This window comes from Peribacillus deserti (genome assembly GCF_016909175.1).
Classification (GTDB): domain Bacteria; phylum Bacillota; class Bacilli; order Bacillales; family DSM-1321; genus Paraperibacillus; species Paraperibacillus deserti.
In genome coordinates, this window is the sequence record NZ_JAFBFI010000001.1 from 346,029 (window position 1) to 461,371 (window position 115,343).

A 115,343-nucleotide genomic window follows, 5' to 3' on the forward strand; every position below is an offset into this window, starting at 1 on the left:
ATAGAGAAACAGCCGAGCAGTTTAATGAAGCGCTTGATAGCTCCTTTGAAGGAATTGGCACCGAGATTGGAGAAGAAGACGGAAAAGTGATCATTATTTCTCCTTATAAGGACTCGCCTGCTGAAAAAGCCGGCTTGAAGCCGAGGGACCAGATTATCAAAGTCAATGGCGAAAGTGTGGAAGGACTGAATTTGTATGACACCAGGCTTAAGATTAGAGGGAAAAAGGGGACCGCAGTAAAACTGGAAATTAAGCGGGCCGGAGTTTCGAATCCGATTGAAATGAAAATTGTCCGTGATACGATTCCGATTGAGACGGTCGTTTCCAAGGTGATGGAGCAGCGCGGCGAGAAAATTGGATACCTGGCAATCACTTCTTTTTCTGAACATACCAGCAAAGACTTTAGAAAGGAGCTTCGGCAATTAGAAGCTAAGCAGATAAAAGGGCTCATCATAGATGTCCGGGGTAATCCGGGTGGACTGCTTTCATCAGTGGAAGAAATTCTGGGACAATTTGTGACGAAGGATAAGCCTTATATTCAGATCCAGAAGCGAAATGGCGATAAGAAAGAATATTTCACAACCCTGAAAAAGGAAAAACCGTATGAAGTGGCTGTTCTCATTGATAAGGGAAGTGCCTCAGCATCCGAGATTCTGGCAGGAGCATTGAATGAGGCAGAAGGATATAAGCTGATTGGTGAAAGAACGTTTGGAAAAGGAACCGTCCAGCAGGCTGTTCCGATGAATGATGGCAGCAATATTAAGCTGACTCTCTATAAATGGCTGACGCCGGAAGGCAACTGGATCCATAAAAAAGGAATCGAACCGACAATCGAAATCAGCCAGCCGTCTGCTTTCCAGTCTCATCCTTTAAATGTGGAAAAGCCCTTTAAAAGAGACAGCAATGATGAACAGGTCAAGCATGCACAGGAAATGCTGAAAAGCCTGGGTTTTGAAACAGGCAGGGATGATGGATACTTTGATAAGAAGACGGAAGTTGCCGTAAAAGCTTTTCAATCTCATAGAGGGTTGAAACAAAGCGGAGTTTTGGATAGCAAAACAGCAAAAGCGCTGGCAAATGCCGTGCTCGAGTATATGAAGGATGAGAAACATGACCTTCAGCTGCGGATGGCCATGAGTTACTTAACTAAATAACTTGAAAATCCTCTCATGTATGGGAGGTTTTTTTTTGTCGAGAGCCAGGAGGCGGGCTGGGGTGGAATTCAAGGTTATCCCAAGAATGAAAGATTATGCAGCATGTAAAATTTTCCGTGCATTTTTTTTATAAAATTTGAAACCTTTTATCACCCGCTTCGTATATAGTAGGCGGATGCCCGTACTACTGAGTTCCAAATGGGCTGGAGTTTACTGGTTAATGGGTTATTTATTGGAACTTGATAGTCGGAAATGATAAGATTTAGAGGAAATATCAAGTATGTCATTGTTTAAGGGAGAGTGCAGTAAATGGCCATTTCATTACAAAAAGGGCAAAAAATTGACCTTACAAAGGGCCGGGCTGGTTTAACTAATATTACTGTTGGTTTGGGCTGGGATCCGGTGAAAAAGGGAGGTCTGTTCGGCGGGCTTTTAGGCGGAGGAGCAGATGTTGACTGTGACGCATCCGTTCTTATGCTGAATGAGCAGGATAAGCTGACTGACCAGAAGGACCTGATTTACTTCGGCAATAAAACGAGTAAATGCCGCAGCGTCAAACACTCCGGTGACAACTTGACCGGTGCTGGCGATGGTGATGATGAGCAAATCACTGTTGACTTAAGAAACGTGCCTGCAAATGTACATAAGCTGTTATTTGTAGTGAACATTTATCAGGCAAAACAAAGAAAACAGCATTTCGGCATGATCCAGAACGCTTTCATCCGTGTTGTTAACAGCAGCGGCGGGGAAGAATTGATTAAATTTAATTTGACTGATGATTATTCAGGACTTACTTCATTGTTCCCGGGTGAGCTTTACCGCCATAATGGCGAGTGGAAGTTCTCAGCAGTAGGACAAGGTACAAGTGACCTGTCAATCGGGGATATTGCAAACCGTTATCGTTAAATTCTGTTTGTAATTAAGCTTGATCAAAGCTCATTTTAATTATAGGGACTGTGTTGGTTGGAGCGCCTGCAGCGGAAACCAACAGGTAAGTTTAAATAGCTAAATAAAAAATTTAAATAAAGCGAGGTTATCATTCATGGCAATTTCATTATCAAAAGGACAAAAAGTAGATCTTACAAAATCTAATCCAGGGCTTCAAAACATCGTTGTAGGCTTAGGCTGGGACGTAAATAAGTATGATGGAGGCAATGATTTCGATCTTGACTCTTCTGTATTCCTATTAAATGCTTCAGGCAAATGTGATTCTGAAAAAGATTTTATTTTCTTCAATAATCTTGTAGGTGCAAATGGTGCTGTCGAGCATACAGGCGACAATCTAACAGGAGACGGCGATGGAGATGATGAGCAGGTTAAAATCAACCTTTCTCAAGTTCCTGCTACTATTGAAAAAATTACGTTCACGATTACGATTCATGATGCTGAAGCACGCAATCAGAACTTTGGCCAGGTTTCCAATGCTTTCGCTCGTATTTTCAATCCTGCAAACGGCGAAGAATTAATCCGTTATGACCTTGGAGAAGACTTCTCTATTGAAACAGCTGTAGTTGTGGGTGAATTATACCGCCATAGCGGTGAGTGGAAATTCAATGCAATCGGTAGCGGCTACCAGGGCGGACTTGCATCCCTAGTACGCGATTATGGATTAAACGTTTAATATTCAAGAGTTTTCTTCGAAAAAGGTGCGGGCGGAATCTGCTGGGAGCAGATTCCGCCTTGTTGGAAAACAAAAACACCTATTCTTATCTGATAAACAATTGTAATATAATGTATGGGGTGAAGAATCATGGCTATTCAATTAGCGAAAGGCCAGCGTATCGATTTAACCAAAACCAACCCGGGTCTTACAAAAGCGATTATTGGTTTAGGCTGGGATACTAATAAATATTCAGGCGGCTCTGCATTTGACCTTGATGCCTCAGCCTTTCTTGCTAACGAGCAGGGGAAGGTACAAGATGATTTGGAATTTATATTCTACAATAATTTAAAAAGCCCAACTGGTGCTGTTGAGCATACCGGGGATAACCGGACTGGTGAAGGAGACGGAGATGATGAGCAGATCGTTGTTGACTTCTCACTTTTGCCTGCACATGTAAGCAAAATTGGCATTGCCGTAACCATTCATGATGCTGATGCAAGAAAACAAAACTTTGGCCAGGTTTCCAATGCGTTTGTCCGCGTCGTAAATCCGGAAAACGATGAAGAAATCCTGCGCTATGATCTGGGAGAGGACTTCTCGATTGAAACGGCTGTTGTGATCTGCGAGTTATATAAACACGGTTCAGATTGGAAATTCAATGCGATTGGCAGCGGATTTTCCGGCGGACTGGCTGACCTTTGCCGCAACTACGGATTAGAAGTGTAAGCAGTTAGGAAAGATACTCGCGAGGAGCAAGCTGATCTTTTCGTCATTGTTTAGTGCCCCAAGTTCAAAAGTAAATTTAGATGTTTGATTAAGAATATCCTTCATACTCTGGGCAATGCGATTGCCTGTTCTTTAGAATGTGAAGGATGAAACATTTAAGGCTGCTAAACTATCAAATACGTTACGGGCCATCAAGAAAAGGATTAGCCTATAAATGGAATATTACATGGCGAGCCTGTATTAGAAGGAGAATTTCAAATAAATGGAATTTATACAAGATTTATTATCAAGTTATGGATCGTTTTTCTCTTGGGATGCGGTAAAAGCGGTGTTATCCGACCCAGCAGCATGGGGAGTAATCGGTACACTAATTATTTTGGAAGGCCTCTTATCTGCGGATAATGCATTAGTTCTAGCCGTCATGGTTAAACACCTTCCGAAAAAAGAACAAAAAAGAGCTTTATTTTACGGGATTTTAGGAGCTTATGTATTCCGATTCCTGGCTATCGGTCTAGGGGTATTCTTAATTAAAATCACCTGGATTAAGATCGCCGGAGGACTATATCTGCTCTGGCTTGCCGTTTCCTACTTTATTAAGAAAAATAAAGAAGGGGAAGAAGAAGAAGTCAAAAACAAGCCTATGGGCTTTTGGAGAACGGTGCTGTCCGTTGAAATCATGGACATTGCATTCAGTATTGACAGTGTAATTGCTGCGTTTGGTGTTTCCGATCAGATCTGGGTCCTATTCCTTGGAGGTATTCTTGGAGTACTGATGATGCGTGGTGTGGCGCAGGTATTCCTTGCCCTTATTGAGAGAATTCCAGAATTTGAAACAACAGCCTTCCTTATGATAGCATTAATTGGTGTCAAGATGATTGCGAGCCCTTGGTTCCACGTGGAAGAGCTTGTATTCTTCAGTATTCTTATTGCTGTGTTCCTAAGCACTTTTATTGTTCACAAAATCAAAAAGAACAGATCATCTAAGCAATCTGAAGTAAGCAAGTAACATTCGTTTATACAAGAGGGAAGAAACGAAATTGTCTCTTTCCTCTTTTTATTTATTTTCAATGTAAAATTTTAGGAGTTTGCTGTATGGTGCAGGCAGAAGTTGAAAAGAGCAGTAAAAGTATAGTTACCAAATAGTAGATTATTAGACTTTATTAGACCAGGGGGAATGTTGGTGAAGCACTTTGGATATCTGGATAACGATGAAAGAAAGCAAGTATTTATGCATGAGCCTGTGGAGTTCACGAAGAATTCAGATAAAGAGCTGTTGTCTTATGCGCTGGGTGCCGCTCTGTACATGCCTGGAACACGGTCGCGCATTTCTAATGATGTACTATCTGGTAAATTTTTGTCCGGTGAGCATGAAGGCTTGACATCAATGGTTATTTGCCTGGAAGATTCCATTTCGGATGGAGAGGTTGGGGATGCCGAGCTGAATCTGGTCCTTCAGCTGCAGGAAATCAAGCGTGCTGTTGACAGCCATCTATTCCGGCTTCAGGATCTGCCGCTTCTTTTCATTCGGATACGAAGCGAAGAGCAGCTGCATAAATTAGCGGAAAACCTCGGCAATGCGCTGGAGCTGGTGAGCGGGTTTGTGTTTCCTAAGTTTACTAGTGAGAAAGGCGAGGCCTATTTGAGCGCCCTTTTAGAAATAAACAAAACCTATTCACAGCAGCTATATGCGATGCCCATACTTGAGACACCCGAAGTGATTTACAAAGAAACAAGGCTTGAAACTCTGATTGGGATTAAAGAACTGCTTGACCGCTATAAGGATCTGATTTTAAATGTAAGAATGGGTGCGACGGATTTCTCAGGCTTATTCGGTATCCGCAGAGACAGAGATACGACCATTTACAATATTGGTGTGATTGCAGACTGCATCACAGATATTATCAATATTTTTGGAAGAGAAAATGAGTATGTTATTTCCGGCCCGGTTTGGGAGTACTTTGGAAAGCAGCGTATAATGAAGCCGAGGATCCGCCAGACTCCTTTCGAGGTTATACATGATGGCATTAAATTAAGGGACGCTATGATCAGCCGCAATGACGATGCTCTCATTTATGAAATTATATTGGATCGTTCAAATGGCATTATCGGTAAAACGATTATTCATCCTTCCCATATAAAGGCCGTTAACTCTCTTCATGTAGTCAGTCTTGAGGAATATATGGATGCATCAGCTATTATAGAAAGCGCCAGTTCCTTTAATGGTGTAATGAAAAGTGGCTTTTCCAATAAAATGAATGAAATTAAGCCTCATTATAATTGGGCAAAGAAAATCATTCTTAAGTCAAAACTTTATGGAGTGTTTCATGAACAACAATCTTTCCTTGATCTCCTTACAGCCAGATCTGAGAAAAAATTATTCATATAATATTTTAGATAAAATAAAAGTTGAAATTGATGTGATCGATAATCCGTATAACATCCATTTGGACATGTTGTTTAGCATGGCTGCAAGGATAAATAAAAAACGGTCTTTTTTATTTGTAAGCAAGGTGCTCGGTAAGCATCTTCCAGTTGACCCTGCCGTTTCGCTGCTGACCGGTGCTGCTCTTGCAGCCCGTTATGCAGAGAAGGTGTATGGAATGGCGCACCCTTATATCGGGGAGCTGATCAGCGGTATTACAGGAGAACGCCATCCGAATGTCAGGCTCTTAGACTATCATATCGAACTTCCTGAGCCGACATTGTTTATCGGATTTGCTGAAACGGCAACAGCCCTTGGACATTCTGTGTTTGAAGTGTGTGATAATGCTGCGTTTTTTCATACGACCAGAGAACAGATTGAAGGAGTTCAGTCGGTCATTAATTTTGAAGAAGAGCATTCTCATGCTACTTCTCACCGAAGCTATGTGGATGCAGCCCTTTTAGATAACAACCATCCAATTGTTCTTGTGGATGATGAGGTAACAACAGGAAAGACCGCTATCAATATTATTGAGAGCATTCAGGCCAGGTATCCTCGGGGCATGTATACCGTTGTGTCGATATTGGACTGGCGTACCGAAGAGAATAGAGAGAGATACCGTGAGCTTGAACAAAGACTCGGAATTAAAATTCATGAGATATCCCTTGTTTCAGGAACCATTCAAACTGAAGGCCGTTCTATCGAAAGAGAGCAGGAAGTTCCGTCATTCTCAGAAATGAACGCTACTGTTGAAACGATTGATCTGTCAGGACTGCATATACCTGTATCTCCTTATTATTCTGTAAACGATCAAGATGCGCCTTATCTTCAGGATTCAGGCAGGTTTGGAATCTATGACAAAGATAAACTTGATATCTATCATTGGACAGAGCCGCTTGCTTCCTTTCTGAAGAGCCAGCGAAAAGGCGAAAGAACGTTGTGCCTCGGCACCGGGGAGTTTATGTATCTCCCTATGAAGCTCGCATCACAAATGGGTGAAGGAGTCAGCTATCAATCTACCACAAGAAGCCCGATTCACCCTTCAGACCGCTTAGGCTATGCGATTACGCATGCTTTTTCATACAGCAGTCCGGAAAATGCAGATGTCATGAATTATTTCTATAATATAGAGCCTGGCATGTATGATGAGGTATTCGTTTTCCTTGAAAGAGAAATGCCTGCAGACAAACTCGAGCCGCTTCTTTCACAGCTGGAAAAAGTGGTTCCTTCGATTCGTCTTGTGCCTATGAGTGCTTCTGAAAAGGAGGAATAATATGAAGAGCAGGAAAAAAACGTTCGGCAGCTATTCAAGAGAAGATGTTATTTTCCTGTTGAAGGATATCAGTCATGCTGAGCTGGAAAATGGGACAGAAGAGCGGGAAAAGTCCATGCAGACTGGCGGACATTATTCAGAATCTCTTCCTATTGAATATCAGCCTTCACAGGATTATATGAATCTATTTCATCAATCTCTGGACGAGCATAAATGGAAGATGGCTGCTGCCATCCGTACGGTTGCTGAAAAGATTTATAGAAGCAAAGGCAGTGATCTTGTTTTGGTGTCCCTTGCCCGGGCAGGCACTCCAGTGGGAGTTCTGATCAAGAGATATCTATCCTTTGCTTATCAAATCTCTGTTCCCCATTACAGCGTCTCGATTATCAGAGGAAGAGGGCTGGATCTTAATGCCCTCTCCTATATTGTAAAAAAGCATGGCAGCGAGGCTGTGCAGTTTATTGACGGCTGGACTGGAAAAGGAGCTATTACAAAGGAATTGATCCAATCAGTTTCCGGGTTTAATAGCGGACAACAAGAGAGTGTTAGTCATAGTCTGGCTGTTCTTGCCGATCCTGGGGAGTGTGCGGACATTTATGGAACCCGTGAGGATTTTCTTATTTCGAGTGCCTGCTTGAACTCAACGGTATCCGGATTGGTATCCAGAACCGTTCTAAACAAACAATATATCGGCCCTCACGATTTTCACGGAGCTAAATATTATCAAGATTTGGCATCACTGGATCTATCGAACTATTTTGTTGATGCCATTTCAGCGCTCTTTCCAGAGCTTTCGGAACAGACTGTCGATATGGATTCTGACGCAGGCAAAACGTGGCAGGGGCTTAAGGATATTCAAACCATACAAGAAGAGTACGGAATTGAAAATATTAATCTTATAAAACCTGGAGTCGGGGAAACGACGAGAGTTTTATTGCGGAGAGTACCCTGGAAAATTTTAGTCCAGAATTCTGGGAATCCTGAGCTGAAGCATATTTTGTATCTCGCAGAAGAGCGGAATGTACCCGTGGAAGTTTTTCCGAATATGTCATACTCGTGCATCGGTTTGATTAAACCGATTAATGGAGGAGAACAATGATTTTTGCAAGTGATCTTGACCGCACTTTGATCTATTCAAAACGTGCCTGCGGGATAGACTTAAGGGACCCCAGGATACAAGTGGTGGAAGAAACGCCCGAGCGGCAGATATCCTTTATGACAAAGCACGCCATTGAGCTGCTCCGAAAAGTTAATCAAACGTTTGATTTAATTCCGGTCAGTACACGAACCGTTGATTTATACAACCGCATACAGCTGTTTAGTAATGGAATCGTCCCTAAATATGCTGTAGTAAGCAATGGCGGAACGATTCTGATTGATGGCCAGGCAGATGAAGAATGGACGGAGCTGCTAACCAGCAGGCTTGCCCGTGAATCTGCTCCTCACCATGATATTGTGAAGAAGTTTGAAGATATTCATCATGGAGACTGGGTTCTCGGATCAAAGATATGCGATGACCTGTTCTGCTTTGCAAGCATTCAGGATGAGAAAGTACCTCTTGATGTGCTGCAAACCTTTGGTGAATGGCTCGCTGACCAGGGCTGGAGCTTTTCGCTTCAAGAGAAAAAGCTGTATATGCTTCCGAATGGTCTGAATAAATGGGCTGCAGTCGAATACCTTAAGCAAAAACTTGCTGCCTCTACGGTTATTACAGCGGGAGACTCCCTGCTGGATGTATGTATGCTCGAGGTAGCTGATTATGCGTTCACACCCCTGCATGGAGAAATTAACGAGAAAAAAATGAAACTGCCTTCGAGAGTAAAAGTAACTTCATCCTCCGGAATCTATGCAGGTGAAGAAATACTAGAAAGCGTACTTGAAATTGCATCACGAAAAGCCGTGTGAACATAGAATGAAGTGGTGTAAAATAGGGGTAGAATGATTTTTACAGAAAGAAGCTGAAACGAATGTCTAACTTTCTTTCTTCCCAATTCATTGATATTAAACAAGAGGGTTGGGTAAGTATCCTTAAAACTCCTGTGAAATCGAGAACTTCCTTCATTGTAGGGGAGCAGACTGTATACAGCCAGGCTGCAGGTGTATTCCTAGGAGTTCATCCAGATAAGGATGATTATTTCGAGTTTTTATATGAGCTTGCCCATGATCCTTCTCTCACTATATTTATATTAAGCGAACACCTCAACAAGCAAATAGAGACAGTCCGATTTCAGGCTATCCAGAGAATTTTGCTGATCCTTCAAAATGAAAAGCTTTCTATGAACCGATTCATTGCGTTTATGGAAGGGGAAAGACTTATCCCTCACTTCCAGAACCCTGAAAACACCAAGAAGATACGTGAGGCTTTCAAGCTTGTTTTTGAGCGGTTTAGTGATAACCATTCGAATGGGCTTCAGCATCCTGATTTCCGGCGTGTTGCCGTAGATATAGTCAAATGGATGTGGAATCACGCCAATGAATGGATGAATACAGAGGATTATTTGGTTTCTGCACCAAAAATCGTCTGGTATGGCGAGGCTTCAAAAAGCGAAGCTTATTTTCTCTATTTCTTAATTCTTCTTAAATTTGATGTACTGATCTTCAATCCGGCAGGCAAAAATGATTTATTGCAGGCGGACAAGGAAAAAGCTGTTCCAGTCCTGGAATTTGGGCCGGGCTCTAAAGAGGCAGAACCTTTTCCAAAAACAAAGCCAATCAGGAGAACGACCGTTGCTTTCAGGGCGTCGCAAGAAATTGATCGAGTGCTGCACACAGACGATTCGATGCTGTATAAGCCATGGCAGTTTAGAACGTATACACCGGCAGCGCTTACTCTGAAAACAACGTATGATGAATTGTTTCTATTAATCAAAGAAAAAGCATTTATCCGCCCGAATTTTGAGGTGCGAAATGAAACGGTTTGGATTCCCAATATTTTTGCCAAGGTTTCCGGAATTTCGAAAAACCGGCGTGAATATTGGGATCGTGTTCAGGGGCTGTCAGAAACAGAGTTATCGCTGACTGTGCGTTCTTATCCTTTTTCACGAGAAGTCAGGGCAAATAATTTGTTTCATTATCAAAATTCTCTGGGCAGGGATGGCTTGCTTGATCCCGAGAAAATGCTGCAGGGGAACTGGTGGCGATACAAAATGCTGCCAACTGGCCTGCAGCATGGGGTTGCCCATGCTATATCCCGGTACTGTGCAGTCCCCAAATTAAAACGGCTGCCGCATGAGGATGAACATGCGCTGCAGATGTACCTGTTTAACCAGGCGATGGATATCCCGCTGGACGCTGTAAGGCTTTTGCAAAAATTTGATTATGCGCAGGAAGTTCCTAGGATTGTGTTATTCAAATCAGAGCAGAGCGGCTCCATCTTCAGCCGCTCCGATGCTGCCCTTCTATTGCTGCTAAATGAAATTGGCATTGATATTGTTATTCTAAATCCTACTGGCCAGAATGATATCGAAATGTATGTGGATGAGGAATTTTATGATTCTCATTGGCTTGAAGAGGTCAGCTTTGAGCAGGACTTTAGGGAGCCTTCACTATTTAAGAAAATTTTTAAGAAAATCTTCTAAAAAGGGGAAATAAAGATGACCAATACTAATTCTCTTCAAACGGTTAATCTTGATAAAATCGAGGAAACTTTAGAGCAGCAGCCATCCGAACTGAAGCTTCAGCTGAGAAACAGCCCGGAAGTAACCCAGCTTGCCCGTAATATTGACCACAAAAATCAGATTGCTCTTTTAGAATTCGGTAAAGAGCCTGCCAATGAAATCTCTAATTTTTCCGGCAGAATTCTTAATACAATTAAATCAAGCAGCATGGAAGAGTCAAGCGCACTATTAAAGCATCTTGGAAAAATCATGGACAAGTTTGACAGCAAAGACTTTGCGAAGCCTAAGGGCGGCGTGCTGTCTAAAGTGTTCAACAGGGGCCAGAAGCTCATGGAAAAGGTTATGTCCAAGTATCAGACGATGGGTTCGGAAATAGATAAAGTGTATGTGGAAATCGTGAAATATGAAAACGAAATGAAAAAATCGACAACGACTCTAGAGCAGTTATACGAACAGAATTATCGATTTTTCATGGAACTGGAAAAGTACATTGTGGCCGGGGAAATGAAATCAGAGGAACTAAAGCAGCAGCTTCCGGAATTAGAAGCAAAAGCTGCCTCCGGCAATCAGCTGGCCGCCATGGAGCTGGACAGCCTGCGCAATGCAGTAGAGCTGATTGACCAGCGAGTGTATGACCTTGAAATGGCCAAGCAGGTTGCCTACCAGTCTGCTCCGCAGATCAGAATGCTGCAAAGAGGGAACACAAAGCTAATTGGTAAAATTAACTCAGCATTCGTTACAACGATCCCGATCTTCAAATCTGGCTTAATCAATGCGATCGCAGCGAAAAGGCAGAACCTCGTGGCACAGTCTATGAGTGAGCTTGACCGCCGCACAAACGAAATGCTGCTGAAAAATGCCCAAAACATTTCCCAGCAGAGCGTTGACATCGCACGCTTAGCCGGACAGCCAAGCATTAAAGCAGAGACCCTTGAAGAAACCTGGCAGATCATCATCCGCGGCATGCAGGAAACCAAAGCCATCGAAGACGAAAACATCCGACTGCGCGAAGAAGGCAAAAAACGCCTTGAGTCTCTGCAGGAAAACTTCAAAAACCGCCAGATCACTGGGTGAGTGGGACGGGGACTGTCCCCATTTCCCGAGTGTGAATCCCTTTCTGGTAAGAAATTAACGATTATTTCCCGGAATGACCCTGCCCCTTTTTAGGAGCAGGGTTTTTTGACGAATTGATACAATATACTGATTTGAGCGGCTCATCTTCGGTTTTGGGTGCTTTTTCATGTGTGTTCGCTGGGCGAGTCGTTTGTAAATTAAAAGTTCGGCACAATGAGTTTGTTAAAGGTGCAATCACCTTTTTATTGAAGCAATCATGGATTTTTCGGCTCAATCAGGGATTGGGGCTGCCTTTTTATGTACCTCCCCCAGAGCAATTCTCTAGTGATTCTTGAGTTTGGCGCAATTATTTTTTTATACGATGCATTTATTTCAAAAAACGGCTTAATTATTTTCGATTTCGGCGTAATTCTTTTAAAGAATGGCGCAATTAATTTAGCCGCCCCCCTTTATATTCGGAAATAGACGGGAAATAAGGACAGGCCTCACAATTTTTGATAAGATAGACTTATCTATTTATGTTGAGAAGGGGATGGTAGAAGGTTGTCACAGGTATATCTTGGTGAGTTTTTGGAGGGAGCTGGAACGATCCTTCTCCATCCTTTGTTTTTTGTGTCATTTATTTTATGTCTTGTAATGGGGAATGCACGGATCAAACGTGAACGAAACGACTTTCATACACGTGTTCAGGATATGTTTTTGGAGCTAAGATTCCTGCTTCCGGCTGGTATACTCCTTGGGCTGATTCTTTCATTGGTGACAATCAGCTCAGGCCTAGCAGTTCCTCTGGCTGCGATTGTTATAATTGCGGTACTATCATTGCTTGCAGCGATCACTCTCAAAGTCAGACTGCTTTCACCTGCTTATACAGTGGGGATTACGTTCTTTCTATTAATGTTATTGGTTGATAAAACACCGAATCTGCCATTTTTCAGGCAGGCTTTTAATAGTATAAATGAAGCAGTATATCCATCTGTCGCGATATTGGCCGGTTTATTGCTTATTATAGAAGGACTTTTGATCCAGCGAAACGGATACAAAGCTACTTCCCCAAAACTGATTCCTTCTAAGCGGGGTTCAATAGTGGGCGCTCATGAATCGAAAAGGCTCTGGATGGTTCCATTGTTTTTGTTTATTCCAGGAGGAGTGATGGAAAGCCCGTTTTCCTGGTGGCCAGTCTTTCACTTAGGAGAAACCGAATTTACTCCTATTCTAGTACCTTTTCTAATTGGTTTTTTCCAACAGATTCAGGGATTGCTGCCTAAAGAGGCTGTTCGAATAAATGGAAGACGCGTCACAGCCCTTGGAGTAGTAATCACACTTCTTTCTATTGCAGGCTATTGGTATCCATTGCTTGCCATCGCTGGTGCAGCAGCTGCTATTCTCGGCAGAGAGATGCTGCATATGTATCAAAGTCATTCTGAGAAAAAAAAGCCATTCTACTTTTCAAGACGCTCTAATGGATTAATGATACTAGGAATCATTCCAAAATCTCCTGCTGAGAAAATGGGATTATCCGCTGGTGAAATTATTTCAAAAGTGAACGGAATCAAAATAGAAAACGAGCAGCAGCTTTACGAAGCCTTACAGCGGAACGGAGCCCATTGTAAGCTGGAGGTCCTCGATAACAACTCTGAAATACGCTTTGTACAAAGAGCCTTATATGAAGGTGAGCACCATGAGCTTGGAATTCTGTTTGTACAGGAGCAGAAGAAGCGGAAAGCGGTTTGATTATTTAGCTAATAATAATAATACAAAGACGGAAGCAGTCAAACTTGGCTTTTCCGTCTTTATTTTTGTAGTAATTTGATACTCTTTAGATTTTGTCTCTTTTATCCCTACAATAGCCGTGATAGTTTAAGCAGCACTTGATCCTCAAGAATCAAGTGTTTTTTTTTTTTTTATCAAAGTATATTAAATTATCAAAATCGTGTAAATTTTTTATAAATTAAAATTAATTTATAGGTCTTTTGTGTTATATTATTCTAGCAATTATAAAAAGTGGAAGGAAAGTGAACTATGTCGTTTAAACGAAAGTTTAAGAGAATACTGGCGACTACTGTTGCTGCCGGGCTCATATCTACACAAATGGTTTCTCCTGCTCTAGCTGCCCAATCAAGCAAAGCAAAACCAGTTAAAACTCCAACTGTTCCATTCGAAATTTCTACACCTCTTGTTAACTTCACCAAAGGAACAAATGCATCGGTAACTGTAATACCTAAAAAAGGCCATTCAGGAGCTGAAACTGTTGTATTTCAACTGATGAACGGGAATAAATTAATTTCCCAGGCTGCTGTAGAATCAGATATCAAAAATCCTCAGAAATTTACTGCTCATTTTAATTCTGCTGATCAGAATAATTGGGTTCAAGTGTATGTAGTAGCTAGTTTTAATGAAGAAACCAATCGTTTAGGAACTAGCTTAGCTGCTCCTGTAACAAGTGCACCTTTCAAATTGCGTATTATGGAAACAACTGATATCCATACCAATCTATTAGCCTATGATTATTTTAAAGACGCTCCTTCTGATGCAGTTGGTTTTGCTAGAACGGCAACCTTGATCAAACAATCAAGAAAAGAAGTGAAAAACAGTGTTCTGGTCGATAACGGCGATCTAATTCAGGGTACTCCGCTTGGGACCTATAAGGCGAAAATCAAGCCTTTAAAGAAAGGTGAAGTCCACCCGGTTTATAAAGCCATGAACCAATTGGGCTACGACATGGCTACATATGGAAACCATGAATTTAATTATGGCTTAGATTACTTAAATGAAGCCACGAACGACGCAAACTTTTCTTATGTTAATGCGAATGTTTATGTAAAAGACAAGGATAAAAATCCGAATAACGATAAGAACAAATTTACCCCTTATAAAATTGTTTCAAAGAAAGTCTATGATGTCAGCGGTAAATCCAAAACTGTAAAAATCGGCTATATCGGCCTGGTTACTCCACAGATTACAGACTGGGATAAAGGTCATCTAGAAGGTAAAGTAACTACAAAAGGCATTATTGAAACAGCGAAGAAATATGTACCTCAAATGAAAAAAGCAGAGGCAGATATTGTCATTGCACTTACCCACTCCGGCTTTAATGCCGATACAACCAACTCAGAAGATACTGTATATGCTCTTAGCAAGGTTGCAGGAATTGATGCCATCACTTTCTCGCATACACATAAAGTTTTCCCAGCCCAAGATGACAAGACACTCGACGGTCTTTTTAAAGATACAAAAGGAAATGTACTTCCAGGCGTAGATAATCAAAAAGGTACGATTAACGGCGTTGCAGCAGTACAAGCTGGCTACGGCGGCAATACCCTTGGCATTATCGATCTTGATGTGCAATTCGTCAAAGGCAAATGGGATGTTTATAAGTCCCAATCTACAACTAAAGCTACTGTTAATAAAACAACAGGTGTCAAAGCTGCCGATGATGCTGGTGTTGTAAAAGCTGTTCAAGCTGACCATGCAGCTACAGTGAAATATGTAAATACACCAATCGGAAAAACAACGGCGCCTATACACAGCTATTTTGCCCTTGTACAGGATGATCCTTCTGTACAGGTAGTTACTGCTGCACAAAAATGGTATGTAGAAAACTATATCAAGAATAACCGCCCGCAATACAAAGACCTGCCAATTCTATCAGTTGGAGCTCCATTTAAAGCGGGACGAAATGGCGTAGAGGAATTCACAGAAATTAAAAAAGGCGATTTAACGATCCGCAGCGCCGGCGACCTATACTTGTATGACAACACGTTAAAAGCTATTAAAGTAAAAGGATCTGTAGTGAAAGAATGGCTGGAAATGTCTGCGGGCAAATTCAACCAGATTGATCCAGGCAAAACTACAGAACAAGAGTTACTAAACTCTAAATTCCAGGTATATAACTTTGATGTGATTGACGGAGTAAAATACCGGGTAGATGTAACGAAACCTGCACGTTATGATGAAAAAGGTGTTAAAATTTCTGACTCAAACCGAATCAAAGGTTTAACATACAATGGCAAGCCTGTTGATCCAAATCAGGATTTTGTTGTTGTTACAAATAACTACCGCGCATCAGGCGGCGGTAACTTCCCAGGAGTTAAAGACAGCGAGTATATAGTTGATTCTGCAGATGAAAACCGCCAGATTTTAATGGATTACATCACGCAGGCAAAAGAAATTAATCCAACTGCTGATAACAACTGGTCCATTGCTCCAATATACTCTGACGTAAATGTTACCTTTACTTCTTCTCCTAAAGGCGAAGAGTATCTAACAGAAGACGGAAATATTACGTATACAGGTAAAACGGATGATAAAGGTTTTGGTATCTTTAAGTTAAACCTGACTCAGCCAAAGCCTGACAACATTAAAGTTCAATTATTAGGAATTAATGACTTACACGGACAGCTTGATACGACTTCTGAATTTGGAGGCGTAAAACAGGGACGCGCTGATTATCTGGCAGCTCATTTGAAAAAAAGAGAAGCGGAAAATTCAGAAAACACATTGCTGATCTCAGCAGGAGATGCAGTAGGAGCAAGTGCACCTGTATCATCTAAATTAGAAGACAAGCCGACACTTGAGTTCTTAAATAAAATGGGCTTTGACGTGGGAACAGTTGGAAACCATGAATTTGACAAAGGCCTTAACACTTTATTGGCCCAAGTTAACGGAGGGAAATCTCCAACAGGTAAAGTTACATTTAACAAACTAAACTTCCCTTATGTGGTTGCCAATGTAGTTTATAAGGATACGAAAAAGCCAATTCTTGATCCGTATGTGGTTAAGAATGTGGGCGGAGTAGATATCGGCTTTATTGGAGTGGTAACAAATGCGACTCCATCCAAGGTTAATCCTGCTGGAATTGAAAAAGTAGAGTTTATTTCACAGGCAGAAGCAGTAAATAAAGCTGTAACAGAACTAAAAGCAAAAGGTGTTAAAGCGATTGTTGTCATCTCACATGATCCAGGAAGCGAGAAAGAGGGTACAGTTACTGGAGAGGCTGCGGAGTTAGCAAAGGCTGTGGACGATGAAGTAGACGTTATCTTTGCAGGCGATAACCATGCTAAGGTAAATGCGTCAGTTGACAACAAGCTGATCATACAAGCATACTCTTACGGAACTGCTTTTGATGATGTTGATCTTGAAATTGATCCTGTTACAGGAGATATTGTAAAAAAATCAGCAGAAATCGTGACTGTTACTCAAGAGGGAATGACGCCAGATCCTGAAATTAAGGCGTTAATTGACAAGTATTTGGCTATGTTCCCTGAGTTAAGCAAGCCGGTTGGAACAACAGATGCTCCAATTACACGAACGGATGCATATAATTCAGAATCTGCATTAGGAAATTTAATTGCAGATTCTATGAAGGACGATCTTAAGTCTGATTTTGGGTTTATGAATCCAGGCGGAATTCGTGCGGACCTTCCGAAAGGCACGGTTACTTTTGCCGATTTTGCGAAGATCCAGCCATTTGGCAACGTATTAGTTAAGCTATCCTTAACCGGAGCTGAAATCAAAACGTTATTGCAGCAGCAATGGGCGGTGGAAGGTTCTCCAAAAACACTGCAAATCTCTGGATTGAAATATACTGCTGATTTCAAAAAGCCAGTGGCAGAACGGGTAACGACCTTAACAAAAACAGATGGAACTAAAATCGAAGACACAAAAACATATACAGTTGTTGTAAATGACTTTATGGCTAACGGCGGAGATAATTACTTAGTTCTAAAAGGTAAACCTAGAACTTACGGATCAGTAGATTTGGATGCGTTTGTAAATTATGTTGCAAAAACCTTTAACGGCGGTAAAATTACTGCTGCTGTAGAAGGCCGTATAACCAATATTAAATAATCAAATTTTTAGTAGGCTCGGAAGATTTTTTTCTTCCGGGTTTTTCTTTTTTAGTAATTGATAATATAAAAATGAAACAGCCCTCAGCTACAGTTACGGTACAGTTTATTACTGTCTAAATATTGTAAATATTTACTAGTTCTTTTTACCTAAAGGTTTTTCCTTTACCGCCGATAGAATAAGAAAGTTCATATTCTTAATGATAGCAGGGGGCACAGGATGTTTAAGAAAATTCAAACCAAGATTATGCTGACAGTCAGTTTACTGTTAGCGGTTACACTCATTGCAGTATCTGTTCTAACGTATTTTGAGACTAAAGGGGAGATTAATCAGAGCATTAATTCTAGTTCGAATGCGTTGGTTCAGGATTTGAAAAATCAAACGGACCTTTATTTGAATTTTTATGGCAGTTCTATCGAACGTTATAGCCAGGATAGCAGGGTCATTGACTATTTAAAAGAAGTTAAAAAAGATGAGAAAAAAGGTTTGGATTCATACTGGCCCGAGGTTCATAAGGATTTTGAGAACTTTATGAAATTAAATAAAAACGTAGCGGTGATTTATGTAGGGGCAGAAACTAAACAATTCAAAACCACACCTGTTATAGAGCTTCCTGCTGATTTTGATCCTACAGGAAGGCCTTGGTATACCGCTGCTGTTCAAGCACCTGAAAAATCAATGTGGACAGAACCATATAAAGATGCGAGTACAGGTGAATATGTTGTAACTGTGGTGAAGCCTGTATTGGACCCGCAATCGGGAACTGTACTGGGTGTAGTAGGATTAGATTTAAATTTATCAGGGCTGACAGAGATGATTAATCAGACAAAAGCAGGATACAGCGGCTATTCAGTCCTTTTAGATCAAAAGGGTATGGCTCTTGTGCATCCAAAAGCCCGGGGCAAAGACCAAAGCAAACAATCTTACTTTTCAGAAATAGCAAACAAAAAATCAGGCGTAACGATATACAATGAAAAAGGTACGGAACATGAAATGTTTTTCCAGACGATGGATCAAACCGGATGGAAGGTTGGGATGGTATACGAAACTAAGAAGCTGCTTGCGAGTGCTGAAAAACTTAGAAATATCATTTTATTAATAGCCTCTATTGCTGTTGCGGCTGGCTTAGTTATTACGTACTTTTTGGCTAAAAGTATTGCGAAGCCAATTACACACTTGAAGGATCAAGTGCAGCTTGTGGCGCAGGGTGACTTAACGGTTCATGTACTTACAAAGTCGAAAGATGAAACGGGACAGCTGACTCATCATTTTAATCAGATGGTAGAAAATATGCGGAACCTTATCACATCTGTTGAAAAATCTGTTGAGAGTGTGAATGACTCATCTATCAGCCTGACAGCTGTTGCAGAAGAAACGATAGCGGCCAGTGAAGAAGTTTCCAAAGCGATCGGTGAAGTAGCCGCGGGGGCCACCCGGCAGGCTCAGGACTCCGAGGAAACGAATCATCGGGCCATAAGCTTATCTCACCAGATTGAGCGCGTGAATGAGAATGTCGAACAGATGAACAGTTTATCGAAAGCAGCTCAAGAAACCAATCAAAAAGGGCTGTCACAAATGAAAGCTCTTAGACAAAAAACTGCAGAGAGCGATGAAGTGATCAAGAATGTAGGAGAAGTGATCAGTCATCTTGCTCTGAAAGTGAAGGAAATCGAGCAAGTGATTCATTCTATTACAGAAATTTCGGACCAGACTAATCTGCTCGCACTAAATGCGAGTATAGAAGCAGCAAGAGCCGGTGAAAGCGGGAGAGGGTTTGCAGTCGTTGCTGACGAGGTGCGCAAGTTAGCGGAACAATCAGCCCGGGCTGCACAGCAGGTTAAAGCCACCATTTCTACGATTGAGCAGGAAACCAAAACGGTTGTGAAAGAAATGGAGCAGACAATAGCGATTTCCCAGCTGCAAAATGAAGCGGTCAGTCATACCGAAATTGCCTTTGATGAAATATCCCATACAATCCATGATATTGTCTCTTCGATTGATTCCATAAAGTCTGATGTTGAAAATATTAATGGATTAAAAGATGATGTTGTAGCATCCATCCAAAGCATTGCAGCTGTTGCCGAACAATCTGCGGCTGCTTCAGAAGAAGTAAGTGCATCAACAGAAGAACAAGTCCGCGCCCTAAGTTCAGTCACTGAATCAGCTATCGAACTCAATGAAGCAAGCTCACAGCTCTCGGACATGATTAAACACTTTAAAATATAGGACCAAAAAGGCTTTTCCATAACAGTGGAAAAGCTTTTTTTTGTATGAAGCGGTGCTGAAAAAACAATTATTAGGAAAGTAGAAAAATTTATCAAAAACTAGTCTATTTTCACTGAACTTTCATTTTTCTCTACTAGAATCAACTTATCAAAGAAAGGAAGGAGGAAATAGAGTATGAGTTCAAATGTTAAAAAAGGCATCTTTTGGGGGGCTATCGCTGTAAGCATCATTTTCCTGGTGCAATTTGTTATAAATTTGCTGAACAGCCTGCGTCCTTACGATTCACATCCGGGGCCGCGCCATATGGGCAGAGGACATGGCCAGGGTCCAGGCTTTGAACCCCGCCATTTTGCACATGGACCTCATCAGGGAGGAGATTTCGCCTGGATTGGCTGGCTGCTGTTCCTTGCTGTTGCTTTGGCAGCTGTTGTTCTGATATTCAAGTGGCTTCGCAAAAAGAATGATTCATTTCAATCATTTGTGAATATACCCTTAACAGGCCCTGCTGGTACTGTGAATGAGAGCAATGCGGACGTTTTAGATACATGGGAAAAAAACAAACAATAAAAAAGGAGATTGAATAATATGGGACTTTTTAAAAGAATGAAGTCTATTACGATGGCAGAATTAAATGGCGTTCTTGATAGAGTGGAAGATCCAATTGCGATGTTAAATCAGTATGTAAGAGAAATGGAGGATGACCTGGCTAAAGGACAAGAAGCTCTTTCAAGGCAAATCTTTCTTGAGAAAAAACAAAACATATTAATTACGGAGGCAAAGGCGCTGATATCAAAAAGGGAGCGGCAGGCAAAGTTAGCGGTGGAACGCGGTGAAGACAGCATGGCAACACTGGCCCTTCAGGAAAAACGTATTCACCAAAACCAGCTGAATCTGTATGTGGAACAATTCGAAGCGATTCAGCAGCAAACGGAATCCCTATACGAAAAGTTACACGAATTAAAAGGGAAATACAATGAGCTGCTGCATAAAAGAATTTTATTAAGCAGCCGGGCTAATGTGGCTCAATCGATTAAACAAATTCAAAAAACGACTGTTTCATTCAGCTCTGAAACTATCGCGAAGGGGATATCCAGAGTGGAAGAACGCATTTTATTAATGGAAGCAGAGGTACAAGCTTTCAATCAATATCCACAGCCAGGGAACACTGCAGTAAGAGGCTATGTGGATAACAGTATAAAAGAAGAGCTGGAAGAGGAACTTCAAAAGCTAAAACAAGACTTATCAAAGGAAACCGCATAAGAACATTCTAAAAAAGGAAGCACCACAAGTAGTGTGCTTCCTTTTTTTATGCTATCTTAAGCTAAAATTGAATAGATTGAGGTGAATCCGCACTAACATGAACGTGATCTGAAAAACTGTTTTTCACCTGTAGGCTAGGTTAAAGTTCATTGTTGGTTTGGGCACTATGTTGATCTTCGCTCCAGGTGTGAGACTCCTGCGCGAGAAAAGGATCAAGGGAGACCCCAAGTGTGTATGTAACCCGAGAAGGCTGCCGGACCGCCCGCGAAAAAGCGAGTGCCAGGAGAGGAAATCAACAGGCACATTTAACAGAGCTAATCTATAAAACTTTCTTTTTAAAAGTTATAATCTAGTAACAGAATTTGTGTGAAATCATGGGTAAGTCCGTTGTATTTTTGAACAAAGGAGTGTGCAGTCTATGAATATTTTGTTAGCCGAGGATGATGTAAAGCTTGGTGAGTTGATTAAATATATGTTAAAGAAAAAAGGTGGCTATAAGGCAGAATGGGTAACAGAGGGAGAGGATGCTTATTATTATGCCACTACCTCTCATTATGATGTTGTTATCCTTGACTGGATGATGCCGAATGGCAGTGGAGTTGATATATGCAGGCGGCTCCGTAAGGAAGGGTATTCGGGAGCTATTCTTATGTTAACGGCTAAGGATTCTGTACAGGACCGTATTGAGGGTTTAGATTCCGGGGCAGATGATTATCTGGTAAAGCCTTTTGAGATTGATGAGCTTCTTGCCCGTTTGAGGGCTCTTTCCCGCCGGAATTATGCACCTATATTAGAAGAGGAAATCGGTGTTCATCATTTTGTACTCAATCGATCAAGCCAGATTCTCCGCAGTGAGAGGGATGAGATCCAGTTAAGTCCGAGGGAATTTCAATTGTTAGATCTGCTGCTGCAGAATAAGGGCCACGTACTGCCGCGTGAGGTCATCATGGATCGAATCTGGGGGTATGATTCTGAAGTATCGATGAAAACGATTGATGCTACAGTCAAATTGCTGCGTAAGAAATTAGACCAGCTTGGCAAGCAGGAGCTTCTTCACAGCATAAGAGGGGTAGGCTATAAAATTGAATACTAATATTCTTTCCTTTTTGAAGGGGATGCGAAAACCCGGAAAAAAGGATGTTTTTAAGAGTACACAGAGCCGGCTTACCATGGTATATAGCGGGCTGCTTATGCTTTTTCTCGTCCTGTTCATTGTGGTTGTGTTTGCCATCCTTTACTTTGTTCTATTAAAAGATCAGGAACGAGAGCTGGAATCCATAACCGGACAGAAAGCAAGATTTATCGAGCAGTATATGCAGCAATATAATAGGAGAGAACTTTCAGACAATCAAAATCAAGAGATATTAGCGGGCGTCGACCAATTTTTTTATTATGTAGTCAGCCCTGAAGGAGAACTGCTGATGGGGAACGAAAATGTGCCTCCCCTGAGAGCGAAGCTGTTGAGTCTTATAGAGGATTGGGTTCCCGAGAGAAATGATATCCGCCAGGAGCGGCTTCAAATTGAACAAAGAGATTTTAGGATGAAAGGCAAGCGAAGAGATGAACATGACATACATGTGCCTCGCGCTCAAGATGATATACGGCTTATGATAGCAGGTCAGCCTATTATATTTAATGGCCAGCTTGTTGGAACACTCTATGTAGGCAAGGATATATCCTTTTCCTATCAATTATTTAAAATGCTTTTGATCGTGATGACTGGATTAGCTGCAGTATTTTTAGGAATCGCTGTGTATATCAGTTATCTTATGTCTCAAAAAGCGATGGTTCCTATTTCAAAGGCCTTCAATCGGCAGCGTGAATTTGTGGCGGATGCTTCCCATGAATTGCGCACTCCGCTAAGTGTTATGCTCTCGTCTATTGATGCAATGGAAATGACGATTGATACAGATGAAGATGACTTTTCCCGTAAGGTATTATTCAGCATGAAGGATGAAGTGAAACGAATGACCAGCCTTGTGGGAGATTTATTGACCCTTGCCCGGTCTGATTCGGAAGAGACCGAGCACAGGAGGGAAATTTTTGATTTTAGGCCGCGTGCAGAAAAGGCGGTCGAATCCGTCAAGCCGCTGGCTGCGTCTAAACAGATTGAACTGGGTATGAAGGCCACCGATACTGTTGTAACAAAGGGAGATCCAGAGAGATTAACCCAATTGTTATATATACTGCTAGATAATGCCATCAAATATACTGGCAGCGGAGGACGAGTCCAGCTGGATTTGTCTGCTGACGAACAGGAAATGTGCATGAAAGTCCAGGATACAGGAATAGGAATTAAATCGGAAGAGCATGCTCAAATATTTGACCGCTTTTACCGTTCAGATAAATCCAGATCAAGGCAGATGGGAAGCCATGGTTTAGGATTGGCGATTGCAAAATGGATTGTTGATATGCACGGAGGATCCATTGAAGTAGCAAGTGAAATGGGACAAGGAAGCACCTTCACAGTACGCATTCCTTTTTCTTCTACAAAAAAAGATAAAACGTAATTCGGTATTCTACATGGCCGGATTGCGTTTTTTTGTGTGGGATATCAACTTTTTTCGGTTTTCGTAAATCTTTCTTAATTAGACGCTAAATAAAGTTATCTAATTATTTTAATAAAACCTACAATTCTGACTTTGATTATATGTATTAACATTCTTAAATCGCAACCGTTATAAATAGTGTTAAATAATTTTTGAATAGGAATGATTTGGCTTGAAAAAAGTTATGGTTTTAATGGTTTTAGGATTATTGATTGCGGCAGTCAGCGGCTGCAGTTCAAATTCTTCATCTTCATCTGCTGTTAAAAAGCCAATGAAAATAGGAATTATGCTCTCAGACGCAGGGCTTGGTGATCAATCGTTTTCAGATGCAGGTTTTGCAGGACTTGAAAAAGCGCGTGATGAATTAAACATCTCTTTTGATTATAGAGAAATTAATGATACAGGATCTTATGAAAAAGGTCTGGAGGAATTAGTCAATCAGGGGAATGATGTCGTAATTGGCCTTGGCTTTTCAATGCAGGAGGCAATTGATCATACGGCAAAAAAGTTTCCTGATACCACCTTTTTGCTGATAGATTCCGAGTCAGACCTTCCTAATGTTCACACTGTAACGTTTAAAGAAGAAGAAGGGTCTTATTTAATCGGTGTTATTGCGGGCATGAAGACAAAGAGCAATGTAGTTGGGTTTGTAGGCGGAATAGATGTTCCGCTCATCAGGAAGTTTGAAAAGGGCTATACCGAGGGTGTGAAGGCTGTGAATCCAAAAGTTAAAGTGATATCTACTTTTGCCGGCAGCTTTGATAATGACAAGCAGGGAATGCAGATCGCTAAGGATATGATTAAACAAAAAGCGGATTATATCTATCCAGCTGCTGGATTTACGGGTGTAGGCGTATTAAATGAAGCGCAAAAATCAGGGATTTATACATTTGGAGTTGACTCTGATCAATTTTATCTAGCAGAAAAGGCTGTAGTAACATCCATGCTAAAGCGTGTTGATGTCGCTATTTATGATATCGCTAAAGAACTTGTGAAAAAAGGAAAGCTATCAGAAAAGAAGACTCAGCTTGGAATAAAAGAAAATGGAGTAGATGTTGCGCCTATCAGAGTGATGCCGCTTACTCCAGCAGAAACGGACAAATTAAAAGAATTTAGAAACAGCCTATCAGAAGGCACAATTCAAATACAGCTATAATATTCGGGAAGGGGCCGCTGCAGCATGAAGTTAAAACAAAAGATTTTACTGTTAGCTCTTGTTCCTTTGCTTTTATCTGTTTGTATTATTGCGTTTAACATTCTACAGCTGAAATCGCTAAAGTCTTCAACAGAGACTATTGTACAGATGCTGGTAAATGTTGAAGAATTAAATAGTTCTGCGAAGAGCTTGTCAAAGTCTCTAGGTGCATACTCTTTAAATGTTTCAGCAAGCAATGCAAATGATATTAATGAGGATTTAAAAAAGACGAAAACAGTCTACAACAAATTGGATGAACATATCACAGACCAGGAACAGAAAGAAAAGATCCAGAATATTGACAAGAAGTATAAAGAGCTAGCCTCCGCTGCTGTCAAAACAGTAACTGAAGAAAATCAAGCAGAAGCAAAACGCCAGTCTTTCCGTACAAAAGGAATGGTGAATGATGTAATAGAATTAAAAAAGATGATAAACACCGAATATACAACCATGCAGATTAACTTAAAGAACCAGATTGATTGGATGGTCACATTTTCAATTACTGCTGCTCTTATTCTTATTGCAGGCTGTGCGGCAGCCGCGTTTATATATGCAGAAAGAATCGTAAAACCGATTAGAGAAATTACAAAACATGCAGAAGAAATTGCCCAGGGTAATTTAGCTGTACATGATATGACAGTGCGTACCAGCGATGAAATTTTCACGCTGAACCAGGCTTTCCAAAGAATGTCCGGGAATTTAAGAGAGTTAATTGAGCAAGTGGGAAACAGCTCCAGCCAGGTCGCTGCCTCTGCTGAGGAGCTTATGGCGAGTGCAGATGAAACCATGCGCGGCACGGAGCAGATCACTGCGAGCATTCAGCAGGTTTCAGCAGGAGCAGAGCAGCAGACGATGAAGTCAGAAGAGTCAGCACATGCTGTATTTGAAACCACACAGGAAGTAGTGAAAATTGCCGATAATGCGGAGGCCGTTCTACATTTAACTGCTTCAGTAAACGAAAATACGAACCTGGGATCACATCTTGTGAAAGAAACTCTAAATTCAATGAATCTAATTCATGGATCGGTAGAAGAAACTGATCAAGTGCTTAATGAGTTAAATAAACGTTCTGCAGAGATTGGAGATATTCTGGGTTTAATCACGGACATTGCGGACCAGACCAATTTACTGGCGTTAAATGCAGCTATCGAGGCAGCCAGGGCAGGGGAAGCGGGCAAGGGATTCTCAGTTGTTGCGGCTGAGGTTAGAAAACTGGCTGAACAAACAAGAAGTTCGGTGACCCATATTTCCGAAATTACCTCGGTCATGCAGAAGGATACGAAAAAAAGTGTTGCATCCATTCTTTTTGTGAAGGAAAAAGTAGGAGACGGGCTGAAAGTTGCAAGTGAAACACAGAATCGATTTGAAGATATTCTATCTTCTGTCCAAAACGTGACGGAGCAAATAAAGGAAATCACATCTGCTTCAAGTAAAATCAGTACGGATGTTTCGATGGTATCTGAAAGAGTAAATGAAATGTCTGGAGTTGCCCATAGCGCCTCGCATCATGCGGTTGAAGTGGCTGCAGCTTCTGAAGAACAGCTTGCATCCATGGAGGAAGTAAGTGCTGCTGCTTCGTCGCTGGCTCATTTAGCAGAAGAACTACAGAGCACGGTTTCTAAATTTCGCTTATAAAAGAAAATCATCACCAAACTTAGAAAGGCAATGTCTATTGCCTCAGAGTGTAGACAAAATCAATTTCAAACAAACTTTGTCGCGAAAAATGAGGTTTGTCAATTTATTTCTTGTATATATGGTGGCTTTTCTAAAGTTAAGCACTATATATTGAGGGTTAAATATTATTAAAAAATAGCTGTCGACTTTGTCGACAGCCTGAGGCAATGTCTATTGCCTTTTTTTGTTTTTTATGAGCGGCTTTCGTTGAGTTCCTAGTAAATTATACCCCTGTTTTGGATGAGTTTAGAATATAATATTAAATATTCTAAATAGACAGATAAAGGATTAGGGGGAATTATGAAATTATTAAAGATCATTTTATATTATACGATGGGTGTATTCGGTATAACATTAATAAGTGTACTTCCAGGTGTGATCCAGACAAAGGGAATTTATAATATTTTTGCCTATTTAAAAGCGTTTATTGTGTTTTTAGCTGAATTTATTAACATAGATAATTGGGTGTATATGTATAAAGAGCAGCCATATCCAATTTTGGAGTTCTTAAGGGAACCATTTATTTATTCAGCCCAAATCTTTATGGGTGCGATGGCTATAGGTTTCTTTGCTGCGCTAATCCTGACGGTTCTGACTCAGTTTTTGCCAAAATCTATCACAACTGGGATCAAAAGATTACTAAGTATTTTAGAAACAGTGCCTGATTTGATGTTTGCGTTCATGCTGCAGCTTTTTGTTGTTTATGCGTTTAAAAAATCAGGTGTGGAGCTGTTTAAATTTACGGCACTGGGTGAGGAAAAGATTTACTTTGCTCCTATTCTAACTCTATCCATACTGCCGATGATTTCACTTTACAGGTTATTTCTTCTTCTAGTTGAAGAAGAATTTTTGAAAGACTATGCAGAGTTTGCCTTATCGAAGGGTTTTGGCAGGCTTCGGATCTTAATCGTACATATTTTTAGGAACATTTTCACTTCAATCTATTTCCATTCAAAGATCATCATCTGGGGTGGACTTTCAAGCTTATTCATAGTGGAGACTCTGTTTAATATGCAGGGAATCACGGCTTATATAACCGGGGATTTCCGGCCTATAGTGATAGCAGTATCTTTACTTTTGATTTTTACTCCATTTTTTATCCTGTATCAGGGGGCACAATTCTTTATAAAACAAGATTCTTCCATTGAGTGGGAGCTCATTAAGAAAGATATAGCCGGCATCAAAAAGTGGAAGCTTTGGCTCAGACTTCAGTGGGCAGGGAGCATCCTGCTCAGTCACTTAAAGAACCCAAAATTTTTTATAGGCTTTACGTTTATAACCGGCCTCCTCCTTTACAGTGTTTTATACTGTCTGCTAGCGGAGGCGCCAATAAAAAATCTCACCTTTTTAAAGGATGCGCAGGGAAAAATCATCAGCGCTCCGCCGCATCCTCCATCCTCCCAAATGCTGTTTGGGTCGGACCGTTATGGAAATAGCATCCTGGACCTGATTATAGTGGGGGCTAGGTATACGCTGTTCTTTGGTCTATTAATAGCTGTTTTGAGGGTAGCGGGGGGGTTCCTGTTTGCAGTCCGCTATGCATTTAAGCTTAAGGACCATACTCGATTATTAATAGAAAAAATCGTAGACTCTATTCATTTTCTGCCATTAAGTCTGATTGCTTACTTATTATTAAGGCCGATTCTCTGGGGGCAGGGCGTTGGCATTTGGGCATACAGCTTTACGGAGAGAATTAATTTAGAAGTGCTCATTCTTACCATTCTGGTGCTTCCGTTAACTACCGTACTAATTGGAAACGAGATTCGTCAGATATCAAAAGAAACCTTTGTTTTAAGTGCGAGAACATTGGGAGGAGACCAGAAGCATATACTTTGGACACATATATTTCCTCATCTGGCTCCGAGATTGTTTATTTTGTTCGGACAGCAATTTATTCAAGTTATGCTGATATTTGTCCATCTAGGGCTTTTCCAGTTATTCCTGGGAGGAACGATCATTTCTGATAGTATCCTGCCTGACCCTCCGTCCTCTTCAACTTATGAATGGTCGGGAATGATAGGCTCAACGCGGGAAGCTTTTCTATCGGGAAAATACTGGATTATCATCCCTGTTCTTGGAGCATTTATGATAAGCATATTCGCCATGCAGCTTATGATTCAAGGAATTAAAGAGGTACAGCAGAGAAAGGTTGGTGTCCTTATTCCGAAATTATTTAAAAAGAAAGAGCAAGCTGATCTTACAGGCAAAGCTCCAAAAATAGAGGAAGGCTCCTTTTCGCTAGTTGATTCCGGGGAACAGAAGATAGGTAATGCTGGATAGACTGGTTTGCACGAATACCAGGAATTATGCAGGTTCTAACGGAAGCGGTTCGGAAAAGCTTAGACAGGAAACGAAAAAGAATGCCACCCAGCTGACAAATGGGTGGCATTTTTTATACTTTCGTCACACGGTTAAATTTTTCTGTCGCAATATGAACTTCGTCTTTTTGTACAGGAGCTTCCGTGCTTGATGTTGTGTATATTTTCTTCCTTCAAAAATCGTTTCCAGACCGGTCTGGTTGCAAGGATGGTAAGGGCTATAAAATACAGCGGGGCCATTGGAATCCACGGATAAAGAGTTAAATCTCTGATACTTTGGCCTAAGATGCCTGCCCACTCATTTGATAAAGATTTAGGAGGACTGTCCCAGCCAGCGCCAATGCCAGCTGTACAATCGTTAAGGCTGTTTGCTTAAAAAAAACTTGTGTTCTTAGGTAAGTTCCCCCTTTATTCTAGTATATTTATTCGTTTCAATTATCGTATAATTGAAAATATTGTAAATATCGTATATTAATTCCATTTGTGATGCACTAGGACTGCAGGCTGGCAGATTGATTTAAAAGAAATGCTCTGTTAAATTTGCCTGTTGATTTCCGCTACAGGCACACGCTTTCCGCGGGCGGTCCGGGAGCCTCCTCGGCGTTTACGCCTGCGGGGTCTCCCTTAATAGAAAAGCGGAAAGCGGTGCCTTCCCCCTTAACACTATTTAATGAAACTCATGATAAGCTCATGTGTTATCACACAGAAATCTTAGGGAAGGCAGAGACCCAAAAAGCATAAGACGAGCAGGCCGTGAGAAGTGGTTTTTCTTCTCATGGACTGATTGGCTTATGACTCGTGGGTCTCAGCTTGGAGCTGGACAATACTCGCTTTTCCCGCAGGACATTGAATTGGCTTCCTCGAATTCTCACCGCACGAAGGAAATGCGAATGCATTTTCGAGGATCTCGCGCCTGGAACGAAGATCAACACAGTGCCAAAATAAACAATGATCTTTAACAAAGCCAAAAGAAAAGGAGACTTATATGGAAACTGAATTATTAGCTATTTACGATGACGATGGAAATAGGGTTGGGGCTGCTTCCCGCAGTGATGTGCATAAAGCTGGTTATTGGCATCAGGCGATTCATTGCTGGTTTATTAGTAATGAAGAAGATGCAGACTATGTTTATTTTCAAAAAAGAAGTGCAGAAAAAAAGGATTACCCGAACCTGTTTGATATAACTGCAGCTGGGCATCTGCTGGCACACGAAACGATAGAGGATGGGGTTAGGGAGATTCAAGAAGAGCTCGGTATTGAGGTATCAATCGATGATCTCACAAAGCTTGGAGTGATTAAATATTGTGTAATAAAAGAGGACATAGACTTTATTGATAAAGAGATAGCTGCTATCTTTTTATATCACTGCAGCTGCACATTGGAGGAATTTAAACTGCAAAAAGAAGAAGTATCAGGGATTGTGAGAGCAGAGTTTACTAGTTTTTATGAATATTGTATGGGTGAAAAAGACAGCATTTTTGTTGAAGGATTTGAATTTAATCTGGCTGGACAAAAGGCAGATGTCAGCCGGGAAGTGCATAAACAGGAATTTGTGACTCATGACCATTTTTACTATCCAAAAATTGCGGAGATGATTAGTAAGAATTTGAGACAACGGTAAGCTTAATTAATATAACTAGGCTCTTTTCAAAAGATTGTTGTTTTTTAATAAGTTCTGTGAACCTACCCTATTGTTAAACAGGTTGATTGGAACGTAAGGTGCGAGACTCCTGCGGGAGCAGCGGGACAGGTGAGACCCCACAGGCGAAGCCGAGGAGGCTCAGGCGCCCGCCCCGCGGAAAGCGAGCATCCTGTAGTGGAAATCAACCCCCTTGTTCAACAAAGTTTGAGAAAACAGCATAAAAAAAGAGCCAGGGGTTTCCTGACTCTTGCTCCGCCTTATCGTTCGGAAATCCGGATATCGGTAAAGGCTTCGTTAAAGAGTTCACTTCTAAGCAAAAGGCTGCCTAACACATCTCTTTCATCTTCAGCTTTTATCACATCATCGAGGATCGTCATGTTTCCGTTCTTAACAACCACTTTATACTCATTCATACCCTCACCCCTAATCAACTTGTAAGACTATTATAATGCAACTCGATATATTGTTAAATATTAGTTCTGCACAAGTCTTTCCAGTTTTATATGGCAAACTGGGTGCAGAGTTGAAGAATTTCTACAGTTATTATCCTCTTTTTCTTTGAAATTCACACCTTTTCCAAATTCTTACGTATATATTGTAAGATTACTATTATTCCTGTATAATAATAACATAACCATCACGTTATAGTTAGGGGTGATTCCGTTGGGACTGTGAAACTGAAAATTAGCGAAGTAGCTGAATTGGCAAATGTGACAAAGCGTACGGTGGATTATTATACCAATCAAGGTTTACTAAAAGCAGAACGTTCTGCTTCGAATTACCGCTATTATAGCAGGGAAGCTGTTGACCAAATCGGAGTCATTGAGCGATTAAAGCATGAGAAGCTATCACTTGCCGATATTAAAAAACGTCTAAAAGAAGAACAAGTAGAAAACGTTGACATACATGATCTGAAAACGAAGATTCAGGAGTTAGAAATGGATGTATCTGAGATTATGAACATTCTTGAAAAGCAGGGTTTAACTAAAGAAACGATTAGAAATAACCTGTCTCATGAAAGTATTTCTCTTATGCAGACATTACTGCTTCTGCTGGTATAGCATGGTATATAAATAAAAATTCTTATATTATACAGGAGGTGTACGGGAGCTGACTTGATAATCTTTTTTGATCATACTGCTTATGGGTCAGCCCCAATTTATTGGACATTATAAACTTGATATTGTTAGCAGTACTGATTGCTATGACTGGATTTTTCGTGGCAACAGAATTTGCAATTGTTAAAGTTAGAGGTTCAAGACTTGATCAGCTCGTTAGTGAAGGCAAAAAAGGTGCAGTTGCTGCAAAAAAGGTAACCACTCATTTAGATGAATATCTATCCGCCTGCCAGCTGGGAATTACAGTGACAGCCCTAGGGCTCGGCTGGATAGGGGAGCCGACAGTAGAAAGTCTGCTGCAGCCTCTTTTTACGAGGTGGAACCTAGCTGAAAACGTAAGCCATCTTTTATCCTTTGGTATTGCTTTTGCTTCCGTTACTTTCTTACACGTGGTAATTGGGGAATTGGCGCCTAAGACAGTCGCTATACAAAAAGCTGAGCAGATTACACTTGCATTCTCAGGTCCGATTATCTGGTTTTATAGAATCATGTATCCCTTCATTTGGGTTTTAAATGGTTCAGCTCGTTTTCTCACCGGGCTTTTTGGCTTAAAGCCAGTTTCTGAGCACGAGCTTGCCCACTCAGAAGAAGAACTCCGCATTCTATTGTCGGAAAGCTATAAGAGCGGTGAAATTAACCAGACAGAACTTAAATATGTTAACAATATCTTTCAGTTTGATGAGCGGATTGCGAAAGAAATCATGGTACCTCGTACTGAAATTGTAAGTTTGTTCGCTGACGACGGCCTCAGTACCGTGTTAGAAACGGTTAAAAGCGAAGGGTACACTCGTTACCCGGTTATCGAGGGTGACAAAGACCATGTTCTTGGGATCGTGAACATTAAGGAAATTATCACCTCCAGAATCTCAAATGGAACCCTCATAGAGGGAGAAGCTTCTGTAGCGCCTTATATTAAACCGGTTATTAGAGTCATTGAAACGGTTCCTATTCATGACCTCCTGCTTAGAATGCAGAGAGACCGTGCCCAGATGGCCATTCTTATAGACGAGTATGGAGGAACGTCAGGTTTAGTAACGGTTGAAGATATACTAGAAGAAATAGTCGGCGAAATCCGTGATGAGTTTGATACGGATGAAGTGGCTGATATAAGAAAAATTGCGGAAGGTCATTATATCCTGAATGCAAAGGTTTTAATTGAGGATGTGAATGACATGTTTGGCATTCACCTAACCGAAGAAGATATTGATACTTTGGGAGGCTGGGTTTTGACGCAGAAATTTGATGTTAAGATTGGAGACACCATTGGTGCAGAAGGCTACGATTTTACTGTTAAGGAAATTGACGGCCACCAGCTGATATCTGTTGAAATTAAAAAACAAAAATAAGAAAAAGGATTACTTTTAGGCAAAAGCGCTAAAAGTAATCCTTTTTTGTTTATCGGTTCATGTCAGTTATTCCAGGAGCATGCTCATTTGGTCTTTCAGGAAGCTCTGGAACCGGGTGGCCTGCCGGAGGCTGGACTACTGAGAATTCTCCGCCATTCCGGCTAGGTGATTCGCCATTTAAAATTTCGCCGATTCTGGTTTCATCTAATCTGAAGTTAAATTGAACATTATGGAAGCCCATATCTACATACTTTCGGCACTCTGGATATTTATTTATATCATAGTTAGGAACAGGGAATAGTTTAGCCCAGTCTACGCCAAGCGTTTCCAGGCCCTTAGCAAATGCATTCTGATGGGCATTGTCTCTTACGATTAGAAAAGCAACCGTTTCGCGCAAAGCTTTGTTTGAGCTCATTTCGTAAATTCTAGTTTTTTGCAGAACGCCTGTGGATTCTAAAACCAGATTATCAAGAAGATTTGCAATTAAGTTACCATGGTCATAAACGTAAGATCCCAACCATGGGTTGCCGTTAGCATCTTCAGGAAGAGAGCTTTGAGCACCCATAATAAAATGATGGGGCAGTCCATGCTTGATGGCTTCGTCAAGGGGAGCTCCATCTGCACCAGCATCTCCTGGCATCGCTGCACCCGTATCATCTAATAGAGCATTAATAGTATGCTGAACTAATTCGACATGAGCGATTTCTTCTAAGAAAATTCCTTTCAGCATATCGCGGAATTGCAATGCTTTTCCACGAAAATTACTGCTTTGAAAGAAAAACTGCAACATCGTACGCATTTCACCAAAGCGCCCGCCGAGAATCTCCTGCAGAACCTTAGCAGCAGCCGGATCTGGCTTATCAGGAATAATCGGATTTATCAACTCTTGCTTATAATAAAACATGTGTATGCCTCCATTCAATTGCAAACTTAAAACACTACACATGTATCATTTGCTATTTAGAAAATTATATTCTGTGGGGACTGTCCCCATTTCCCGAGTTATTTCCCAACAAAAAAGACAGCCCCCACTTTGGAGATTGTCCCTTTTACGATTGATTAGAAGTTAAAGTTATCTGGATCAGCGCCTACACGCTGGTCTTTATTCAGTTCATCAATCGCAGCTATATCTTCTGATGAAAGTTCAAAGTTAAAAACATCTGCATTTTCAATAATGCGGTGTTCTTTAACTGATTTTGGAATGGTAACCACTTCATTCTGTAAATCCCAGCGAAGAATAACTTGTGCAACTGTTTTCTGGTGCTTTTGTGCGATTTGTTTAAGCACCTCGTTTTCGAACAAGCCGCCTTGCATTAATGGAGACCATGCTTCAAGCTGAATCCCCTGGTCTTTGCAGTAGGTGCGGAGTGCATGCTGTGCAAGCTGCGGGTGATATTCTACCTGATCTACCATTGGCTTGATTTCTGCATCTTTTAAAAGGTCTTCTAAATGATGAACATGAAAATTGCTCACGCCGATAGCCCGGACACGGTCCTCTTTGTAAAGCTTCTCAAGAGCCTTCCAAGTGTCTTTATATTTCCCGGCTACAGGCCAGTGAATTAAATAAAGATCCAAATATTCAAGGCCGAGTCTTTTTAAGCTTGCCTCATATGCTTCAAGAGTAGAATCGTATCCTTGATCTGAATTCCATACTTTTGAAGTAATGAACAAATCCGCACGTGTTAGGCCTGTTTCTTCAAGTGCCTGGCGGATTGCTTCGCCAACGCCTTCTTCATTTTTGTAAACGGCTGCTGTATCAATGCTGCGATAGCCATTTTTTATAGCTGCCTTTACAGATGAAATGACTTCATCGCCTTCTTCAACTCTCCAAACTCCTAATCCAAACCAGGGCATTTTCACCCCATTATGTAATACAGTTGTATCTTGCAAGCTGTTTGCTGTCATCTTATGTTCCTCCTTTAAATTAGAATGCTTATGGAAAAAGTATCTACTTCCTGTTAGACTTAGTCAAATAATTTGACTGAATCTTGGGAATAAATAAAAACCTGGACCACACGGGTAAAGGGGCGCATTGAATACTTGATTTTCATTTTTGGTTTGTTTTTCATTAAATGAAGAGCGTATTCCTCAGGAGACGGCTCTGTTTTACATTTCCTTGATGCTGCTCTTACTCTTAAGGAGAGAAGGAAGCATGATTTAAGATCTTATTCCTAATACTACTTATGGTTAAAAGAGCATGGCTGGAGGAACATTTATGAACAAGCAAGAAGAATTCTATCGAGACCAGAGAATTTGTATGAATTATAGTGAGGAGTCGGAGCGATTTGAGGGGGCGGTGATTCCGCCGACATATGGGAATACGCTCTTTACCTACACTAACTTTGAGGCGTTTATCGAGGCCGAAAAGAACCAGCAAACCAATTATGTATATCGGAGGGGGACCAATCCTACAGTAGAAGCAGCAGAAAGGAAGCTGGCTGCTTTAGAGCGGGGAGAAACCTGCAAATGCTTTTCGTCCGGTATGGCTGCCATTTCGGCAAGCTTAATGGCTAGTGTGAAATCGGGGGACCACATCCTGTGTATCAGCCATTTGTATGCTTGCACCTTGGACCTATTGAAATATCTATCAAAATTCGGGGTCAAACACACGATCATTGATTCTACCGAGATAGAGGATATTAAAGCTGCGATAACTGATCAAACCAAAGTTATTTATATGGAAAACCCGACCAATACCTATGTTCGAATTATTGATCTTAAAGCTGTAGCAGCACTTGCAAAATCTAAAGGCATCCGCACCATTCTGGATAATTCCTGGGCCACGCCGCTCTTTCAAAAGCCACTCACATATGGCATTGATATTGTGGTCCATTCGCTATCTAAATATCTTGGCGGTCATAGCGATCTCATGGGAGGGGCGTTAATTACAAGCAAGGAGATTATGGAATCCATTTTTAACAAAGAATATTTGCTTATGGGCGGTGTAATGGGGCCTTATGAAGCATCACTGCTCTTAAAAGGACTGAGGAGCCTCCCCTTACGAATGCTTGCTCATCAAGATAATGCAAAGCAGATTGCCGAATTTTTGTCGTCCCATCCAAAAATTTCGGCTGTGCACCACCCGGGCCTGCCCTCGCATCCTGATTATGAGAAAGCACGTGATTTCCTAACTGGATTTTCTGGATTAATAAGCTTTGAGTTGAAAGAGGAAAGCTTTGAACAAGTTAAAATGGTAATCAATAATATGAGAGTGTTTCAAATTGGAGTATCTTGGGGCTCTTATGAAAGTCTCGTTCTTTCCCCAAACTATGGTTATAATGTCGAAAAAATAAAGGAAGAGGGAATCAGCTCTGGCATTATTCGACTTTCTGTAGGACTCGAACATGCAGACTTGTTGATTGATGATTTAAATAAGGCATTGATGGCGAGATAAAGAGAGGAAATATATACCTCTTTTTTATTTTGGGATTTTTAGTAAAATTAGGAATGTTAAGGATATGAAGGGATAGTCTTGAAACATAATTGTAATATAATTACCCTCGTTTTGAAAAAAACGGGTGCTATAATGGCATGTGTAGAAACTCATCAAATATAGTCAAAGATTGTTAATTAATGTTTATACCAGTTTAATAGATGAATATAGAGAGAGAGTACATGGGAGACGAAAGGGGAAAGCGGATTGAAGAAGTATGTCATTAGCTTGAGCACAGCAGTAATTATTGGTTTAAGCAGTTTAGCATCTGCACCTGCAAATGCGGATACTTTAAATAGTCTTAAAAACCAGCAGCAGCAAAACAACGAAAAACGTTCAGCCGTAGAATCCAGCATCACTCAGGCTGAAAAGCAGATTGAATCGCTGCAAGGAAAACAGGTTAATTTAGAAGAAGAAATTAAAAAAATAGACACTACAATCACAAGTACAAATGAAAAAATCACCGCGAAAGTGGACGAAATCCACAAAACGGAAAATGAGATTAAACAATTAAACCAAGAAATTGCTATTCTAAAAGAACGCATTAAAAAACGTAACGAACTTTTAAAAAACCGTGCACGTTCATTCCAGGAGAGCGGCGGGAACGTTGATTATCTGGAAGTATTATTTGGATCCAGTGATTTCGGCGATTTTATAGACAGAGTAGGCGCAGTAGCAACCATTATGGATGCTGATCAGGAACTAATCAAAGAGCATGAGCAGGATAAGAAAGATCTTGAAGAAAAACAGACTGCAGTCAAAAATAAATTAGCAAATCTGAAGAATATGCTCAGTGATCTTCAAGCTATGAAGGCGGACCTTACAAAGCAAAAAGCAGAAAAAGACCGTTTAATGGCGCAGCTTGCTAAAAAGGAAAAGCAAATTGCTGATGAAAAGATGAATCTTCAGGAAGAAGCTGAAATTTTGGCCTCTCAGGGTTCAGCCATTCAAAAAGCCATTGATTTAGAGAAAAAACATCAGGCTGCATTACAAGCAGCTAGAGAACGTGCGGCACAGGAAGCAGCTGAAAGACAAAAGGCAGCAGCAAGAGCAGCCGCTAGTGCAGCACCTGCAACGAAGCATACAGTGCCTAAGAGTGCGGCTGTGCAGCAGGCGCCAGTCCGCCAGAGCACTCCAGCACGAGCTGTTTCCAGCAGTAATTTCGTTAAGCCATCAGCCGGCATGTTAACATCACCATTTGGATACCGTACAAACCCTTCTCCTGGTTTCCATTATGGAGTGGATATTGCTCAAGGAGGCAGTGTTCCAGTAGTCTCTGCAGCAGACGGTGTGGTTACACGCGCTTATTATTCAGACAGCTACGGAAATGTCGTTTTAGTATCGCATTCTATTAACGGCCAGGTATTCACTACTGTTTATGCTCATTTGAACTCTATGAGTGTAAGCAGCGGACAAGTCGTGGCACAGGGACAGCAAGTAGGATATATGGGTAATACAGGGCAGTCTTTCGGCCAGCATTTGCATTTCGAGCTTCATAAAGGCGAGTGGAATGCGGCAAAATCGAATGCTGTAAACCCTGCTTCTTATATACCACTTTAATAGAATAGTAAAACTAAAAATTAACAGTTAATTGGAAATATGCAGAAGCTCTTTCATTATTGAAAGTACCTTCTGCATATTTTTTTTGAAGAGAATTATTTGATTTTTTCGAATGTTATTTACCGGGAACTTATTATATTTAGTACATTAAACAGGAGAGTAAATTAGGTATAGCTTAATTAGGAGGGGTTGAATGGAGGATATTATTCGAGACTATACAAAAATTATCCATTTTTTTGAGCAGCTAAACTCACCTCGGATGAATTGTTTTTTTCACCTATTGGCGAAAATCAATGGTCTTTGGCGGCAATTGTTTCCCACTTCATCCTAGAAGAACGATTTCCACCTATGCTGGAGGGCAGAGACCTTGAAAAAAGCGAAGTTAATGTGGACGAAATGAATAAACTTGCTAAAGAATATGCACATTCAGGAAAGTCTAAATGGGAAATATTAGATGAAGCAATCAGCTGGAGACGGAAATCGGCTTTAAAATTGGAACATGCAGATTTCAATGTAACTTTTCGAATCGGGGAAAAGCCTTTAACACTCAGACAATTTATTCAGGGAGATATCGAGCACGATGACCATCATATGCAGCAGATAAAAAAATTCATCAGGAAGTATTCTAAATGAAAAATTTTCTATTTATTAAATAGAATTGATACAAAATCTTGATATTTTTTAATCAGTTGATAAATGTAAACAATTATAGATGAAAGTTAACTAATATAGTATCAATTACTCTTTGATTATAGTAAAATCTTCCTAACAAACCTAGTAAACGGAGGATGGATACTTCATGATGAATAAGGCCTTTTTAGAAAAAAAGATAGAAGATACACGCCTAACTATGATACATACTGCACTTATTATGGGTGTCCATTCAGCCGAAACTATACAGGTCAGCCAATCGCTGGATCAATATATTGCTTTATATCAATCATTATTAAAGAACGAGTAATATATAAACAGTATACATTTAAAGGAAAAATATCATTAGCAGAAGAGGATGAATCTCGCATTCATCCTTTTTATTATTGGAAATTATTAGCTGAGCAGGGGCATTCCCCAAAATAAATAGGTTAGTTTTTTGAAGGAAGGGGTAATAAAACTACGAGGCTATTATTATATTCATAAAGTATTGGCAGGTAGAAGCCATTGGAAAGGAGAAATAAAAGCAGCATGATGAAAAAAAATATATTGCTCTTTATATCCATTCTTTTTCTCATAAGTATATTGTCTGCTTGTGCAGAGAAAGACAAGCTCGCGGATGGATCAGAGCTTGTAAACAAAGATGAATTTGTTTTTGCAGCTTCAGGCGAATTCGCTCCCTTCAGTTATATGACTAATGATATGAAAATGAAGGGGTTTGACGTCGAGGTTGGTAATGCAGTTGCAAAGGAAATGGGTTTAAAGCCTGTGCCGAAGCGGCTGAAGTTTAAAGGTATTGTCGAAGGAGTTAAAACAGGAAGAGCAGATGCAGCGGTCGCCAGCCATACGATTAATCCGCTTCGAAGTAAACACGTCGCTTTCACTACTCCCTACTACTACTCAGGTCCTCAAATCTTCACCAGACCAGACAGCAAAATCAAAACCGCCGATGATTTAAAAGGCAAAGAAGTTGCAGTCGCTAAAGGCTCCACGTACGCGGATGTAGCAGGAAAACATACCTCAAACTTAAAAATGTATGACAGTGATATAACAGCTCTAAAAGCTCTTGACGGAGGCCGCCATGATGCAGTCATAACCGATTTTGTCACCGGTAAAACCGCCCGTAAAGAAGGATTCAAAATTGAAGGACGGCAGCTCATTGAACGAAGTGAACAGGCTATCGTTATTCCTAAGGATAATCCAAAGCTTGTTAAGCGGGTAAATGACGCGCTTGAAAATCTTCGTAAGGATGGAACTCTGAAAAAGATCAGCATGAAATATTTTGGAGAAGATATCACAACAAAACCAGAATGAATTTTGTAACTATTGGATGAAAGGGAGATGGAATTCTTGCCTAGTTTTTCTCATTTTTTAAGTACTTTTGGTGAAACAAAAGGTGTATTTATAGACGCAATGATTCTGACGCTTAAGCTTACAGTCGTGTCGGTCTTGCTAGGAATTATAATAGGATTGTTTTTTGCTTTGTTAAAAATCTCAAACTTTAAAGTATTAGGATGGATTTCCGATGCTTATGTATTTCTTGTCCGCGGGACCCCTCTGATTGTACAGATCTTTATTTTGTATTTCGGTTTGAGCGGAATCTTTTTAATACCTGATTTCTGGGCTGCTGCCCTGGCACTCGCTTTCCATAACGGAGCCTATATTTCCGAAATATTTAGAGGGTCCATCCAATCCATTGACCAAGGTCAAATGGAAGCTGGCCGGTCACTTGGCATGACGCAGTCTTTAGCGATGCGCCGTATTATCTTGCCGCAGGCTTTCCGCCGCGCCCTTCCGCCGCTTGGAAACCAATTTATCATAGGATTGAAAGATTCTTCTCTTGCCGCTTTCATTTCAATGAACGAATTGTTTAACGTAGCAACTACGCTGGGATCTAACAACTTTGATGAAATGACTTATTTATTAATCGTAGCCATTTACTATCTGATCCTAGTTGCACTATTAACATTAGCCGTAAATGTATTAGAAAAGAAACTGGCAAAGAGCGATCGATAAGGAGGAACACAACGTGAAAAAAGAAATGATCCGTGTAGAAAAACTGAATAAATCATTTGGTGACTTACATGTGTTAAAAGATATAGATGTAAATGTGTATGAAAGTGATGTAGTATGCTTGATCGGATCCAGCGGTTCTGGTAAAAGTACGCTGCTGCGCTGCTTGAATTTTCTCGAAAAAAGAGATAATGGCACCATTATTATTGAAGGTGAAGAGATTAGCGAAGGTAAGCAAAATATTAATGAAGTGCGTCAGAAGGTCGGCATGGTGTTCCAGCACTTCCAGCTATTTCCGCACATGACTGTGCTGGAAAATATCATTGAAGCGCCGACTAAGGTGAAAAAGATAGCTAAGGAACAGGCGGTCCAGGAAGCTAGGGAGCTCCTCCGCAAGGTAGACCTCGAGGATAAGGCTGATGTTTATCCAAGCAAATTGTCCGGCGGGCAGAAGCAGCGTGTGGCCATCGCAAGAGCCCTTGCCATGAAGCCTGATATCATGCTCTTTGATGAACCAACATCTGCCCTCGATCCCGAGCTTGTAGGAGAAGTTCTCAACACAATGAAAGAACTGGCCAGGGAAGGAATGACCATGGTCATCGTAACCCACGAAATGGGCTTCGCCCGTGAGGTGGCCAGCCGGATCATCTACATGCATCAGGGAAGAATCGTCGAAGAAGCCAGCACCCAGGAATTCTTCACCAATCCAAAAGACGAACGCACCCAGGCCTTCCTGAGCGCTACTACTGTAAAATAAAGCATTCCCCTTAAGTTAAAGGGGAAGGGCAATTGCAGTAGGAGGTTATACATGAAAAAAGATGGTTTTCCGCTCAGATTGAGCTGGAAAACCATCTTTTTTTATGTTTTTGCTGCACATTTTGCATCTGTTTGAAGGGAAATCGGCAATTTCGAGTAATCACCGGAGCGTCCAAGCGGCCAGTCTTGCAAGTTATGCTTAGGTTTTTGAGTTGTATGCTTACGTTTAAAGAATTTATGCTTAACATTTGAACATTTATGCTTATCTTTTTAGGTTGTATGCTTATCTATGCTTAAGCTTTAAATGCTATGCTTCTCTTTTTCAATTAATGCTTATTTTTCAAGATGTATGCTTTTCTTTAAGTCGCAAGCCTTCCTTGTTGTCAACGAAGCTACTCACCGCTTCGAAGCCCGATAACCGGAGTCCTTAGCTTCCTGCTCAGAACAGAACCAGACAATGTTATCGGTTGTGCTCTCATAATGACTGCCGCCCGGTACGTGATAAATTTTCGAATTCGCATTCCCTTTTATTTTTCCTGAACAGCTTGTATTCTTCTCTGTATCGTCACCTGGTTTGTTTTCGTAGCTGCTTCCTGTAGAAGAAGACTTGACTGAAGAATCGGTGGGTGACGTTTCGTTGGCTTCTGAATGATAGCCATCCTCTTCAGCATAGTTTTCAATGCTCCAGATGCCTTTTTTTGCTTTGCGTGCTTTATCCTCTGCTTCTCTGAACTGATCGACATACTTTGTGTTTGGAGGATATACGGCAACTCTTGCCAGGCCTTGATCTATCAAAATCTGATTATACAATTTATCGCCTGCCCAGACATATGCAAGGAGCCGTCCGTATTGGTCTCTCTCCTCTGCATCGATCTCAAGCGTAACTTCACGTGCTATTAAATTGGTGGAGGTAAAAGCGGAAGCTTCCTTTCCAAATGGCTGGACTCCTAGCCTTGGATGTTTGGTTTCAGGAGTATCTACTAAAATCAATCGGACTCTTTCGTTTTTCCCGTTGGTTAATTTTACATCAATTGTATCTCCGTCTACAATATGAACAACCATAGCTTTCAGGCCTTTAACAGGTGCTTTGGCCTGGCTGCTGTCTGATCCTTTGCTGCCTGCATCCTGGCCAGCTCCTGAAGGCTGCTTTTCTTCTATATTCGTATTCTTTGTGTCATCCTGGCTTTTATGCTCCGGGGCAGATGTGCATCCTGTTAAGGTAAAAATGGTAAGAAGCACTGATATAAAAATGGATCTGAATTTCATAGTAAACCTCCCTAACTGCTGTAAAAGCGCCTGAAATATCTCATTCTATGCTACCATATAAAAAATTAATAGACTATAAGGAAAAGGGAAGAGCCTTTATAATAAGGCTATGATAAAGCTCATTGTTGTTTTTGGCACTATGTTGATTGGAGTGGAGGGTGCGAGATCCTCGAAAATGCATTCGCATTTCCTTCGTGCGGTGAGAATTCGAGGATGGTTCTTCAATGTCCTGCGGGAAAAGCGGGTCAAGGGAGACCCCACAGGCGTAAACGTGAGAGGAGGCTCCCTGACCGCCCGCGGAAAGTGAGTGCCTTTCGCTGCAATCAACTGGTAAGTTAACAGAGCCTATAATAAAGTAATGCTATCATTTGAAACATATAATAAAATAAATCTATCAAGAATATTTTTGAGGTCGTATAAGGAGTGATTACAAGCCGTGAAAGTTCTGTCTGCTCTTTTTTTCCCCGGTTTAATGGTTATGCTTTTTTCAAGAGTTACCTTTAATCAAATAGTTGCCCTGAGCCTTACCGTGGCTTTGATCGCAGTTTCTGTTTATAAAGGTTACACAAATAGCTGGCTTCTAATCGTAATAGATGCATTCTCCCTGACTGCCGGTTTCTGGCTTTCTAATAACTTCATTAAGAAAAATAAGAACAGTGCCTGATAAAGGCGCTTTTTTTATTGAAGTTAAACATGCTGTATGAATCGTCCTGGACAAAATCCAGTTTTTACAAATATTGCTTATCGAATAAACAGAATGAACGTTCGCTTTTCATTGGTTTTTTTTAGGTGCTTTGTGGTAGAATGGTTATATGGCTTTTTATCTTACAAACATACTCTTTCAAGGTATGCATCTGAAGGATTATGTCTTTACTATATTAAATAGATACAGCATAGAACGCTTTAGTTATTTTTTAGGCATCCATCCTAGATTTTATTAATAACTAGGCTTTTTTATTTTTTCATAAATTGTTGTTCTCTCGTTACCCTGATAGAAAAATTCTGCTTTCAGGGACATTTCCGTTATAGTCGATAACAGCAAATTCATAAGAAGGATTTATATAAATTGTTGATTGGAGGATTGTTCTGTGAAAAATCGATTTGAGCTTGTCTCAAAGTACAGTCCTCAAGGAGACCAGCCTGAAGCAATTAAAAAACTTGTAGCAGGTCTTCGAGAGGGCAAGGAGTTCCAAACACTTCTTGGTGCCACCGGAACGGGTAAAACGTTCACCATATCTAATGTGATACAGCAAGTGAATAAACCAACTCTTATCATTGCTCACAATAAAACGCTGGCAGGTCAGTTATACAGTGAATTTAAGGAGTTTTTTCCTAACAATGCTGTTGAATATTTCGTCAGTTATTATGACTATTTTCAGCCTGAAGCGTATGTTCCGTCGACGGATACATTTATTGAAAAAGATTCCAGCATTAATGATGAAATAGATAAGCTTCGCCACTCTGCAACATCATCTTTGTTCGAGCGCAAAGATGTTATTGTGATTGCAAGTGTATCCTGTATATACGGCCTCGGTTCTCCGGAAGAGTACAGAGAAATGGTCTTATCCTTAAGGACCGGAATGGAGATTGAGCGTAACCAGCTTCTAAGAAAATTAGTAGATATTCAATATGAAAGAAATGATATTGACTTCCAGCGCGGAACGTTCCGCGTACGAGGCGACGTGGTCGAGATATTCCCGGCTTCCAGGGATGAACACTGTATCCGGGTCGAATTCTTTGGCGATGAAATTGATCGAATCAGAGAAGTGGATGCATTAACAGGCGAGATATTAGCTGAACGTGACCATGTAGCTATATTCCCGGCATCCCACTTCGTTACCCGTGAAGAGAAAATGAGGATCGCGATAAAGAATATTGAAAATGAGCTTGAAGAACGATTGGCAGAATTAAGGGAAGACAATAAGCTTCTTGAAGCACAGCGTCTGGAGCAGCGGACCCGCTATGATCTTGAAATGATGCGTGAGATGGGATTTTGTTCTGGAATAGAAAACTATTCCCGCCATCTTACATTAAGACAACCTGGTTCTACTCCATATACACTTATTGATTATTTCCCTAAGGATTTTCTGCTCGTTGTCGACGAATCCCATGTTTCTCTTCCGCAAATCCGCGGGATGTTTAACGGTGACCAGGCAAGAAAGCAAGTTCTGGTTGATCATGGCTTCCGCCTCCCATCAGCTATGGATAACCGTCCTCTTCGCTTTGGGGAATTTGAAGAAAAGGTATATCAATCTATATTTGTATCCGCAACACCGGGCCCGTATGAAATTGAGCATACACCTGAAATGATTGAGCAGATTATCAGGCCTACAGGATTATTGGATCCAGAGATCGAAATACGTCCAATCCAGGGACAGATTGATGATTTAATCGGAGAAATCCACGATCGGATTGAAAAGAATGAAAGAGTGCTAATTACGACGCTGACGAAGAAAATGTCTGAAGACCTCACGGATTATCTTAAAGAAATTGGAATTAAGGTTCAATATCTTCATTCTGAGGTAAAAACACTAGAACGGATTGAAATTATCCGTGAATTAAGAATGGGTAAATACGATGTTCTAGTCGGGATCAACCTGCTGAGAGAGGGGCTGGATATTCCTGAAGTCTCTCTTGTTGCCATTTTGGATGCGGATAAGGAAGGGTTCCTCCGTTCTGAAAGATCTCTTATCCAGACGATTGGCCGTGCTGCGCGTAATGCAAACGGGCATGTCATCATGTACGCCGACAAGATTACCAACAGCATGGAGATCGCCATAAGAGAAACAAAACGCCGCCGGGAAATGCAGGAAGCTCACAATAAAGAGCACGGCATCACTCCAATGACGATTCAAAAAGAGATCCGCGATTCTATTCGCGCGACACATGCGGCAGAGGAGCAGGAAACTTATTCTCCAGCCGTGAAGCTTGGCAAGCTGAATAAGAAGGAACGAGAAAAAATGATTGCCGATATGGAAAAAGAAATGAAAGAGGCAGCAAAAGCCTTGAACTTCGAACGGGCTGCTGAACTGCGCGATCTATTATTAGAACTTAAAGCGGAAGGATGACACAAATATGGCTATGGATAAAATAGTTGTAAAAGGAGCCAGAGCCCACAATCTAAAAAACATTGACGTCACCATTCCGAGAGATAAGCTTGTTGTGCTGACTGGGTTATCGGGGTCCGGGAAATCTTCCCTGGCCTTCGATACTATTTATGCTGAGGGGCAGAGGAGATATGTTGAATCCCTTTCTGCTTATGCCCGTCAATTTCTAGGGCAAATGGATAAGCCTGACGTCGATGCGATTGAAGGCCTTTCTCCTGCAATCTCAATTGACCAAAAAACGACCAGCCGTAATCCCCGTTCAACAGTGGGTACCGTAACGGAAATTTACGATTATCTGCGGCTGCTGTTTGCACGGGTAGGCAGACCGACCTGCCCTATCCACAATATTGAAATCAGCTCCCAGACAATTGAACAAATGGTCGACCGAGTTATGAAATATCCTGAACGGACAAAGATGCAGGTCCTGGCGCCGGTAATCTCGGGACGTAAAGGGACGCATGCCAAAGTACTTGAAGATATCAAAAAGCAGGGCTATGTGCGTGTAAGGGTGGACGGAGAAATGTATGATGTTGGCGATGAGATCGAGCTGGAGAAAAATAAAAAACATTCCATCGAAGTAATCGTTGACCGGATCGTAGTAAAAGACGGCATACAGGGACGTCTCGCGGATTCCCTTGAGAGCGCCTTAAAACTTGGGGATGGGAAGGTAATTGTAGATGTAATCGGTGAGGAAGAGCTTCTTTTCAGCGAGCATCATGCCTGCCCGATTTGTGGATTTTCCATCACTGAACTAGAGCCGCGCATGTTCTCGTTCAACAGTCCGTTTGGGGCATGCCCTGACTGCGATGGACTCGGCTCGAAGCTCGAGGTGGATAAGGAGCTTGTGATCCCGATCAAGGAGCTTTCGCTGAAAAATCATGCAATTGCCCCATGGGAACCTACAAGTTCACAATACTACCCGCAGCTGCTAGAGGCGGTTGCAAACCACTACGGGATAGATTTAGACGTACCTGTAAAGGATTTACCCACCAATCAGCTGGAGAAAATCCTGTACGGTTCAGCCACAGACAAGATCTATTTCAGATATGAAAATGATTTTGGACAGGTCCGTGAGAATTATATTAAATTTGAAGGTGTTATAAAGAACGTAGAACGCAGATATAAGGAGACAAGTTCAGATTATATCCGTGAGCAGATGGAAAAATATATGGCACACCATGACTGTCCAACATGTAAAGGGTACCGCCTGAAAAAAGAAACACTCGCAGTTCTTATACAGGGAAGCCACATTGGGGAAGTCACAAAGAAATCTATTGAAGAATCACTTGATTTCTTTAAAAATCTTGAACTGACTGAAAAAGAAGCTCAGATAGCCAGATTAATTTTGCGTGAAATTAATGAAAGACTCGGATTCCTTGCCAATGTGGGTCTTGAATATCTTACACTAAGCCGTGCTGCAGGAACTCTTTCCGGCGGTGAAGCGCAGAGGATCAGGCTTGCTACCCAGATTGGTTCCCGCCTGACAGGTGTACTATATATACTGGATGAACCTTCTATTGGACTCCACCAGCGGGATAACGACAGACTGATCGGTACGCTGCAAAACATGAGGGATATCGGAAATACCCTTATAGTTGTTGAACATGATGAAGATACGATGTTTGCAGCCGATTATTTGATTGATGTCGGTCCTGGCGCAGGAGTCCATGGAGGGAATATCGTTTCCGCTGGAACGCCTGAAGAGGTGATGAACGATTCAAACTCCTTAACAGGCCAGTATTTATCAGGAAAGAAGTTCATTCCTCTTCCTATGGAAAGAAGGAAACCGGATGGCCGTTATATTGAGGTTAAAGGAGCGAAAGAAAATAATTTAAAGAACGTAAATGCTAAGTTTCCACTTGGAACCTTTATCTCTGTAACCGGTGTGTCTGGATCAGGAAAAAGTACCTTAATCAATGAGATTCTTCACAAAGCGTTAGCTCAAAAGCTTCATAAAGCCAAAAGCAGGCCCGGAGAACATAAAGAGATTAAGGGTATTGACTACCTGGATAAAGTGATTGATATTGATCAGTCTCCTATAGGCCGGACACCGCGTTCGAACCCGGCAACTTATACAGGGGTTTTCGATGATATCCGGGATGTTTATGCTTCCACTAACGAAGCAAAAGTGCGGGGCTATAAAAAAGGGAGATTCAGCTTTAACGTAAAAGGCGGACGCTGTGAAGCATGCCGCGGTGACGGAATTATTAAAATTGAAATGCACTTCCTGCCGGATGTCTATGTTCCATGTGAAGTATGCCATGGTAAACGCTATAACCGTGAAACGCTCGAAGTGAAATACAAAGGCAAAAATATTGCGGATGTGCTGGACATGACTGTAGAAGATTCGATTAGCTTCTTTGAAAATATTCCTAAAATCAGCCGTAAGCTGCAGACTATATTTGACGTAGGACTTGGCTATATTAAATTAGGCCAGCCTGCTACAACCTTATCAGGAGGAGAAGCACAGCGTGTAAAGCTCGCTTCAGAACTGCACCGCCGTTCAACGGGCCGTTCCTTCTATATCCTGGATGAACCGACCACCGGACTTCATGTAGATGATATTGCCCGCTTGCTGGTTGTGCTCCAGAGACTGGTGGATAACGGAGATACCGTTTTAGTAATCGAGCACAATCTTGATGTAATCAAAGCGGCAGATTTTCTCGTAGATCTTGGTCCAGAGGGCGGAGACAAGGGAGGAACCATCCTCGCTTCGGGTACTCCTGAACAAATTGCTGAGGTTAAAGAATCATACACGGGTAAATATTTACGTCCTATTCTGGAACGTGACCGTCACCGAATGGAAAAGCTTATTGAAGAAAAAGAAAAACAACATGCAAGCAGTTAAGCAAGCCGGTTAGGCTTGCTTTTTTATTTTTTTATCGCAATTAGTCGAACTGCGTTTAATCAAACGTTTAATTAAAGTATGAAGAAGATGTTTATTTCCTAGGAAATTTTGATAAAGATCCTAAAAAAACTTGTCGTTAAAGAATGTCGAAGAAATTCTAAGTTTTATTCCAGTCTGAAACCTTTTCATTAGCCATATCGTAATAAGTAAATACATAGAATGGAGTTATACTCCTCGGGTTTGATTAGGGAGTGGCCATCGATTGATTCAAAAGAGGAGAAATGATAAATGGATACAAATAAGCTTTTAGCTGCCTTGAGTTATTTTAGTATTTTTTTCGCCCCGTTTTTATTGCCTATTATTTTATATTTTGTTTCTGATGACTATTTTGTAAAAGAACACTCTAAAAAGGCATTCATTTCACACTTGGTTCCCTTTCTGGGGCTTCTGTTTATCATTTTGGGTGCGGTTGGCGACTTTACAGGAGGAGGCATACCCGTTTTTTCAATGCTCGGGTTTGTACTGTACGGATTACTATGCTTTATTGTACTGATTTGGAATATTGTCAGAGGAATCAAAGTATTAAAGTAGTAGTTTAATTTGCAGGAGGGATCTGAGAATGCAAGAAGAAAGAAAACGAGTTCTCGAGATGGTAGAACAAGGGAAACTAACTGCAGCAGAAGCTCTTACACTATTAGAACAATTAGAAAAATCGTCTTTAGAAAAATCGGTGAAGCAAGAGGAAATGGTAAAGGAACTGTCAGCGATGGTTCCTTCCAGCGCTAAACAGACAGCAGGCAAGCCAACAAAAGAGGATACATTCAATCAAAAGGTAATGGTGGCAAAAGATAAGCTCTTTGATTTTGTTGATACCGCTTTAACTAAAATAAAGGACTTTGATCTGGACTTGAATTTTGGTCCCTACAAAGAAATATCTCATATTTTTCAAATATCAGACCAGGATTTTTCAGAAATAGCAGCTGATGTATCGAATGGAAATATTGAAATCGTCCCTTGGGCCAGCAAAGAGGTTCGTGCGGAATGTCAAGTAAGGGTGTATCGAGTCAAAGAACAGTCAGAAGCAGTAAGCGAGTTTATGAAAGAAACCACATTCGCTGTTGAGAAAGGAACATTTCAATTTATCAATGATCAAAAGTGGATGAAAGTATCAGCAAAAATTTTCGTACCTGACCGCAATTACGAAAGGATTACAATCAGAATGTTCAACGGCTCGGCCCATGGTGAAAAGCTGCAAGTAAACCAGATTCATGCTAAAACGGCAAATGGAAAAATTACTCTTGCTGAATTAACGGGAAAAGCAGGCGAGTTTGAAACAGCGAATGGGCAGATTACTTTGGAACGATCCAGTTTCCAGTCTATTGAGGCGGAGACCATTAATGGGCCTATTCGTGTGAGCGGATCCTGCCAAAGAGCAGATCTGCACTCCTTTAATGGTCATATAGAGTGCAGGATAGATAATAAAGAATGTGAAAGCATCCGTGCAAAAGCTGTGACCGGCAGCATAGATCTTTATTTGCCTGCAGGCGCCGCAATTGATGGGGATCTAAAAACCAATCTAGGAGGCTTTAACATAAATCTTGGCGGAATTGATGTAGTCGAGGAAAAAAGCGATGTCGGCAAAAAAATTCTGCGGTTTAAAGCTGATCAGCAATCTGCACAGAAAATACTTGTATTAGGAGAATCTATGTCAGGCTCCATCTCGGTTAACAGAGAGTTTTTGGAAGCATAGAGTTCGAAGGGAGTATATTCAATTGAGCAAAAAATTAACAAGATCCAGAACCAACCGGAAAGTGGGAGGAATTCTCGGAGGCGCCGCGCAATACTTAGGGGTGAACTCTACTCTTCTTCGGTTAATATTCTTTATAGCGTTAATTTGTACCGGCTTCTCACTGGCTTTTGTATATTTTATTCTCATGTTCATCCTTCCAAATGAGGGGGATCAGCATTGAGATGGCTGCTTAAGTTAGTTCTTAATGCTTTCATTTTTATATTGCTGGCTCATTTCTTAAATGGAATTTACATATCAGGATTTGGGGCTGCATTAGGAGCAAGCTTGCTTCTATCATTTCTGAATATGGTCGTCAGGCCTATCCTGATTTTCCTTACCCTGCCAGTAACGATCCTGACGTTAGGACTTTTTATCCTTGTTATCAACGCTGCCACATTAATGCTGACAGACGGGCTCATGGGAGAAGCGTTCGAGATTGCGGGATTTGGCACTGCATTAGTTGCTTCACTAGTAATGGCGCTTTTGAATATAGTTATGAATAAGTTGTTAAAAGAAGATAAGTCATAAAAAGACACGGCGCTGGATGCTATCCGGCGCCATTTTTATTTGATATCCTGTCTGTTTATAATGTTGGTGTCCGCGCAGAAATCTGAATTCTCGCGCGGAGAACTGGATTACCGCGTAGAGCCGTTAAGTTTTCGCGCAGAAATCCGAATTATCGCGCAGAACCAGCTGGTTTCCGATTTAGTGTATAGGATTTCCGTGCCGAGCGGCCTGTTTTAACGAGGGTAAACTGGATTTTCACACACAGTATCCAATTTTCACGCGCAAACCAGCCTATTAAAAAAAAACCCGGCACACAAAAAAACTCCCGCCAGAGAGGTCTCCACCGGGATGCTTTTACAAAAAGCAATCATAAAATAGAGGCATCAAAGCCGGCTTTTTTTAATTGCTCTACAAGTTCTTCTGCGTTTTTCCTTTCTTTAAAGGCTCCGACTTGAACTTTGTGAAGTTCTGAAGCTGGTTCCGAAGGTTTCGAAGGGAGAGGTGCTGGAGTGGGTTTAGCCGCCGGGGGCTTTGCGGGAGCTGGTTTTGGTTTTGCTTTTAGGCCGTATTGCTGGGCTAGTGCTTTAACAATCGCTTCTGCACAGGCTTTTCTGTAGAAGTCGGAACGCAGCAGTTTAATATCCTTGCGGCTGGTCATAAAGCCGCATTCAATAAGAATTGCCGTCATATGGCTTTCCCTGAGCACATGGAAGTCAGCTGTTTTAACTCCTCGATCTTTCATGCCTGTTTTACTAATCAGGCTGGCTTGTACTTTTTTTGCCAGTTCAAAGGCCTCTTTAGGTTTTGAGGTATAGACATACGTTTCAATACCTTCAGCTGCATCTACCCAATCTACTCCATTTCCAGTAGCGTTTGCATGAATCGAAACATAAACATCTACCTCCAGTGAATTTGCAAAATCTGTACGCTGCTTTAGCGGTACATCATTTTTATCAGAATGAGCAAAATAGACGGTTACATTCTGATAAGTAAGGAGACTGGCTTTGGCATAACTGGCGACAGCACGGTTAAATTCGTATTCTTTTAAACCATCTGGGCTTCTTTTGCCGGGTGTATTATAGCCGTGCCCGGCATCGAGCATAATTTTCATATGCAAAACTCCAATCTAAAAATGACTTGTCCATTATTAATATATGAATTTTTAAGAAAAAAGGAGCCACTTTACAGAAAAAAAGGATTTCTGTCATAAGAAATCCTTCAAGGCTTATTATTCAATATTTCCTGCTAGCTGAAGTGCATCCTGGTCAGCGATGAGAGTAACATTTGGATGGTTTTTTAAAATGGAAGCTGGGAATTCCTCACTCACCGAGCCTTCAAAAAGCTGTTTGATGGCTTCTGCTTTGGAAGCGCCTGATGCAAGAAGCAGAATTTCTTTGCTTCTAAGGATAGTGGCAATTCCCATTGTAAGAGCTTCACTTGGAACACTATCTATACTGTCAAAGAATCTGGAGTTGGCTTCTCTCGTGCTTTGGTCTAGCTGAACCACATGTACGTTGGATTCGAACGAGGTGCCGGGTTCATTAAAGCCGATGTGTCCGTTCCGCCCAATGCCCAATACCTGCAAGTCTACGCCCCCGAGATCTGTAATCAGCCTGTCATATCTGAGGCATTCCTCCTCAAGGCTGTCAGCTTTTCCATTAGGTATATTTGTGTTTTGTTCTTTTATATCAATATGGCTGAAAAGCATTTCACGCATAAAGCTAAAATAGCTGTTGTGGTCGGTTTGATCTAACCCAACATATTCGTCTAAATTTACCGTGCGTACGCTGCGGTAGCTCGTTCCATTTTGGCGGTAATCTTGTATAAGTTCCCGGTAAAGGCCTACGGGAGTGCTTCCTGTAGCCAATCCTAAGACTGCAGCAGGATGTTCCTTAATAAGCTTAATCACTTTTTTAGCGGCTATTCGGCCCATTTCCTCATAATTTTCTGCTCTGATGACATGTATGTTCAATGTTTTTTCACCTCTTTTTATTTGTTAGGCTCTGTTAAACTGCCTGTTATTGCCGCTGCAGGCACTCGCTTTCCGAGGGCTGATTTGGAGCCTTCTCTCACGTTTACGCCTGCTGGGTCTCCCTTAATAGAAAAGCGGAGGACGGTGACTTTCAAAGTACTTCTTACTAAAAGAACTGTGATGAACAAATTCGTTAAAAAATCATGTAATGCAGAGACACCTGACCGACATAAGACGAGCGACAGCGAAAGGTGCTTTTGTCTTTTGATGACGCTCGGCTTATGACCGAAGGTGTCAGTCCGGAGCTGGACAATACCCGTTTTTCGCAGGTGTCCCCGTATCCGATCCAATCAATATAGTGCCAAAATCAATAATGAACTTTAATAAAGCCAAGAGTTGAAATCATTGCAGGCTATAGCCGGAAGCTCCACGGCAATAGGTGGCTGTGATCTGTAAATCAGCGTTCAAGAGGACCAGGTCAGCATCTTTTCCTTTAGCAATGCTTCCTTTTCTATCATACACTCCTAATTGTTTCGCTGGATTTTCGGAAGCAAGGCGAATGACATCTGCCAGCTCCAAGTCGGTAAAGTGCAGCATGTTTTTCACGCTGTCAACCATTTTTAAAATGCTTCCCGCAAGAGTCCCATCTTCAAGAAGTGCCTGTCCGTTTTCCACGGTGACTTCCTGTCCTCCAAGGTCATAAGTGCCAGCCCGCATGCATTTTGCACGCATAGAGTCTGTTATTAAAATAATACCCTCTTTTCCCTTTGCATTAACAGCAAGCTGAATCATTTCTGGCCTTACATGATTTCCATCAGCAATGATTTCTGCATGTAAATCCTTCATTAAAAGCGCCGCTCCGGCTACTCCCGGCTCCCGGTGATGAAGCCCTCGCATGCCGTTGAATAAATGAGTAACTTGTCTCGCACCTGCTTTTACAGCGGCTTCCATCTGTTCAAAAGTAGCATCGGAATGGCCCATCGAAGCAACAACTCCTGTTTCATGAAGAAAGCTGATAAAGGGAAGACCATTAGGCTGTTCCGGAGCTACTGTAACCAATTTGATACTGTTGCCGGAAACTGTCTGCCATTTCTTAAACAGCTCTATATCGGGAGCGATAATATGCTTTTCTGGCTGTGCCCCTTTTTTTGAGGGATTAATAAAGGGCCCCTCTAAATGGATTCCTAATACCTCCGCTTCACCCGGTTTGGACCGTTCCCCACGATAATTTCCAGCATTAATAACTGCTGCTTCGATCTCTTCGACACCCTGGGTTATGGTCGTTGCCAGAAAGCTTGTTGTGCCTTCAGCAGGCAGGGCCGAAGCTATTGTATGTATAGCCTCCGGTGTGGCATCCATGGTGTCAGCACCCGCCGCACCGTGAATATGTACATCTATAAATCCAGGTATAAGTTTTGAACCATCTTCCGCATTAACGACAATGATGTCATCTGTGAGGATGTGAGACGGATCTTGTCCAGCTTCAGCAATTTTTCCGTTATTAACCAGCACGTAGCCTCTTGGTATAATTTCTGATTCAAGGTAAATATCAGCGTTTTTAATTAAAACTGAGTTTGATTTCATTCATTCGTACCTCCTGCGGCATTGATTATCGTTTTTTCTATTTCTTATTGTACCTTAAAAACGAATTCAGGGTGCGGGGAGCTGGCTGACTTCCTATAAAGCTTGTAACAGAACTCTTTCGCCGCATATTTTTCTTCTATTATCCTCATTGTAAAAGACACTTTTTAATGAGCAAATCATTCTTTATTCCTCGTGCTTTCTTATAGGCAATAGGTTTTCATCGGGAAAAATGCTACAATATAAAGAATAAATTGATATTAAAAAATGATACATATTTAAAGTGTCTCCAGAAGGAGGAATTTATTTGGCAAAGGTCCGAACGAAAGATATTATTGAGAAATTTAACCTGGAGCTTATAAGCGGCGAAGAGGGAATAAACAGGCCGATCGTAACGAGTGATTTATCGAGGCCCGGACTTGAAATGGCTGGCTTTTTTGATTATTATCCTGCAGAACGGGTGCAGCTGCTTGGCATGACAGAAATGGAGTTTTATGACAAGCTGAGTATGCCCGAACAAAAGCAGAGAATGCACTCATTATGCAGCGATCTGACTCCATGTATTATTGTTACAAGAGGCCAGGAGATTCCTGAGTATCTTATTGAAGCTTCTGAACGCGAATCTGTGCCGGTACTGCGTGCTGCATCTAAAACGACAAGGCTTTTTAGCAGGCTGACTAATTATCTGGAATTTAAACTTGCACCAACCACTGCGGTTCATGGAGTTCTTATCGATATTTACGGCGTTGGCGTTTTAATTACTGGAAAAAGCGGAGTAGGTAAAAGTGAAACAGCTCTTGAATTAGTCAAGAGGGGACACCGCCTTGTAGCCGATGATTGTGTAGAGATCCGCCAGGAAGATGAGGAAACACTTGTTGGAAATTCTCCTGAGCTGCTGCAAAACTTATTGGAAATTAGAGGGCTGGGGATCATTAATGTAATGACGTTATTTGGGGCAGGCGCTGTCCGGAACTATAAGAGAATTTCCCTTGTGATTAACCTGGAACTATGGGAAAAAGCGAAGCAGTATGACCGGCTGGGTCTTGATGAGGAAAAAATAAGAATTCTTGAAACTGATATTACAAAGCTTATTGTGCCGGTGCGTCCCGGACGAAATCTTGCGGTCATCATTGAAGTGGCAGCCATGAATTTCCGATTGAAGCGCATGGGTTATAATGCTGCACAGCAGTTTACAAGCAAGCTTGCAGACGTAATTATGGAAAGCGACCATCACGACGAAGTGTAGAAAAAAGGAATGTTAGATAAAGAGAGGGAAAATGAGAAATGGAGAATGCATTTGAGCCAATTAGCAAAATAGCTTTTGAGCTTGGTCCTCTTTCGGTCCATTGGTATGGAATCATTATTGGTACAGGGGTTCTATTAGGCCTTCTGCTTGCCATGAGAGAATCAGAACGGCGCGGGCTTTCAAAGGATACGTTCCTTGATTTAATTTTATTTGCTGTTCCGGCTGCCATCCTTTGTGCGAGGATTTATTATGTTCTGTTTGAATGGGACTATTATTCTAAGAATCCCGGAGCGATTTTTAAGGTTTGGGAAGGCGGAATAGCTATACATGGAGCTCTTATCGGATCTGTGCTGACCGCCTACATTTTTACAAAAATAAAAAAAATATCATTCTGGAAAGTGGCCGATATCGCTGCGCCAAGCATCATCCTGGGCCAGGCGATCGGGAGATGGGGAAACTTCATCAACCAGGAGGCTCATGGCGGCGAAGTAAGCCGGAGCTTTTTAGAAGGCCTGTATTTACCTGAATTTATCGTGAATCAAATGTATATAAACGGAGCTTATTATCATCCGACATTCTTATATGAATCACTGTGGAATTTAGCCGGATTTATTCTGCTTCTCTATTTGAGGAGAGTAAATCTGCGCCGCGGAGAGCTTTTCTTAACTTATGTAATCTGGTACTCAATCGGCCGCTTTTTCATTGAAGGATTAAGAACAGATAGTCTTATGCTTACAGATTATTTGCGTATTGCACAGGTATTGTCGCTGTCACTCATTGTCATTTCGCTGGCTATATTGATTTACCGCCGTGTAAGAGGCCAGGCAGCTGAACGCTATAAGGATGCATAAAGAGAGCTGGTCCTGCTGCTTAAAGGGTGAAACAAGGCAGCAGATCACGGTTTCAGATGGCTAAGATTTCACAGGGGGGAAGAGTATTGTTTCTTGGTATGTTAAAAAGGGGACTGCTGGCTGGGTTAAAGACAACATGGACACTCGGGAAAGTGATCTTTCCTGTCACCTTAATTGTTTCTATCCTTCAATACACTCCAGTGCTTGGCTGGATTGTTAAAGGAATCTCGCCCTTTATGAAGGTGCTGGGACTGCCGGGGGAAGCCGCTATTCCGTTGGTGCTTGGTAATTTCCTGAACCTTTATGCGGGAATAGCGGGCATTCTAACACTGGATTTAACGGTAAAAGAAGTATTTATTCTGGCTGTCATGCTTTCCTTCAGCCACAATCTCTTAATCGAGACAGGTGTAGCCCTTAAAGTAGGCGTTAAGCTATGGGTGATTCTGTCTGTCAGAATTGGATTGGCTTTGGTCTCGGCTGTCCTGATCAACCTGTTCTGGCATGGAGGCGGCGAACTGGCTCAATATGGATCGCTGAAGTCACGCGGAGGCGATGTTTCCGGGGCTGTGCCCATTCTAATGAATGGAATGGAAACGGCCCTGATAGGTATTTTGAAGCTAGCAATCATAGTCATTCCGTTAATGATTATCATTCAAATTTTAAAAGAATTAAAATGGCTCGAAAAGGTGTCTGACGCCTTGGGACCTATGATGAAGGTACTTGGCATGAATAAGAATGCCTCCATGACGATGGCCTCCGGGCTGATCCTGGGCCTTGCTTATGGTGCAGGAGTAATGATTCAGGCTGTCCAGGAAGATGGAGTCAGCAAAAAAGATGCAACGCTTGCCTTTATTTTTCTGGTAGCATGTCATGCTTTCGTGGAGGATACTCTCATATTCATTCCTCTCGGTATCCCTGTTTTGCCCCTTCTCTTGATCCGGGTCATTACGGCGTTTATTTTAACATTGATTGTGTCGCATCTGTGGAAGAGGGCAGAATTGGTCAGAATACGAAAGGAAGCATCTTATGAGAACATCTAAAATTACTACCATTTTATTTGATTTAGACGGTACTTTGATTAATACAAACGATTTAATTATTGAATCCTTTATAAATACTCTGAATCTGTATTTTCCCGATAAGTATAAGCAGGAGGATGTCCTCCCATTTATGGGGCCTCCGCTTTATGACTCCTTTTATAGTGTTGATCAGCAATTGGCACATGAAATGGTAGAGAAATACCGGGAATTTAACTTAGCTAATCATGACCTGCTGGTGAAGGAATTTGAAGGTGTATACGAAACAGTGGAAGCTCTCCATAAAGCAGGTTATAAGATGGCCATCGTATCAACAAAGCTTCATGATACCGTTCTCAGAGGATTGAAGGTTGGACGCCTTGATCGGTTTTTTGATGTAGTCATAGGCCTTGATGATGTGGAACGGGCGAAGCCGGACCCTGAACCTCTGGAAAAGGCACTTCGGATTTTAGGATCGAAGCCAGAGGAAGCGATCATGGTGGGAGATAATCACCACGATATCCTGGGCGGGAAAAACGCAGGAACCAAGACAGCGGGAGTTTCCTGGACGGCTAAAGGCAGAAACTACCTGGATCAATTTGAACCTGATTATATTCTTGAAACTATGAGTGATTTGCTGGCGGTTGTTGGGGCAGAGGAGAACGAATGAGGCGTACTACCCGATATCCCGTTGAAGGAGCTAATTCCCTTTGGCATGTGTATAAAACTGTGCCTTTTTGGAAGGTAGTAAAAAACTTCGTGGTGATACAGGCAGCAAGATATACTCCCTTTCTCGCGGTGAAAAACTGGCTTTATCGTACTTTTTTAAGGATGGACATAGGAGAGCAAACTTCTTTTGCGCTTATGGTCATGCTGGATGTTATGTTTCCTGAGAAAATTTCCGTCGGACGGAATTCAGTCATCGGCTATAACACGACCATTCTGGCACATGAGTATCTGATAAAGGAATATAGGCTAGGTGAAGTTGTAATAGGCGATGAAGTGATGGTTGGAGCGAACACGACCATTCTGCCAGGGGTGAAAATTGGAGACGGTGCAATCGTTTCAGCAGGCACATTAGTGCATAAGGATGTTCCTGCTGGTGCATTCGCAGGCGGCAATCCGATGCAGATTATCTATACGAAAGAGCAGCTCCAGGAACGAATGGACTTGGATGCTTTGGATCAATAAAAAGGACTTGACGGCAATGGTGCCGCAAGTCCTTTTTGTTATAGCTCTGTTAAGCTTGCCTGTTGATTGCATCGAAGGGCACTCGCTTTCCGCGGGCGGTCCCGGAGCCTCCTCGGCGTTAAACGCCTGTGGGGTCTCCCTTAAGAGAAAAGAGGAGGACGGTGACTTTCAAGGTACTTCTTTATAGAGAACTGTGATGAACAAACTCGTTTAAAAAACTACTATATAGAAAGTCAGACACCTGACAGACATAAGACGAGCGTCAGCGAAAGGCGCTTTTTGCCTTTTGATGGCGATTGGCTTATGACCGAAGGTGTCAGTCTGCAGCTAGACAATACCGCTTTTCCCGCAGGACATTGAAGTACCATCCTCGAATTCTCACCGCACGAAGGAAATGCGAATGCATTTTCGAGGATCTCCCGCCTGCAGCGAAGATCAACATAGTGCCAAAACAACAATGAAATTTAACATAGCCTTTATTTAAGAATGATAATAAGATAGGAATACTAAGGCCTGCAGCTTCATTTTGATATTAATCCAGATAAATCTCCCTCAAGCCGTTCCATCATTTCCTGAAGAGTAATCCCTTCCTGGGCTGTTGAAGCCTCATAAGCATTCTTTAATATATCCATAAAAAGCTCCTGTTTTTGTTCTGTACTCATAACCGCTCTCCATTTAATCGAATTTTTTATAACAACATATCAATCTTTTCCTGTCTGCTCAGTCCGTGGATAAGCTCTATATTGTTTAAGACGTAAATACCCAGGGAAGGTTACACATAAACATTAAATTGATGGGGACTGTTCCGCGGTTTCTTTTTTCTTGACGATTTATAAGAGCGAGAGTAAACTACTAATAACTTCTTTAATTTATTAGCACATTAGCAAGTTAAAGGATTTTGAAAATTATAAAACTCCTTTTGATTGATTAATTCTATAAGGATGTGTGTGGTGTTGTCTATGCCGTTTATGTTTGAAAAGCCGCTTGGAATGAGGGATTCTCTTCCGTTATTATATGAACGAAAAAAAGCCGTGCGCCTAAGTGTTTCTAGTGAATTTGAGGCATGGGGCTATCAATTTATTGAAACGCCTGCACTGGAATATTATGAAACGATTGGAGAAGCTTCCTCTATCCAAAATCAGCAGATGTTTAAGCTTCTTGACCAGCAGGGCGATACAGTGGTTCTCAGGCCGGATATGACGGCTCCCATTGCGAGGGTAGCCGCATCTAAATTACTGAAGCAGCAGGTTCCTGCCAGGATTGCCTATTCAGCAAATGTATATAGAGCTCAGCAGAAGGAAGGCGGAAGGGCCGCTGAGTTTGAACAGATTGGAATCGAAAACATTGGAGATGGGACGATCAGTGCTGACTCAGAAGTCATAAGTTTATTAATTTCTTCTCTAAAAAAAGCAGGGTTTAATAAATTCCAAATCTCAATCGGCCATATCGGATTTATACAGCAATTGATGCTCGATATTTTAGGCAGGGAAGACCGGGTCAGCCTGCTTTCAAATTACTTGATTGAACGAAACTATGTGGGCTATCGAGACCATATAAATTCTCTGGCGCTTGCCAATATAGATAAGCAAAGATTAATTGACATACTAGCCTTAAAAGGGAAAGAGAATATTTTAGAGAAAGCCTCGGCACTGCTTGAGAATAACCGAGGAACCGATAAGCTGAATGAATTGGCTCAGCTACTGCAGCAGTTAAAAGAATATGGAACTGAACAATATGTAAGCCTGGATTTAACGCTAATGAATACAATTAGCTATTACTCGGGGCTTGTTTTTGAAGTATATACAGAAGGCGTTAATTTTCCTGTAGGGAATGGAGGTCGTTATAATTCTCTGTTGAAGAAGTTTGGCAGAGATACACCAGCGACTGGTTTTGCCCTTCGCGTGGACCGGCTGATTGAAGCGATGGGGCCGCTGCGGGAAAAGGCGGAAATAGAATGTGTTATATTTACACCTGAAAGAAAACAGGAGGCATTAGTGTTTGTTAATGAGCGGCGGGCAGCAGGAGATAGAATGGTTATGCAGGATCTTAATGGAGTAACAGATCTGGATTCTTTCACTAAAAATTATTCAGAAGTACACTATTTCATAGGAGCTCCCGGAAAGGATGAAACGCCATGAACGAGGTTTTGACAATGGCTATGCCAAAGGGGAGGATTTTTGAAGAAGCACTGGAATTATTGAGACAGGCAGGCTATTCTCTGCCTGAAGAATTTGAAGAATCTAGAAAGCTTATCATAGATTTAGAAGCTGAAAAGCTCCGGTTTATCCTGGCAAAACCGATGGATGTTGCCACATATGTAGAGCAAGGGGTTGCGGATATTGGGATCGCTGGGAAAGATGTTCTTCTTGAAGAGGAGCCTGACGTATATGAGCTGCTTGATCTGAAAATCAGCCATTGTTATTTAGCGGTCGCAGGGGTGCCAGGTTCCAGGATTAATGAAGCAGCCCCGAAAATTGCGACCAAATATCCGAATGTTGCCTCTCACTATTTCAGGGAGCAGGGTGAGCAGGTAGAAATCATCAAGCTTAACGGATCCATCGAGCTTGCTCCTCTAATCGGGCTGGCAGAAAGAATTGTAGATATAGTTTCAACAGGGCAGACATTAAAAGAAAATGGACTCATTGAGTTTGAACGAATTGCGGAGGTCACCTCAAGGCTGATTGCGAATCGTGCCAGCTATCGTTTAAAGGAACGGCGGATATCAGAAATGGTGCAGAGACTTTCAAAAGTTATTAATAAATAAGGACGCTTTTTTAAAGTTATTTTAAAGTCCATAGTTGGTTTTGACACTATGTTGATTGGAACGGATACGCGAGACTCATTTGGGGAAAGCGGATCAAGGGAGATCCCGCAGGCGTGTAACGCTGAGGAGGCTCCCGGACCGCCCGCGGAAAGCGAGTGCCGCTAGCTGCAATCAACAGGCAAGTTGAACAGAGCTATTTTTAAAAAAAGGATGCGGGAAATCATGAAGATTGAACGGTTGACTAAAGGGCTGTCGCTGAAACGTTCCGTTGAAAATGGGACTCAGGAGCAGAGGAATGCAGTTATAGATATTATCAGCAGTGTACGTACAAAAGGAGATTCTGCCCTTCATGAATGGACGAGGAAATTTGATGGTGCAGAGCTTTATGAGCTGCAGGTTTCGTCCCTTGAAATAGAAGAGGCTGTTAACTCTATTTCAAACGAGATGGCGTCTGTTATTAGTGAAGCGGCGGAAAATATCCGTTCTTTTCATAGTAAGCAGCTAAAGAATTCCTGGATGACTACAGATGAGACGGGCACACTTCTTGGGCAAAAGGTGACGCCGCTTGATTCGGTAGGTGTGTATGTGCCTGGAGGGAAAGCAGCTTATCCTTCGTCCGTTTTAATGAATGTGATTCCGGCCCGTACAGCGGGTGTGAAACGCATTGTGATGGTAACTCCCCCTGACAGTGATGGCAAGCTGCCTGCCGGCGTTCTGAGTGCGGCAAAAATAGCAGGAGTGGATGAAATCTATAAAGTGGGCGGTGCACAGGCTGTTGCTGCACTGGCATATGGTACTGAAACGATTTCACCTGTTGATAAAATTGTGGGGCCGGGAAATATTTATGTCGCCCTTGCCAAGCGTGAAGTGTTTGGTGATGTTGATATCGACATGATTGCCGGTCCAAGCGAAATAGCCATCCTCGCTGATGAGACGGCTATTGCCTCTGAAGTGGCAGCAGACTTACTGTCACAGGCTGAGCATGATGAGCGGGCGAGCAGTGTACTTATCACTACGTCGGCGGAACTTGCGGATGAGGTATCAAAGGAAGTAGAGACTCAGCTTTCCAGCTTGCCAAAAGAACAGATTGCTAGAAGCTCAATAAATGATTTTGGACGGATTTATGTGGCAGAAACGATGGAAGCAGCCGTTGAAGCGGTAAATGAAATCGCGCCAGAACATCTTGAGGTTCTTACAGAAAATCCAATCGAACTATTAGGTAAAATTCGGCATGCAGGAGCCATCTTCCTTGGAAGATACAGCTCAGAACCAGTAGGCGACTATTTTGCGGGACCCAATCATGTACTACCGACTAATGGAACGGCGAGATTCTCAAGTCCGCTGAATGTGGAAGACTTTCAAAAGAAATCTAGCGTGATTATGTACAGTAAGCAGTCCTTTGAACAAAACGCTGCTAAAATAGCCGCATTTGCAAGACTAGAAGGATTAGAAGCCCATGCGAGGGCGATTGAATCGAGACTTGGAAAATAAGCACGGGAAAGGGGGACTGTCCCCCAAAAAAACAGGCAGAACGCAGGGATAAAGGGACTTTGTTCGTTTGGGAAATGGGGGCAGTCCCCACAATTGTTAGGAGGGTTCTTGATGGAGCGGGTTGCAAGGATTGAGAGGAAGACGAATGAGACGGATATTAAGCTGGAGTTTGGGATTGATGGTGAGGGGCTTGCTTCTTTAGAGACGGGTGTGCCGTTTCTTACGCATATGCTGGATTTGTTTACGAAGCATGGCCAGTTTAATTTGATTGTGGATGCTAAGGGTGATATTGAGGTGGATGATCACCATACCTCGGAAGATATTGCGATCTGCCTGGGCCAGGCGCTGATCCAGGCCCTCGGCGACAAGAGGGGTATAAAGCGTTACGGCAATGCTTTTGTACCGATGGATGAAGCCTTGGCACAGGTTGTGGTGGACTTAAGCAACCGCCCTCATCTTGAATTCAGGGCGGACTTTCCTTCACAGAAGGTAGGCACGTTCGATACGGAGCTTGTTCATGAATTTTTGTGGAAACTCACCCTTGAAACGCGGATGAACCTGCACGTAATTGTTCACTACGGACAAAACACTCACCATATTATCGAAGCGATCTTTAAGGCACTTGCCCGGGCGCTGGACGAGGCAACGACCATTGACCCAAGAGTTAAAGGAGTGCTCTCCACGAAAGGGATGTTATAAATGATCGGCATCGTTGATTACGGCATGGGAAATTTATTTAGTGTCAGCAAAGCTCTTGAGCGGCTGGGGGCTGACTACTTTATGTCATCTGACCCTGAAAAATTGGCAGAGGCAAAAGCGATCCTGCTTCCTGGTGTTGGCGCATTTAAGGATGCAATGGACCAATTGAATTCTCTTGGGCTTACTCCCTTTTTAAAGGATTATGCTGTAAGCGGACGGCCGCTGCTCGGCATCTGCCTTGGCATGCAGCTGTTATTCGAGAACAGCAATGAATATGGCTTCGCTGAAGGTTTGTCTTTACTGCCAGGCACCATCAGGCATTTCCCTGGTGTTGATGCAGAGGGGAATTCATATAAAGTACCGCATATGGGCTGGAATAAACTTAAGTACCAAGTGCCTTCACCGCTGTTAGATGGAATTGAAGAAAGCCATGTGTATTTTGTACATTCTTATTTGGCAAAAACCGATAGTGAAATTATCAATGCAAGTGCAGATTACGGAGAAGAAGTTCCAGCCATCGTGTCTAGAAATAATGTGATGGGTATGCAGTTCCATCCAGAGAAAAGCGGCGAAACAGGAATGGCGCTGCTCCGAAACTTTATTAACATGTCAGAAAGCAAGGTGACCTTATGAGTTCATTCACGATATACCCAGCCATCGATATCCGGGGAGGAAAGTGTGTAAGACTTCTCCAGGGAGATTATGAAAAGGAAACTGTCTACGGAGATTCGCCGTCTGAAATGGCAAGGAGCTTCGCAGAACAGGGAACATCCTGGATTCATATGGTCGACCTTGACGGAGCGAAAATCGGGCGTCCGGTGAATGATACTTCCGTTTTTCAAGCTGCGCGTAAAACTGGGGTTAACATCCAGGCTGGCGGCGGTATCAGAACGGAAAAGGATATTCTCCATTACCTGGACAGCGGCGTGGCACGTGTAATTTTAGGAAGCATCGCTGTGTCTGATAAGGAATTTACAAAGGATATGCTGAAAAAGTATGGCAGATCCATAGCAATCGGAATTGATGCTAAAAATGGAATGGCGGCAACACACGGCTGGCTGCAGACATCAGAGGTCAAAGCGGTGGAACTTGGAAAAGCACTGGCTGATGCTGGTGCTGAGACCTTTATTTTTACAGATATTGAAACAGATGGCATGCTGTCCGGTCCGAATGTAGACGCAGTGGCATTGATGGCCAGAGAGACAGGAAAGAGTGTCATTGCGTCCGGCGGTGTCAGCAGTCTGGAGGATATCCGAAACCTTTCAAAGCTTTCCTCAAGCGGTGTGTCGGGTGCCATTGTCGGAAAAGCCTTGTACACAGGGGTATTTACAGTGCGTGAGGCGCTTAAAGAGGTACAGCTATGATTACCAAACGGATTATTCCCTGCCTGGATGTGAAAGAAGGAAGAGTAGTCAAAGGAATTCAATTCTTAGGACTAAGGGATGCCGGCGACCCGGTAGAGCTTGCTGCCTTCTACGACCGAGAAGGAGCAGATGAACTGGTCTTTTTAGATATTTCGGCCTCACATGAAGGGCGAAAAACGATGGTTGAAGTCGTGAAAAGTGTGGCGGCATCTCTTGCCATTCCTTTTACGGTAGGCGGAGGCATTAACTCGCTGGAAGATATGAAGCGCATCCTTCGTGCCGGTGCGGATAAAGTGTCGCTTAATACGGCAGCTGTTGTGAATCCGGACTTAATTTCAGAGGGTGCTAGATTCTTTGGCACGCAGTGTATCGTCGTAGCCATTGATGCGAAGTATGATGAAGAAATAGGAACCTGGATGGTCTATACGCACGGCGGCAGGGCGAAGACGGATAAGACAGCTGTTGCGTGGGCGCAGGAGGCCGTTAAACGTGGAGCCGGAGAAATTCTGCTCACAAGCATGGATAGTGACGGAGAGAAACAAGGATTTAATCTTGAGCTTACCTCTGCTGTCAGTAATGCCGTAAGCGTTCCTGTGATTGCTTCAGGCGGTGCCGGCAATGCAGAGCATTTTTATGATGCCTTCTCGCGTGGCAAGGCAGATGCTGCACTGGCAGCTTCCATTTTTCATTACAAAGAAACGTCTGTAAAAGAAGTAAAGAATTTTTTATTAAGCCGGGGAGTGAACATACGATGAATATACAGAGTTTTAAATTTGACGAAAAAGGCCTGCTTCCGGCGATTGTCCAGGACTTGAACACGAAAGAGGTTCTGACTCTAGCTTATATGAACGAGGAATCTCTTAAGCGATCTATTGAGACAGGGGAAACCTGGTTTTTCAGCCGTTCCCGTCAGGAACTGTGGCATAAAGGAGAAACAAGCGGAAACACTCAGAAAATCAAAGAGATCAAATTTGATTGTGATCAGGATGCTTTAGTGGTTTTGGTTGAGCCAAAAGGGCCTGCCTGCCACACTGGAACTGTCAGCTGCTTCACTGAAAGCATCTTTAAATCAGAGGAGCCTGCTGAATCTGCTTCTGCTCACAGTTCATCACCGGCCGATTTCCTGCTTGAACTGGAAGAGCTAATAGCGGAGAGAGAAAGACTCCGTCCGGAAGGGTCGTATTCAACCTACCTATTTGAAAAGGGTGTTGACAAGATTCTTAAAAAAGTAGGAGAAGAATCAGCTGAAGTCATTATTGCAGCCAAAAATAGAGACGCTGAAGAACTAAAATGGGAAACTGCCGATCTATTCTATCATGTTCTTATCCTCCTGAGAGAGCAAAAAGTGCCTTTCACAGAGGTGCTGAATGTGCTGAAAAAAAGACATGCCGATGGGAAATAATTGGGAAATGGGGACTGTCCCCATTTCCCTTTTTTGTGGTATAATGCTTTAGTTAATCAATGTTTTTTTAATGGAGGACTTCATGTCTAAGGATTCAAAGGCAGAACAGCAGGCACAGATTTTTTCATTTCATCCTACAGGAGAGTATTACTTTGCTAAGGGATTAAAATATTTTCATCGCAGGGATTTACATAAGGCGAAAAAGTATATGGAACGAGCATACGAGCTGGAGGCCGGGGAGCCAATGATTGCATGCCAGCTCGCTATTGTTTGTACGGAGCTTGGTGAATATGAGTATTCAAATGAGCTACTCCAGACTATTTTAAACGGCCTTGATCCCTTCATGACAGAATGCCATTATTTTTTGGCAAACAATTATGCCCATTTGGGATTGTTCCAAGAGGCGTATAAGCATGTAAACGATTATCTTGACAAGGAAGAAGACGGGGAATTCAGTGATGATGCGGAAGAGCTGATTGATCTCATCGCGTTTGAGATGGATGAGTCTGGTGAAACACTGGAATCCCTTGACCAGCAGGATGGGCTGATTTTCAAGCAGGAAAAGGCAAGGGAGCAGCTTGAAATAGGCAATTTTTCCAAGGCTATTGAAACTCTCAGCGAAATTGTGGAAGAATACCCAGAGTTTTGGTCGGCTTATAATAATTTAGCTCTGGCTCATTTTTATCTGGGTAAAACCGATGAGGCGTTTGAAGTACTGAATAGCGTGCTGGAGAAAAATCCGGGAAATCTATATGCATTATGTAATTTGCTTGTGTTTCACTTCTATCAAAAAAATATGAGCAAGGTAGCTGAAATTACGGCCATGCTTGAAAAGATCTGCCCGATCATGAATGAACAGCGTTTTAAGCTTGGAGCTACTTTTGCGATGACCGGACAGTATGAGCTTGCTTATAAATGGCTTAAGCTTCTTCAAAAAAAGGGCTTTGATCACGATGGGACATTTTATTATTGGCTGGCAGACAGTGCCTACCATCTTGGTCATACTAAAACTGCAAAGCAGGCATGGAAGCGGGTGCTTTCCTTCAGCCCCGAAAAAGAGGGGATGGAGCCGTGGAAAGAATCCAAAGAGGTTACTGGATTCGAAGACCATTATCCTTCCATTATCAAACGGCTCGAAAGCGAATTGGTTGAGGAAAGATTATTTGGTATTTTCCTAACAAAACATTCTATTCATCAGAAGCGAATCAGCAATCATGAGGCATATAAGCATAATGAAAAGTTTGATCGTCTTGAAAAAGAATATTCGGCTTATGTTAGTTCTTCAGCTCGAAAAAATTCGTCGAGCTCGATTCACTTTGCTGATGGTGCAGCAGATCTTTTATTTACGCATTATCGGCCGATTCAGCTGACAGAAGCCGGTGTTTTCCTTATGTGGTTTTCTGTTTTTTCAGAGGCAGATAAACGCAATATTCCACTTAAAAATTTAAAAGCCCTTGCAGCATCTGTTGATTTTATCTGGCATAGGCTGAGAAATGAACCTATTACCCAGAAGGACGCAGCTGATAAATACGGTGTTTCAACAGCGACTTTAAGAAAATATATTGAAACAGTGAATGATCTTCTTATTTAAAGGCTGTTTTCGCAAACTTTGTTGCTATCGAACAAGGAGGGTTGATTTCCACTCCAGGATGCTCGCTTTCCGCGGGGCGGGCGGTGAGCCTCCTCGGCTTTGCCTGCGGGGTCTCACCTGTCCCGCTGCTCCCGCAGGAGTCTCGCACCTTATGCTCCAATCAACCTAATTTAACAATGTGATGACTTTGTAAAACTTATTAAATAACAACAATCTTTAAGAAAAGAGCCTATTTAAAATACTTCAGGCCGCTCCTAGAGTATGTAAGGTTGAGCAAATTTTTGGACTGATTTATATAACTTATATACGATAGTATTTAGGAAATACTACGATTATCTATGCATACATTGCGGTGGATGCCTATTATATAAGGGGTGTGCAGTATGACTGATGAAAAAATTTATGATGTGATTATAATCGGAGCAGGTCCAGCCGGCATGACTGCGGCTGTCTATACCTCACGTGCAAATTTATCAACATTAATGATCGAGCGCGGTGTGCCTGGCGGTCAGATGGCCAATACGGAGGAAGTGGAAAACTATCCAGGGTTTGAAACTATTCTCGGGCCTGAGCTGTCCACAAAAATGTTCGACCATGCCAAAAAATTTGGTGCAGAATATGCTTATGGTGATGTTAAAAGTGTTATAGACGGACCAGAATATAAAACAGTAAAAGTAAGCAGCAAAGAGTACAAGGCCAGATCCATCATTATTTCTTCAGGAGCCGAATACAAGAAAATCGGCGTTCCTGGTGAAAAAGAGTTAGGCGGGCGCGGTGTTTCTTATTGTGCGGTCTGTGATGGAGCCTTCTTTAGAAATAAAGAGCTTGTCGTCATTGGCGGCGGTGATTCAGCGGTAGAGGAGGGGGTATACCTGACTCGCTTCGCCTCTAAAGTTACCATCGTTCACCGAAGAGACGAACTTCGCGCACAAAAAATTCTCCAACAGCGTGCTTTTGATAACGAAAAGGTTGATTTTATCTGGAATCATACCATTAAGGAAATCAGTGGGGATGGCAAGGTAGGCAGCGTAACCCTTGTTTCTACGATTAATGGAGAAGAACAAGAATTCAAAGCAGACGGTGTCTTCATCTACATTGGCATGATTCCGCTATCCAAGCCATTTGAGGATTTAGGAATCACTAATTTGAGCGGCTATATCGAAACGAATGACCGGATGGAAACAAAAGTTCCCGGCATATTTGCCGCCGGAGACATTCGGGAAAAAACTCTCCGCCAAATCGTAACAGCTACCGGTGATGGCAGTATTGCTGCTCAAAGTGCTCAGCATTATATTGAAGAGCTAATGGAAAGCCTGAAAGCAGCTAAATAATAATTAAATTGGCAATATTTACATTCGTCATGTTGTTTTAATTCTGCTGTAACACGAATGAAATATAAAATGGGTATCATAAAAATAGAAATTGACCCCCTTTTATACAAATTTATTTTGTAGAAGCACAGGCAGATGCCTGTGCTAATTTTTTTTGTATAAAAAGTATTTTACTGCCGATGAAATATGTGGGGAAAAATACATTCTATGTTCATTGTAGCGGCATTTTAAAAATAGTATAATGGAATGAAATATATTTTTTTATCATTACCTGGCCAGCTGTTCCGTGTTAGGGATGGCTACATATAAATGTTGTTTACTATGAGGTGAAGAATCGTGCAGCGTGTAACGAATTGTGTATTGGTTAACGATGATCAAGCATTACTGCTAAAAAAGCCTCGCCGCGGATGGTTTGTGGCACCGGGAGGAAAGATGGAACCTGGTGAGTCCATCAGGGACGCCTGTATCCGGGAGTATAGAGAAGAAACAGGGATTTATTTACGGAATCCTTCTATCAAAGGAATTTTCACATTTATCATGAAAGAAGGAGACAAGGTCTTGTCCGAATGGATGATGTTTACCTTCTATGCAACAGAGTTTGACGGAATTAATGTGGAGGAGTGCGAAGAAGGGGAGCTTTCCTGGCAGCCTCTTGAAGCCATCAGTAAATTGCCAATGGCAGCCGGGGACCATCATATCCTGGATTATATGGTACACGGCTCTGGCATTATTTATGGAACGTTTACGTACACTCCGGATTTTGAGTTGATTGCATATCGGCTGGATCCCAGCTGATAGGCGGTCTCTATAGAAAGAGGGGGAAATTATATGAGCACAGGTTCTGTTTCAGATATTCAGCTAGTGATTATCACAGGGATGTCAGGCGCTGGAAAAACAGTAGCCATTCAAAGCTTTGAAGATTTAGGTTTCTTTTGTGTGGATAATCTGCCGCCTACTCTGCTTCCTAAGTTCTTAGAATTGATGAAGGAATCAGGCAGCAAGATGAATAAAGTGGCGCTTGGAATGGATTTGCGTGGAAGGGAATTTTTTGAACATCTGTTCCGGGCTTTAGATGAGATGAGTGAAAGCTCATGGATTACACCTCAAATTTTATTCCTGGATGCTGAAGATTCAGTGCTTGTCAGGCGATATAAAGAGACCAGAAGAACCCATCCTTTAGCACCGGTCGGACTGCCGCTGGAAGGAATACAATTAGAGCGGGGCATGCTGGAAGAACTAAAAGGAAGAGCCCGGCTCATCTACAATACTTCAGAATTAAAGCCCCGGGAGCTTCGTGAAAAGATCCTCAGTGAGTTTTCTACCAATAATGTAAGTACTTTTATGGTAAATGTGATGTCATTTGGATTCAAGCATGGCATTCCAATTGATGCTGACTTAGTTTTTGACGTTCGGTTCCTGCCGAATCCTCATTATATTGATTCAATGAGACCGAAAACAGGACTTGATGATGATGTGAATCAATACGTGCTTAAATGGAGCGAAACACAAAAGTTTTTGGAAAAAGTAACGGATCTGCTGACATTTATGCTTCCTCATTATAAAAGAGAAGGAAAAGCGCAGCTTGTTATAGCCATTGGCTGTACCGGCGGGCAGCATAGATCGGTCGCTCTTGCAGAGTATATCGGCCACTTCTTTAAAAAGGACTATTTTACACAGATCACACATCGAGATATCGACAAAAGGAAGGTAAAAAAAGATGCCTAATAATCCGACACTGCCTAAGATTGTCGTTATTGGCGGGGGAACTGGATTACCTGTGCTAATTAGAGGGCTTAAACAATATCCGATTGATATTACGGCTATTGTAACGGTTGCTGATGACGGAGGAAGCTCAGGGCGTCTGCGTGATGATATGGACATTCCTCCTCCAGGTGATGTAAGGAATGTACTGGCAGCTCTATCAGACGTTGAACCGCTGGTTGAGCAGATGTTTCAGCACCGCTTTAGCCACTCTGTTGAACTGACTGGCCATTCTCTTGGGAATTTAATCATTGCCGCAATGACGTCGATAACCGGGGACTTCGTTCATGCCATTCAAGAAATGAGCAAGGTATTGAATGTCCGTGGAAAAGTAATTCCTGCGGCTAATCAGAGTGTGGTGCTGCATGCTGAAATGGAAGACGGCACGATCGTTACAGGAGAATCCAAAATACCGAAACACGGCAAAAAAATCAAAAGGGTGTTTTTAACACCAGAAGTTATTCAACCGCTTTCAGAATCGTTGGAAGAAATAAAAAATGCAGATTTAATCGTCATTGGACCTGGAAGTCTGTATACAAGCATCCTTCCCAATCTGCTTGTTCCTGAATTAGGCCGGGCGGTCTGTGATTCTAAGGCAAAGAAAATTTATATCTGCAACCTGATGACTCAGGCTGGAGAAACATTAAACTTTACCGCAAGCGATCATGTCGAAGCTATTTATCAGCATATGCAATGCTCATTTATTGATTCTATTCTTGTTAATAATGAAGAAATACCGCAGGATGCTAAGCTGAAATATAAGGAAGAGTATGCTAAACCCGTCATATATGATTTTGACCGCCTGAGCCAGTTCGGAGTTAAAGTGCTGCAGGAGCAAATCGTCAGCTATGACGGCAATGTGGTCCGCCATGATACAAAAAAAGTGGCGGAAATTTTATATAATTTACTAATAAGTGAATACAAACTGCCCAGTCATCCGTAATAGTAATAGAAGGATGGTACGGTTTAAACAGGAGGTGAGAGAGAATGTCTTTTGCATCAGAGACAAAAAAAGAGCTTACAACTTTGGAGGTTAAAGACTGCTGTGCAAATGCAGAGCTTTCGGCACTCATACGGATGAATGGCTCACTCTCCTTTTCAAACAGAAAATTAGTTGTAGATATTCAGACAGAAAATGCCGCTATAGCAAGAAGGATTTATACATTATTAAAGAAGAGCTTTGAAGTGCAGGTAGAGCTGCTTGTTAGGAAAAAAATGAAGCTCAAGAAAAATAATGTATACATAGTCCGGTTGTCGCACCAGGCCCAGGAAATCCTTCATACTCTTAAAATAATAGGTGACAACTTTACCATTCACCATGATATTTCAAAAGAATTGGTAGCAAAAAAATGCTGTAAGAGGTCCTATTTAAGAGGAGCTTTTTTAGCTGGCGGATCTGTTAATAATCCGGAGACATCCTCCTACCACTTAGAGGTTTTCTCATTATACAAAGAACATAATGATGAACTTTGTGAATTAATGAACGGATTTGACTTAAAGGCTAAAACACTTGAACGCAAAAAAGGCTACATTGTTTATTTAAAAGAAGCAGAAAAAATCGCTGAATTTCTTAATATTATCGGTGCCCATAGTGCGCTTATGCGTTTTGAGGATGTAAGAATAGTCAGGGATATGAGGAATTCGGTTAACAGGCTGGTCAACTGTGAAACGGCTAACTTGAATAAAACCATCGGTGCCTCGCTCAGGCAGGTCGAAAATATCAAATTAATTGAACAGACGGTCGGCCTCAGTATACTTCCAGACAAGCTCCGGGAAATTGCGGAGCTTCGAGTAGCTTACCAGGATGTGACTCTTAAAGAACTAGGGGAGATGGTTTCCGGCGGCAATATCAGCAAGTCGGGCATTAATCATAGACTGAGAAAAATTGATGAAATCGCTGAAAAGCTCCGTTCTGGGGAAACGATTTCATAAATTATGCCTAAGCTGGTTTCAATAGACGCAATTAATGGTTAAATAAGTATAATACTCTAATGATCTAAAACATAAATAATAAAAAGCGATAGGGGAGGAAAAAAGAGATGGTTGATAAAGTAGTCCAGGTCCGCCTGAAAACTGGGCTCCAAGCCCGGCCGGCAGCACTGTTTGTCCAGGAGGCCAATCGGTTCACAGCTGATGTGTTTCTAGAGAAGGATGGCAAAAAAGTGAATGCTAAAAGCATTATGGGACTCATGAGCCTGGCAGTAAGCTCAGGAGCCGAAGTGAAACTGGTTGCAGAAGGCAGAGATGAAGAAGAAGCATTAGAGGCCTTAGAAGCATTTGTTCAAAAACAGGATTAAGCACACGTAAATAAAGCTGCCACCGGCAGCTTTATTGATTTAAGCTAAAAGAAAGACCGCTCAGAGAAAGAGCGGTCGCTTGTTTTATTTATCTAATTTACCTTTTTCAAGGTCATTGCGATTCATAATTTTATCAACTAAACCATATTCTACTGCTCTTTCGGCAGTCATGAAGTTATCACGCTCAGTATCGCGCGCAATCACATCAAGCGGCTGTCCTGTGCGTTCTGAAAGAATTTCATTTAATCTTTCACGCATGAATAGAATACGTTTTGCTGCGATTTCAATTTCTGTAGCCTGGCCTTGAGCGCCTCCAAGCGGCTGATGAATCATAACTTCGCTGTTAGGAAGAACATAGCGTTTTCCTTTTTCCCCTGCAGCAAGCAAGAAAGCTCCCATTGAAGCTGCCATACCAATACAGATTGTAGATACCTGCGGCTTAATGAATTGCATTGTATCAAAAATCGCCATACCAGCTGTAATGCTTCCGCCAGGGCTGTTAATGTAAAGATGGATATCTTTTTCTGGGTTTTCTGCTTCAAGGAACAGCAATTGTGCAACAATAGAGTTCGCTACATTATCATCAATCGCGCTTCCAAGCATAATAATGCGGTCTTTCAATAAGCGGGAATATATATCATACGCACGCTCACCGCGGTTTGTTTGTTCAATAACTGTAGGAATTAAATTCATATATTTTTCTCCTCCTTTAAAGAAGTAATCCAAATGGATTAATTATCCTCATGTGATTATCATACACTAATTGGTCAATTTAGGTCAAACGATAGGGCTAGAGTTTCATTCGACAAATATCTTATTTATGTATAAAATAAAATATATATTTGACCTTTTGGGATATTTTATGTGCTCGAAGTAAATACTTTAACCATGATACCCAATGTTACCCGTTTTAAACATAATTTTCCCTTGCAAAAGTTCGGGAACTCAAATATAATTATCACTTGAGACGATTTCTTTTTCACTATTATTTTGCCCTCGTGGTGCAACGGATAGCACGTGAGATTCCGGTTCTTAAGATGTGGGTTCGATTCCTGCCGAGGGCGTACCAAAAGACTCTTTGCTGAAAAGCAGAGGGTCTTTTTTCATTGTAGTGGTTTTTTCGCCAGCTGGCCCCTGGTTTCTGTGCGCGGGGTGGGGGATTTTTGATTTTATGCAGGATTTTTGGAACTTATGCAGGATCATTGAAATTATTGCAGGATATTTGAGATATTTGCAGGATTTTTACCATTTATGCAGGATTATTAATTTTTAGCCATAGCGAGCTCTGCGGACCTATTCATGCTGTCTAAAAAATTGTGTGATTATGGAGTGCTCAACTAAATTCCTGTGAAAAGCACCGTTCTCCGCTAATAGTGTTGTCTAGCTCCCAACTGACATCCTCGAGTCATAAGCCAATCAGGCCATGGGAAGAACCCACGGCCTGCTTGTCTTATGCTTGGCTAGCGCATAAGAGCAACTAAGCTTCTGTCTTCGCTGCCGCTTGCCACTCAGCAAGTCTGCTTTATCGGATGTCTGCCTTTTAAAAAGTTTACTTCACAGATTAATTTAAGATTCATGAATTATTGGAATATATTTTTTATTAAAAGGCACCGTTCTCCGCTTTTATTTGTAATCCAGCTCCCGGCTGAGACCCTCGAGTCATAAGCCAATCAGTCCATGGGAAGAAGAAAGCTTCCCACGGCCTGCTCGTCTTATGCTTGTCGGGTCACTAATTTTCCATTTAGTTATGTTTGCTAAATTTAAATTCCAACTACATAGCCTGTGCTCTATAAAAGTGATATATAGGAAAATTACCGCCGTCCACTTTTTGTTGTAACCGGTTACATTTTCCTTTCTTTATTTTTGTTTTTTATAATAGAATAGGGGATGGGGGGAGATTGGTATGGAATTGAGGAATGGGCTGTTTCAGCAGCAGAGTTTGAAGCTTTCGATGACGCAGGAGTTGAGCCAGGCGATTGCCTTGCTGCAGTATACTTCGCAGGAGCTTGCTGCTTATTTGGAGGAAAGAGCCGCGGAAAACCCATTAGTATCTTTAGATTCTTCACCTGAAGGTTCTTTTGCAGTGGAGATCAAGCGAAAGAACCGCCTTAAGGCGCCCCGTGAAAAAGATGCTATGTATTGGCTGGAGCAGATTGGTGATCAGTCTATATCGCTGAGTGAATATCTGCGTTGGCAGTTATCGCTGTACAGCTTAAATCATTTGGAAAAGAAAGTCATGAATAGCTTAATCTTAAATTTAGATCAGAATGGGTATTTGCGTGCTTCCTTGGAAGATATCGCTGAAATAACGGGCTGTGAGTCAGAATTAGTGGAAAAATGTTTGTGTGAGCTGCAGATGCTTGAACCGGCTGGGATAGGAGCCAGGAATCTGCAGGAATGCCTGCTTCTTCAATCAAAAAGAATGCAGTATGTATTTTGCCATACGGAAACTATCCTGCGGGATCATTTTTTGCTGTTTGCGGAAAAGAAGTGGAAAGAGCTGGCCAGGAAGCTGGATATTTCTTTAAAGGATATACAGGATGTGCAGGATTTTGTTCTTACCTTGAATCCAAGGCCTGGAGCGTCTTTTCAGCAGGAAAAGTCATCCTATGTGGTCCCGGATGTAAAGGTGGAGTATTTGGATGGGGTTTTGCAGGTAAGGCTGCCTGAGAACCACGCGAACCAATGGGATTTAAATCAAAGCTATTTTGATGCACTGAAATCTTACAGAGATCAAAGCGTAGATAAGTTTCTCCATGAAAAGTGGCAGGAATTCCAGTGGATTTCAAAAAGCCTGCAGCAAAGAAAGGAAACCATATTAAAAGTAACGAAGCAAATTGTGAAGAAACAGGAACGGTGCTTTTTGAAAGGGCTTGGGGAGCTTAAGCCCATGACTATGCGCGAAGTGGCAGAGGAGCTGGGGATTCACGAATCTACCGTAAGCCGGACGGTGAGGGAGAAATATGTTCAGGCGCCTTTTGGTACCGTTGAGCTGAGGGCCTTTTTCACCTCAAATCTGCAGTCCGTTTCGTCCGATGATATTTCCGCTGTTACGGCTAAAAAGGAATTACATCTGCTTGTTGAAAGTGAAGATAAGACGAAACCATTATCTGATCAGGATATATCTGTTATATTAAAAATGGAAAAAGGGATTATTCTTTCTAGAAGAACGGTTGCTAAGTACCGCGAGCAGCTGGGTATCCCTTCCTCTTCTAAAAGAAAACGTTATAACTAGGATGGATGTACAATGAAAGAAATCATGTTTTATACAAGAACGCAGTGTCCGCTTTGTCTGAAAGCAAAAGAGGCACTGCTTATAGTACAAAGAGATATGCAAGTTTCAATAAAAGAAATAGATATTCACTCTAGCGATCAACTGGTAGAAAGATTTGGCCTGATGATTCCAGTAGTAGAATATGAAGGAAAGGTTTTGCAGTACGGGCAGATTGACCCCTTGAAATTGCAGAATCAGCTGAAATAAACAGCGCCTCTATTAGTCAACAAAGGCTGTAAGGGCGGGTTTTTTGCCGGAAGCGCTTGCAGAAAAAAACTTGAACATATTAGTTGAACAATGAATATACTCCTGTTAGAATGAGATTTGAAATAGGGAGTATTTTTTTTGCTGGTAGTGGGACATAATATGTCTATGCGGGACAAAAAATGACCATCCTAGTTCGCGGTTCAAAGAAGGAGTAATCATTCTATGCGCTCATTCATTGAGGTACAAAGGAAATTATTGCCTGATTTAATGGATGTTATGCAGAAGCGCTATCATATCCTCCGTTACATAAAATTTATGCAGCCTGTTGGCAGGAGAAACTTAGCAATTAGTCTTAGCCTCACTGAGAGAACTTTGAGGGCGGAGGTTGAATTTCTCAAAACTCAGAACCTTATTGATATCTTTCCGTCAGGAATGCAGCTTACAGAAGCCGGCCTCGATGTATTGGAAAAATTAGATGGTGTAATGAGAGAGTTAACGGGTATAGACAAAAAGGAAGATAGGTTAGCCAAGAAATATTCCATTAATGAAGTAATTATAGTCAGTGGAAACAGTGATACATCTCCCTGGGTTAAAGCAGAATTGGGAAAAGAATGTGCTTCTTGCATAAAAAGGAATTTATCGGGAGAAAATATCATCGCTGTGACTGGAGGTTCTACTTTAGCTGCGGTGGCTGATATGCTGACACCGGATTCTCGCAAGACATTATTCGTCCCGGCTCGCGGCGGTTTGGGTGAAGATGTACATAACCAGGCTAACACCATTGCGGCGAATATGGCTGCAAAGATGAACTCTTCCTACCGAGTCTTATACGTTCCGGAGCAGGTGAGTAAAGAAGCTTATCTATCTTTTATGAAAGAGCCTGCCATTAAGGAAGTCATCTCTCTGATTAAGACAGCTAACATTGTAGTGCATGGCATAGGTGATGCGAATGTAATGGCTGGGCGGAGAAAATCTTCTCCGGAAATTATGATGAAAATAAAAGATGGGAATGCTGTTGGAGAAGCTTTTGGATATTACTTTAATGAAAAGCCGGAGATCGTGCACAAAGTTCACACGGTCGGCATCCAGAAAGAAGATCTAGATCACGCTGACAGCGTAATAGCTGTTGCTGGCGGCAGCTCAAAAGCAAAAGCGATCAGGGCCTATCTGAAAATGGCTCCTTCTGCCACTACCCTTATAACAGATGAATCTGTTGCAAATGAGTTATTAAAGGGCTAAGTCCTTTTAAATATATTAACTACTAAAATAATTTCCTAATTTTAAAGGAGGATTTTCAAATGACAGTAAAAGTTGGTATTAACGGATTTGGCCGTATAGGACGTAATGTATTCCGCGCGGCACTTAAAAACCCGAATGTAGAAATCGTAGCAATCAATGATTTAACGGATGCAGCTATGCTTGCGCATCTATTGCAATATGATACAGTTCACGGCACTCTTTCTGAAAAAGTAAGTGTTGATGGAGATACGCTAGTTGTTGAAGGACATAAAGTAAAAGTTTTAGCAGAACGTGACCCTGCTCAGCTTGGATGGGGCGAACTTGGTGTTGAAGTAGTTGTTGAATCAACTGGCCGTTTCACTAAGCGTGAAGATGCAGCTAAACATTTAGAAGCTGGCGCTAAAAAAGTAATCATTTCTGCTCCTGCTAACGACGAAGATATCACAATCGTAATGGGTGTTAACAACGATAAATACGATGCAGCTAACCACCATGTTATTTCAAATGCTTCTTGTACGACTAACTGCCTTGCGCCGTTTGCAAAAGTACTTCATGAGCAATTCGGAATCGTACGCGGTATGATGACAACAGTTCACTCATACACAAACGATCAGCAAATTCTTGACCTGCCTCACAAAGACTACCGTCGTGCACGTGCAGCAGCTGAGAACATCATTCCTACTACAACAGGAGCTGCTAAAGCTGTAGCGCTTGTACTGCCTGAACTTAAAGGGAAATTAAACGGTATGGCTATGCGTGTTCCAACTCCAAACGTATCTGTAGTTGACCTTGTTGCTGAGCTTGAAAAAGATACAACTGTTGAAGAAGTAAATGCTGCACTAAAAGCGGCTGCTGAAGGCGACCTTAAAGGCATCCTTGAGTACAATGAACTTCCATTAGTATCTACTGACTACAATGGCAGCACATACTCTTCTTCTGTTGATGCTCTATCAACAATGGTTATGGAAGGCAATATGGTTAAAGTTCTTTCTTGGTATGACAATGAAACTGGCTACTCTAACCGTGTAGTTGACTTGATTGATTTTATCGCTAAAAAAGGTTTCTAATTGATTGATAAAAACACAAACTATGCTTAAACTAACAGTGTCTCAATAATTTGGCTTTATTGGAAAAATACAGCTATATTGATGAAGAGATAAGGGGAGCGGGGATCTATACCCTTCTTCCCTCTTTTTTTGAGAAAGCATTCGTATCATTTCTTCAATAAGCCGGTTGTTTCAGTAAGAATGTCAGCTGTCCCGCTCTCGGGGCTATTTATAAGGAGGTCTTTAGGTCCATGAATAAAAAATCAGTCAAAGATATTGATGTTAAAGGAAAACGAGTATTCTGCCGTGTAGACTTTAACGTACCTATGCAAAAAGGTGAAATAACGGATGAAACAAGAATTAAAGCTGCTCTTCCAACCATTCAGTATCTTACAGAGCAGGGGGCAAAAGTCATTCTGGCAAGCCACCTCGGACGTCCTAAAGGCCAGGTAGTTGAAGAGTTAAGACTAAATTCAGTTGCAAATAGACTGAGTGAGTTATTAGCGAAAAACGTAAAGAAAACAGATGAAGCTTATGGCGACACTGTAAAAGCAGAGATTGAAAGCATGGAAGAAGGGGATGTTCTTCTTCTAGAAAACGTTCGTTTTTATCCTGGCGAGGAAAAAAATGATTCTGAACTAGCAAAATCTTTTGCAGAGCTTGCAGATGTGTATGTGAACGATGCCTTTGGAGCAGCTCACCGCGCTCATGCATCTACAGAAGGCATTGCCAAGTACCTTCCTGCCGTTGCTGGATTATTAATGCAAAAAGAGCTTGATGTTTTAGGCAAAGCGCTATTAGATCCAGACCGGCCGTTTACGGCAATTGTTGGCGGTGCGAAAGTAAAAGATAAAATCGGTGTAATCGAAAACCTGCTTGATAAAGTCGATAATCTGATTATCGGGGGCGGTCTTGCTTATACATTTATCAAATCTCAGGGGCATGAAATTGGAAAATCGCTGCTTGAGGAAGATAAAATTGATCTTGCAAAGTCATTTATAGAAAAAGCAAAAGAGAAAAAAGTCAACTTCTATATGCCTGTTGATGTTATCATTGCAGATGATTTCTCAGAAGATGCTAACATTAGAGAAGTCGATATCACAGAAATTCCTTCAGATTGGGAAGCTCTTGATATTGGGCCGAAAACGCGGGAAAAATATGCAGAGGTTATCAAAGGTTCAAGACTAGTAATCTGGAACGGTCCAATGGGTGTATTTGAATTAGATACATTTGCTAACGGAACAAAAGCGGTTGCGCAGGCACTTGCTGATTCTGCCAATACTTTCAGTGTAATTGGCGGCGGAGACTCAGCGGCAGCTGCTGAAAAGTTCGGATTGGCCGATAAAATGTCTCATATTTCTACCGGCGGAGGAGCTTCCCTTGAGTTTATGGAAGGTAAAGAGCTTCCTGGTGTAGTTGCGTTAAATGATAAATAAATAATTTTCTTGGGGACAAGAAAGCACGTGAAAGGATGATTTGTATGCGTAAACCAATTATTGCGGGCAACTGGAAAATGCATAAAAAGCTTGCTGAAGCAAAGAGCTTCGTGGAAGAGGTGAAAGGTCTTATTCCTTCTCCAGAATCAGTGGATGCTGTCATTTGTGCACCTGCTCTATTTCTAAATGAATTAGTACAGCTGACACAGGGCAGAGACCTGAAAATTGGTGCTCAGAATATGCACTTCGAAGAAAGCGGGGCATTTACAGGGGAAACAAGCCCGGCTGCTTTAGCAGATCTTGGTGTTCAATATGTAATCATTGGGCATTCAGAACGCCGTGAAATGTTTAACGAAACAGATGAAACCGTAAATAACAAAGCTCTTTCGGCATTTAAATACAACCTGACTCCAATCGTCTGCTGCGGCGAAACACTAGAGGAGCGCGAAAGCGGACAAACCAATGATCTTGTTGGAAACCAGGTGAAAAAAGCATTAACTGGATTAACACCAGAACAGGTAAAACAGACAGTTATCGCTTATGAGCCAATCTGGGCAATCGGAACAGGAAAATCTTCTACCGCAGAAGATGCAAATGAGGTTTGCGCACACATTCGTTCAGTGGTTGCAGGGGAATTTTCTCAGGATGTAGCTGACGCAGTCCGCATTCAATATGGCGGCAGTGTAAAACCAGCTAACATTACAGAATATATGAGCCAGTCTGATATTGATGGCGCGCTTGTTGGCGGTGCAAGTTTAGAAGCTCCGTCCTTCCTTCAATTATTAGAGGGTGGAAAGAATGACTAAATCACCAGTTGCACTGATTATCCTGGACGGCTTTGCCTGCCGTAATGAAACAAAAGGAAATGCAGTCGCACAAGCAAATAAACCAAACTTTGACCGTTATTGGAACCAGTTTCCTCATTCCTATCTTAAGGCCTCTGGCGAAGCAGTTGGTCTCCCAGAGGGACAGATGGGGAACTCTGAAGTCGGGCACTTAAATATCGGGGCAGGAAGAACTGTATACCAAAGCCTGACTCGTGTAAACCTGGCCATCCGAAAAGGTGAGTTTGAAAATAACGAAACCTTTATTTCTGCTATGGACCATGTAAAGAAAAACGGCACCAATCTTCATTTGTTTGGGCTGCTTTCTGATGGGGGAGTCCACAGCCATATTGAACATATGTTTGCGCTGTTGCGGCTTGCAGCTAAAGAAGGCGTAAAAAATGTTTATATACACGGCTTTTTAGATGGTCGTGATGTACCGCCTAAATCAGCTGAAGCTTTCATTCAGCAGACTGAAGATATGATTAAAGAAGTGGGTGTAGGCAAGATTGCTACCATTTCCGGACGTTTTTATTCTATGGACAGAGACAAGCGCTGGGAGCGGGTAGAAAAATCGTACCGTGCTATGGTTGATGCAGACGGCCCAGTTTATAGTTCAGCTATGGAATGCCTTGAAGACTCATACAGAAACGGAATTTTTGATGAATTCGTGCTTCCTTCCGTTATTACGGATGAGACTGGTAAGCCAGTAGCTACTATTGAAGATAACGATGCTGTGATCTTCTATAACTTCCGTCCTGACCGTGCCATTCAAATTTCAAATACATTTACTAACGAAGATTTTCGTGCATTTGACCGCGGGCCTAAAGCGCCTAAGGATCTTTTCTTCGTATGCCTGACTCACTTTTCTGAAACAGTAAAAGGGTATGTTGCATTTCAGCCTATCAATCTGGATAATACACTTGGCGAAGTGATTTCCAGCGCAGGACTTACACAGCTTCGGATAGCCGAAACTGAAAAGTATCCTCATGTAACGTTCTTTATGAGCGGAGGCCGGGAAAATGAGTTCCCGGGAGAAAAACGGATCTTAATCAATTCTCCTAAAGTAGCCACATATGACCTTAAGCCTGAAATGAGTGCTTATGAAGTAACGGATGCTTTGCTGAAGGAAATTAGTGAAGATAATTTTGATGCAATCATTCTTAACTTCGCAAATCCGGATATGGTTGGACATTCAGGTATGCTAGAGCCTACAATTAAAGCGATAGAAACCGTTGACGAATGTCTTGGGAAAATTATTGACCTGATTCTATCAAAAGGCGGTTCTGCAATCATTACAGCTGATCATGGAAATGCAGATGAAGTTGTCACAATGGAAGGCAATCCAATGACAGCTCATACAACTAATCCTGTTCCTGTAATTGTCACAAAAGAAGGCCTGACTTTACGTGAAGATGGCATATTGGGTGATCTTGCACCAACCATGCTGCAGTTATTAGGTTTGGAGAAATCTGAACAAATGTCTGGAAATTCTATCATTAAGTAAGATTGATACCGCCTGGATGGATCAGGCCGGCAAAGTTAAAAAAAATTATGTTCATTAAAAGGAGAGTTTTTAAATGCCATTCATTACACATGTATATGCTAGAGAAGTTCTTGATTCCCGCGGTAACCCAACAGTAGAAGTAGAAGTTATGACAGAATCCGGCTTTTTTGGCCGCTCAATCGTTCCTTCAGGTGCTTCCACTGGTGAACACGAAGCTGTAGAACTTCGTGACGGCGACAAATCACGCTACCTTGGAAAAGGTGTTCAGCAGGCAGTTGCGAACGTAAACGATGTGATTGCTGACGAAATCATCGGTATGGACGTTACTGACCAGGTTGGAATCGACCGTACTCTTATTGCTTTAGACGGCACTGAAAATAAAGGTAAATTAGGTGCAAACGCTATTCTTGGTGTTTCTATGGCAGTAGCACATGCTGGTGCTGACTCTGTAGGCCTTCCTTTATACCGCTACCTTGGCGGAGTTAACGCTAAGCAGCTTCCAACTCCAATGATGAACATCATCAATGGCGGATCTCATGCTGATAATAACGTGGACTTCCAGGAATTCATGATTCTTCCAGTTGGAGCTCCAACATTTAAAGAAGCACTTCGTATGGGTGCAGAAGTATTCCATTCTCTTAAAAAGGTTCTTAGCAGCAGAGGCCTAAACACTGCTGTTGGTGACGAAGGCGGATTTGCTCCAAACCTTGGATCTAACCGTGAAGCTTTAGAAGTCATTATCGAAGCCATCAAAAACGCTGGCTATGAAGCTGGTACAGATATCCTTCTTGGAATGGACGTTGCCTCTTCTGAATTCTTCAACAAAGAAACAGGCAAATACGACCTTGCTGGCGAAGGACGTACTGGTTTATCTTCTGAAGATATGGTTGCATTCTATGAAGAACTTGTTAATGAATTCCCGATCATCTCTATTGAAGATGGTTTAGATGAAAACGACTGGGAAGGTCACAAGCTTCTGACTGACCGTATCGGTAACAAAGTTCAATTAGTTGGAGACGATCTATTCGTTACGAACACTAAGAAACTTGCTCAAGGTATCGAGCAGGGTGTAGGTAACTCTATCCTAATCAAAGTTAACCAAATCGGTACACTTACTGAAACATTTGATGCAATCGAAATGGCTAAGCGTGCTGGCTACACAGCAGTAGTTTCTCACCGTTCTGGTGAAACAGAAGATGCAACAATTGCTGACATCGCTGTTGCTACAAATGCAGGACAAATTAAAACTGGTTCACTTTCACGTACAGACCGTATTGCAAAATACAACCAGCTTCTTCGTATCGAAGACGAGCTTGGCGAGCTAGCTGTATATGAAGGCTTAAAATCTTTCTATAACTTAAAACGATAATAAAAATGTAAAACGGCCCTGAACCTGACGAGGTTTAGGGCCGTTTTTTGTGTTTTTTTTGGAATTAAGACAGCCGTGTAAAAACTGGGTTTCTTAAATGTGAACAATGGGAGCATAAATAGAATAGTATGAAAGAGAGAGCTTATCCACTATCGACTTTCATTTAGTAGATAGGCAAAGCCGGCTTAGAAAGGAGCTTATAATGAAACGAATCCAGTTTGAGCATGTATTTGCTTTTGTTATTATGAGTGTACTTGCAGCATCTCTTTACCTGTTTAGAGAGAATAGCGAAATTTCCTATCTAATCGTAGGAGTTTTAGCCAATTCATTAGGTGCTATCAGTGCCTTTTATTTCACAAAACATGACCCGAGGAAAAAGCAATAAATATGTTCGTTTACTTATTATTGATATAATCAATGACTAGAGCATTTTGGAATTTTTCTAAGAATATGCCGATACAGGCTGCTGCAATTAAAAACGGGAAAAATCGGTGAATGGTCTCTGCCAGCAGTGATGCCGTCCAAAAACGGTGCAGCATACCCGCCCCGGTCCCGCCTTGAAAGATGGCTTCAATGCTAACTAATATAAACAGCGAGAACCAAATAAACGTTAAGGTACTGGTGCCAAACCGAAATGAAGCAGCGATTAAGCCAATTAATAGGGCGATAACCGGGATCCATAGAGGGTGCATGTGCAGCTCTCTGACATGAATGGTTTCAAGCAGCACGGGAGAAGTTAATAGACTGGCTAAATACCATGAACTAATAAAATACGCTGAAAATAAGAGCAGTTTCCGATTATTGAATTTGGTTTTCCAAAGAAGGATTACAGACGCGGCTATTAAGAGACCATCAATCCAGATGCTGTGATATACAAACAAAAGCAGGGCAGTAAAAAGGCCGAATACAATATTTATCATATCAAGAATGCGCAAACCCTTTAAATACATGAAATTCCCCCCTCTCAATTACATTACCTGATATACCTCCTTATATAAAAATTATCCTATTTTAACTGGATGTAACCATAAATGGGGAATTTATTTTTATAGGGTACCTTGGTGCATTAAAATTGTATCAATACCCAGCATTTTGAACTGCCCCATTGTAGAGATGGAAACTTTATGGTACATTTAAAATACTGTAGTCGTATTCAGGAGGTGAACTCGTGCACACATTATTAGTTACTCTATTAGTTATTGATTGTATTGCACTTATTATAGTTGTATTGCTTCAGTCTGGTAAAAGCGCGGGGCTTTCAGGTGCCATTTCAGGTGGCGCAGAGCAGCTTTTTGGAAAGCAGAAAGCTAGAGGGATGGATCTTGTTCTTCAACGTGTAACCATTGTCCTGGCAGTTTTGTTTTTTGTATTGTCTATTCTTGTTTCTTATGTTCAGTTATAAAATATCAACACGTAAACCCGGCATAACAAAGCCGGGTTTTTTGCTGTTACAAACGCATACGTAATTTTGCCAAGCCTTTTAGAAGCCACTTATGAAGCAATCCTATATAATAGAAGGATAAACACAATGGAAAATGTTTCATTAAACTCTGTTTAATTGGAATAATATATGTACTAGAACAACAAAGAAGGAGCTTTATAAATGAAGATCAAACTGCCGCAGCCATTTACCTTTGAAGGCGGTAAAAGAGCTGTTTTACTATTACATGGGTTTACTGGCAATTCAGCCGATGTACGGATGCTGGGAAGATATTTAGAGAAGAGAGGCTATACCTGCCATGCTCCTCATTACAAAGGCCATGGAGTTCCCCCAGAAGAATTGGTTCATACGGGTCCCAAGGACTGGTGGAAAGATGTGATGATGGCATATGATTTACTGAAAAGTAAAGGCTATGAGGAGATTGCTGCTGTAGGTTTATCACTGGGCGGCGTATTTTCATTGAAATTAGGTTACACTGTACCTATAAAGGGTATCGTACCAATGTGTGCACCCATGTATATAAAAAGCGAGGAAGTTATGTATAAAGGGGTCCTTGAGTATGCCCGCGAATGGAAAATCAGAGAAGGGAAATCTCAGGATCAAATAGAAAAAGAAATGCAGGAATTTAGTAAAACACCGATGGATACCCTTAAGGCTCTTCAGGACTTGATAGCAGACGTACGCAATCATGTCGACCACATATATGCCCCGCTGTTTGTGGTCCAGGCCCGCAATGACCACATGATCAACACAGACAGCGCTAATATTATCTATAACTCAGCAGAGTCAGACGATAAGCAAATAAAGTGGTATGAGGAATCGGGCCACGTAATTACCTTGGACAAAGAAAAAGAGCAGCTTCATGAAGATGTGTATTCATTTTTAGAAAGCCTTGATTGGAAAGAATAAATGTTAACCCGTATAAGGAGGGATTTTGGATGGATGAAATTATCCGGCAACATGTAGAACGCCTGCTAGAGCATATGAAAGAAAGCAGTTATAAACCATTAACAGTCCAAGAATTAGAAGAAGCATTTGGCATTACTGATTCCTCCGAATTTAAAGACTTTGTAAAAGCGCTTGTGCATATGGAAGAAAAGGTCCTTGTTGTAAGAACACGAAATAATAGATACGGGCTCCCTGAAAAAATGAACTTGGTCCGCGGGAAATTAACAGGCCATGCGAAGGGCTTTGCGTTTGTTGTTCCAGATGAGCCAGGTATGGATGATATCTTTATCCCCCCGAGCGAGACAAAGAATGCCATGCATGGCGACATAGTCCTTGCAAGGGTCTCTGAAGAAAAGTCAGGGGCGCGCAGGGAAGGTACCATTGAGAAAATAGTGGAACGCGGCATACACGAAGTCGTAGGTACATACACAGAAAGCAAAAGCTTCGGTTTTGTAATTGCAGATGATAAAAAAATAGCTAATGATATCTTTATACCTAAAGGCGCTTCCATGGGTGCCGTTGAAGGCCATAAGGTTGTAGTTAAATTGGTATCCTATCCGCAGGGAGGGCTTAGTGCAGAAGGAGAAGTCATTGAAATACTCGGTCATAAAAATGATCCGGGTGTAGATATTCTCTCTGTCATCCACAAGCACGGGATCGCTGTTCCATTCCCTGATGATGTAATCGAACAGGCGAATAGTGTACCGGACACAATCGATGAGAGTCAGCTTGAAAACCGCCGTGACCTTCGTGACCAGACCATCGTCACAATTGATGGTGCAGACGCTAAGGATTTGGATGATGCTGTAACTGTGACCCGTCTGGATAATGGCAACTATAAATTGGGTGTCCATATTGCTGATGTAAGTTATTATGTCACGGAAGGATCTCCAATTGATGTAGAAGCGGCTGACCGCGGGACAAGCGTTTATCTGGTTGACCGTGTTATCCCTATGATTCCTCACCGGCTGTCCAATGGGATCTGCTCGCTGAATCCGAAGGTTAACCGCTTTACATTATCCTGTGATATGGAAATTGATGCTGAAGGAACTGTTGTTAAGCACGAAATTTTCCAGAGTGTGATTAAAACAACTGAAAGAATGACGTATTCTGATGTAAATAAAATTCTAGTGGATAAAGATGAAGAGCTTCGCAGCCGTTATGAGCCGCTTGTGCCTATGTTTGAAGATATGGAAGAACTGGCGCAGGTTTTAAGAAACAAACGGATGAAACGCGGTGCGATTGACTTTGACTTTAAAGAGGCTAAGGTTCTCGTTGATGAAGAGGGTCATCCGACTGAAGTGGTTCTTCGCGAGCGATCAGTGGCAGAAAAGCTGATTGAAGAATTTATGCTAGTAGCCAATGAAACGGTAGCCGAGCATTTCCATTGGATGGACGTTCCGTTCATATACCGTATCCATGAAGATCCTAAAGAAGATAAACTTAGACGGTTCTTTGAGTTCATCACAAATTTTGGCTATATCGTAAAAGGAAGTGCCAATTCAATCCACCCGCGTGCGCTTCAGGAAATAATTGAAGCGGTAGAAGGAAAGCCAGAGGAAATGGTCATATCAACTGTTATGCTTCGTTCCATGCAGCAGGCGAAATATGATCCGGAAAGTCTAGGGCATTTTGGTTTATCAGCCGATTATTATACTCATTTCACATCTCCAATCCGCCGTTATCCGGATTTAATTGTTCACCGATTGATCCGAACATACCTGATTGAAGGGAAACTCGATGCGCAGACAAGAGCCAAATGGGGAACTATGCTGCCGGAAATTGCTAAGCATACCTCTGAAAGAGAACGCCGGGCAGTTGATGCTGAGCGGGAGACAGACGACCTGAAAAAAGCCGAATTTATGATGGATAAAATTGGTGAAGAGTATGATGGAATTATTGGCTCTGTAACCAGCTTTGGTATGTTTGTGGAACTTTCAAATACAATTGAAGGACTTGTCCATGTAAGTGTGATGAATGACGATTACTACCGTTTTGATGACCGCCATCTTGCCATGATCGGCGAACGAACCGGGAAAGTATTCCGTATTGGCGACGAAATAACCATTCGTGTTTCGAACGTTAACAAAGATGAAAGAGCCATCGACTTTGAAATCGTCGGCATGAAAAACAACCGCCAGAATGAGACTGGAGAAAAAAGAGTCTTTAAAACATCTGCAGGCGGACGCCGAAAAGATGATAAGGGCGGGCCAGGAAAAAGCGGCCAAGGCGGTCAAGGCGGATCTCAAGGACGCCGGGGAGGAAAAAGCGAAAAACCTGGAGCTGGAAGTTCGGACAGCAAGCCTCGCCGCAAGAAGAAATTCTTTGAGAACGCACCTGCTGCTAAGCGTAAAAAGAAGAAGAGATAAAAGCAGTGGGAAAGGGAGCCTTCGTCAGGCTCTCTTTCTTTCCAAAAAACCACTGTTTGAACAACAGATCTATTTTTGGTACAATTTTTGGATAGACAATAGAGATAATGATTTTTTTAGCCGAGGGGAGAAACGTTATGCCAAAGGGTACAGGAAAGCTTATTTCCAACAATAAAAAAGCATATCATGATTATTTTATAGAAGAAACATACGAGTCAGGTATCGTTCTGCAGGGTACAGAAATTAAATCTATAAGAGCCGGAAAAGTAAACCTTAAGGATTCGTACGCGCGTATCCAAAATGGGGAAATGTATTTATACAGCATGCATATCAGCCCTTATGAGCAGGGAAACCGCCATAATCACGAACCGGAACGGCCGCGGAAGCTGCTCCTCCATAAGCGTGAAATTGATAAGCTGTTTGGAGAGACAAAAGAGCAGGGCTATGCGCTGGTACCATTGAAGGTATACTTGAAAAATGGATTCGCAAAGGTTTTAATCGGACTGGGCAAGGGTAAAAAGCAATATGACAAGCGTGAGGACCTGAAGAAAAAAGAGGCCAAGCGTGAAATTGAGCGTGCTTTCCGCGACCGCCAGAAAATGTAGCACAGCAGTTGGAGGCAGGAAGTGGATATAGCATTTTCCCGCTAATTATGCTATACTACCTAATGTAGCACATAACAATTGAATAAGCAGATAAGCTGATTTATTCTCTCGTACGTTTTCTTATATCATGGGGACGCTACGGATTCGACAGGGATAGTTCGAGCTTAGGTTGCGAGTCGAGGGGATCGGCCTCGTTAAAACGTCAAAGCCTATAACTGGCAAACAACAAAACTCTTTCGCTTTAGCTGCTTAATAACAGTTTAAAGTGGTTCGCCCCTCCATCGCCTGTGTGGTAGGGTAGCGGACTCAAATTTAGCAGGCTACGCCGGATTCCACCGTCTGAGGATGAAGGAAGAGAACAACCAGACTAGCTGCCCGGACGCCTGTCGATAGGCAAATGGAGTAGCGAAACATCAATATGTCGACTACACTCGTAGAAGCTTAAGTGGCGATGTTTCTGGACGAGGGTTCGACTCCCTCCGTCTCCACCATACATATTGTAGGGTGGATTTTTTATTTATTGTGATATAAAGCCTAAAATTTCCGTTTGGAAACTTTAGGCTTTATTTTTTTAGGAAAATTTTATGCTCATTTTAATATTGATGAAGACTTATTGAATGGTTTGATTAAATTTTATACCTTAACTTACGCTTTTTTCTTTCATATACTATATTTTGGTATAAAATACTTATATATTACTTTTTAAGGTGAAAAGAGTATAGTAACCGCAAAATTGACTCGATTAATTTTTGCCCAATTCAGTAAATATATAAGTGGGAACATAATTGAAAAATGAAAATTAATGCCTCTGTTGCATTAAGATATGCAGCTTGTCCTTCTAATGATTTTATAGATTGTATAAAGTGAATGCTAATCTCTCTGATGTTCGTCAGCGAGTGATGCAGTAGCTCCACGATGTCCTTCTTCTTTTTTGAATCCTTTATCCAGCCTGCCTGCATTTTCTATATCGCCCGTAGCCTGGTATCCTGCTATCTCAGTATTTGACGTTGTTCCATAAAGGCCCATGCCGCCCAATTCTACATGTACTTTCTCATTTTCTCTATTGTTTTTAGTTCCCATATTTTCACCTCCTGAGGATAATTTGCCCAAAAATTAATGAAATATCATCGAATATATAATTACATCTTTTACTCTTTTATTTATCTCGTTTTTTCAAATAATACAAAACCTCCAAGAGAAAAACTAAATAAGAGTTTATCTCCTGGAGGAATGATTAAGACTGATTTGTCCTGATTTACTTACAGGAAGAGTAATAGAAAATGTAGTTCCTTTTCTTTTTTCGCTCTCTACTTCGATTGTTCCTTTTAATTTATGAACGGTACTGTATACCATCAGCATCCCAAGGCCTGTTCCTTCTGTTTTTGTTGAATAATATGGCCTGCCTAAACGCGAAATTTCTTCATTGTCCATTCCGACGCCAGTATCTCTGATTTTGATTATTATGCTTTTATTTGCTTCATACACATCAATATACAATGTACCGCCATTCTCTTTCATCGCTTCTATTCCATTTTTGTATAAATTGATTAAGCATTGCTGAAGCTGATTCTTGTCGTATCGTTTATATAGTGAATTTTTAAAATTGTATTCTACTTCAACATCATGCATGTTTGCATAAGGTATAATAACGTTTTTCGTATATTCCATCTCTGCTTCTAGATTTGAATAAAGCATATTTTCTGATTGAGGTTTGGCAAACGCCAGAAAGTCACTAACTATTTTTTCGGCCCTTTTTAATTCCTGAAGGGAATACTCGATATATTTTTTTTCTTCTTGTGTAATCGTTTCTGACTGATTTAACAGCTGTAAAAATCCGTTTGTCACTGTTAGAGGATTTCTAATTTCATGCGAAACGCTTGCTGATAGTTCACTTACTAAATTCAGCCTTTCTGAGTTCAAATACTTTTCCCGAGCTTTCATATTTGCGATTATTTGTTCAATAAGCAGCATGATTATAGCCATTAGCAGCAAATGAGTGGTTAATCCATAGAAAGCAAGTGTCCAGAATTCCCTATTTAATTCTTGGAAATAAAAAGAAAGAGCTGAAAAATAAAACAGCATGGTAGATAGGGAAATCAGCGATGCACAAATAATTCTATTGCGGGAGCCCAGTCTGTTAAACCAATGGCTTAGTAAAGGCACTAGCACAAATATAATGGTTGAGAAAAATAAGGAAAGATATACTCCTTCTCCGCCGATAAAAAACCTATACATATTCAATATTACATAAAGCGCAAGGACTCTTTTATATCCCCCGTACAGTGCAACAATGATAAATGGAATGTATCTGAGATCAATAATATATCCAATCTCCAATTTTATTGGAAATGCCATACACAGAACCATAGTAAGAGACGTTAACATAATTAGAATATATATGTTGAACGTTTGAAGTCTATTTTCCAGGAAGATCAAAAAAATTAGAACAGGAAAAAGTAAAAAAAGGAAATTAAGCAGTAATGATTCGATCAAGGTGGACTTCCTTTCACTGTCTATTTTATCTATGGATGTGCATCAGGGCACAACCCTATCTAGATACTACAATAATTACTAGAGTTTTTCTGCTTTTTTCATAGATATTTCCATAGATCATTTAAGACGAATGATCATTTTTAAAAAGTTCACATCTGCTAGGTAAAACCAGAAAATTTGTTCATTTTAAAGTGTATATCTGATAAGATAAAAAGTAATATGTGATAAAAAAGGGGGATTCCATTGGAGAATGACAAATTAAGTAAAGTGATAGAAGCGGCAAAATTGTATTACCTTCTTGATTATAATCAAAACGATATAGCTAAAAAATTGGGTGTTTCCAGACCTACAGTCTCCCGCCTGCTTCAAACGGCTAAGAGTGAAGGCATTGTTCAAATTAAAATTGTGGATACCTCTACGGATTCTGAAAAATTGTCTTTAGAACTTGAACGGAAATTCAATCTTAAGAAGGCGGTTGTCGTTTCTGTACCTAAGTATGAAAACCCTATCATTAAAAACTATCTTGGCGAAGCAGCAGCGAACTTCCTTGATGAAATAGTTAAGGACGGAGATATAATTGGTGTAACCTGGGGGACTACTCTTTATCATGTAGGAATAGAGCTAAGGCAAAAGCATGTAAAGGATATAAAGGTTGTCCAATTAAAAGGCGCGGTTAGCCATTCAGAAACGAATACGTATGCTTCAGAAGTTTTATACTTATTTGGAAAGGCTTACAACACTCCTCCGATGCATCTTCCGCTTCCGGCCATTGTCGATCATGTTGTAGTAAAAAGAGCAATGGAGGCAGACCGGCATATTAAAAAAATCCTTGATTTAGGTAAAAGTGCGAATATAGCAGTGTTTACCAACGGGCCCATCAAGCCCGAATCTTTATTGTTTCAGCTGGATTACTTTTCTGAAGAGGATCTTCAAAGCATTTCCCAGCATGCAGTGGGGGATATTTGTTCCCGCTTTTATGATAAAGATGGAAACGTTTGTAACGATAGTTTAAACGAACGTACTCTTGGAATCGACTTGGAAGAATTAAAAAATAAGGAATATTCGATACTCGTTGCCGGCGGAGCACAAAAAATAGATGGCATATACGGAGCATTACAGGGTGGATTTGCTAATGTTCTTGTGACCGATCAAATAACTGCACAATTTTTGCTTGAAAAATAAATAAGTAAGAAACAGGACCTGCTATCTCATCAGGTCTATTTTTTTGGCAAATTTAACTTTTGTTCAACAGTGTATTTACAAATGTTCAATCCTGATATATAGTTATTCATGCAAGAGGTGAAAGCGGTTTAATGTTTACCTAGAAGATTAATTCTTGAAAGCCGAAAGGAAGAATTACATGAATAACAATATTACTAGTTTAATAGATCATACATTATTAAAAGCAAATGCGATCGAGGCGGAAATCGTTACCCTGGCAGAAGAAGCAAAGCAATATTCATTTGCATCGGTCTGTGTAAACCCTGTATGGGTTAAAAAAGCTGCTGAGCTATTAAAAGATGCTCCTGAAGTAAAAGTATGCACAGTGATTGGGTTCCCGCTCGGAGCATCTACTTCAGATGTAAAAGCATTTGAAACTTCTAACGCGATTGAAAATGGAGCAGATGAAGTTGATATGGTTATTAATATCGGTGCCTTAAAGGATAAGAACTATCAATTAGTAGAAAACGATATAAAAGCTGTAGCAGATGCTGCAAAAAATAAAGCTTTAGTTAAAGTTATTATCGAAACGGCTCTTTTAACCGAGGAAGAAAAAGTGAAAGCATGTGAGCTTGCTGTAAAAGCAGGTGCAGATTTTGTTAAGACTTCAACTGGATTTTCAACTGGAGGCGCTACAGCAGAGGACATTGCCTTGATGAGAAAAACAGTTGGGCCGGATATAGGAGTAAAAGCTTCCGGAGGAGTCAGAGGGCTGGAAGATGCTAAAAGAATGGTAGAGGCAGGAGCAACAAGAATTGGAGCAAGTTCTGGTGTTTCCATTGCTAAAGGCCAAATAAGCAGTTCAGATTATTAAAAAACAGAAACAGATTAGTGCAGATCCGGTTAACCTTGGTTTGAAAGAAAGCTTAACCGGGACTGCAATTTCTTAGGAGGTTGAAGAGGCATGGAGGTAAAACAATTAATTAATGAGGCAATCACCGCCCGCAAACAGGCCTATGCTGCTTATTCTGGCTTTCAGGTAGGAGCTGCCATCCTGACAAGCAGCCAAAAAGTGTTTCATGGCTGCAATATTGAAAACGCTTCCTATGGTTTGACGAACTGCGCCGAAAGAACGGCTATTTTTAAAGCAATTTCTGAAGGTCATAAGGAATTTGAAGCTATTGCGATTGTCGGCGATACGGACGGTCCGATTTCACCCTGCGGTGCCTGCAGGCAGGTGCTTGCCGAATTTTGTAAGCCAGAAACTCAAATCATCCTGGCTGACTTAAAGGGGCAGAGCGTTGTCACTACAATTAATGAACTGCTGCCTGGATATTTTACGGCCAGCGACATGAATAAATAATCATCATTCATTTGATTAAACCAAAACATCAAAGCGGAGGAATGCAGCATGAAATATTTAGTGGCAATTGCAGGGTTACTCGTTGTCTTTGGCTTAGCTTTTCTAGCAAGCAATAATCGTAAACAGATTAAATATAAACCTATTATTATAATGGTTATTATACAAATACTTTTATCAGCCTTATTGTTAAATACTAAATTTGGATTTGTTATTATTAACGGAATCGCAACTGTATTTGAAAAGCTGCTGTCATATGCTGGTGAGGGTATTCAATTTGTCTTTGGAGGCATCGCGAATGAAGGACAAGGGCCATTCTTCCTGAATGTTCTTCTGCCAATTGTGTTTATCTCTGTTTTAATCGGTATTTTCCAGCACTTTGGGATTTTGCCTTTTATCATGAAATGGATAGGCTTCCTGCTAAGCAAAATTAATGGGATGGGGAAATTAGAATCCTATAATGCCGTAGCGTCAGCCATTGTCGGCCAGTCTGAAGTATTCATTACTGTCAAAAAACAGTTGGGCAAGATACCGCCTAATCGTTTATACACTTTGTGTGCATCAGCTATGTCAACGGTTTCGATGTCTATAGTCGGGGCTTACATGACCATGATTGAACCTAAGTATGTAGTAACAGCCATAGTAATCAATTTATTTGGCGGATTTATTATTGCTTCGATCATAAATCCTTATACGGTAAATGACGATGAAGATATTTTGGAAGTTGTGGAAGAAGAAAAACAGTCTTTCTTTGAAATGCTTGGAGAATATATTTTAGATGGATTTAAAGTAGCGATTATTGTCGGTGCGATGCTGCTTGGATTTGTAGCACTAATGGCAGCGATCAATAGTGTGTTTGATATGGTGTTCGGAATTTCATTCCAGCAGATTATCGGATATATATTCGCTCCGCTTGCCATTATTATGGGTGTACCTTTCTCGGAATCTGTTGCCGCTGGCGGCATTATGGCGACAAAGCTTGTGACAAATGAATTTGTTGCTATGATGGACTTAGCAAAAGCAGCGCCTCAATTTAGTGAACGTACATTAGGAATTGTCTCTGTATTCCTTGTTTCTTTTGCAAACTTCTCGTCTATAGGAATCGTGGCAGGTGCTGTTAAAGGTCTGAGCGAGAAGCAGGGTAATGTGGTGGCTCGTTTTGGATTAAAACTTCTTTACGGTGCGACTTTAGTGAGTGTTCTATCTGCTGTTATTGTGAGCGTTATATTATAAATGATGGCTCTGTTAAAGTTATTTTTTGGCATTGTGTTGATTGGAGCGGAAGGTGCTTGACTCCTGCGGGAAAAACGGGTCAAGGGAGACCCCGCAGGCGAAGTATCGCCGAGGAGGCTCCCGGACCGCCCGCGGAAAGCGAGCACCTGGAGCGGAAATCAACAGGCACGTTTAACAGAGCCTAAATGATAAAAAAGCTTCCCTCTTAAATAGAGGGATTGCTTTTTTTATTTTGCCAGCAGCGAGCAATCGTGAACAGTAATTATTTTTAAAAGGAGGGGAAACAGGAGGAACTATCATGGTTCTTCCTTCTATTATGGGTAATGTTGGTTTAATGTTGTCAGGAGCAGCTCTTTTCTTAAATGCGCTGATGCTATTAGGGAAGGTGAATGATAAAAGTGCTGCTGTGTTTAATTTATTTGTAGGTGCTTTTCAAATAATTGCGCCCTTTTATTTAATAGTTGTTTCAGACCAAAGCAACTGGGTTGTTTTTGAAAATGCCGCTGTCTTCTTATTTGGCCTGACTTATTTATATGTTGGAGTTACTGTGCTTAAGGGCATGAATGGTACGGGGTTAGGATATTTCTCTTTGTGGGTATCCATCATCTGCCTGGTATATACGATGGCTGCTATTGTTCATTATCACGATATAGTGAACGCTCTAACATGGCTGATGTGGGCATTTTTATGGCTTTTATTCTTCCTCATAAATGCCTTACAGCTGGAACTAAATGAATTCGTGGGGAAAGTTGCCATGGTTCAATCCTGGGTAACGCTGACTCTGCCGGCATTGCTCTCTCTGACGGGAATTTGGGAGGACCTATACAATATATGGATCGTAATTTTAGTTTCTTCAATTTTATACTTCTGCGGAGTTGCGTATAAATTATTCAATGCTGGAAAGATTAGCTTACACAGCGTTTTCTCAAAATAAGAAAGCTCGATTATTTACGTTAACTTTTTCCAAATATAGAAAATAGTTAAAACGGAATGCTTAGGGTGTCTTACATGAATAAGAATGGTAAAGGAAATATTACTCCTTGTAAGTAAAATTTGAGGAGTGATGTTATGCCATTTGGTGCACACGAAACGATGGAAGTACATGAATGCTTAATGGAAAAAGTGAATATGCTTAATCAATTTAATTTTTACCTGAAGCAAGCAAAAAATCCTCGATTAGTAGACATGATCATACGTCATCAGCAGGAAGAAATCCGTTCGTATAATGAGGTTCTTGCTTATACTCATGATTATAATAGATTTTCTCCGATTTCTCCGAATACAAATATCAGAGGAATTGAGCCTCAGCAGATTCATTATGGTGTCCAAAACCCGCCGCCATTTCAGCCCGAATCTTCATTAAATCAGCTTGGTGACAAAGAGGTTGCTATCGGCATGCTGCTGTGTCATAAAAATGCTGCAAGGAATTCTATGTGGGCTACTCTGGAAACAGCAGATCCTAACCTGAGAAAGCTTCTATTAAATTGTGCGGTTAACTGCTCAAACCAAGCTTTTGAGGTTTTCTTGTTTATGAACCAGAATGGCATGTACCAGGTACCAGAAATGAATAGCGACACAGCCAAAACCCTTCTTCATAGTTATGTACCTACAGGGAAGGAATTAGAAAACACCTATTTTGGACACCAGAGCCAAAATACAGCCTTCTCCGGGCAGGCAAAAACCGGACAAGGGAACTATAACTTCACTGGAAGCAATCAGGGAATGGAATTTAATGTGAACTCTCCACAAAGCGCGTTATATGGGGGAAATCAAGAAGCGGGACGTCAGCAATATCCTCAGGGAGGCTTGGCTGGACAGGGCGGAAATAAAGGAACAGCTCCATACGGAAATCAGAATTACAGAAGATGATCGAACGTTAATCCACCTGAAGCAAGGATCAGGTGGATTTTTTTATGTATGATACGAAGCTAAATGATAAAGCCAACGGAAAAAGGGTACTGGTATAGCAGTAGAAAAATGAGGGGAAAGGTGAAACCATGAACATTGTGATAATGCCAGCAGCTGCTGCAGAAATAAACAAGAATAAATTCCAGAACGATGAAGCAATAAGAATAGAAGCTATTTATGTGGGCAGCTGCTCCATCTATGCAGAACACCATCTTTTAATTGATGAAAAAGGGGAAGATGATGCCCTGTTTATGATTGACGGCATTCCAGTCCTGGTCTCAAAGGAAAGCCAGAAACTGCTTCATGATCAAATTACCTTAGACTTTAATCCGAGCTTAGGCTATAAACTTTCATCCGCTGAAGAAGTTTACAAGTATAATCTTCAGATTGCTAGAAAATGATCGTAAGGACTTGCGCAGCCGCAAGTCCTTTTATCTTGCAAAGATAAGCTGGTGAATCGTAAAGCATTACTAAAATCTTAGAGGACAATTAGGAAGTTAAGGAGAATTATTTAAAGATTAAGTTATGAAGTAACTAATTAGGTCGTTCGAAACCTTTATAAGATTTTCTTCTATAAGATGTATCGGACTCCAATAAAAAGCGGTAGAGGTGCAGGGTTAATAACGTGAAAGAAACCCTGTTTTTTCTAGTTTCAGAAATCAATGACTACACGAATATTGTTGTGTCTTCAAGTGAATGATCATGTATTACGAATAGCGGTTATTGATGGGGAATTTCATTGGCATCATCATGAAACGGACGAGTTTTTTATGTTCCTTGAAGGAGGCTTCATATTGATTTTGAAAATGAGGATACAGTGTCACTTAAGCCAGGGGAAGTATATACGGTTCCTGCAAAAATAAAACGCCGCATCCATTCGAATGGAAGAACGGTTAATTTGTGTTTTGAAAAGTAACATAATGATATTAATGGCAGCTGCTAAACATGTAGACTGGAAAATAATTGTAACTTTTTATATGTTTTATCGTATATAATGGTGGGTGAATGTTTTAGAGTAGTTAAATAGAATCATTTTGAAAGAGGGGAAAAGTATGGCAGCAAACGCACTAGAAGTGCGATCTTTAACAAAGGTAATAGGTAGGAAGAAGATTGTAGATGATGTCAGCTTCAGCGTACATAAAGGGGAAATATTTGGTCTTCTAGGCCCTAATGGAGCAGGGAAAACCACCATTATCCGAATGATTGTAAGCTTAATTAAACGGACAGACGGGGCAGTTATGGTTAACGGCAATAATCTTGATGGGCAATTTAAAGAAACAATGAGTGAAATTGGGGCTATTGTAGAAAATCCTGAATTTTATAAATATATGAGCGGCTACAAAAATTTAAAGCATTACGCAAATATGGCTATTAAAGATGTTTCAGATGAGAGAATTAAGGAAGTGGCCAGATTAGTAAAACTGGAAGATGCAATTCACCAAAAGGTAAAAACCTATTCACTTGGAATGCGGCAGCGGCTGGGGGTCGCTCAGGCATTATTGCATAACCCATCACTCCTCATTTTGGATGAGCCTACCAATGGACTGGATCCTCAAGGAATTAGAGAATTTAGAGATTACTTGCATTCTCTTGCGCGTGAAGGAATTTCAGTTCTGGTATCCTCCCATTTATTATCTGAAATGCAGCTCATGTGCGATCGATTTGCGATCATTGAAAAAGGTAAACTTATACATATTTCTTCCATGAATGAAACGATGGACGAAGCAGAAGCTGCAGAGGTAGTGTTTGAAGTAAGTAACAGCAAGAAAGCCGTAGAGCTTCTTAAAGGTCAAGCTGCTGCTGCGAATGTAAAAGTGATAACAGATGATCAGTTTTCGGTGAGTGTTGAAAAATCAGCCGTCAGCACAATTAATAAACTCTTAATTGTGAACGATATAGACGTATACGGCATTAGCAGGGTAACTGCTACGTTAGAAGACCGCTTCTTAGAAATTACCAATAAAGAAGTAAAGGAGGCGTGAAGCAGTGATCTCGTTAATTCGTAATGAACTTATGAAAATGTTTCAACGAAAATCCAGCTTGATTTATTTGATCATCATTGTTTTAGCCGTAATAGCCGGCGGAATTATATACAATAAAGTTGTTGGTGAACCAAATGAAAATTGGCAGGCAGAGGTAAAAGCCGAAATTTCTCAGATGCAGCAGGACTCAAAGGAAGCGTCAGGTGAAGAAAAACAATTTATAAATAATCAAATTGAACAAAAACAGAAATATTTGGATGAAAATATTAATCCAAATGCAGTAAGCAACTGGCATTTTATGAATGATGTGGTTTACGGCATGACGATGCTTGTCTCTCTGCTGGCTGTTATTGTGTGCAGTGCGAGTGTGTCTTCGGAATTTGCGGACGGCACGATCAAACAGCTGTTAATACGACCACATCAAAGATGGGCGATTCTTCTTTCTAAATATCTTTCATTAATTATTTATTCCTTAATGCTTGTAGCAACACTTATTGCTGCAGGGTATCTTGTAGGTCTGGTGATTTATGGGAATGGAGATTTCTCGGCAAAAATCTTTGATATGGCCATAGATGGGCAGAAGGAAACAGCTGTCGGACCTCAGTTCTTCCTTAAGATTGCCTTCTACCTTCCAAGTCTGCTGATTATAACAGCCATTGCGTTTATGCTTTCCACTTTATTTAAAAGCCAGGCTCTGGCGGTCGGCATCGGAATCTTTGTGTTGTTTATATCTTCATCACTTGGAGGCTTGATTGTTGTTCTTGCAGATAAATATGAATGGGCGAAATATTTAATCTTTCCGCATCTCGACTTAACGGTTTATGCGCTGCAGGATAAAATACTGGGGGATATAACGCTCCCGATATCATTGACAATCCTGGCTGTTTATTACGCTTTTTTCATGGCAATGACTTTTGTATTTTTTCAGAGACGGGATATAAGCATTTAGGGCCGTCCGGCTTCAGCAAGGAGCGTTGATTAAGTCAGCGCTCTTTTTTTATTTTCCTCGGTTTCGGATCTTTTGTTTTCTGCAGCCTCTATTTCTGCTCATTTAGTTTCAGAATATTATGTTTAGGAAAAAGGTATAAAAGAAGAGTGGATGGCGGAGTTTCTATAAAATAGTCATGTCCGATTACAAGCTTGAGTTTTATAAGTGATTTGATTACATGTTATAATATCAACAAAATTCGATTGCAGAATGGAGTCCAATATGAAAAAAACAAATTTTGTGGGTTATGTTGGCACGTATACTAAGGGAGACAGCCAGGGTATTTATTCATTTTCACTGGATACGGAATCCAAAAAGATAAGTGATGTAGCTTTAGCGGCAGAACTGGGTAATCCTACATATCTAAATTTGAGTCATGACAATCGCTTCCTTTATTCCGTGGTTAAAGCCGGGGATATGGGCGGTGTAGCTGTGTATTCAGTCAATAAGGATACAGGTGAGCTCAGCCTGATTAATCAGGAAGTTTCAGAAGGTGGTTCACCGTGCCATGTGGATGTAAATGCTGACCTTACGGCGGTTGTATCTGCCAAGTATCATAATGGAACAGTCGATTCCTATCTATTAAATAAAGATGGCAGTCTTAACCCTGTAACTTCTGTGATTGCACATGAAGGCTCGGGTCCCAATAAGGACAGACAGGAAAAAGCGCACGCTCATTTTTCTGGATTTACACCTGATCAAAAATATGCAGCGGTTGTTGATTTAGGTATTGATAAATTGATTACTTATCAGGTGACAGAAAACGGAGAGCTGTCTGAAGTCAGCCGTTTATCTGTTAAAGCTGGAAGCGGCCCGAGGCATTTAGAGTTTCATCCTAACGGTAAATTCGCTTATCTTATGACTGAGCTGAGCAATGAAGTAATCGTTCTTTCGTACAATCAAGAAAATGGTGAATTCAAAGAGATTCAATATATCTCCGCCATTCCTGCAGATTTCCATGAAAACAGCCAGGGAAGCGCCATTCACGTATCATCTGACGGCAGGTTTGTATATGCAGGAAACCGCGGCCACGATAGTATAGCTGTGTTTAGTGTAAATGAAGAGACATTTGAATTATCATTAGTCGAATACACCTCAACAGAAGGCTCCTGGCCAAGAGATTTTGCATTTGATCCAACAGAAAAATTCCTCATAGCTTCCAATCAGGAATCAAGCAGCCTTGTGCTGTATGAAAGAGACGTAGCAACTGGAAAATTGACTTTAGTCCAATCGGATATTAAAGTTCCATATCCTGTTTGTGTAAAGTTTCTAAAAGCATAAGATCGGATCATAGCCAGCCGGCTTTAAACTGGCTGGCTTTTTCATTTTTTCCAGAAAGATTAAAGCTTCTATAATAGTAGTTCCTGCCGGATTTTCCTCTCTGCGCTTAGTGATATGAGCTGCTTTGATTTATGGCTGGCTCTATAGGCAGTACGCGGAATCGTGTTGCTAAAAGAAGGAATCAGTCAGTATGCAAATAAAACCAAGCCCCTTTTTTATCCTTAATGAAACCATTTTGCCTATAGCTACATACTATGTATGGACTTAGCAATAACCTTCGGGTTATTACAAAAATCATTAAAGGAGGCATATTATATGTCTGGAAATGTTGGAGGATACGGGTTTGGTTCAGGTTTTGCTTTATTAATCGTGTTGTTTATTCTTCTTATCATCATTGGAGCTAGCTTCTGTGGTGGATTCGGCTACTAATCCGAGTAACAAACCATTCTAAATGAACCGCTTATTCTAAAAATAATAATGGGCTGATATCACTTCCTGAGAATCAGACCCGCAAAAAGTCCCATGCAAATGGCATTTGCATGGGTTCTTTTTTGATTTCTCACGTATTTTTGACGCTTAACGTATGATCTTGATTTGTGTGTGATAAATAGAGAGGACTTGCGTGAAGAAATCACTAACAGGAAAAAAATAATCCTGCCGTTTTCACGGTCCATTTCAGCAAATGTATACAAAAGTAATATCTGCTGCTGAACCAATCGGCTGTGTCCGAAAACTTAGTTTTCGGTGTGAATACAGTCCTCTAAACGGCTTCATTTATTTTTACTGATGCCGAATTGTGCATTGATCTGTCCTTGCAGCATTTTCTGCCGGATTTTTTTATACTCTTCCTTCTTCAGATCTCTTATATAATCCTGCCGGATTTCATGGGTTTGAACTCCTTCCTCTCTTTTAGCGGCTATATCCATTAAACGCTCTACATCATCAAAGGAGAACTTCCGGCTCCCGCGTTCTGTCCGTTCTGGAAAGATTAATTTTCTTTCTTCGTAATATCTAATTTGCCTTACGGATAATCCGGTTAATTCACTTACAATCCCGATCGTGATTACTTTTTTTGATTTATAAGATGGATCCAGCGTCACTTCTATAACACCCCTCTAATAATCACATGTAGTATTACTTATTATAATGGGTTTTGATAAGACGTAACATTAATTTGTTAGATTATCTAACATTGATGAGAAATTACGGAGTTTATCTTACGGAATTAAAGACTTTGACTTAATAACTACATAAAATAACATCATAAAACCAATTAATTTAAAGGGAGTGAGGTTATGCCGTTATTAAGAGAAGCAGTTGAGAAAAAGAAGAAGTTTATTATTCAAAAGCTAATTCAGGCAGGAATTTATAATGTCACAGATCATGAGATCAATTCATTTACCCTTTCGCAGCTGGAAATAGATTATCATTATTTTATCGTGCAGGCTAAAGATCTTAAAACCAATAAACGTTAATTATTAATTATAAAAGGTGAGATGGTTATGACCGATGAAAAGGCGATAGAGTTAGCGAAAAAAATTGTAGAGCTTGATCTTCTGCGGGATGAGATTTGGGAGGACTTAGCACAGCTTGCGGGTGACAAAGCATTTGAACTATTGAGACACATTCAAAATCATTCTGCATAAATGCCTGATTTAGATTAATATAGAATATAAAACCCCTGATCTTTGCCGATCAGGGGTTGAGTTTTGCGTATAAAGCATATATTAAAGAATATGTGCTAATTTAGGTAGAGAAAAGTGAAAATTCATGTTATCATAAATAACGGCATGCGAATTTTTACCTTTTATGTATATTAATACCCTCATTATAATTATACTCCAAAGGATTGTGTGTCGTCAAGAAATAATTTAAGTGATTCTATAAAAATGGGAGGAATAAGTGAATGAGTGAAACCCATTTAGAATGGCAGAAGGAACAAGAGCGTGTTGATTTTGTCCATAGCCAGATTAAAAAAAAGCAAAATAAACTGAAGCAGCATGCAGCAAGCCTTAAGCAGGGAATTATTGGCCTAAGAGAAACCTTTTGGGAAGATGTAACGGTGAATCTGGAAGAACAGGATGATGTGATAGAAACCCAGGCCAGCATAAAACAACAGGCTGAACTGCTTTCGGAGCGGGAAAGAAGTCACGGCCTCCTGTACGAAAACTTGAAAAAGCTTACCAGGCTGGAGGACTCACCGTATTTTGGCAGAATTGATTTTTTTGAACAGAATGAGACAGCTAGTGATTCGATATACATTGGCATTGCATCATTATTAGATGAACAAGAAGAAAACTTTCTAATATATGATTGGCGGGCTCCCATTTCGAGTTTATATTATGATTATCCGCCAGGTCCTGCTCATTATGAGACCATGGATGGAACCATAAGCGGCGATTTAGAATTAAAAAGACAATTTATCATTAAGAAGGCCCAAATAAAAGGCTTATTTGATACTGGGATTACTATTGGGGACCGGCTTCTTCAGGAAATACTCGGAAATCAAGCGAACACAAAAATGAAAAGCATTGTGGCTACCATACAAAAGGAACAAAATCAGATCATACGAAATGAAAAAAGTAAAATTCTTGTAGTACAAGGTGTGGCAGGGAGTGGAAAAACATCTGCAGCTCTTCAGCGGGTAGCTTACCTGCTCTACACACACAGAGAAACACTAAATTCCCAAAATATGATGCTTTTCTCTCCAAATCCCTTATTTAACAGCTATATATCTACTGTTTTGCCGGAACTTGGGGAAGAAAATATGAAACAGACAACATACAAACAATTCATGGAAAGCTTAATAAGTACTGCTTTTGAACTCGAAGACCCCTTTATGCAGATGGAAGCATTTCTAGGCGGCGAAAATCAGGATCGAATATCCGTTATTCCATATAAATCCAGCTTGGAATTTAAAAATCTAATTCAAATCTATTTATCCATACTCAGCACCAACGGCTTGATGTTTAGAAATATTGGTTTCCGCGGCCAGATTCTTATATCGGCAGAGGAAATTCATAATTATTTTTACCAGCTGGACCAACAAATTTCTATTCCAAATCGTATGAGACTGACAGCTGAGTGGCTGTTAAAAGAGATTTCAATAATTGAGAAGCAGGAACGCGATGAAGATTGGGTTATCGAGGAAATGCAGCTTCTTGAAAAAGAGGATTTTCTTGAAGTTCATAATGAACTACAGCAGAAGAACCGGCGGTTAAAAGAAACATTTGATGATGGTGAACAGGAAGAAAGAATACTGCGTAAAAAAATCGTGCAGCAGCACTTCAAACCGTTAAAGAAAAGAGTAAAAAGATATGGGTTCGTCAATATTCTAGAAAGCTATCTAAGACTATTTACTACACAGGATCCTTCTATTATGAAACATCAGCCCCGGCACTGGGATACGGTTTCTAAAGTGACTCAAGAAGCGCTTGCGGATAAAAAGCTATTTTGGGAGGATGCCACACCCTTTCTGTTTTTTCGGGATAAATTGATTGGCAGAAAATCCTTTGCGCATATAAGGCATATATTTATTGATGAATTTCAGGATTATTCTCCCTTCCAATTTGACTACTTAAAGGAGCTTTTTAGAGGTGCCAGAATGACTTTGCTTGGGGATTTAAACCAGGCTATTTATCCCCATTCAGAAGTTTCTCAATCTCTTTTGTCAGGCAAAGAGGGTAGTCTAGAGGATGAAGAAAGAATTATCCTGACTAGGAGCTATCGATCGACCCGCCAAATTGTAGAGTTTACGAGAACTTTAGTACAGCAGGGAGAGTTAATCATTCCCTTCAATAGGGAAGGGGAGAAACCGGAAATAATCAAGGTGATAACCAAAGAGGATCAATATAAGAGAATTGTCACCACGGTTAAAGAATTAATCAGTAAAGGTTATGAGACGATTGCTCTTATATGCAAAACAATAGGTGAAAGTGAAGAGGCATATGAGAGGCTGCGTTTTTCCCTTGATATTCAGCTGATGAACCAAACCACTACTTCTTATTCAAAAGGTGTCGTCGTTCTGCCTGCTTATTTGGCCAAAGGAATAGAGTTCGATTCAGTGGTGATTCATGATGCCTCACAAGAGGTCTATAGACATGAATCAGAACGCAACCTTTTCTATACGGCGTGTACAAGAGCCATGCATACTCTTACATTAATAACAGTTGGTGACGAAAGCACGTTTATAAAGAAAATACCATCTGATAAATATCAGTTTAAAAAAATGTAAAAAAATTGGGATTATAGGTTTATTAGGAAATCACCTGGGTAAATAAAGGAATGTAAGACAAACATTCTCAGCGAGCCAAAGGAGATGATTGAAGATGTGTACGATCAGACACTCATGGAACAAAGAGAATGATGAAGCAATAACCAGTCCAGGTGATCAGGGTTAGGCGATATTCAAAGGAAGCTAATCTTAAGCAGACAAAATCTTGCGAAGGAGATGATTCTGATGAGTATATCAAGAAATCACTGGAACAAAGAAAATGATGAAGCAATAAACAGTCCAGGTGATCAGGGTTAGGCGATATTCAAAGGAAGCAAATCTTAAGCAGAAACAAATCTTGCGAAGGAGATGATTCTGATGAGTATATCAAGAAATCACTGGAACAAAGAAAATGATGAAGCGATAAACAGTCCAGGTGATCAGGGTTAGGCGATATCCAAAGGAAGCAAATCTTAAGCAGAAACAAATCTTGCGAAGGAGATGATTCTGATGAGTATATCAAAAAATCACTGGAACAAAGAAAATGACGAAGCGATAAACAGTCCAGGTGATCAGGGTTAGGCGATATTCAAAGGAAGCAAATCTTGCGAAGGAGATGATTCTGATGAGTATATCAAAAAATCACTGGAACAAAGAAAATGATGAAGCGATAAACAGTCCAGGTGATCAGGGTTAGGCGATATTCAAAGGAAGCAAATCTTAAGCAGAAACAAATCTTGCGAAGGAGATGATTCTGATGAGTATATCAAGAAATCACTGGAACAAAGAAAATGACGAAGCGATAAACAGTCCAGGTGATCAGGGTTAGGCGAAAATATTCAAAAGAACAAATCCGTATTATGGCAGCAGCTATCAAGGAGTTGATTTTCTAATGAATACTTTCAAGAACTACTGGAACAAAGAAAATGACGAAGCTATTTACAGTCCAGGTGATCACTAAATATAGTTTTATATTCATTGGGATGTGTCTAATCAGGCTGAGGTATCCCAATACCGAGGAGATGATTATCACATGACTAGCAGCAATTACTGGAATAAAGAGAATGACGAAGCTATTCAAAATCCAGGTGATAAAAACATCGTTCATATTTCGCATTATTTAATTGATGAAAATTCACTAGTGAACCCGGATATTAAGAACCTTCGGCCAGAATTTGATCTTACTGGAACACCCTTGAATATTTTGTAATAAGAAAGGCCCGATTGCGTAATTGCAATCGGGCTTTTCATGTATTTATCCCTTGGTTATCCTAAATGCACGGTAGCCTAAGCTGCTGCCGTATTGAAGCGAAATTTTTTGATGCGTTTTCAACATATAGTCTGCAGCTGGATGATAAGGAATCAGCTTCTGGCTTCCCTCTGGTTCGGGTCCAGACTGGTTAAAATTAGATAGTTCATCCAGGATTGTAGAAGTTTTTAATGTTGTTACTGTTTTAAATCCTGCCTGTCTAAAGATATCAACCCATTCCTTTTCGGTTAAAACAGCGTGAACTCCGTAAAATTGTTTAATTTCATGCCTTGCAGCAGGATGTAATTCTGGTTCGGCTGTCATATCTATTGTAAGGAGAATTCCACCCCTTTTTAAAACACGGAAATATTCAGAAACGGCACGAGTGATGTTAGAAAATGCAGTTGAAGATTCCGCAAGAATGATATCAAAGCTTTGATTCCTAAAGGGCATTTTTTCCATAGCTGCATGGTATAGACTGACGGGAAGGCGTTCTTTTATAAACCGAATTTTTGCTCTTTGAATCATTTCGGGGTGGCTGTCAATGGCATACACTTTGCATGGGAAAGTTTTCGAAATATATGAAGCGGTTTGCCCGGTGCCGCAGCCTGCATCCAGAATCCTAGTGTTTGGGGTTATGATTTCTTGTTGAAGTATTCTTTTTGTCAGATCAAGGCTGCCTGGATGGGCTCCTGCTATTCCGTAATAAGCTAAGGCATCCTGGTAAGAAAAATTCACAGCATCTACTCCTCTGCTACCCTATAGATAGTCTTGGTATTTTATGCTGTAGGCTTAGGTAATGTTAATGACTTACCCAAAATGTAACCTTTTCTGTTTTTCCTTGCTTCTCAAATTCCTAGAAGGAATAAAAAGAATTTAGAAGGATAAGGTAAAAGAAAAGGAGTTGAATCAGGTGAAAAAGGAAAAGAATGAACCAACCGTTGCACCCGGCCTGGATAATGATCAGTTTTTGGATAAAGAGCCTTCAAAAAACGATCTGAAAACAGGGAACGTGACGAATGTAACCACTTATTCATGGGACGAAGTCGACCCAAGCTAAGGTAGATTTAGAAAAGAGCTTTAGAAGCTCTTTTTTTCTATGGACAAAATATTCAAAATTCTATTAAACTATAGTAATATGAGATGGTAATAAAGACCTAAGGAACACTCCCTGAAAGAATGGGTAGTTATAAAAAAAGACCGCTTTCACCTTTTAATATGTATAATTAAAAATATCAGATATAACGGGCTGGGCCGATTGGGAGAATATTAATAATTGATGTATCTAAACTATATAAAAAAAACACACTAAAATATCGGCAGATTTTTTTAGACTTGGATGGTGCTTGTATGGGAAGGGTAGAACAGCGAGGTAAAAAACGCCATAGAAAAACGCGGACAATTTTATTAATTTTACTGCTATTGATTATAGCAGGTCTAGGGTATGCATTTTTTCAATACAATCAAGGCCTAAATATGGCGGATGTAAATGATGCCAAATCAGAAGCCAACCATGACGAGAGCTTTAAAGGGGAAGAAGTTCAGTATGGACAGATTAATGTTCTCCTGATTGGCAGTGATACACGCGGCGAGGGCGCTGGTCTTTCTGACTCTATTATGATTGCCCATTATGACCAGGAGTCTCATGAACCAAAATTGGTTTCAATCATGAGAGATACATATGTGAATATTCCCGGGGGTGGCATGCGGAGAATTAATTCCGCTTTTTCAAATGGAGGCCCTGAATTATTAAGGCAAACGATTAAAGAAAATTTCAATGTAGATATAAATTATTATGCGATTGTTAATTTTGCTGGCTTTTCTAAAGTTGTAGATATTCTTGCTCCTAATGGAATTGAAGTGGATGTACCTCATACGATGCGAGAGGGAATTGATATGACTCTTAAGCCAGGCAGACAGGTGCTTCATGGAGATGAATTACTAGGTTATGTGCGTTTCCGGAAGGACGCGCAGGGTGATTTCGGAAGAGTGGCTAGGCAGCAGGAAGTGATTGGGAAACTGAAAAATGAAGCAATGAGTGTCACAAGCATTATGAAACTGCCCAAGCTGATTGGAGTAATTAACCCTTACGTGGATACGAACATAGATTCAGGCACGATTTTATCTCTCAGCAAGGATGTACTGTTTGGTAATACGAAAGATACTCAAAACCTGCGTATTCCTGTAGATGGATCTTTTAGAGATGCACGGATAAACGGAGCTGCTGTACTGGAAATAGATATTGAAGAAAATAAACAAGCCTTACATGAATTTTTAGATTCTAAAAACTAATAGGTTCTATTATATATGTAGAAACTAAAGGAATAGCTTTATTAGCTATTCCTTTTTGCTAGGGAAGTTGAAAAGCACCAGTTCTCCGCTTTTCTTGTTGACTGACACCTTTTGAAAAGCACCGTTCTCCGTTATAAGCCAATCGCCATCAAAAGGCAAGAGCGGCCTTTCGCTGCCGCTTTTCTTATGCCTGTCAGGTGTCTGCTTTTCTAATAGAATTCAGTGTCAATCAATGGGCAGATTCACATGCTGCGTGAAACAAGTGCTCGCTGAAAAGGACCGTTCTCCGCTATTCTTGTTGTCCAGCTGCGAACTGACACCTTCGGTCATAAGCCAATCGCCATCAAAAGGCAAGAACAGCCTTTCGCTGCCGCTTTTCTTATGCCTGTCAGGTGTCTGCTTTTCTAATAGAATTCAGTGTCAATCAATGGGCAGATTCACATGCTGCGTGAAACATGTACACGTTGAAAAGCACCGTTCTCCGCTTTTCTTGTATAAATAATTTTCTTTTCGAAATTTGTCGATTTTTTTGATATACTAGGGGAAAGTTTAGATGCGTTTTTCTTAGTATAAGATGGGAGTTAGTGGAAGCCATGAATTGGGCCAAGGATTTTTTTCGTGGAAAGGGTTTTATTCGTTTTATTACATTGCTAATCTTAGTTGTATTACTGTTTAGCATAAAGAGTATGATAAATTTAGTATTATTTACGTTTATTTTTTCTTTTTTAATGGGGAGACTTCAGGATTTTATTTCGTTTCATTTAAAGAAAATAATTCCTGCTAATTCTAATTTAATTATTATCCTGTTATATTCTATTGTTGTTGTCGCTCTGATCGTGGTAATTTATAAGTACATACCGGTCGTTATTGCGCAGGTTTCAACTTTAGTCCGGCAGATTATCCATTTTTACGATAATCCGCCTGATAATCCAACGATTGTTTATCTGCTTGATCTTGCTAAGAAGTTCGCTTCTCCTCAGGATCTTGAAAAGCACTTTAATATGATATATAGCTATGTAACGAACTTTGGAAAAGCAAGTATGCAGGTTATACTGGCTATTATTTTAAGTTTATTTTTCTTGTTAGAGAAAAAAAGGATTGTAAAGTTTTCTTCCCGTTTTAAGTATGGTAAATTCGGCGGCTTTTTTCTGGAACTCGAATATTTTGGGAGAAAGTTTATTAATACCTTTGGAAAAGTGATTGAGGTTCAATTCACGATTGCATTCGTTAATGCCATTTTATCTACCATAGCATTGTGGATTCTAGGCTTTCCCCAGTTAATAGGGCTGGCTATCATGATCTTCTTTCTGGGTCTCATACCGGTGGCAGGAGTTTTTATTTCACTTATTCCGCTGGTTACAATCGCTTATAGCATTGGGGGCGGAATGCAAGTGATCTATGTGCTTGTTATGATTACGGCCCTGCATTCCCTTGAAGCCTATGTATTGAATCCGAAATTCATGTCGGCGAAGACAAATCTGCCAGCTTTTTATACGTTCTTGGTATTGATCTTCTCTGAGCATTTTCTTGGTATATGGGGACTCATCATAGGTATCCCTATATTCATATTCCTGCTGGATATTCTGGGTGTTGAAGATTATGAGTCCTAATTATTCATTATTATCAGCATAAGCAAAGGAGTTCATTTAATGTTTTCAAATATCGGGTTTCCCGGATTAATTCTTATTTTAGTCATCGCACTTATTGTTTTCGGCCCGCAAAAGCTCCCTGAAATAGGCAGGTCCATTGGTCAGTCATTGAAGGAATTTAAGAAGTCATCGAGAGAAACCATTGACGAAATTAAAGACGATCAGGATAAAAAAATGTAATGAAGAGAAGCCTTGTTCATAAGGCTTTTTTTTTGTCAGTATTTTTTCATACAGGGTTGGTCCCGAATTTTTTACTGAGCAGTCATCCGTTAGAATAGAGGAGGATAATATTCCGTTTGCCTATTCGTTTTCCTCACTGATATTAGACGATTTTCTTGCCAGATATTCATCTTCACTCCCTAACTCTCTATTTAAAAGCAGCTCCATCCGTTCTAAGTCTGCTTTGCTTACGGCCGGGTCAACTGCTGACCAGTCCATGGTATAAGCAAAATAAAATCCTTTTATCCTTCTGAAAATGATAAGGGTGTTAGGGTATGAATCGAAGCTGGCTCTTATATGATTTCTTTTCGAATAGGACCATTTTAACATTTTCATGGCGTTCTCCTTTTTCACTCTATCAGGATTTTTACCCCAACTGAGTAAATGAAAACAAGGCCTGAGGGAGGTATGATAAAATCATATCTAACGGGATACAGGTATGGGATATATAGAAGACTTACGCATTGCCGGATTTAGTCCGTTAATACCTCACCGGAGCGGGTTGTATAAATGTAGATGATATAAGGGCCGGCTTTTACGTGTATAGCCGGTCTGCACTTGCATGTATTTTTGAAAATCGCACGTTGCAGTTCTAGAATTGCACACAGTGAAGGAATTAAGGAAAAGTTAAGCGAAATCTTCTATATTACAATGGAATAGGTTGTATGTAGGTAAAAAACATAGAGGAACTGTGTTATTAAAATAAAAAAATATAATAGGCGTTCGCTCTGGCGGCCGCTTTCTTTTGTAAAGGCGGGAGAGAATAATGAAGCTTCTTGTCGTTGAGGATAATCTATCTTTATTGGAGTCTATAAAAGGAATTTTATCTGATGAATTTGAGGTCGACACAGCCAGTGATGGAGATGATGGACTCTTTTTTGCCCTTCAGGGTATTTATGATGCTATTGTTTTAGATGTGATGCTTCCCGGTCTGGATGGGTTTGAGATTGTGAAAAGGATTAGACAGGAGCGAGTAACAACACCGGTATTATTTCTAACAGCAAAAGATTCACTGGAAGACCGTGTTAAGGGATTGGATTTCGGCGGAGATGATTATTTAGTTAAACCGTTTCAATCGCCGGAGCTAAAGGCTCGTATTCGCGCGTTATTGCGCCGAAGCGGGGCGATGGATTTGGATCAGAGCCTTAAATATCGGGATATTGAATTAAGGGGAAAAGAAAATGATGTCCTGGTAAAAGGGGAAGCGATAAAGCTCACGCTTAAGCAGTATGAACTGTTAGAGTATCTCATACAAAATAAGGGAAAAATACTTACCAGGGAACAGATCTTTGATAGAATCTGGGGATTTGATTCCGATACGACGATAGTGATTGTGGAAGTCTTCGTTCATCACCTTAGAAAAAAGCTCGAGCCTTATCAATACCACAAGGACATTCAAACTGTCAGAGGTATTGGATATATACTTAAACCACAAGAGGAGTAGTGTATGTTTCATAAAACGAGGCTCCAATTAACTCTTCTCAATTCAATTGTTTTTATAATTATCCTGATATTTCTCGGAAGAAGCATTTATTTTTATTTTGAATCGCAGGTGTTTAAAGGCGCTGATCAATCTTTATATACCTTAATCAATAGGGTTGAAGATGCAGAGCTTACGCCAACAGGTTTAAAATTTATCAGAGACCCGAGTATCTATTTGCTCGTATGGGATCCAGACAAAAAGCTTATGGAGGATGTGTCTGAACGAAATCCATTCTTTGTCCAGGCTCAAAAGAAGTTTTATCCTGACAAGGTAAATAAGCTTCAGAATATAAAAGTAGCAGATTACTCCTTTCGAAGTCTGACCACTAAGCTTGAGACAGATGTGGGCACATTTAAAATCCAACTGATACGATCGGTGGATGCTGAAAATAAAGTGCTGAACCGGCTTCTGTTTATCCTGCTTGCAGGTGGAGGCGTAGGTATATTGATTGCCGTGGGGGCCGGATTTTTCCTTGCAGGAAGAGCTCTTGTGCCCATTAAAAATGCCTGGGACAATCAGCAGCAATTTGTATCAGACGCCTCCCATGAATTAAGGACACCTTTAGCCGTCATTCAGTCCCGGACAGAGATGCTTTTTCAGTCTCCATCTGCGACAATTGAGGAGAAAGCAATTGATATTTCTGTTATCTCCAAAGAAGCAAGGCGATTAAATAAGCTTGTGACCAGTCTGCTTACATTGGCACGGTCGGATACAGGGCAGATGGTTATGGAGAAGGAAATGTTCCCGCTCCATCAGCTGGTTGAAGAGATTGTGGAGCAATATGCTGACATTGCAGGTTTTCAAGATAAGACGATTCGAATAGGAAAGGCAGTAGAGGTTCCTTTCTTTGGGGATAAAGAGCGGATTCATCAGCTCTTGGTAATACTAGTGGACAACGCGATGAAATTTACAAAAGAAGGCGGAGAAATTGTTTTATCCTGCAGAAGGGATTCACAATCGATTATACTGTCGGTCCATGATAATGGAATTGGAATAGCAGCCGACGACATCCCTAGGATCTTTAACCGCTTTTACCAGGTGGAAACCTCCCGATCCAAAGAGGAAGGAGCGGGGCTTGGCCTTTCCATCGCCAAATGGATCGTCGACAACCACTATGGAAACTTTAAAGTAAAAAGCTCACCAGGAAAAGGGACACAAATCGATGTCATCTTCCCAAAAAACTCAAAAAAATAGTCTTTTAAAAAGCACTCCCAAATCCGATTGGGCGTGTTTTTATTTTGGAAAATGGCGCCGGGAAATGGGGACAGTCCCCACAGCGAAAGCTGGTGTGACAGGCTTTCCAGCGTCGGGAAATAGGGGACTGTCCCCATATTTTATTCTTAAGGTTTTGTTAAGGTTGATTGGTTTTAATAGAGTTAAGTTTAAAGTGTGAGAGGAGTATTAAGTTATGAAGATGATTGGTAGAGGTGCCGGCAGAAAGATGCTGCTTACTGTGGTTATGGGCGGTGTTGTTGCATTTGGTGCCGGCTGTTCAGATAGTGAGAAGGCTGCAACTGTAAATGGTGAGGAGATTACTAAGCAAGAGGTGTATAACAAGCTTTATGAGCAGAATGGATCGGCGATGCTGGATTCATTAATTACGGAAAAGATTGTTAATCTTGAGTCGGCTAAGAAGAAAGTTAAGGTCTCGGACAAAGAGGTCGATGAAGAAGTGAAAAAGCTGCAGGAATCATATGGCGGTGAAGATGCCCTAACCCAGCAGCTGACTTCAGCAGGGCTTACACTGGATGATGTTAAGAGTGACTTAACCGTAAATTTAAAGATCAAGAAACTAATGGAGCCGGATATTAAAATAACCGAAAAAGAAATGAAAGAGTACTTTGAAACAAATAAAGCAAGCTACGCAGTGGCGGAACAGGTTAAAGCGTCACACATTCTTGTAGAAACGAAGGCGAAGGCGGATGAAGTGAAGAAAAAGCTCGATGCCGGGGAAAGTTTTAAGGATCTTGCCAAAGAGTATTCAACGGAGGATGCCACAAAAGATAAAGGGGGAGATTTAGGATACTTCGCTAAAG

Annotated in this window: 108 protein-coding genes, 1 tRNA gene, 1 other RNA gene and 1 pseudogene (2 of these 111 cut by a window edge); 96 read left to right on the top strand and 15 right to left on the bottom strand. The window is 41.1% G+C overall.

All coding sequences use genetic code 11. The annotated features are described in order from the left end of the window. The 22 genes from JOC77_RS01510 to JOC77_RS01615 all read left to right on the top strand — a co-directional run. Positions 1-1,154: the 3' portion of a S41 family peptidase gene (locus tag JOC77_RS01510; RefSeq protein WP_204537669.1), read on the top strand. The gene continues 289 nt to the left of window position 1, outside the view; only the last 1,154 of its 1,443 coding nucleotides appear in the window; the start codon falls outside the window, past its left edge; its stop codon occupies positions 1,152-1,154. A 309-nt stretch (positions 1,155-1,463) separates the two neighbouring features. Continuing rightward, entirely contained in the window at positions 1,464-2,060 is a 597-nt protein-coding gene (locus JOC77_RS01515; RefSeq protein ID WP_204537671.1) for a TerD family protein, read from the top strand. 136 nt (positions 2,061-2,196) lie between these two features. After that, a complete protein-coding gene (locus JOC77_RS01520; RefSeq protein ID WP_204537672.1) occupies positions 2,197-2,775 on the top strand; it encodes a TerD family protein in 579 nt (192 codons plus the stop codon). Between the two features lie 129 nt (positions 2,776-2,904). After that, positions 2,905-3,483, top strand: a complete 579-nt coding sequence (locus JOC77_RS01525; RefSeq protein WP_204537674.1) for a TerD family protein — start codon at positions 2,905-2,907, stop codon at positions 3,481-3,483. 262 nt (positions 3,484-3,745) lie between these two features. Then, on the top strand, positions 3,746-4,489 hold the full coding sequence (locus JOC77_RS01530) for a TerC family protein (RefSeq protein WP_204537676.1): 744 nt from the start codon (positions 3,746-3,748) through the stop codon (positions 4,487-4,489). Positions 4,490-4,663: 174 nt separating this feature from the next. Further along, positions 4,664-5,869 carry an HpcH/HpaI aldolase/citrate lyase family protein gene (locus JOC77_RS01535; protein WP_204537678.1) on the top strand — a complete coding sequence of 402 codons (1,206 nt, stop codon included), beginning with the start codon at positions 4,664-4,666 and terminating at the stop codon, positions 5,867-5,869. Further along, positions 5,808-7,178: a phosphoribosyltransferase family protein gene (locus JOC77_RS01540; RefSeq protein ID WP_204537680.1), complete on the top strand. Its 1,371-nt coding sequence runs from the start codon at positions 5,808-5,810 to the stop codon at positions 7,176-7,178. The genes JOC77_RS01535 and JOC77_RS01540 overlap by 62 nt, the downstream gene beginning before the upstream one ends. 1 nt (position 7,179) lies before the next feature. Next, the gene (locus tag JOC77_RS01545) at positions 7,180-8,277 is read left to right on the top strand and encodes a cysteine protease StiP family protein (RefSeq protein ID WP_204537682.1); all 1,098 of its coding nucleotides are present in this window, start codon (positions 7,180-7,182) and stop codon (positions 8,275-8,277) included. Beyond that, complete coding sequence (locus JOC77_RS01550) at positions 8,274-9,083, top strand: HAD family hydrolase (protein WP_204537684.1); 810 nt, start codon at positions 8,274-8,276, stop codon at positions 9,081-9,083. Before JOC77_RS01545 ends, JOC77_RS01550 begins: the two co-directional genes overlap by 4 nt. A 62-nt stretch (positions 9,084-9,145) precedes the next feature. Beyond that, positions 9,146-10,756 carry a YceG family protein gene (locus tag JOC77_RS01555; protein WP_204537686.1) on the top strand — a complete coding sequence of 537 codons (1,611 nt, stop codon included), beginning with the start codon at positions 9,146-9,148 and terminating at the stop codon, positions 10,754-10,756. Positions 10,757-10,771: 15 nt separating this feature from the next. Then, positions 10,772-11,869: a toxic anion resistance protein gene (locus tag JOC77_RS01560; RefSeq protein WP_204537688.1), complete on the top strand. Its 1,098-nt coding sequence runs from the start codon at positions 10,772-10,774 to the stop codon at positions 11,867-11,869. Positions 11,870-12,412: 543 nt separating this feature from the next. Continuing rightward, positions 12,413-13,600, top strand: a complete 1,188-nt coding sequence (locus tag JOC77_RS01565; protein ID WP_204537690.1) for a PDZ domain-containing protein — start codon at positions 12,413-12,415, stop codon at positions 13,598-13,600. A 288-nt stretch (positions 13,601-13,888) separates the two neighbouring features. Continuing rightward, complete coding sequence (locus tag JOC77_RS01570; RefSeq protein WP_239558524.1) at positions 13,889-17,716, top strand: bifunctional 2',3'-cyclic-nucleotide 2'-phosphodiesterase/3'-nucleotidase; 3,828 nt, start codon at positions 13,889-13,891, stop codon at positions 17,714-17,716. A 219-nt stretch (positions 17,717-17,935) separates the two neighbouring features. Continuing rightward, the gene (locus JOC77_RS01575; protein ID WP_204537692.1) at positions 17,936-19,942 is read left to right on the top strand and encodes a methyl-accepting chemotaxis protein; all 2,007 of its coding nucleotides are present in this window, start codon (positions 17,936-17,938) and stop codon (positions 19,940-19,942) included. Positions 19,943-20,116: 174 nt separating this feature from the next. Beyond that, complete coding sequence (locus JOC77_RS01580; RefSeq protein ID WP_204537694.1) at positions 20,117-20,509, top strand: hypothetical protein; 393 nt, start codon at positions 20,117-20,119, stop codon at positions 20,507-20,509. An 18-nt stretch (positions 20,510-20,527) separates the two neighbouring features. Next, positions 20,528-21,202, top strand: a complete 675-nt coding sequence (locus tag JOC77_RS01585) for a PspA/IM30 family protein (protein WP_204537696.1) — start codon at positions 20,528-20,530, stop codon at positions 21,200-21,202. A 418-nt stretch (positions 21,203-21,620) separates the two neighbouring features. Then, positions 21,621-22,295 (top strand): response regulator transcription factor, encoded by a 675-nt coding sequence (locus JOC77_RS01590; RefSeq protein ID WP_204537698.1) that lies wholly within the window; start codon positions 21,621-21,623, stop codon positions 22,293-22,295. Then, positions 22,285-23,712, top strand: coding sequence for a sensor histidine kinase (locus JOC77_RS01595; RefSeq protein ID WP_239558525.1), 1,428 nt, complete (start codon positions 22,285-22,287; stop codon positions 23,710-23,712). Before JOC77_RS01590 ends, JOC77_RS01595 begins: the two co-directional genes overlap by 11 nt. Before the next feature lie 211 nt (positions 23,713-23,923). Then, a complete protein-coding gene (locus JOC77_RS01600; protein WP_204537700.1) occupies positions 23,924-24,907 on the top strand; it encodes a BMP family lipoprotein in 984 nt (327 codons plus the stop codon). 24 nt (positions 24,908-24,931) lie between these two features. Then, positions 24,932-26,581: a methyl-accepting chemotaxis protein gene (locus JOC77_RS01605; protein ID WP_204537702.1), complete on the top strand. Its 1,650-nt coding sequence runs from the start codon at positions 24,932-24,934 to the stop codon at positions 26,579-26,581. A 339-nt stretch (positions 26,582-26,920) separates the two neighbouring features. Continuing rightward, positions 26,921-28,900 carry an ABC transporter permease subunit gene (locus JOC77_RS01610; RefSeq protein ID WP_204537704.1) on the top strand — a complete coding sequence of 660 codons (1,980 nt, stop codon included), beginning with the start codon at positions 26,921-26,923 and terminating at the stop codon, positions 28,898-28,900. 1,023 nt (positions 28,901-29,923) lie between these two features. After that, on the top strand, positions 29,924-30,559 hold the full coding sequence (locus JOC77_RS01615) for an NUDIX hydrolase (RefSeq protein ID WP_204537706.1): 636 nt from the start codon (positions 29,924-29,926) through the stop codon (positions 30,557-30,559). Between the two features lie 278 nt (positions 30,560-30,837). Here the strand turns inward: JOC77_RS01615 and JOC77_RS01620 are convergent, their stop codons facing one another. Beyond that, entirely contained in the window at positions 30,838-30,993 is a 156-nt protein-coding gene (locus JOC77_RS01620) for a hypothetical protein (protein ID WP_204537708.1), read from the bottom strand. Positions 30,994-31,251: 258 nt separating this feature from the next. Here JOC77_RS01620 and JOC77_RS01625 point away from each other — a divergent pair, with 258 nt between their 5' ends. Both JOC77_RS01625 and JOC77_RS01630 read left to right on the top strand, forming a co-directional pair. Then, positions 31,252-31,641, top strand: a complete 390-nt coding sequence (locus JOC77_RS01625; RefSeq protein WP_338047163.1) for a MerR family transcriptional regulator — start codon at positions 31,252-31,254, stop codon at positions 31,639-31,641. 101 nt (positions 31,642-31,742) lie between these two features. Continuing rightward, the gene (locus tag JOC77_RS01630; protein WP_204537710.1) at positions 31,743-33,044 is read left to right on the top strand and encodes a hemolysin family protein; all 1,302 of its coding nucleotides are present in this window, start codon (positions 31,743-31,745) and stop codon (positions 33,042-33,044) included. Between the two features lie 49 nt (positions 33,045-33,093). Here JOC77_RS01630 and JOC77_RS01635 read toward each other — a convergent pair whose 3' ends face one another. Both JOC77_RS01635 and JOC77_RS01640 read right to left on the bottom strand, forming a co-directional pair. Further along, entirely contained in the window at positions 33,094-33,948 is an 855-nt protein-coding gene (locus JOC77_RS01635) for a manganese catalase family protein (protein ID WP_204537712.1), read from the bottom strand. 155 nt (positions 33,949-34,103) lie between these two features. Further along, positions 34,104-34,949 carry an aldo/keto reductase gene (locus JOC77_RS01640; protein ID WP_204537714.1) on the bottom strand — a complete coding sequence of 282 codons (846 nt, stop codon included), beginning with the start codon at positions 34,947-34,949 and terminating at the stop codon, positions 34,104-34,106. A gap of 310 nt (positions 34,950-35,259) precedes the next feature. Here JOC77_RS01640 and JOC77_RS01645 point away from each other — a divergent pair, with 310 nt between their 5' ends. The 7 genes from JOC77_RS01645 to JOC77_RS01675 all read left to right on the top strand — a co-directional run bounded on the left by JOC77_RS01645 (position 35,260) and on the right by JOC77_RS01675 (position 41,458). Further along, positions 35,260-36,438, top strand: a complete 1,179-nt coding sequence (locus JOC77_RS01645; protein ID WP_204537716.1) for a trans-sulfuration enzyme family protein — start codon at positions 35,260-35,262, stop codon at positions 36,436-36,438. A gap of 246 nt (positions 36,439-36,684) precedes the next feature. Then, positions 36,685-38,037 carry a murein hydrolase activator EnvC family protein gene (locus JOC77_RS01650; RefSeq protein ID WP_204537718.1) on the top strand — a complete coding sequence of 451 codons (1,353 nt, stop codon included), beginning with the start codon at positions 36,685-36,687 and terminating at the stop codon, positions 38,035-38,037. Positions 38,038-38,301: 264 nt separating this feature from the next. Beyond that, positions 38,302-38,670, top strand: coding sequence for a hypothetical protein (locus JOC77_RS01655; RefSeq protein ID WP_204537720.1), 369 nt, complete (start codon positions 38,302-38,304; stop codon positions 38,668-38,670). A gap of 166 nt (positions 38,671-38,836) precedes the next feature. Then, a complete protein-coding gene (locus JOC77_RS01660) occupies positions 38,837-38,998 on the top strand; it encodes an aspartyl-phosphate phosphatase Spo0E family protein (protein WP_204537722.1) in 162 nt (53 codons plus the stop codon). 224 nt (positions 38,999-39,222) lie between these two features. After that, positions 39,223-40,002, top strand: a complete 780-nt coding sequence (locus tag JOC77_RS01665; protein WP_204537936.1) for a transporter substrate-binding domain-containing protein — start codon at positions 39,223-39,225, stop codon at positions 40,000-40,002. Positions 40,003-40,038: 36 nt separating this feature from the next. After that, the gene (locus tag JOC77_RS01670; RefSeq protein WP_204537724.1) at positions 40,039-40,704 is read left to right on the top strand and encodes an amino acid ABC transporter permease; all 666 of its coding nucleotides are present in this window, start codon (positions 40,039-40,041) and stop codon (positions 40,702-40,704) included. Positions 40,705-40,729: 25 nt separating this feature from the next. Beyond that, positions 40,730-41,458: an amino acid ABC transporter ATP-binding protein gene (locus tag JOC77_RS01675; RefSeq protein WP_204537938.1), complete on the top strand. Its 729-nt coding sequence runs from the start codon at positions 40,730-40,732 to the stop codon at positions 41,456-41,458. Between the two features lie 395 nt (positions 41,459-41,853). Here the strand turns inward: JOC77_RS01675 and JOC77_RS01680 are convergent, their stop codons facing one another. Further along, the gene (locus JOC77_RS01680) at positions 41,854-42,723 is read right to left on the bottom strand and encodes a thermonuclease family protein (protein WP_204537726.1); all 870 of its coding nucleotides are present in this window, start codon (positions 42,721-42,723) and stop codon (positions 41,854-41,856) included. Positions 42,724-43,159: 436 nt separating this feature from the next. On the opposite strand from JOC77_RS01680, the gene JOC77_RS01685 reads away from it, so the two are divergent. The 7 genes from JOC77_RS01685 to JOC77_RS01715 all read left to right on the top strand — a co-directional run bounded on the left by JOC77_RS01685 (position 43,160) and on the right by JOC77_RS01715 (position 50,995). Beyond that, positions 43,160-43,387, top strand: coding sequence for a CsbA family protein (locus tag JOC77_RS01685; RefSeq protein ID WP_338047164.1), 228 nt, complete (start codon positions 43,160-43,162; stop codon positions 43,385-43,387). Between the two features lie 424 nt (positions 43,388-43,811). Then, positions 43,812-45,791, top strand: a complete 1,980-nt coding sequence (uvrB, locus tag JOC77_RS01690; RefSeq protein WP_204537728.1) for an excinuclease ABC subunit UvrB — start codon at positions 43,812-43,814, stop codon at positions 45,789-45,791. Positions 45,792-45,798: 7 nt separating this feature from the next. Beyond that, positions 45,799-48,678, top strand: a complete 2,880-nt coding sequence (gene uvrA, locus JOC77_RS01695) for an excinuclease ABC subunit UvrA (RefSeq protein WP_204537730.1) — start codon at positions 45,799-45,801, stop codon at positions 48,676-48,678. 288 nt (positions 48,679-48,966) lie between these two features. After that, complete coding sequence (locus JOC77_RS01700; RefSeq protein ID WP_204537732.1) at positions 48,967-49,269, top strand: magnetosome magnetite crystal formation protein family; 303 nt, start codon at positions 48,967-48,969, stop codon at positions 49,267-49,269. Between the two features lie 28 nt (positions 49,270-49,297). Beyond that, positions 49,298-50,428: a DUF4097 family beta strand repeat-containing protein gene (locus tag JOC77_RS01705; RefSeq protein WP_204537734.1), complete on the top strand. Its 1,131-nt coding sequence runs from the start codon at positions 49,298-49,300 to the stop codon at positions 50,426-50,428. Between the two features lie 22 nt (positions 50,429-50,450). Then, a complete protein-coding gene (locus JOC77_RS01710; RefSeq protein WP_204537736.1) occupies positions 50,451-50,648 on the top strand; it encodes a PspC domain-containing protein in 198 nt (65 codons plus the stop codon). Further along, a complete protein-coding gene (locus JOC77_RS01715; RefSeq protein WP_204537737.1) occupies positions 50,645-50,995 on the top strand; it encodes a phage holin family protein in 351 nt (116 codons plus the stop codon). Before JOC77_RS01710 ends, JOC77_RS01715 begins: the two co-directional genes overlap by 4 nt. A 346-nt stretch (positions 50,996-51,341) precedes the next feature. On the opposite strand, the gene JOC77_RS01720 is transcribed toward JOC77_RS01715, so the two are convergent. The 3 genes from JOC77_RS01720 to nagA form a co-directional block, all read right to left on the bottom strand. Further along, entirely contained in the window at positions 51,342-52,085 is a 744-nt protein-coding gene (locus JOC77_RS01720) for an N-acetylmuramoyl-L-alanine amidase (RefSeq protein WP_204537739.1), read from the bottom strand. A gap of 117 nt (positions 52,086-52,202) precedes the next feature. Then, complete coding sequence (nagB, locus tag JOC77_RS01725) at positions 52,203-52,940, bottom strand: glucosamine-6-phosphate deaminase (RefSeq protein WP_204537942.1); 738 nt, start codon at positions 52,938-52,940, stop codon at positions 52,203-52,205. Positions 52,941-53,348: 408 nt separating this feature from the next. Continuing rightward, positions 53,349-54,530, bottom strand: coding sequence for an N-acetylglucosamine-6-phosphate deacetylase (gene nagA, locus JOC77_RS01730; RefSeq protein ID WP_204537741.1), 1,182 nt, complete (start codon positions 54,528-54,530; stop codon positions 53,349-53,351). 304 nt (positions 54,531-54,834) lie between these two features. On the opposite strand from nagA, the gene hprK reads away from it, so the two are divergent. From hprK to JOC77_RS01755, 5 genes are all read left to right on the top strand, one after another. After that, positions 54,835-55,773 carry an HPr(Ser) kinase/phosphatase gene (gene hprK / locus JOC77_RS01735; RefSeq protein ID WP_204537743.1) on the top strand — a complete coding sequence of 313 codons (939 nt, stop codon included), beginning with the start codon at positions 54,835-54,837 and terminating at the stop codon, positions 55,771-55,773. Positions 55,774-55,811: 38 nt separating this feature from the next. Next, positions 55,812-56,624 carry a prolipoprotein diacylglyceryl transferase gene (lgt, locus tag JOC77_RS01740; protein WP_204537745.1) on the top strand — a complete coding sequence of 271 codons (813 nt, stop codon included), beginning with the start codon at positions 55,812-55,814 and terminating at the stop codon, positions 56,622-56,624. An 86-nt stretch (positions 56,625-56,710) separates the two neighbouring features. Further along, positions 56,711-57,664, top strand: coding sequence for a nucleoside recognition domain-containing protein (locus JOC77_RS01745; RefSeq protein WP_377336206.1), 954 nt, complete (start codon positions 56,711-56,713; stop codon positions 57,662-57,664). Beyond that, positions 57,651-58,310 (top strand): pyrophosphatase PpaX, encoded by a 660-nt coding sequence (ppaX, locus tag JOC77_RS01750; RefSeq protein WP_204537749.1) that lies wholly within the window; start codon positions 57,651-57,653, stop codon positions 58,308-58,310. Before JOC77_RS01745 ends, ppaX begins: the two co-directional genes overlap by 14 nt. Next, positions 58,307-58,831 (top strand): acyltransferase, encoded by a 525-nt coding sequence (locus tag JOC77_RS01755; protein ID WP_204537751.1) that lies wholly within the window; start codon positions 58,307-58,309, stop codon positions 58,829-58,831. Before ppaX ends, JOC77_RS01755 begins: the two co-directional genes overlap by 4 nt. Positions 58,832-59,352: 521 nt before the next feature. Here the strand turns inward: JOC77_RS01755 and JOC77_RS01760 are convergent. Next, entirely contained in the window at positions 59,353-59,493 is a 141-nt protein-coding gene (locus tag JOC77_RS01760) for a YwzD family small protein (RefSeq protein ID WP_204537753.1), read from the bottom strand. 291 nt (positions 59,494-59,784) lie between these two features. On the opposite strand from JOC77_RS01760, the gene JOC77_RS01765 reads away from it, so the two are divergent. From JOC77_RS01765 to JOC77_RS01835, 15 genes are all read left to right on the top strand, one after another. After that, positions 59,785-60,969, top strand: a complete 1,185-nt coding sequence (locus JOC77_RS01765) for an ATP phosphoribosyltransferase regulatory subunit (protein ID WP_239558528.1) — start codon at positions 59,785-59,787, stop codon at positions 60,967-60,969. Next, entirely contained in the window at positions 60,966-61,595 is a 630-nt protein-coding gene (hisG, locus tag JOC77_RS01770; protein WP_204537755.1) for an ATP phosphoribosyltransferase, read from the top strand. Before JOC77_RS01765 ends, hisG begins: the two co-directional genes overlap by 4 nt. Before the next feature lie 222 nt (positions 61,596-61,817). Next, on the top strand, positions 61,818-63,086 hold the full coding sequence (gene hisD, locus JOC77_RS01775; protein WP_204537757.1) for a histidinol dehydrogenase: 1,269 nt from the start codon (positions 61,818-61,820) through the stop codon (positions 63,084-63,086). A gap of 111 nt (positions 63,087-63,197) precedes the next feature. Then, entirely contained in the window at positions 63,198-63,785 is a 588-nt protein-coding gene (gene hisB / locus JOC77_RS01780; RefSeq protein WP_204537759.1) for an imidazoleglycerol-phosphate dehydratase HisB, read from the top strand. After that, on the top strand, positions 63,786-64,418 hold the full coding sequence (hisH, locus tag JOC77_RS01785) for an imidazole glycerol phosphate synthase subunit HisH (protein WP_204537761.1): 633 nt from the start codon (positions 63,786-63,788) through the stop codon (positions 64,416-64,418). After that, complete coding sequence (gene hisA, locus JOC77_RS01790) at positions 64,415-65,149, top strand: 1-(5-phosphoribosyl)-5-[(5-phosphoribosylamino)methylideneamino]imidazole-4-carboxamide isomerase (protein ID WP_204537763.1); 735 nt, start codon at positions 64,415-64,417, stop codon at positions 65,147-65,149. The genes hisH and hisA overlap by 4 nt, the downstream gene beginning before the upstream one ends. Further along, positions 65,146-65,904 (top strand): imidazole glycerol phosphate synthase subunit HisF, encoded by a 759-nt coding sequence (hisF, locus tag JOC77_RS01795; RefSeq protein WP_204537765.1) that lies wholly within the window; start codon positions 65,146-65,148, stop codon positions 65,902-65,904. Before hisA ends, hisF begins: the two co-directional genes overlap by 4 nt. Beyond that, positions 65,901-66,551 (top strand): bifunctional phosphoribosyl-AMP cyclohydrolase/phosphoribosyl-ATP diphosphatase HisIE, encoded by a 651-nt coding sequence (gene hisIE / locus JOC77_RS01800; RefSeq protein WP_204537767.1) that lies wholly within the window; start codon positions 65,901-65,903, stop codon positions 66,549-66,551. Before hisF ends, hisIE begins: the two co-directional genes overlap by 4 nt. Positions 66,552-66,633: 82 nt before the next feature. Continuing rightward, a complete protein-coding gene (locus JOC77_RS01805; protein WP_204537770.1) occupies positions 66,634-68,142 on the top strand; it encodes a tetratricopeptide repeat protein in 1,509 nt (502 codons plus the stop codon). 383 nt (positions 68,143-68,525) lie between these two features. After that, positions 68,526-69,473, top strand: coding sequence for a thioredoxin-disulfide reductase (gene trxB / locus JOC77_RS01810; protein ID WP_204537772.1), 948 nt, complete (start codon positions 68,526-68,528; stop codon positions 69,471-69,473). A gap of 336 nt (positions 69,474-69,809) precedes the next feature. Next, the gene (locus tag JOC77_RS01815; protein ID WP_204537774.1) at positions 69,810-70,268 is read left to right on the top strand and encodes an NUDIX domain-containing protein; all 459 of its coding nucleotides are present in this window, start codon (positions 69,810-69,812) and stop codon (positions 70,266-70,268) included. Positions 70,269-70,301: 33 nt separating this feature from the next. Next, positions 70,302-71,198, top strand: coding sequence for an RNase adapter RapZ (rapZ, locus tag JOC77_RS01820; protein ID WP_204537776.1), 897 nt, complete (start codon positions 70,302-70,304; stop codon positions 71,196-71,198). After that, positions 71,191-72,177 carry a gluconeogenesis factor YvcK family protein gene (locus JOC77_RS01825; RefSeq protein ID WP_204537778.1) on the top strand — a complete coding sequence of 329 codons (987 nt, stop codon included), beginning with the start codon at positions 71,191-71,193 and terminating at the stop codon, positions 72,175-72,177. Before rapZ ends, JOC77_RS01825 begins: the two co-directional genes overlap by 8 nt. A gap of 44 nt (positions 72,178-72,221) precedes the next feature. After that, positions 72,222-73,166, top strand: coding sequence for a DNA-binding protein WhiA (whiA, locus tag JOC77_RS01830; RefSeq protein WP_204537780.1), 945 nt, complete (start codon positions 72,222-72,224; stop codon positions 73,164-73,166). A gap of 107 nt (positions 73,167-73,273) precedes the next feature. Beyond that, the gene (locus tag JOC77_RS01835) at positions 73,274-73,531 is read left to right on the top strand and encodes an HPr family phosphocarrier protein (protein WP_204537782.1); all 258 of its coding nucleotides are present in this window, start codon (positions 73,274-73,276) and stop codon (positions 73,529-73,531) included. 84 nt (positions 73,532-73,615) lie between these two features. On the opposite strand, the gene clpP is transcribed toward JOC77_RS01835, so the two are convergent. Then, positions 73,616-74,224, bottom strand: coding sequence for an ATP-dependent Clp endopeptidase proteolytic subunit ClpP (gene clpP, locus JOC77_RS01840; RefSeq protein ID WP_204537784.1), 609 nt, complete (start codon positions 74,222-74,224; stop codon positions 73,616-73,618). A gap of 299 nt (positions 74,225-74,523) precedes the next feature. On the opposite strand from clpP, the gene JOC77_RS01845 reads away from it, so the two are divergent. From JOC77_RS01845 to JOC77_RS01890, 10 genes are all read left to right on the top strand, one after another. Continuing rightward, positions 74,524-74,595, top strand: a tRNA-Arg gene (locus tag JOC77_RS01845). Positions 74,596-75,434: 839 nt separating this feature from the next. Further along, entirely contained in the window at positions 75,435-76,766 is a 1,332-nt protein-coding gene (rpoN, locus tag JOC77_RS01850; RefSeq protein WP_204537787.1) for an RNA polymerase factor sigma-54, read from the top strand. 12 nt (positions 76,767-76,778) lie between these two features. Then, positions 76,779-77,012: a glutaredoxin family protein gene (locus JOC77_RS01855; protein WP_204537789.1), complete on the top strand. Its 234-nt coding sequence runs from the start codon at positions 76,779-76,781 to the stop codon at positions 77,010-77,012. 222 nt (positions 77,013-77,234) lie between these two features. Continuing rightward, positions 77,235-78,251 carry a sugar-binding transcriptional regulator gene (locus JOC77_RS01860; RefSeq protein ID WP_204537791.1) on the top strand — a complete coding sequence of 339 codons (1,017 nt, stop codon included), beginning with the start codon at positions 77,235-77,237 and terminating at the stop codon, positions 78,249-78,251. Between the two features lie 59 nt (positions 78,252-78,310). Then, positions 78,311-79,318, top strand: a complete 1,008-nt coding sequence (gap, locus tag JOC77_RS01865) for a type I glyceraldehyde-3-phosphate dehydrogenase (RefSeq protein ID WP_204537793.1) — start codon at positions 78,311-78,313, stop codon at positions 79,316-79,318. A 230-nt stretch (positions 79,319-79,548) separates the two neighbouring features. After that, entirely contained in the window at positions 79,549-80,733 is a 1,185-nt protein-coding gene (locus JOC77_RS01870; RefSeq protein ID WP_204537795.1) for a phosphoglycerate kinase, read from the top strand. Between the two features lie 44 nt (positions 80,734-80,777). Further along, the gene (gene tpiA / locus JOC77_RS01875; RefSeq protein ID WP_204537797.1) at positions 80,778-81,539 is read left to right on the top strand and encodes a triose-phosphate isomerase; all 762 of its coding nucleotides are present in this window, start codon (positions 80,778-80,780) and stop codon (positions 81,537-81,539) included. Further along, entirely contained in the window at positions 81,532-83,064 is a 1,533-nt protein-coding gene (gpmI, locus tag JOC77_RS01880) for a 2,3-bisphosphoglycerate-independent phosphoglycerate mutase (protein WP_204537799.1), read from the top strand. Before tpiA ends, gpmI begins: the two co-directional genes overlap by 8 nt. Positions 83,065-83,137: 73 nt before the next feature. After that, entirely contained in the window at positions 83,138-84,433 is a 1,296-nt protein-coding gene (gene eno, locus JOC77_RS01885) for a phosphopyruvate hydratase (RefSeq protein ID WP_204537801.1), read from the top strand. 202 nt (positions 84,434-84,635) lie between these two features. After that, positions 84,636-84,818: a hypothetical protein gene (locus JOC77_RS01890; protein WP_204537803.1), complete on the top strand. Its 183-nt coding sequence runs from the start codon at positions 84,636-84,638 to the stop codon at positions 84,816-84,818. Between the two features lie 10 nt (positions 84,819-84,828). Here JOC77_RS01890 and JOC77_RS01895 read toward each other — a convergent pair whose 3' ends face one another. Next, positions 84,829-85,383, bottom strand: a complete 555-nt coding sequence (locus JOC77_RS01895) for a hypothetical protein (RefSeq protein ID WP_204537805.1) — start codon at positions 85,381-85,383, stop codon at positions 84,829-84,831. Between the two features lie 218 nt (positions 85,384-85,601). Between JOC77_RS01895 and secG the strand changes: the two genes are divergently transcribed. The 5 genes from secG to ssrA all read left to right on the top strand — a co-directional run bounded on the left by secG (position 85,602) and on the right by ssrA (position 90,287). Beyond that, positions 85,602-85,835, top strand: a complete 234-nt coding sequence (secG, locus tag JOC77_RS01900) for a preprotein translocase subunit SecG (RefSeq protein WP_204537807.1) — start codon at positions 85,602-85,604, stop codon at positions 85,833-85,835. Positions 85,836-86,036: 201 nt separating this feature from the next. Beyond that, the gene (locus JOC77_RS01905; RefSeq protein WP_204537809.1) at positions 86,037-86,783 is read left to right on the top strand and encodes an alpha/beta hydrolase; all 747 of its coding nucleotides are present in this window, start codon (positions 86,037-86,039) and stop codon (positions 86,781-86,783) included. A 29-nt stretch (positions 86,784-86,812) separates the two neighbouring features. After that, positions 86,813-89,191 (top strand): ribonuclease R, encoded by a 2,379-nt coding sequence (gene rnr / locus JOC77_RS01910; RefSeq protein WP_204537811.1) that lies wholly within the window; start codon positions 86,813-86,815, stop codon positions 89,189-89,191. Between the two features lie 137 nt (positions 89,192-89,328). Beyond that, the gene (smpB, locus tag JOC77_RS01915; RefSeq protein ID WP_204537813.1) at positions 89,329-89,796 is read left to right on the top strand and encodes an SsrA-binding protein SmpB; all 468 of its coding nucleotides are present in this window, start codon (positions 89,329-89,331) and stop codon (positions 89,794-89,796) included. A gap of 129 nt (positions 89,797-89,925) precedes the next feature. Beyond that, positions 89,926-90,287, top strand: a transfer-messenger RNA (tmRNA) gene (ssrA, locus tag JOC77_RS01920). Between the two features lie 379 nt (positions 90,288-90,666). Here the strand turns inward: ssrA and JOC77_RS01925 are convergent. Both JOC77_RS01925 and JOC77_RS01930 read right to left on the bottom strand, forming a co-directional pair. Continuing rightward, positions 90,667-90,876: a hypothetical protein gene (locus JOC77_RS01925; protein ID WP_204537815.1), complete on the bottom strand. Its 210-nt coding sequence runs from the start codon at positions 90,874-90,876 to the stop codon at positions 90,667-90,669. Between the two features lie 135 nt (positions 90,877-91,011). Continuing rightward, positions 91,012-92,289 carry an ATP-binding protein gene (locus tag JOC77_RS01930; RefSeq protein ID WP_204537817.1) on the bottom strand — a complete coding sequence of 426 codons (1,278 nt, stop codon included), beginning with the start codon at positions 92,287-92,289 and terminating at the stop codon, positions 91,012-91,014. Between the two features lie 243 nt (positions 92,290-92,532). On the opposite strand from JOC77_RS01930, the gene JOC77_RS01935 reads away from it, so the two are divergent. The 12 genes and pseudogenes from JOC77_RS01935 (at position 92,533) to JOC77_RS01985 (ending at position 102,631) form a co-directional block, all read left to right on the top strand. Continuing rightward, positions 92,533-93,471 carry a sugar-binding transcriptional regulator gene (locus JOC77_RS01935; RefSeq protein ID WP_204537819.1) on the top strand — a complete coding sequence of 313 codons (939 nt, stop codon included), beginning with the start codon at positions 92,533-92,535 and terminating at the stop codon, positions 93,469-93,471. Positions 93,472-93,649: 178 nt separating this feature from the next. Further along, positions 93,650-94,324 (top strand): deoxyribose-phosphate aldolase, encoded by a 675-nt coding sequence (deoC, locus tag JOC77_RS01940; protein WP_204537821.1) that lies wholly within the window; start codon positions 93,650-93,652, stop codon positions 94,322-94,324. 90 nt (positions 94,325-94,414) lie between these two features. Next, the gene (locus JOC77_RS01945; protein WP_204537823.1) at positions 94,415-94,813 is read left to right on the top strand and encodes a cytidine deaminase; all 399 of its coding nucleotides are present in this window, start codon (positions 94,415-94,417) and stop codon (positions 94,811-94,813) included. Between the two features lie 48 nt (positions 94,814-94,861). Then, positions 94,862-96,043 carry a NupC/NupG family nucleoside CNT transporter gene (locus JOC77_RS01950; protein ID WP_204537825.1) on the top strand — a complete coding sequence of 394 codons (1,182 nt, stop codon included), beginning with the start codon at positions 94,862-94,864 and terminating at the stop codon, positions 96,041-96,043. Positions 96,044-96,359: 316 nt separating this feature from the next. After that, on the top strand, positions 96,360-96,977 hold the full coding sequence (locus JOC77_RS01955) for an AmiS/UreI family transporter (RefSeq protein WP_204537946.1): 618 nt from the start codon (positions 96,360-96,362) through the stop codon (positions 96,975-96,977). Between the two features lie 134 nt (positions 96,978-97,111). Then, the gene (locus JOC77_RS01960) at positions 97,112-97,912 is read left to right on the top strand and encodes a spore coat protein (protein ID WP_204537827.1); all 801 of its coding nucleotides are present in this window, start codon (positions 97,112-97,114) and stop codon (positions 97,910-97,912) included. Positions 97,913-98,040: 128 nt separating this feature from the next. Beyond that, complete coding sequence (locus JOC77_RS01965) at positions 98,041-98,352, top strand: iron-sulfur cluster biosynthesis family protein (RefSeq protein WP_204537829.1); 312 nt, start codon at positions 98,041-98,043, stop codon at positions 98,350-98,352. Positions 98,353-98,576: 224 nt separating this feature from the next. Next, positions 98,577-98,867 (top strand): annotated as a pseudogene (locus JOC77_RS21120) (cupin domain-containing protein). A 136-nt stretch (positions 98,868-99,003) separates the two neighbouring features. Next, entirely contained in the window at positions 99,004-99,933 is a 930-nt protein-coding gene (locus tag JOC77_RS01970; RefSeq protein WP_204537831.1) for an ABC transporter ATP-binding protein, read from the top strand. Between the two features lie 4 nt (positions 99,934-99,937). Further along, positions 99,938-100,882, top strand: coding sequence for an ABC transporter permease subunit (locus tag JOC77_RS01975; protein WP_204537833.1), 945 nt, complete (start codon positions 99,938-99,940; stop codon positions 100,880-100,882). Between the two features lie 261 nt (positions 100,883-101,143). Next, the gene (locus JOC77_RS01980; RefSeq protein WP_377336177.1) at positions 101,144-102,202 is read left to right on the top strand and encodes a lactonase family protein; all 1,059 of its coding nucleotides are present in this window, start codon (positions 101,144-101,146) and stop codon (positions 102,200-102,202) included. A 315-nt stretch (positions 102,203-102,517) separates the two neighbouring features. Then, on the top strand, positions 102,518-102,631 hold the full coding sequence (locus JOC77_RS01985; protein ID WP_101643763.1) for a YjcZ family sporulation protein: 114 nt from the start codon (positions 102,518-102,520) through the stop codon (positions 102,629-102,631). Between the two features lie 341 nt (positions 102,632-102,972). Here the strand turns inward: JOC77_RS01985 and JOC77_RS01990 are convergent, their stop codons facing one another. Continuing rightward, entirely contained in the window at positions 102,973-103,302 is a 330-nt protein-coding gene (locus tag JOC77_RS01990; RefSeq protein WP_204537837.1) for a MerR family transcriptional regulator, read from the bottom strand. Between the two features lie 195 nt (positions 103,303-103,497). On the opposite strand from JOC77_RS01990, the gene JOC77_RS01995 reads away from it, so the two are divergent. The 4 genes from JOC77_RS01995 to JOC77_RS02010 all read left to right on the top strand — a co-directional run bounded on the left by JOC77_RS01995 (position 103,498) and on the right by JOC77_RS02010 (position 107,625). After that, positions 103,498-103,677 (top strand): Fur-regulated basic protein FbpA, encoded by a 180-nt coding sequence (locus JOC77_RS01995; protein WP_204537839.1) that lies wholly within the window; start codon positions 103,498-103,500, stop codon positions 103,675-103,677. Positions 103,678-103,704: 27 nt separating this feature from the next. Then, positions 103,705-103,848, top strand: a complete 144-nt coding sequence (locus tag JOC77_RS02000; RefSeq protein WP_204537841.1) for a hypothetical protein — start codon at positions 103,705-103,707, stop codon at positions 103,846-103,848. Positions 103,849-104,108: 260 nt separating this feature from the next. Then, positions 104,109-106,436 (top strand): RNA polymerase recycling motor HelD, encoded by a 2,328-nt coding sequence (gene helD, locus JOC77_RS02005; RefSeq protein WP_204537843.1) that lies wholly within the window; start codon positions 104,109-104,111, stop codon positions 106,434-106,436. Between the two features lie 1,012 nt (positions 106,437-107,448). Further along, entirely contained in the window at positions 107,449-107,625 is a 177-nt protein-coding gene (locus JOC77_RS02010; protein ID WP_204537845.1) for a hypothetical protein, read from the top strand. A gap of 45 nt (positions 107,626-107,670) precedes the next feature. On the opposite strand, the gene JOC77_RS02015 is transcribed toward JOC77_RS02010, so the two are convergent. Next, the gene (locus tag JOC77_RS02015) at positions 107,671-108,402 is read right to left on the bottom strand and encodes a methyltransferase domain-containing protein (protein ID WP_204537847.1); all 732 of its coding nucleotides are present in this window, start codon (positions 108,400-108,402) and stop codon (positions 107,671-107,673) included. Between the two features lie 175 nt (positions 108,403-108,577). Between JOC77_RS02015 and JOC77_RS02020 the strand changes: the two genes are divergently transcribed. The 4 genes from JOC77_RS02020 to tatA all read left to right on the top strand — a co-directional run bounded on the left by JOC77_RS02020 (position 108,578) and on the right by tatA (position 111,785). Further along, on the top strand, positions 108,578-108,724 hold the full coding sequence (locus tag JOC77_RS02020; RefSeq protein ID WP_204537849.1) for a hypothetical protein: 147 nt from the start codon (positions 108,578-108,580) through the stop codon (positions 108,722-108,724). 290 nt (positions 108,725-109,014) lie between these two features. After that, a complete protein-coding gene (locus JOC77_RS02025; protein ID WP_204537851.1) occupies positions 109,015-109,956 on the top strand; it encodes an LCP family protein in 942 nt (313 codons plus the stop codon). A gap of 593 nt (positions 109,957-110,549) precedes the next feature. Next, the gene (locus tag JOC77_RS02030; protein ID WP_204537853.1) at positions 110,550-111,566 is read left to right on the top strand and encodes an AI-2E family transporter; all 1,017 of its coding nucleotides are present in this window, start codon (positions 110,550-110,552) and stop codon (positions 111,564-111,566) included. A gap of 39 nt (positions 111,567-111,605) precedes the next feature. Continuing rightward, positions 111,606-111,785 (top strand): twin-arginine translocase TatA/TatE family subunit, encoded by a 180-nt coding sequence (gene tatA / locus JOC77_RS02035; RefSeq protein WP_204537855.1) that lies wholly within the window; start codon positions 111,606-111,608, stop codon positions 111,783-111,785. 120 nt (positions 111,786-111,905) lie between these two features. Here tatA and JOC77_RS02040 read toward each other — a convergent pair whose 3' ends face one another. Beyond that, a complete protein-coding gene (locus JOC77_RS02040; protein ID WP_204537857.1) occupies positions 111,906-112,160 on the bottom strand; it encodes a hypothetical protein in 255 nt (84 codons plus the stop codon). A 430-nt stretch (positions 112,161-112,590) separates the two neighbouring features. On the opposite strand from JOC77_RS02040, the gene JOC77_RS02045 reads away from it, so the two are divergent. The 3 genes from JOC77_RS02045 to JOC77_RS02055 all read left to right on the top strand — a co-directional run. Then, complete coding sequence (locus JOC77_RS02045) at positions 112,591-113,268, top strand: response regulator transcription factor (RefSeq protein WP_204537859.1); 678 nt, start codon at positions 112,591-112,593, stop codon at positions 113,266-113,268. Between the two features lie 3 nt (positions 113,269-113,271). Then, complete coding sequence (locus tag JOC77_RS02050) at positions 113,272-114,501, top strand: sensor histidine kinase (RefSeq protein ID WP_204537861.1); 1,230 nt, start codon at positions 113,272-113,274, stop codon at positions 114,499-114,501. A gap of 214 nt (positions 114,502-114,715) precedes the next feature. Next, a protein-coding gene (locus JOC77_RS02055; protein WP_239558529.1) for a peptidylprolyl isomerase crosses the window boundary here: on the top strand, positions 114,716-115,343 show its 5' portion. 260 nt of this gene lie beyond the right edge of the window; the window shows 628 of its 888 coding nt (coding positions 1-628); its start codon is at positions 114,716-114,718; its stop codon lies off the right edge, out of view.

Bases quoted from the DNA above. Each gene is read 5' to 3' on its own strand.
- JOC77_RS02025 (WP_204537851.1), top strand. From the start codon at position 109,015: ATGGGAAGGGTAGAACAGCGAGGTAAAAAACGCCATAGAAAAACGCGG.
- JOC77_RS01965 (WP_204537829.1), top strand. From the start codon at position 98,041: ATGAACATTGTGATAATGCCAGCAGCTGCTGCAGAAATAAACAAGAAT.
- JOC77_RS01675 (WP_204537938.1), top strand. From the start codon at position 40,730: ATGATCCGTGTAGAAAAACTGAATAAATCATTTGGTGACTTACATGTG.
- hisG (WP_204537755.1), top strand. From the start codon at position 60,966: ATGAACGAGGTTTTGACAATGGCTATGCCAAAGGGGAGGATTTTTGAA.
- JOC77_RS01680 (WP_204537726.1), bottom strand. From the start codon at position 42,723: ATGAAATTCAGATCCATTTTTATATCAGTGCTTCTTACCATTTTTACC.
- JOC77_RS01585 (WP_204537696.1), top strand. From the start codon at position 20,528: ATGGGACTTTTTAAAAGAATGAAGTCTATTACGATGGCAGAATTAAAT.
- JOC77_RS02010 (WP_204537845.1), top strand. From the start codon at position 107,449: ATGACTAGCAGCAATTACTGGAATAAAGAGAATGACGAAGCTATTCAA.
- hisA (WP_204537763.1), top strand. From the start codon at position 64,415: ATGAGTTCATTCACGATATACCCAGCCATCGATATCCGGGGAGGAAAG.
- JOC77_RS01555 (WP_204537686.1), top strand. From the start codon at position 9,146: ATGTCTAACTTTCTTTCTTCCCAATTCATTGATATTAAACAAGAGGGT.
- JOC77_RS01530 (WP_204537676.1), top strand. From the start codon at position 3,746: ATGGAATTTATACAAGATTTATTATCAAGTTATGGATCGTTTTTCTCT.
- JOC77_RS01700 (WP_204537732.1), top strand. From the start codon at position 48,967: ATGGATACAAATAAGCTTTTAGCTGCCTTGAGTTATTTTAGTATTTTT.
- tatA (WP_204537855.1), top strand. From the start codon at position 111,606: ATGTTTTCAAATATCGGGTTTCCCGGATTAATTCTTATTTTAGTCATC.
- eno (WP_204537801.1), top strand. From the start codon at position 83,138: ATGCCATTCATTACACATGTATATGCTAGAGAAGTTCTTGATTCCCGC.
- JOC77_RS02050 (WP_204537861.1), top strand. From the start codon at position 113,272: ATGTTTCATAAAACGAGGCTCCAATTAACTCTTCTCAATTCAATTGTT.
- smpB (WP_204537813.1), top strand. From the start codon at position 89,329: ATGCCAAAGGGTACAGGAAAGCTTATTTCCAACAATAAAAAAGCATAT.
- JOC77_RS01855 (WP_204537789.1), top strand. From the start codon at position 76,779: ATGAAAGAAATCATGTTTTATACAAGAACGCAGTGTCCGCTTTGTCTG.
- hisD (WP_204537757.1), top strand. From the start codon at position 61,818: ATGAAGATTGAACGGTTGACTAAAGGGCTGTCGCTGAAACGTTCCGTT.
- JOC77_RS01985 (WP_101643763.1), top strand. From the start codon at position 102,518: ATGTCTGGAAATGTTGGAGGATACGGGTTTGGTTCAGGTTTTGCTTTA.
- rpoN (WP_204537787.1), top strand. From the start codon at position 75,435: ATGGAATTGAGGAATGGGCTGTTTCAGCAGCAGAGTTTGAAGCTTTCG.
- JOC77_RS01640 (WP_204537714.1), bottom strand. From the start codon at position 34,949: ATGACAGCAAACAGCTTGCAAGATACAACTGTATTACATAATGGGGTG.
- deoC (WP_204537821.1), top strand. From the start codon at position 93,650: ATGAATAACAATATTACTAGTTTAATAGATCATACATTATTAAAAGCA.
- JOC77_RS01540 (WP_204537680.1), top strand. From the start codon at position 5,808: ATGAACAACAATCTTTCCTTGATCTCCTTACAGCCAGATCTGAGAAAA.
- JOC77_RS02030 (WP_204537853.1), top strand. From the start codon at position 110,550: ATGAATTGGGCCAAGGATTTTTTTCGTGGAAAGGGTTTTATTCGTTTT.
- lgt (WP_204537745.1), top strand. From the start codon at position 55,812: ATGGAGAATGCATTTGAGCCAATTAGCAAAATAGCTTTTGAGCTTGGT.
- helD (WP_204537843.1), top strand. From the start codon at position 104,109: ATGAGTGAAACCCATTTAGAATGGCAGAAGGAACAAGAGCGTGTTGAT.
- JOC77_RS01545 (WP_204537682.1), top strand. From the start codon at position 7,180: ATGAAGAGCAGGAAAAAAACGTTCGGCAGCTATTCAAGAGAAGATGTT.
- JOC77_RS01705 (WP_204537734.1), top strand. From the start codon at position 49,298: ATGCAAGAAGAAAGAAAACGAGTTCTCGAGATGGTAGAACAAGGGAAA.
- JOC77_RS01620 (WP_204537708.1), bottom strand. From the start codon at position 30,993: ATGAATGAGTATAAAGTGGTTGTTAAGAACGGAAACATGACGATCCTC.
- clpP (WP_204537784.1), bottom strand. From the start codon at position 74,224: ATGAATTTAATTCCTACAGTTATTGAACAAACAAACCGCGGTGAGCGT.
- JOC77_RS01950 (WP_204537825.1), top strand. From the start codon at position 94,862: ATGAAATATTTAGTGGCAATTGCAGGGTTACTCGTTGTCTTTGGCTTA.
- JOC77_RS01945 (WP_204537823.1), top strand. From the start codon at position 94,415: ATGGAGGTAAAACAATTAATTAATGAGGCAATCACCGCCCGCAAACAG.
- rapZ (WP_204537776.1), top strand. From the start codon at position 70,302: ATGAGCACAGGTTCTGTTTCAGATATTCAGCTAGTGATTATCACAGGG.
- hisF (WP_204537765.1), top strand. From the start codon at position 65,146: ATGATTACCAAACGGATTATTCCCTGCCTGGATGTGAAAGAAGGAAGA.
- JOC77_RS01515 (WP_204537671.1), top strand. From the start codon at position 1,464: ATGGCCATTTCATTACAAAAAGGGCAAAAAATTGACCTTACAAAGGGC.
- JOC77_RS01760 (WP_204537753.1), bottom strand. From the start codon at position 59,493: ATGAGTACAGAACAAAAACAGGAGCTTTTTATGGATATATTAAAGAAT.
- trxB (WP_204537772.1), top strand. From the start codon at position 68,526: ATGACTGATGAAAAAATTTATGATGTGATTATAATCGGAGCAGGTCCA.
- JOC77_RS01960 (WP_204537827.1), top strand. From the start codon at position 97,112: ATGCCATTTGGTGCACACGAAACGATGGAAGTACATGAATGCTTAATG.
- JOC77_RS02040 (WP_204537857.1), bottom strand. From the start codon at position 112,160: ATGAAAATGTTAAAATGGTCCTATTCGAAAAGAAATCATATAAGAGCC.
- JOC77_RS01825 (WP_204537778.1), top strand. From the start codon at position 71,191: ATGCCTAATAATCCGACACTGCCTAAGATTGTCGTTATTGGCGGGGGA.
- JOC77_RS01870 (WP_204537795.1), top strand. From the start codon at position 79,549: ATGAATAAAAAATCAGTCAAAGATATTGATGTTAAAGGAAAACGAGTA.
- JOC77_RS01665 (WP_204537936.1), top strand. From the start codon at position 39,223: ATGAAAAAAAATATATTGCTCTTTATATCCATTCTTTTTCTCATAAGT.
- JOC77_RS01955 (WP_204537946.1), top strand. From the start codon at position 96,360: ATGGGTAATGTTGGTTTAATGTTGTCAGGAGCAGCTCTTTTCTTAAAT.
- JOC77_RS01525 (WP_204537674.1), top strand. From the start codon at position 2,905: ATGGCTATTCAATTAGCGAAAGGCCAGCGTATCGATTTAACCAAAACC.
- JOC77_RS01995 (WP_204537839.1), top strand. From the start codon at position 103,498: ATGCCGTTATTAAGAGAAGCAGTTGAGAAAAAGAAGAAGTTTATTATT.
- JOC77_RS01560 (WP_204537688.1), top strand. From the start codon at position 10,772: ATGACCAATACTAATTCTCTTCAAACGGTTAATCTTGATAAAATCGAG.
- JOC77_RS01615 (WP_204537706.1), top strand. From the start codon at position 29,924: ATGGAAACTGAATTATTAGCTATTTACGATGACGATGGAAATAGGGTT.
- gpmI (WP_204537799.1), top strand. From the start codon at position 81,532: ATGACTAAATCACCAGTTGCACTGATTATCCTGGACGGCTTTGCCTGC.
- JOC77_RS01890 (WP_204537803.1), top strand. From the start codon at position 84,636: ATGAAACGAATCCAGTTTGAGCATGTATTTGCTTTTGTTATTATGAGT.
- hisH (WP_204537761.1), top strand. From the start codon at position 63,786: ATGATCGGCATCGTTGATTACGGCATGGGAAATTTATTTAGTGTCAGC.
- JOC77_RS01520 (WP_204537672.1), top strand. From the start codon at position 2,197: ATGGCAATTTCATTATCAAAAGGACAAAAAGTAGATCTTACAAAATCT.
- JOC77_RS01590 (WP_204537698.1), top strand. From the start codon at position 21,621: ATGAATATTTTGTTAGCCGAGGATGATGTAAAGCTTGGTGAGTTGATT.
- JOC77_RS01605 (WP_204537702.1), top strand. From the start codon at position 24,932: ATGAAGTTAAAACAAAAGATTTTACTGTTAGCTCTTGTTCCTTTGCTT.
- JOC77_RS01580 (WP_204537694.1), top strand. From the start codon at position 20,117: ATGAGTTCAAATGTTAAAAAAGGCATCTTTTGGGGGGCTATCGCTGTA.
- JOC77_RS02000 (WP_204537841.1), top strand. From the start codon at position 103,705: ATGACCGATGAAAAGGCGATAGAGTTAGCGAAAAAAATTGTAGAGCTT.
- JOC77_RS01755 (WP_204537751.1), top strand. From the start codon at position 58,307: ATGAGGCGTACTACCCGATATCCCGTTGAAGGAGCTAATTCCCTTTGG.
- gap (WP_204537793.1), top strand. From the start codon at position 78,311: ATGACAGTAAAAGTTGGTATTAACGGATTTGGCCGTATAGGACGTAAT.
- JOC77_RS01720 (WP_204537739.1), bottom strand. From the start codon at position 52,085: ATGAAAATTATGCTCGATGCCGGGCACGGCTATAATACACCCGGCAAA.
- ppaX (WP_204537749.1), top strand. From the start codon at position 57,651: ATGAGAACATCTAAAATTACTACCATTTTATTTGATTTAGACGGTACT.
- JOC77_RS01970 (WP_204537831.1), top strand. From the start codon at position 99,004: ATGGCAGCAAACGCACTAGAAGTGCGATCTTTAACAAAGGTAATAGGT.
- JOC77_RS01570 (WP_239558524.1), top strand. From the start codon at position 13,889: ATGTCGTTTAAACGAAAGTTTAAGAGAATACTGGCGACTACTGTTGCT.
- tpiA (WP_204537797.1), top strand. From the start codon at position 80,778: ATGCGTAAACCAATTATTGCGGGCAACTGGAAAATGCATAAAAAGCTT.
- JOC77_RS01925 (WP_204537815.1), bottom strand. From the start codon at position 90,876: ATGGGAACTAAAAACAATAGAGAAAATGAGAAAGTACATGTAGAATTG.
- JOC77_RS01610 (WP_204537704.1), top strand. From the start codon at position 26,921: ATGAAATTATTAAAGATCATTTTATATTATACGATGGGTGTATTCGGT.
- nagA (WP_204537741.1), bottom strand. From the start codon at position 54,530: ATGAAATCAAACTCAGTTTTAATTAAAAACGCTGATATTTACCTTGAA.
- whiA (WP_204537780.1), top strand. From the start codon at position 72,222: ATGTCTTTTGCATCAGAGACAAAAAAAGAGCTTACAACTTTGGAGGTT.
- JOC77_RS01835 (WP_204537782.1), top strand. From the start codon at position 73,274: ATGGTTGATAAAGTAGTCCAGGTCCGCCTGAAAACTGGGCTCCAAGCC.
- JOC77_RS01980 (WP_377336177.1), top strand. From the start codon at position 101,144: ATGAAAAAAACAAATTTTGTGGGTTATGTTGGCACGTATACTAAGGGA.
- JOC77_RS01575 (WP_204537692.1), top strand. From the start codon at position 17,936: ATGTTTAAGAAAATTCAAACCAAGATTATGCTGACAGTCAGTTTACTG.
- hisB (WP_204537759.1), top strand. From the start codon at position 63,198: ATGGAGCGGGTTGCAAGGATTGAGAGGAAGACGAATGAGACGGATATT.
- rnr (WP_204537811.1), top strand. From the start codon at position 86,813: ATGGATGAAATTATCCGGCAACATGTAGAACGCCTGCTAGAGCATATG.
- JOC77_RS01550 (WP_204537684.1), top strand. From the start codon at position 8,274: ATGATTTTTGCAAGTGATCTTGACCGCACTTTGATCTATTCAAAACGT.
- JOC77_RS01635 (WP_204537712.1), bottom strand. From the start codon at position 33,948: ATGTTTTATTATAAGCAAGAGTTGATAAATCCGATTATTCCTGATAAG.
- hisIE (WP_204537767.1), top strand. From the start codon at position 65,901: ATGAATATACAGAGTTTTAAATTTGACGAAAAAGGCCTGCTTCCGGCG.
- JOC77_RS01805 (WP_204537770.1), top strand. From the start codon at position 66,634: ATGTCTAAGGATTCAAAGGCAGAACAGCAGGCACAGATTTTTTCATTT.
- uvrA (WP_204537730.1), top strand. From the start codon at position 45,799: ATGGCTATGGATAAAATAGTTGTAAAAGGAGCCAGAGCCCACAATCTA.
- JOC77_RS01895 (WP_204537805.1), bottom strand. From the start codon at position 85,383: ATGTATTTAAAGGGTTTGCGCATTCTTGATATGATAAATATTGTATTC.
- JOC77_RS01905 (WP_204537809.1), top strand. From the start codon at position 86,037: ATGAAGATCAAACTGCCGCAGCCATTTACCTTTGAAGGCGGTAAAAGA.
- JOC77_RS01660 (WP_204537722.1), top strand. From the start codon at position 38,837: ATGATGAATAAGGCCTTTTTAGAAAAAAAGATAGAAGATACACGCCTA.
- JOC77_RS01860 (WP_204537791.1), top strand. From the start codon at position 77,235: ATGCGCTCATTCATTGAGGTACAAAGGAAATTATTGCCTGATTTAATG.
- JOC77_RS02045 (WP_204537859.1), top strand. From the start codon at position 112,591: ATGAAGCTTCTTGTCGTTGAGGATAATCTATCTTTATTGGAGTCTATA.
- JOC77_RS01645 (WP_204537716.1), top strand. From the start codon at position 35,260: ATGAACAAGCAAGAAGAATTCTATCGAGACCAGAGAATTTGTATGAAT.